This window comes from Moraxella sp. CTOTU46711 (assembly GCF_031975715.1).
Lineage (GTDB): Bacteria > Pseudomonadota > Gammaproteobacteria > Pseudomonadales > Moraxellaceae > Faucicola.
On the sequence record NZ_DALYMP010000002.1, the window covers coordinates 202479 to 317821 of the forward strand.

104 protein-coding genes and 2 tRNA genes (1 of these 106 only partly in view) are annotated in these 115343 nt (G+C 45.0%); 68 read left to right on the plus strand and 38 right to left on the minus strand.

All coding sequences use genetic code 11. From position 1 onward, the window contains the following. Together RTJ53_RS04755 and RTJ53_RS04760 are read right to left on the minus strand one after the other, a co-directional pair. Positions 1-209: the beginning of a glycerate kinase family protein gene (locus RTJ53_RS04755; RefSeq protein ID WP_312276073.1), read on the minus strand. 934 nt of this gene lie to the left of the window's left edge; the window shows 209 of its 1143 coding nt (coding positions 1-209); the start codon lies at positions 207-209; its stop codon lies off the left edge, out of view. 38 nt (positions 210-247) lie between these two features. Continuing rightward, a complete protein-coding gene (locus tag RTJ53_RS04760; protein WP_312276074.1) occupies positions 248-460 on the minus strand; it encodes a GntT/GntP/DsdX family permease in 213 nt (70 codons plus the stop codon). 151 nt (positions 461-611) lie between these two features. On the opposite strand from RTJ53_RS04760, the gene RTJ53_RS04765 reads away from it, so the two are divergent. After that, entirely contained in the window at positions 612-2543 is a 1932-nt protein-coding gene (locus RTJ53_RS04765) for an acyl-CoA synthetase (RefSeq protein ID WP_312276075.1), read from the plus strand. A gap of 359 nt (positions 2544-2902) precedes the next feature. Here the strand turns inward: RTJ53_RS04765 and RTJ53_RS04770 are convergent, their stop codons facing one another. Continuing rightward, a complete protein-coding gene (locus RTJ53_RS04770) occupies positions 2903-4051 on the minus strand; it encodes an MFS transporter (RefSeq protein WP_312276217.1) in 1149 nt (382 codons plus the stop codon). 133 nt (positions 4052-4184) lie between these two features. Between RTJ53_RS04770 and RTJ53_RS04775 the strand changes: the two genes are divergently transcribed. Then, positions 4185-5090, plus strand: coding sequence for a LysR family transcriptional regulator (locus RTJ53_RS04775; RefSeq protein ID WP_312276076.1), 906 nt, complete (start codon positions 4185-4187; stop codon positions 5088-5090). A gap of 113 nt (positions 5091-5203) precedes the next feature. On the opposite strand, the gene eutC is transcribed toward RTJ53_RS04775, so the two are convergent. The 4 genes from eutC to RTJ53_RS04795 all read right to left on the minus strand — a co-directional run bounded on the left by eutC (position 5204) and on the right by RTJ53_RS04795 (position 9962). Further along, complete coding sequence (gene eutC / locus RTJ53_RS04780) at positions 5204-6070, minus strand: ethanolamine ammonia-lyase subunit EutC (RefSeq protein ID WP_312276077.1); 867 nt, start codon at positions 6068-6070, stop codon at positions 5204-5206. Further along, positions 6063-7454, minus strand: coding sequence for an ethanolamine ammonia-lyase subunit EutB (locus tag RTJ53_RS04785; protein WP_312276078.1), 1392 nt, complete (start codon positions 7452-7454; stop codon positions 6063-6065). Before RTJ53_RS04785 ends, eutC begins: the two co-directional genes overlap by 8 nt. Positions 7455-7479: 25 nt before the next feature. Continuing rightward, positions 7480-8859, minus strand: a complete 1380-nt coding sequence (gene eat, locus RTJ53_RS04790) for an ethanolamine permease (protein WP_312276079.1) — start codon at positions 8857-8859, stop codon at positions 7480-7482. A 383-nt stretch (positions 8860-9242) separates the two neighbouring features. After that, on the minus strand, positions 9243-9962 hold the full coding sequence (locus RTJ53_RS04795; RefSeq protein WP_312276080.1) for a UTRA domain-containing protein: 720 nt from the start codon (positions 9960-9962) through the stop codon (positions 9243-9245). 199 nt (positions 9963-10161) lie between these two features. Between RTJ53_RS04795 and hutH the strand changes: the two genes are divergently transcribed. From hutH to hutI, 6 genes are all read left to right on the plus strand, one after another. Next, on the plus strand, positions 10162-11718 hold the full coding sequence (gene hutH, locus RTJ53_RS04800) for a histidine ammonia-lyase (RefSeq protein ID WP_312276081.1): 1557 nt from the start codon (positions 10162-10164) through the stop codon (positions 11716-11718). 31 nt (positions 11719-11749) lie between these two features. Beyond that, positions 11750-13468: a urocanate hydratase gene (hutU, locus tag RTJ53_RS04805; protein ID WP_312276082.1), complete on the plus strand. Its 1719-nt coding sequence runs from the start codon at positions 11750-11752 to the stop codon at positions 13466-13468. Positions 13469-13638: 170 nt separating this feature from the next. Then, on the plus strand, positions 13639-14313 hold the full coding sequence (locus RTJ53_RS04810) for a flavin reductase family protein (RefSeq protein ID WP_138018337.1): 675 nt from the start codon (positions 13639-13641) through the stop codon (positions 14311-14313). Between the two features lie 113 nt (positions 14314-14426). Beyond that, on the plus strand, positions 14427-15851 hold the full coding sequence (locus RTJ53_RS04815) for a purine-cytosine permease family protein (RefSeq protein WP_100271017.1): 1425 nt from the start codon (positions 14427-14429) through the stop codon (positions 15849-15851). Positions 15852-16050: 199 nt separating this feature from the next. Next, a complete protein-coding gene (hutG, locus tag RTJ53_RS04820) occupies positions 16051-17073 on the plus strand; it encodes a formimidoylglutamase (RefSeq protein ID WP_312276083.1) in 1023 nt (340 codons plus the stop codon). Positions 17074-17088: 15 nt separating this feature from the next. Beyond that, entirely contained in the window at positions 17089-18321 is a 1233-nt protein-coding gene (hutI, locus tag RTJ53_RS04825) for an imidazolonepropionase (protein ID WP_409418137.1), read from the plus strand. Positions 18322-18682: 361 nt separating this feature from the next. Here hutI and RTJ53_RS04830 read toward each other — a convergent pair whose 3' ends face one another. Further along, positions 18683-19633, minus strand: a complete 951-nt coding sequence (locus tag RTJ53_RS04830; protein WP_312276084.1) for a GlxA family transcriptional regulator — start codon at positions 19631-19633, stop codon at positions 18683-18685. Between the two features lie 151 nt (positions 19634-19784). On the opposite strand from RTJ53_RS04830, the gene RTJ53_RS04835 reads away from it, so the two are divergent. From RTJ53_RS04835 to urtE, 15 genes are all read left to right on the plus strand, one after another. Continuing rightward, positions 19785-21047, plus strand: coding sequence for an aminopeptidase P family protein (locus RTJ53_RS04835; RefSeq protein WP_312276085.1), 1263 nt, complete (start codon positions 19785-19787; stop codon positions 21045-21047). Between the two features lie 77 nt (positions 21048-21124). Further along, on the plus strand, positions 21125-22432 hold the full coding sequence (locus RTJ53_RS04840; RefSeq protein WP_309592332.1) for an MFS transporter: 1308 nt from the start codon (positions 21125-21127) through the stop codon (positions 22430-22432). Between the two features lie 162 nt (positions 22433-22594). After that, on the plus strand, positions 22595-23557 hold the full coding sequence (locus tag RTJ53_RS04845; protein ID WP_312276086.1) for a DMT family transporter: 963 nt from the start codon (positions 22595-22597) through the stop codon (positions 23555-23557). A 164-nt stretch (positions 23558-23721) separates the two neighbouring features. Next, on the plus strand, positions 23722-24666 hold the full coding sequence (locus RTJ53_RS04850; RefSeq protein ID WP_312276087.1) for an urease accessory protein UreD: 945 nt from the start codon (positions 23722-23724) through the stop codon (positions 24664-24666). 50 nt (positions 24667-24716) lie between these two features. After that, positions 24717-25019: an urease subunit gamma gene (gene ureA / locus RTJ53_RS04855; protein ID WP_060995978.1), complete on the plus strand. Its 303-nt coding sequence runs from the start codon at positions 24717-24719 to the stop codon at positions 25017-25019. A 24-nt stretch (positions 25020-25043) separates the two neighbouring features. Then, on the plus strand, positions 25044-27149 hold the full coding sequence (ureC, locus tag RTJ53_RS04860; RefSeq protein WP_312276088.1) for an urease subunit alpha: 2106 nt from the start codon (positions 25044-25046) through the stop codon (positions 27147-27149). 243 nt (positions 27150-27392) lie between these two features. After that, complete coding sequence (ureE, locus tag RTJ53_RS04865; protein ID WP_312276089.1) at positions 27393-27953, plus strand: urease accessory protein UreE; 561 nt, start codon at positions 27393-27395, stop codon at positions 27951-27953. Beyond that, positions 27950-28786: an urease accessory protein UreF gene (locus tag RTJ53_RS04870; protein WP_312276090.1), complete on the plus strand. Its 837-nt coding sequence runs from the start codon at positions 27950-27952 to the stop codon at positions 28784-28786. The genes ureE and RTJ53_RS04870 overlap by 4 nt, the downstream gene beginning before the upstream one ends. 36 nt (positions 28787-28822) lie before the next feature. Continuing rightward, entirely contained in the window at positions 28823-29524 is a 702-nt protein-coding gene (ureG, locus tag RTJ53_RS04875) for an urease accessory protein UreG (protein WP_100285263.1), read from the plus strand. A 27-nt stretch (positions 29525-29551) separates the two neighbouring features. Next, positions 29552-30196: a HupE/UreJ family protein gene (locus RTJ53_RS04880; protein ID WP_312276091.1), complete on the plus strand. Its 645-nt coding sequence runs from the start codon at positions 29552-29554 to the stop codon at positions 30194-30196. Positions 30197-30768: 572 nt separating this feature from the next. Beyond that, entirely contained in the window at positions 30769-32022 is a 1254-nt protein-coding gene (gene urtA, locus RTJ53_RS04885; RefSeq protein ID WP_060996033.1) for an urea ABC transporter substrate-binding protein, read from the plus strand. A gap of 369 nt (positions 32023-32391) precedes the next feature. After that, the gene (gene urtB, locus RTJ53_RS04890) at positions 32392-33969 is read left to right on the plus strand and encodes an urea ABC transporter permease subunit UrtB (protein WP_312276219.1); all 1578 of its coding nucleotides are present in this window, start codon (positions 32392-32394) and stop codon (positions 33967-33969) included. An 18-nt stretch (positions 33970-33987) separates the two neighbouring features. After that, complete coding sequence (gene urtC / locus RTJ53_RS04895) at positions 33988-35115, plus strand: urea ABC transporter permease subunit UrtC (protein WP_312276092.1); 1128 nt, start codon at positions 33988-33990, stop codon at positions 35113-35115. Between the two features lie 126 nt (positions 35116-35241). Beyond that, positions 35242-36060 carry an urea ABC transporter ATP-binding protein UrtD gene (gene urtD / locus RTJ53_RS04900; protein WP_312276093.1) on the plus strand — a complete coding sequence of 273 codons (819 nt, stop codon included), beginning with the start codon at positions 35242-35244 and terminating at the stop codon, positions 36058-36060. 9 nt (positions 36061-36069) lie between these two features. Further along, positions 36070-36768 (plus strand): urea ABC transporter ATP-binding subunit UrtE, encoded by a 699-nt coding sequence (gene urtE / locus RTJ53_RS04905; protein ID WP_312276094.1) that lies wholly within the window; start codon positions 36070-36072, stop codon positions 36766-36768. 159 nt (positions 36769-36927) lie between these two features. Here urtE and fumC read toward each other — a convergent pair whose 3' ends face one another. Next, a complete protein-coding gene (gene fumC / locus RTJ53_RS04910) occupies positions 36928-38343 on the minus strand; it encodes a class II fumarate hydratase (protein WP_312276095.1) in 1416 nt (471 codons plus the stop codon). A 385-nt stretch (positions 38344-38728) separates the two neighbouring features. On the opposite strand from fumC, the gene RTJ53_RS04915 reads away from it, so the two are divergent. After that, complete coding sequence (locus RTJ53_RS04915) at positions 38729-40105, plus strand: MATE family efflux transporter (protein ID WP_312276096.1); 1377 nt, start codon at positions 38729-38731, stop codon at positions 40103-40105. Positions 40106-40410: 305 nt separating this feature from the next. Further along, positions 40411-40968: a MarR family winged helix-turn-helix transcriptional regulator gene (locus RTJ53_RS04920; protein WP_312276097.1), complete on the plus strand. Its 558-nt coding sequence runs from the start codon at positions 40411-40413 to the stop codon at positions 40966-40968. 60 nt (positions 40969-41028) lie between these two features. Here RTJ53_RS04920 and RTJ53_RS04925 read toward each other — a convergent pair whose 3' ends face one another. From RTJ53_RS04925 to RTJ53_RS04945, 5 genes are all read right to left on the minus strand, one after another. Next, entirely contained in the window at positions 41029-41685 is a 657-nt protein-coding gene (locus tag RTJ53_RS04925; protein ID WP_312276098.1) for a trimeric intracellular cation channel family protein, read from the minus strand. Positions 41686-41988: 303 nt separating this feature from the next. Continuing rightward, entirely contained in the window at positions 41989-42726 is a 738-nt protein-coding gene (locus RTJ53_RS04930) for a proteasome-type protease (protein WP_312276099.1), read from the minus strand. Between the two features lie 59 nt (positions 42727-42785). Further along, positions 42786-43637 (minus strand): transglutaminase family protein, encoded by an 852-nt coding sequence (locus RTJ53_RS04935; protein WP_312276100.1) that lies wholly within the window; start codon positions 43635-43637, stop codon positions 42786-42788. A gap of 60 nt (positions 43638-43697) precedes the next feature. Beyond that, positions 43698-45848, minus strand: a complete 2151-nt coding sequence (locus RTJ53_RS04940) for a circularly permuted type 2 ATP-grasp protein (protein WP_312276101.1) — start codon at positions 45846-45848, stop codon at positions 43698-43700. 507 nt (positions 45849-46355) lie between these two features. Then, complete coding sequence (locus RTJ53_RS04945) at positions 46356-47204, minus strand: LysR family transcriptional regulator (RefSeq protein ID WP_312276102.1); 849 nt, start codon at positions 47202-47204, stop codon at positions 46356-46358. Between the two features lie 180 nt (positions 47205-47384). On the opposite strand from RTJ53_RS04945, the gene RTJ53_RS04950 reads away from it, so the two are divergent. The 5 genes from RTJ53_RS04950 (at position 47385) to RTJ53_RS04970 (ending at position 52572) form a co-directional block, all read left to right on the plus strand. Then, complete coding sequence (locus RTJ53_RS04950; protein WP_312276103.1) at positions 47385-47789, plus strand: DoxX family protein; 405 nt, start codon at positions 47385-47387, stop codon at positions 47787-47789. Positions 47790-47842: 53 nt separating this feature from the next. After that, positions 47843-48649 carry a DODA-type extradiol aromatic ring-opening family dioxygenase gene (locus RTJ53_RS04955; RefSeq protein ID WP_312276104.1) on the plus strand — a complete coding sequence of 269 codons (807 nt, stop codon included), beginning with the start codon at positions 47843-47845 and terminating at the stop codon, positions 48647-48649. A gap of 382 nt (positions 48650-49031) precedes the next feature. Beyond that, on the plus strand, positions 49032-50897 hold the full coding sequence (locus tag RTJ53_RS04960; RefSeq protein ID WP_312276105.1) for an ABC transporter ATP-binding protein: 1866 nt from the start codon (positions 49032-49034) through the stop codon (positions 50895-50897). A 171-nt stretch (positions 50898-51068) separates the two neighbouring features. Then, positions 51069-51953 carry an alpha/beta fold hydrolase gene (locus tag RTJ53_RS04965; RefSeq protein WP_312276106.1) on the plus strand — a complete coding sequence of 295 codons (885 nt, stop codon included), beginning with the start codon at positions 51069-51071 and terminating at the stop codon, positions 51951-51953. A 1-nt stretch (position 51954) separates the two neighbouring features. Further along, a complete protein-coding gene (locus tag RTJ53_RS04970) occupies positions 51955-52572 on the plus strand; it encodes an alpha-ketoglutarate-dependent dioxygenase AlkB family protein (protein ID WP_312276107.1) in 618 nt (205 codons plus the stop codon). Positions 52573-52579: 7 nt separating this feature from the next. On the opposite strand, the gene hisA is transcribed toward RTJ53_RS04970, so the two are convergent. Next, positions 52580-53329, minus strand: a complete 750-nt coding sequence (gene hisA / locus RTJ53_RS04975; protein WP_312276108.1) for a 1-(5-phosphoribosyl)-5-[(5-phosphoribosylamino)methylideneamino]imidazole-4-carboxamide isomerase — start codon at positions 53327-53329, stop codon at positions 52580-52582. 146 nt (positions 53330-53475) lie between these two features. On the opposite strand from hisA, the gene nhaD reads away from it, so the two are divergent. The 5 genes from nhaD to rplS all read left to right on the plus strand — a co-directional run bounded on the left by nhaD (position 53476) and on the right by rplS (position 57535). Continuing rightward, positions 53476-54939, plus strand: a complete 1464-nt coding sequence (gene nhaD, locus RTJ53_RS04980; RefSeq protein ID WP_312276109.1) for a sodium:proton antiporter NhaD — start codon at positions 53476-53478, stop codon at positions 54937-54939. 329 nt (positions 54940-55268) lie between these two features. Continuing rightward, entirely contained in the window at positions 55269-55526 is a 258-nt protein-coding gene (rpsP, locus tag RTJ53_RS04985; protein ID WP_128681602.1) for a 30S ribosomal protein S16, read from the plus strand. Between the two features lie 34 nt (positions 55527-55560). Further along, positions 55561-56118, plus strand: coding sequence for a ribosome maturation factor RimM (rimM, locus tag RTJ53_RS04990; protein WP_312276110.1), 558 nt, complete (start codon positions 55561-55563; stop codon positions 56116-56118). Between the two features lie 141 nt (positions 56119-56259). Continuing rightward, positions 56260-57030, plus strand: coding sequence for a tRNA (guanosine(37)-N1)-methyltransferase TrmD (trmD, locus tag RTJ53_RS04995; protein WP_312276111.1), 771 nt, complete (start codon positions 56260-56262; stop codon positions 57028-57030). 124 nt (positions 57031-57154) lie between these two features. Then, complete coding sequence (gene rplS / locus RTJ53_RS05000) at positions 57155-57535, plus strand: 50S ribosomal protein L19 (RefSeq protein WP_007115984.1); 381 nt, start codon at positions 57155-57157, stop codon at positions 57533-57535. A gap of 148 nt (positions 57536-57683) precedes the next feature. On the opposite strand, the gene RTJ53_RS05005 is transcribed toward rplS, so the two are convergent. From RTJ53_RS05005 to argH, 4 genes are read right to left on the minus strand one after another with little or no spacing between them, the layout of a single operon-like run. Continuing rightward, positions 57684-58982, minus strand: a complete 1299-nt coding sequence (locus tag RTJ53_RS05005; protein ID WP_312276112.1) for an MFS transporter — start codon at positions 58980-58982, stop codon at positions 57684-57686. 41 nt (positions 58983-59023) lie between these two features. Then, complete coding sequence (locus RTJ53_RS05010) at positions 59024-59311, minus strand: oxidative damage protection protein (protein WP_007115982.1); 288 nt, start codon at positions 59309-59311, stop codon at positions 59024-59026. 21 nt (positions 59312-59332) lie between these two features. Beyond that, on the minus strand, positions 59333-59677 hold the full coding sequence (locus tag RTJ53_RS05015) for a gamma-glutamylcyclotransferase family protein (protein WP_312276113.1): 345 nt from the start codon (positions 59675-59677) through the stop codon (positions 59333-59335). Between the two features lies 1 nt (position 59678). Then, a complete protein-coding gene (gene argH / locus RTJ53_RS05020) occupies positions 59679-61055 on the minus strand; it encodes an argininosuccinate lyase (protein ID WP_178097440.1) in 1377 nt (458 codons plus the stop codon). An 81-nt stretch (positions 61056-61136) separates the two neighbouring features. On the opposite strand from argH, the gene RTJ53_RS05025 reads away from it, so the two are divergent. From RTJ53_RS05025 to RTJ53_RS05040, 4 genes are all read left to right on the plus strand, one after another. Continuing rightward, the gene (locus RTJ53_RS05025) at positions 61137-62315 is read left to right on the plus strand and encodes a sensor histidine kinase (protein WP_312276114.1); all 1179 of its coding nucleotides are present in this window, start codon (positions 61137-61139) and stop codon (positions 62313-62315) included. A gap of 270 nt (positions 62316-62585) precedes the next feature. Continuing rightward, positions 62586-63323 carry a LytR/AlgR family response regulator transcription factor gene (locus RTJ53_RS05030; RefSeq protein WP_036604038.1) on the plus strand — a complete coding sequence of 246 codons (738 nt, stop codon included), beginning with the start codon at positions 62586-62588 and terminating at the stop codon, positions 63321-63323. Positions 63324-63500: 177 nt separating this feature from the next. After that, entirely contained in the window at positions 63501-64460 is a 960-nt protein-coding gene (gene hemC / locus RTJ53_RS05035; RefSeq protein WP_312276115.1) for a hydroxymethylbilane synthase, read from the plus strand. Between the two features lie 19 nt (positions 64461-64479). Further along, complete coding sequence (locus RTJ53_RS05040; RefSeq protein ID WP_312276116.1) at positions 64480-65268, plus strand: uroporphyrinogen-III synthase; 789 nt, start codon at positions 64480-64482, stop codon at positions 65266-65268. Here RTJ53_RS05040 and mutY read toward each other — a convergent pair. Both mutY and RTJ53_RS05050 read right to left on the minus strand, forming a co-directional pair. After that, positions 65251-66492 carry an A/G-specific adenine glycosylase gene (gene mutY / locus RTJ53_RS05045; RefSeq protein ID WP_312276117.1) on the minus strand — a complete coding sequence of 414 codons (1242 nt, stop codon included), beginning with the start codon at positions 66490-66492 and terminating at the stop codon, positions 65251-65253. The genes RTJ53_RS05040 and mutY overlap by 18 nt on opposite strands. Before the next feature lie 203 nt (positions 66493-66695). Beyond that, complete coding sequence (locus RTJ53_RS05050) at positions 66696-67436, minus strand: dienelactone hydrolase family protein (protein ID WP_007115153.1); 741 nt, start codon at positions 67434-67436, stop codon at positions 66696-66698. A gap of 205 nt (positions 67437-67641) precedes the next feature. On the opposite strand from RTJ53_RS05050, the gene RTJ53_RS05055 reads away from it, so the two are divergent. From RTJ53_RS05055 to RTJ53_RS05070, 4 genes are all read left to right on the plus strand, one after another. Beyond that, positions 67642-68115, plus strand: coding sequence for a YcgN family cysteine cluster protein (locus RTJ53_RS05055; RefSeq protein ID WP_312276118.1), 474 nt, complete (start codon positions 67642-67644; stop codon positions 68113-68115). A gap of 156 nt (positions 68116-68271) precedes the next feature. Next, positions 68272-69171 (plus strand): CBS domain-containing protein, encoded by a 900-nt coding sequence (locus RTJ53_RS05060; RefSeq protein WP_312276119.1) that lies wholly within the window; start codon positions 68272-68274, stop codon positions 69169-69171. A gap of 52 nt (positions 69172-69223) precedes the next feature. Continuing rightward, positions 69224-70798, plus strand: a complete 1575-nt coding sequence (lnt, locus tag RTJ53_RS05065) for an apolipoprotein N-acyltransferase (RefSeq protein ID WP_312276120.1) — start codon at positions 69224-69226, stop codon at positions 70796-70798. 146 nt (positions 70799-70944) lie between these two features. Continuing rightward, positions 70945-71433: a hypothetical protein gene (locus RTJ53_RS05070; RefSeq protein ID WP_159676776.1), complete on the plus strand. Its 489-nt coding sequence runs from the start codon at positions 70945-70947 to the stop codon at positions 71431-71433. Between the two features lie 92 nt (positions 71434-71525). Here the strand turns inward: RTJ53_RS05070 and RTJ53_RS05075 are convergent, their stop codons facing one another. The 4 genes from RTJ53_RS05075 to hisF form a co-directional block, all read right to left on the minus strand. After that, complete coding sequence (locus tag RTJ53_RS05075) at positions 71526-72053, minus strand: dihydrofolate reductase (RefSeq protein WP_312276121.1); 528 nt, start codon at positions 72051-72053, stop codon at positions 71526-71528. Between the two features lie 43 nt (positions 72054-72096). Further along, positions 72097-72957 (minus strand): thymidylate synthase, encoded by an 861-nt coding sequence (locus tag RTJ53_RS05080; RefSeq protein WP_060996014.1) that lies wholly within the window; start codon positions 72955-72957, stop codon positions 72097-72099. A 31-nt stretch (positions 72958-72988) separates the two neighbouring features. Next, positions 72989-73888: a prolipoprotein diacylglyceryl transferase gene (gene lgt / locus RTJ53_RS05085; RefSeq protein ID WP_312276220.1), complete on the minus strand. Its 900-nt coding sequence runs from the start codon at positions 73886-73888 to the stop codon at positions 72989-72991. A gap of 129 nt (positions 73889-74017) precedes the next feature. Next, on the minus strand, positions 74018-74776 hold the full coding sequence (gene hisF, locus RTJ53_RS05090) for an imidazole glycerol phosphate synthase subunit HisF (protein ID WP_036600629.1): 759 nt from the start codon (positions 74774-74776) through the stop codon (positions 74018-74020). 92 nt (positions 74777-74868) lie between these two features. Here hisF and RTJ53_RS05095 point away from each other — a divergent pair, with 92 nt between their 5' ends. From RTJ53_RS05095 to RTJ53_RS05110, 4 genes are all read left to right on the plus strand, one after another. After that, a complete protein-coding gene (locus tag RTJ53_RS05095) occupies positions 74869-75855 on the plus strand; it encodes a homoserine kinase (RefSeq protein ID WP_312276122.1) in 987 nt (328 codons plus the stop codon). A gap of 203 nt (positions 75856-76058) precedes the next feature. Continuing rightward, entirely contained in the window at positions 76059-76322 is a 264-nt protein-coding gene (locus tag RTJ53_RS05100; RefSeq protein WP_188875207.1) for a hypothetical protein, read from the plus strand. An 18-nt stretch (positions 76323-76340) separates the two neighbouring features. Then, positions 76341-77225 (plus strand): class II glutamine amidotransferase, encoded by an 885-nt coding sequence (locus RTJ53_RS05105; protein ID WP_312276123.1) that lies wholly within the window; start codon positions 76341-76343, stop codon positions 77223-77225. Position 77226: 1 nt separating this feature from the next. Next, entirely contained in the window at positions 77227-78129 is a 903-nt protein-coding gene (locus RTJ53_RS05110; RefSeq protein WP_312276124.1) for a histone deacetylase family protein, read from the plus strand. Between the two features lie 106 nt (positions 78130-78235). Here RTJ53_RS05110 and RTJ53_RS05115 read toward each other — a convergent pair whose 3' ends face one another. The 5 genes from RTJ53_RS05115 to RTJ53_RS05135 form a co-directional block, all read right to left on the minus strand. Continuing rightward, positions 78236-79378, minus strand: a complete 1143-nt coding sequence (locus RTJ53_RS05115) for an aminotransferase class V-fold PLP-dependent enzyme (protein WP_312276125.1) — start codon at positions 79376-79378, stop codon at positions 78236-78238. 123 nt (positions 79379-79501) lie between these two features. Continuing rightward, entirely contained in the window at positions 79502-80047 is a 546-nt protein-coding gene (locus RTJ53_RS05120; protein WP_312276126.1) for a YchJ family protein, read from the minus strand. 1 nt (position 80048) lies between these two features. Continuing rightward, positions 80049-80768 (minus strand): metal-dependent hydrolase, encoded by a 720-nt coding sequence (locus RTJ53_RS05125; protein ID WP_312276127.1) that lies wholly within the window; start codon positions 80766-80768, stop codon positions 80049-80051. A 355-nt stretch (positions 80769-81123) separates the two neighbouring features. Beyond that, a tRNA-Glu gene (locus tag RTJ53_RS05130) sits at positions 81124-81199 on the minus strand. A 35-nt stretch (positions 81200-81234) separates the two neighbouring features. Beyond that, positions 81235-81310 (minus strand) — tRNA-Ala (locus tag RTJ53_RS05135). Positions 81311-81529: 219 nt separating this feature from the next. Between RTJ53_RS05135 and RTJ53_RS05140 the strand changes: the two genes are divergently transcribed. The 8 genes from RTJ53_RS05140 (at position 81530) to glmS (ending at position 90109) form a co-directional block, all read left to right on the plus strand. After that, positions 81530-82156 carry a DedA family protein gene (locus RTJ53_RS05140; RefSeq protein WP_060994646.1) on the plus strand — a complete coding sequence of 209 codons (627 nt, stop codon included), beginning with the start codon at positions 81530-81532 and terminating at the stop codon, positions 82154-82156. Between the two features lie 173 nt (positions 82157-82329). Continuing rightward, positions 82330-83826, plus strand: a complete 1497-nt coding sequence (gltX, locus tag RTJ53_RS05145) for a glutamate--tRNA ligase (protein WP_312276128.1) — start codon at positions 82330-82332, stop codon at positions 83824-83826. 158 nt (positions 83827-83984) lie between these two features. Then, positions 83985-84500, plus strand: coding sequence for a 6,7-dimethyl-8-ribityllumazine synthase (gene ribH, locus RTJ53_RS05150; protein WP_007115135.1), 516 nt, complete (start codon positions 83985-83987; stop codon positions 84498-84500). 9 nt (positions 84501-84509) lie between these two features. Further along, positions 84510-85070 (plus strand): transcription antitermination factor NusB, encoded by a 561-nt coding sequence (gene nusB / locus RTJ53_RS05155; protein WP_312276129.1) that lies wholly within the window; start codon positions 84510-84512, stop codon positions 85068-85070. 54 nt (positions 85071-85124) lie between these two features. After that, positions 85125-86090 (plus strand): thiamine-phosphate kinase, encoded by a 966-nt coding sequence (gene thiL, locus RTJ53_RS05160; protein WP_312276130.1) that lies wholly within the window; start codon positions 85125-85127, stop codon positions 86088-86090. A gap of 14 nt (positions 86091-86104) precedes the next feature. After that, positions 86105-86683, plus strand: coding sequence for a phosphatidylglycerophosphatase A family protein (locus tag RTJ53_RS05165; protein WP_312276131.1), 579 nt, complete (start codon positions 86105-86107; stop codon positions 86681-86683). 46 nt (positions 86684-86729) lie between these two features. Further along, the gene (gene glmU, locus RTJ53_RS05170; protein WP_312276132.1) at positions 86730-88088 is read left to right on the plus strand and encodes a bifunctional UDP-N-acetylglucosamine diphosphorylase/glucosamine-1-phosphate N-acetyltransferase GlmU; all 1359 of its coding nucleotides are present in this window, start codon (positions 86730-86732) and stop codon (positions 88086-88088) included. Between the two features lie 182 nt (positions 88089-88270). Continuing rightward, positions 88271-90109, plus strand: coding sequence for a glutamine--fructose-6-phosphate transaminase (isomerizing) (gene glmS / locus RTJ53_RS05175; protein ID WP_312276133.1), 1839 nt, complete (start codon positions 88271-88273; stop codon positions 90107-90109). 56 nt (positions 90110-90165) lie between these two features. Here glmS and RTJ53_RS05180 read toward each other — a convergent pair whose 3' ends face one another. From RTJ53_RS05180 to acs, 4 genes are all read right to left on the minus strand, one after another. Beyond that, positions 90166-91953 carry an FMN-binding glutamate synthase family protein gene (locus RTJ53_RS05180; protein ID WP_312276134.1) on the minus strand — a complete coding sequence of 596 codons (1788 nt, stop codon included), beginning with the start codon at positions 91951-91953 and terminating at the stop codon, positions 90166-90168. Positions 91954-92106: 153 nt separating this feature from the next. Continuing rightward, positions 92107-92982 (minus strand): S-formylglutathione hydrolase, encoded by an 876-nt coding sequence (gene fghA / locus RTJ53_RS05185; protein ID WP_312276135.1) that lies wholly within the window; start codon positions 92980-92982, stop codon positions 92107-92109. A 42-nt stretch (positions 92983-93024) separates the two neighbouring features. Beyond that, positions 93025-94134, minus strand: a complete 1110-nt coding sequence (locus tag RTJ53_RS05190) for an S-(hydroxymethyl)glutathione dehydrogenase/class III alcohol dehydrogenase (protein ID WP_312276221.1) — start codon at positions 94132-94134, stop codon at positions 93025-93027. 269 nt (positions 94135-94403) lie between these two features. Further along, entirely contained in the window at positions 94404-96353 is a 1950-nt protein-coding gene (acs, locus tag RTJ53_RS05195) for an acetate--CoA ligase (protein WP_309575856.1), read from the minus strand. Positions 96354-96718: 365 nt separating this feature from the next. Here acs and RTJ53_RS05200 point away from each other — a divergent pair, with 365 nt between their 5' ends. Further along, entirely contained in the window at positions 96719-98071 is a 1353-nt protein-coding gene (locus RTJ53_RS05200; RefSeq protein WP_312276136.1) for a BaiN/RdsA family NAD(P)/FAD-dependent oxidoreductase, read from the plus strand. A gap of 139 nt (positions 98072-98210) precedes the next feature. On the opposite strand, the gene ygfZ is transcribed toward RTJ53_RS05200, so the two are convergent. Continuing rightward, a complete protein-coding gene (gene ygfZ, locus RTJ53_RS05205; RefSeq protein ID WP_312276137.1) occupies positions 98211-98939 on the minus strand; it encodes a CAF17-like 4Fe-4S cluster assembly/insertion protein YgfZ in 729 nt (242 codons plus the stop codon). Between the two features lie 254 nt (positions 98940-99193). Here ygfZ and RTJ53_RS05210 point away from each other — a divergent pair, with 254 nt between their 5' ends. The 8 genes from RTJ53_RS05210 to pdxJ all read left to right on the plus strand — a co-directional run bounded on the left by RTJ53_RS05210 (position 99194) and on the right by pdxJ (position 106558). Further along, positions 99194-99559, plus strand: a complete 366-nt coding sequence (locus RTJ53_RS05210; protein ID WP_312276138.1) for a zinc ribbon domain-containing protein YjdM — start codon at positions 99194-99196, stop codon at positions 99557-99559. A 189-nt stretch (positions 99560-99748) separates the two neighbouring features. Continuing rightward, positions 99749-101554 (plus strand): translation elongation factor 4, encoded by a 1806-nt coding sequence (gene lepA / locus RTJ53_RS05215; RefSeq protein WP_065253830.1) that lies wholly within the window; start codon positions 99749-99751, stop codon positions 101552-101554. A gap of 8 nt (positions 101555-101562) precedes the next feature. Beyond that, complete coding sequence (gene lepB, locus RTJ53_RS05220) at positions 101563-102468, plus strand: signal peptidase I (RefSeq protein ID WP_312276139.1); 906 nt, start codon at positions 101563-101565, stop codon at positions 102466-102468. A gap of 106 nt (positions 102469-102574) precedes the next feature. After that, on the plus strand, positions 102575-102967 hold the full coding sequence (locus RTJ53_RS05225) for a DUF4845 domain-containing protein (RefSeq protein ID WP_312276140.1): 393 nt from the start codon (positions 102575-102577) through the stop codon (positions 102965-102967). A 75-nt stretch (positions 102968-103042) separates the two neighbouring features. Next, a complete protein-coding gene (rnc, locus tag RTJ53_RS05230) occupies positions 103043-103828 on the plus strand; it encodes a ribonuclease III (RefSeq protein WP_312276141.1) in 786 nt (261 codons plus the stop codon). A gap of 115 nt (positions 103829-103943) precedes the next feature. Then, the gene (gene era, locus RTJ53_RS05235) at positions 103944-104993 is read left to right on the plus strand and encodes a GTPase Era (protein ID WP_312276142.1); all 1050 of its coding nucleotides are present in this window, start codon (positions 103944-103946) and stop codon (positions 104991-104993) included. Between the two features lie 20 nt (positions 104994-105013). Continuing rightward, complete coding sequence (gene recO / locus RTJ53_RS05240; protein WP_312276143.1) at positions 105014-105769, plus strand: DNA repair protein RecO; 756 nt, start codon at positions 105014-105016, stop codon at positions 105767-105769. A 39-nt stretch (positions 105770-105808) separates the two neighbouring features. Further along, a complete protein-coding gene (gene pdxJ, locus RTJ53_RS05245; RefSeq protein WP_312276144.1) occupies positions 105809-106558 on the plus strand; it encodes a pyridoxine 5'-phosphate synthase in 750 nt (249 codons plus the stop codon). A gap of 3 nt (positions 106559-106561) precedes the next feature. Here the strand turns inward: pdxJ and RTJ53_RS05250 are convergent, their stop codons facing one another. After that, on the minus strand, positions 106562-107125 hold the full coding sequence (locus tag RTJ53_RS05250; RefSeq protein WP_312276145.1) for a pilus assembly FimT family protein: 564 nt from the start codon (positions 107123-107125) through the stop codon (positions 106562-106564). Positions 107126-107797: 672 nt separating this feature from the next. On the opposite strand from RTJ53_RS05250, the gene RTJ53_RS05255 reads away from it, so the two are divergent. From RTJ53_RS05255 to RTJ53_RS05270, 4 genes are all read left to right on the plus strand, one after another. Then, entirely contained in the window at positions 107798-108955 is a 1158-nt protein-coding gene (locus RTJ53_RS05255) for an OmpA family protein (protein ID WP_312276146.1), read from the plus strand. A gap of 165 nt (positions 108956-109120) precedes the next feature. After that, positions 109121-110959, plus strand: a complete 1839-nt coding sequence (typA, locus tag RTJ53_RS05260; RefSeq protein ID WP_036595294.1) for a translational GTPase TypA — start codon at positions 109121-109123, stop codon at positions 110957-110959. A gap of 194 nt (positions 110960-111153) precedes the next feature. After that, a complete protein-coding gene (mscL, locus tag RTJ53_RS05265) occupies positions 111154-111585 on the plus strand; it encodes a large conductance mechanosensitive channel protein MscL (protein ID WP_036595296.1) in 432 nt (143 codons plus the stop codon). Between the two features lie 92 nt (positions 111586-111677). Then, complete coding sequence (locus tag RTJ53_RS05270; protein ID WP_472795573.1) at positions 111678-113090, plus strand: D-amino acid dehydrogenase; 1413 nt, start codon at positions 111678-111680, stop codon at positions 113088-113090. On the opposite strand, the gene phoR is transcribed toward RTJ53_RS05270, so the two are convergent. Then, positions 113065-114372: a phosphate regulon sensor histidine kinase PhoR gene (phoR, locus tag RTJ53_RS05275; RefSeq protein WP_312276148.1), complete on the minus strand. Its 1308-nt coding sequence runs from the start codon at positions 114370-114372 to the stop codon at positions 113065-113067. The genes RTJ53_RS05270 and phoR overlap by 26 nt on opposite strands. A gap of 90 nt (positions 114373-114462) precedes the next feature. Continuing rightward, positions 114463-115161 (minus strand): phosphate regulon transcriptional regulator PhoB, encoded by a 699-nt coding sequence (phoB, locus tag RTJ53_RS05280; protein ID WP_036595303.1) that lies wholly within the window; start codon positions 115159-115161, stop codon positions 114463-114465. Positions 115162-115343: the final 182 nt, after the last annotated feature.

The window sequence follows — 115343 nt, forward strand, 5'->3', positions numbered from 1 at the left end:
ATCAAAGGGTCATGTGCAATGATACTTTGCCATTCGCCAGACAGCGTTTCTTTAAGCGCGGCAGCCGTGCCTTCACCACCATCTGCCATTGGGATTTTAATGATGTCAGCCTCTTTAAAAACAGTGGTAAATCCTGTCTCAATGGCATCACATACTTCACTGGCAGTGAGACTTTCTTTAAATGAATCTGGGGCAATAACAATTTTCACGGTACTTTTCCTAAAGTTATTTTATGACAGGGTGTGACTTAAAGCAGAATAATCGATAATAACCAGATAAACACCATGCTAACGACCCCTTGGATACCTATAGCGACAGTATGCGCTCTATAGGCTTGTGGCACACTCATACGACTAAACTGACTGACAACCCAAAAATAGCTATCGTTGGTATGTGATACGGTCATCGCGCCTGCCCCAATAGTACAATCATCGGAACATCCTTTTTCCCGTAGTTTCATGAGTTAACTGAGTTTGTCCATCACATCAGCTAACTGTAGCAAATATGTACGAAACAATACCAGAAATTTTGCCTGACATACCGTATTATTTCTAGAGGCAATTTTGACGTATTGCGATACTTAATTTAGGACTAAAAAGGACTTTGACACGATGAACCAGCAAATAAAAAATCAGCACGACCTTGGACAGTATGAACAAAATTTTCCTTTAAACCTGCCTAGCAGCACCTATCAGATGCTATGTGATAGTGAAGCTCAGTTTGGCGATAAAAAAGCCCTTACTTTTGTTTTAAATGCTACGCAGTATCCAAACAGCACAAGCTATAGCTATCGGGAACTATTGGCTTATATACGTCAAACCGCCAATATGCTTTATTCGTTGGGCGCGGATAAAGATACGGTCATTGCGATTTTATTGCCAAATTTACCCGAAACTCACTTTTGTATCTGGGGCGGCGAGGCAACCGGTATTATTTTTCCGATTAACCCATTGCTTGAACCTTCTGTGATTGCCGGCTTATTAAATGAAGTCAAAGCCACGCTACTCATCACGCTTGCGCCATTACCCAATCAAGATGATAAGCCGCAGCTTTGGCACAAGGCGGTAGCGGTTGCCAAGCTTACCCCAAGTTTGCAGCATATCATTGGGGTGACGATGGCTCATCATTTCGCCCATCAACTTAATATAACCTTGCCAGATGCAAGTAAAGAATTTGTACAGCAGTTACCAGAGACTATCACCTATCATGACTTTTACACGAGGATTGCAAACCAGCCCAAAGATAGATTAATTAACCCCCGTGCGATTGTGCCTGAGGAGCTGTCTTCATTCTTTGGAACCGGTGGTACAACTGGTATGCCCAAAATCGCCATGCGTAATCATAAAAATGAAGTCGCCAATGTCTTACAGGCACGGGCATTGTTTGGTGATGACATGCTAAATCAGGGCAATGTGGTGCTGTGCGGACTACCCCTATTTCACGTCAATGCCGTCATGGTTACAGGATTATTACCGTTATCGATGGGGGGTGAAATTCTGCTGGTTTCGCCAGAGGGCTATCGCGGCGATGGGGTGATGGCAAATTTTTGGGCGATTATTGAGTATTATCACGTGAGTTTTTTTAGTGGTGTGCCCACGCTTTTTGCTGGATTATTAAATCTACCAGTTGGCGACCATGATATTGCTAGTTTAAAACACTGTTTGTGTGGCGCAGCCCCGATGCCGATAGAAGTATTCAAGCAATTTGAAAAACAAACAGGCGTGCAAATCATTGAAGCGTACGGTATGACGGAAGGCAATTGTGGTAGTTCAGCCAATCCAAGATTTGGGGAGAAGAAAATCGGTTCAATAGGGCTACGTTTCCCGTATCAGCCTATGCAAGTGATGATACTTGATGATCATGGCAAGTTTGTGCGAGTTGCCAGCACAGGCGAGGTGGGCAATATTTGTATTCGCGGCGATAATGTGTTTCTCGGCTATTATTTGGCGCAGCAAAATCAAGGGATTTGGGTAACTGACTCTGACAATCAAACTTGGTTTAATTCAGGTGATTTGGGCTATCAAGATGCAGACGGCTACTTTTTCTTGACGGGTAGAAAAAAAGAGTTAATTATCCGAGGTGGACACAATATTGACCCAAAAATGATCGAAGAGGTGGTTTATCAATATGACGGGGTAGCCGGCTGTGCTGCCATTGGTAAGCCTGATAGCTATACAGGCGAGTTACCTGTTTTATTCGTTGCCCCTAAGCCGGGTGTCAGCTTAGACACTGATAAACTCATGCAATTTTGCCAACAAAATATTGGCGAAAAAGCGGCAATTCCTAAAGCCATTTACGTGATCGATGCATTACCCTTAACCGCCGTGGGTAAAGTATTTAAACCTGCACTAAAACGTCAAGCGACCGTGATGGCTGTCAGTGAATTACTGCAACAACATCATATCAATGCTACCGTCAGCAGCAAAGACGACCCTACTTATGGGTTTATTGTGCTAGTCAACCTAGATGGTGATGCATCACATCAACCACAAGCCAAAACCTTGTTAGACCAGTTAGCCATTCATTGGCAGTGGGGTGAATAGGTTTTTTAAATAATTAAGGCAACTACTAAATTAAGCGATGGTACAAAATAAGCGGTAATATCGGTAGGATTATTTTACACTATAGGATGAAAAGGACTGACATCCAGTCCTTTTTTTATAACAAATGTTTAACGATATCGCAATCTACGTACCAACCTAAAGTTAAATAAATTAGTTTACCTACACGATCTTTATTAAATTATTACAGATAGTTGGCCTCTGTTAAGCGCATTCAAATGTAAAAATAGGGCAAGTTTCGCCCCAAGTTTTTAAATTATAAGATATTAGTCGGATAAATATTTCCTAGTTTACGCCGTCTTGCTTTATGACTACACGCATACCAGATTTTTACTGCGTTGTTATTTTTTGACCCAACTCATTTGCCAAAATACCAATCCTAAACTCAATACTGCCATTACAGCACCAACCATTGTCACTGCACCATAGCCAAGGTTTAAACTTAAAACCAAGCCACCCGCTGCCGCACCGACCGCATTACCCAAGTTAAATGCCCCAATATTCACTGAAGATGCAAGCCCTGCTGCTTCATGAGCGACTGACATCACCCGTATTTGCAGTGGTGGCACAATACCAAATGCCGCTGCACCCCAAATGACCAACGCTACACCCGCACCGACACTGGTAGTTGCAAGCACAGGAAAGGCGACCATCACCGCAATTAACACCCCTAAGAATCCAATCAAAGTTTTATCAATCGAACGGTCTGCAAACTTGCCGCCCAAGTGATTACCAATCGAAAACCCAATTCCAATGAGTACTAGCATCACTGTAATCATGGTGGCGGAAGCATGGGTAAAAGTTTTTAAACTCGGTGCAATATAAGTATATAAGCTAAACATCGCACCCGATCCCATCACGGTTGTCAACAAAGCCATCAAAACACGGGGGCGCATGAGTACTTGGATTTCTTGTTTAACATTGGTAACTTCGGTCGATTTTAACGGTGGCAAGGCTTTATACAATGACAACATAGTCACGACGCCCAATGAAGCAATCGTCGCAAAGGCAGTTCGCCAACCTAGATTTTGCCCAAACCAAGTGGCAAGCGGTACACCGCCAATATTCGCAATCGTCAATCCCATAAACATGGTCGCCACCGCACTGGCTTGTTTTTCTTTGGGAACGAGACTGGCAGCCACGACTGAGCCAATACCAAAAAACGCCCCGTGATTGAGGCTGGTAATTACTCGTGCCGCCATCAGACCCAGATAACTCGGTGCGACAGCGGCGAAAATATTGCCAATCGTGAAAGTTCCCATCAGTAAAATCAGTGCTTTACGACGAGAGTATTTACCAAACCATAGCGTCATCATTGGTGCGCCAATCATCACACCCACCGCATAAGCAGTCACCAACATACCTGCTTGTGGAATCGAGATACTGAGGCCTTGGGCTATCTCAGGTAAAAAACCCATCGGTGAAAACTCAGTCGTACCAATGGCAAAAGCACCAACTGCCAAGGCGAGTAATGGAAAATTCAGTTTCATCATACGCTTCAAATTTTTAAATCGTTATAAGTTTTAACATGGCGCGTATTATGCCGAAATTTTTAGTGCCAAAAAATGCAATAATATTCAAAATATTATTGATTTAAAATCAACGATACTTAAAGGTATAAAAATGGCAAAATCAACGATTGATGAATTAAAGGCATTTATCACCATAGTAGAGAGTGGTTCAATCAATGCCGCTGCTGACCGCCGTGATGTCACTACATCGGCAATGAGTCGCACCCTACAAAAACTCGAAAAGAAACTGGGTGTCACCTTATTAGAACGCACAACCCGTAAATTAAATCTAACCCATGAAGGTGAGCAGTTTTTAACCAAGGCTCGTACCATTATCAATGAGCTAGAATGTGCCGAAGAAGAGCTTCTGCAGTTTGACCAAGATATCGCAGGGGTGATAAGGATTGATTCTGCCACATCGTTCGTATTGCACGTACTTGTGCCATTAATTCAGGAATTTCAAACCCTGTACCCTGCTATCGAAATTGAAATTAACAGCACAGATTTCAATATTGATTTGCTCGAGCAGAACACAGATATCGCTATTCGATTTGGCAAATTACAAGCGTCAACGTTGCACGCCAAGCGCTTATGTCAAACCCGATTAATACTGGTTGCCAGTCCTGATTATCTAGCCGAGTATGGCATGCCTACAACGCCCAACGATTTGCTTGCCCATCAACTGATTGGCTTTAGCAAAGTGCCTTCGTTAAATACTTGGTGTGTTGCAGTAGATGGGGCGCTTTTACAAGTTAATCCCAAGCTCAAGGCTTCTAGCGGTGAAACGGTTAGGCAATTAGCGTTGCAAGGCAATGGTATTGCTTGTTTGTCGTTGTTGATTGTGAGCTCTGATATTGAAAACGGTCAGTTAATTCCCGTTTTGGAAGACTTTAATCAACCCATTTATCAAGATATCCATGCAATTTACTATCAGCAAAACCATTTGCCAAAACGTATTCGTGTATTTATGGATTTTTTATCGCAGCGGTTTGACCCAAAAAACATTGGTATTAACTAACTGTAAAATACCTCGTAAAAAAATCATTTAAGGTAATTAGCTGTATTTTTCGTGCCGATACTTACCAAGGTAGGGGGTGTTTAGAATTAAAATAATACTAATTTGGTTCTGTTTTAGTTGTCTATTGGAATTATGGTCTGTGTTGATCCCGAGTTTATTTTTAACAAACTATCACTTTCATCCTTTAGGTCTACGCCTGTTAGCTGGCGTTCAAATGCTTGCTCAATTAGCCAGTTAAGTTTGAATGCGGCTGCTTGTGAACTAAGTCCGCCAGGTCGAATGTTAGAAATACAATTACGCTCAGCATCTTTTTTACCGATTTTAGGAGCGTAAGTCATATAAACGCCCAATGAGTCAGCTGCTGATAGACCAGGTCGCTCACCAATGAGTACAATGACCATTTTAGCATTAGTAAGTTCACCTATCGCATCGCCCAAGGCAACCCGTGCCTGTTGTGCAATAAACACAGGTGCAATCAGCAGCTTTGGATTAAGAAAATTTTTGAGCGCTTCTAGCAGCGGTAAAACTTGGGTTTGCACGGCCAAAGACGATAAGCCATCACCTACCATAAATACGAGGTCGTATTCTGCTGATAAATTATTTTTTGATGTTTGGTTAAAACGAAAGGCATCCTTGCATTCTATTGACAATTGACGCCCTAAATCAGGGCGACGTAGGTAAATTTCACGGTTTGCTGCCTTGCTATGGATGTGTTCAACTTGCCAGTTGTTTTTTTTAAGTTGCTCGCTTAATAAGTCAATATTTAATGGGGTATGAATGGCATCGCAAGCTTGGGCATGGGCTAAGCCAAAATTTAGTACTTCATGGGTAGGTAAAGCTGCTCCCACACGACCAATAGCAATACGAGCTTGTGTCAGTTCCCGCCAGTCTTGCCAATCATTTTGGGTGATGCTTTTGTCAGGAATGACGTCTTTGTTAATTAAAAATTGGACTGTATCGTCATTAGGAAGATTAGCCATAACTTACACTCAATGTATTGGGCGCCATTAAAAATTGTTTGCCATCAGATAACAAATGGCCTTGTGGGTCGGTTAGTTGCATTTTCTGTAACCATGATTCAAATTCGGGAGCTGCGCGTTTTTTGAGCGTTTCTCGGATAAATCTAGCATCATGAAAACTGGTGCTTTGGTAGTTGAGCATAATATCATCTGCCCCAGGCACACCAATTAAAAATGTCAACCCTGCTGCAACAAGCGATACGATGATACTGTCCATATCATCTTGGTCAGCATCACAGTGATTGGTATAGCAAACGTCACAGCCCATGGGCAATCCCAATAACTTACCACAAAAATGATCTTCTAAGGCTGCCCGTAAAATTTGTTTACCATCAGCCAAATATTCTGGACCTATAAAACCGACAACTGTATTAATTAACAATGGATTAAACTGTCGAGCTACAGCGTAAGCTCGCACTTCACAGGTTTGTTGGTCGATGTCATAGTGGGCATTAGCAGACAATGCACTGCCTTGTCCTGTTTCAAAGTACATAACGTTATTGCCAACGCTACCACGATTAAGCGATAACCCTGCTTCATAGCCTTCTTGCAAAATCGCTAAGTCGACGCCAAATGAACGATTTACCGCTTCTGTACCACCAATGGACTGAAAGACCAAATCAACAGGTACGCCTTTATTTATCAGTTCAATAGTATTGGTAATATGAGTTAATACGCACGATTGGGTTGGGATTTGATATTCATTGATTAATGCATCAAACATCTTAGATAAATCACCCAAAATCAGCATACTGTCCGATGCCGGGTTAATGCCGATAACGGCGTCACCCATGCCATATAATAGTCCATCGAAAGTAGACGCGATTACCCCTCGCATATCATCTGTTGGATGGTTGGGCTGGATGCGTACAGACACCCTATCTGGTAAACCAATGGTATTGCGAAACGCAGTAATCGTTTGACACTTGGCAGCAACCGCAATCAAATCTTGATTGCGCATTAGTTTGCTCACCCCTGCTATCATTTCAGGGGTAAATGCCCACTTACAATCTTGCAAAATCTGCGTAGTGGCATATTCGCTTAATAACCAATTTCTAAATTCACCAATGCTCATGTTACCAAATGGCGCAAACGCCACGCTGTCATGCTGTTGGCGAATCAAGCGGCTAACCTCATCCACACTGTCATCAAGCAAGGGCTCATCCAAAAATATGCCTAATGGTAAATCAGCGAGTACAAAGCGAGCTGCCATTCGCTCAATATTCGTGGTCGCAGCAACGCCAGCAAGTACATCACCTGAGCGTAATGGACTTGCTTTTGCCATCACTTCTTTGAGACTGTCAAATTGCCAAACATGGTTGGCAATCGTGGTTGAAAAACGCATGTTACTATCCTACTGTCTACTGTGCTCACAGGGCGGTTAATGGTTTATTGGCAACACTTGCCAAATGTTTATTGCGCAGCATCATCATTACGCCATACGCAATCGCCATTAATACTATGTATAAAACAAATAAACTAAAATTAAAGTAAATCATTGCAAGTAAACTAAACAAACCTAAGCCTAATGCAATCGCAGGAAACACAGGGTAAAAAGGTGCTTTGAAAGGACGATATAAATTTGGTTCACTACGACGCAATTTAAACAAGGCTGCCATAGATACCAAATACATATTGAGTGCACCAAATACAGATAGCGTAACAATATTTGCTGTCAAGCTTTGATCATTAAATTTAATCAAATTATCACTAAAAATTGCCGTAATCCCGATCACGCCGCCGGTCAAGATTGCTGCCCCTGGGGTTTTAAATTTGGGATTTAGTTGTCCTAATCGCTTAGGTAAAAAGCCTTCTCGAGCCAAAGCAAATATTTGTCGAGAATAACCCATTATAATGCCGTGGAAAGAGGCAACTAGACCAAATAAACCAATCCAAACCAATAAATGTAACCAACCGCTATTTTCTCCAACAACGACTTTCATCGCTTGTGGCAATGGATCATTTACATCAGAAAATTGTCGCCAATCACCGACACCGCCTGCCATAATCATCACACCAAATGCCAAAAATACCAAAGTCAAAATCCCTGCGATGTAAGCTTTGGGGATGGTATGAGCGGGATCTTTGGCTTCTTCTGCCGCCATTGCTGCCCCTTCAATCGCCAAGAAAAACCAAATCGCAAAAGGCATGGCTGCTAAAATACCGCCAATAGCTGACATAGAAAAATGATTACTACCTGCCCAGCCATACGCTGCAAAGTTACTCCAACTCCAACCAGGCGCCACAATGCCCATAAACATCAATAGTTCACCAATGGCTAAAATAGTCACAACCAATTCAAAGGCAGCCGCAATACTTACTCCTAACCAATTTAGCAGCATAAATACAAAATATGCACCAACGGCTATATATTTGGCATTAAGTTCTGGAAATTGCACATTTAGATACGCGCCAATCGCCAACGCAATAGCAGGTGGCGCAAAAACAAACTCGATAAGCGTCGCATAACCTGCAAGAAAACCCCCTTTATCACCGAAAGCTCGTTTGGCGTAGGCATAAGGGCCGCCGACATGTGGAATGGCCGTAGTGAGTTCGGTAAAACTAAAAATAAAGGTAGTATACATAACGGCGATAATAGTAGTCGCAACTAAAAAGCCTAATGTACCAGCTTTGCCCCAACCATAGCTCCAACCAAAATATTCCCCGCTAATGACTAAGCCAACAGCTATTCCCCAAAGGGAAAAAGTGCCCAATACTTTTTTAAGTTGATGGTTTGTATTGATACTCATAAGTGTAGCCCTTCTATGTTATGCAAGTGCTACCGCAAAGTTTATGCCAACAATAATAATTTTTTATAATAATTTATAAAAATCAAACGGTTAGATAAAAAAGACTTTCTTTGTGTTGGTCAATGAGTCCATTAAACCAATTATTAGAACAGGTTAAATGTATGATTGATACTGTATTGATTCTCTATAACAGTGAGGTAGACAACTAAAATGGTGCATATACCGACACTATTTAATTTAATTAGCACCAAAAATCACAAACGCTTTTTTCAGCACCTGTAAATTTTTTTACCCTCATAACACATTTTTAATGCTGTAAATCTTATTTTTATTAGCTTGTGCTTTAGCGTTTTAATAACTGGGCTATAAATTACATGGCTAGGCTATAAAGTACCCTGAAAATGATATCGCTCACCTGCATACCACATATTGACCACTGTAAGCACTTGGTCTTGCGATAACGTTTTACGGTTTAGCAATAACACTGGCGCACCCACTTCGATAGACAGAGCCTTTGCGACTACTTCATTCGCCAATTTAGCAGATATGGTGTATTCACCACCTTGTAAAGGCGCATGGGCAATTAAGTACTCACTAGTATTAACTTGGGTAAAATCCTGCGCTAAAAAATCGCTTACCTTGCTGTGATTGACCCAACGCTCTTCAAATTGTAAAGGCACGTTGTCCGCAAAATGGATAATCTTTACAGTAGCAATTTGACTTTGATCCTTCTCTACAGGCGTACAAAACTGTGCCTGTATGCTATCAGGCAATTGCGAAAACTCAAGCAATCGTTGCTCCAAAACTTGCGCCTGATATAGATGGTCTTGTGCTTGAATATCATGCGCAATATTTCGTATTTCAACAAAAGTGTGACTAAAATGTCGCTGTGTCACAAATGTGCCTGAGCCTTGACGACGCTCAAGCACGTTTTCTTCAGACAATTCCTTTAACGCTCGATTGACCGTCATACGAGACACTCCAAACTGCTGCGCTAAGGTAAGCTCAGGTGCAATTGCTTCTCCAGCTTGCCATTCACCTTCATGAATCTTTTGTAAAATCATCTGTTTGATTTGTAGGTAGCGAGGAGTTTTTTTGCTCATTAGTAACAACCACAATATTATTTAACGTAAAAATAGCCTTTGCCAGACTTGGCAAATTGACTTGATATGATACTGAGAAAATAGCAAAAAAAATACTTGCTAAACCAGTTATAAGTTGATAATTTGTATATACAAATATTCATTTGTTTCCATTACAAGGACTGAACATGGAAAAAATCAATGGTTTCAAGGGGTTAATATGACTATGTTAACTTTAATACCTGGTAAATTAACCCTTGAACAATTACGCCAAGTCTACGACCAAGACGTAACAATTGAGCTAGTGGCAAGCGCGTATGAGGCGATTGATGTCTCACGCAAAGCAGTTGAAGCAATTATTGCCAAAGATAAATCGGCTTATGGGATTAATACAGGCTTTGGTTTACTTGCCAAAACGCGTATCAGTGACGATGAGCTTGAGCTTTTGCAGCGTAATTTGATTTTGTCACATTCGGTTGGGACTGGTGAGCGCTTACCTGATAACGTGGTACGTTTGATTATGGTGATGAAGGTTTCAAGCCTTGCACAAGGAATGTCAGGCATACGACGTGAATTGGTCGATAGCTTATTGGGCATTATCAATCACAATATTATCCCCAATATTCCTGCCAAAGGCTCGGTAGGCGCATCAGGTGATTTAGCGCCATTGTCACACATGACTTTAGCTATGCTAGGTGAAGGCGAAGTGTTTGTTAATGGTAAAAAACTATCTGCCAAACAAGCACTTAGTGATGCTGGCTTGCAACCCATTACGTTAGCAGCAAAAGAAGGCTTGGCGTTGATTAACGGCACCCAAATCTCAACTGCGCTGACGCTACGTGGTTATTTTATGGCGCAAGACTTGGTGGCAACAGCGACGGCGGTTGGCTCGTTATCGATTGATGCTGCTAAAGGCTCGGATGCCCCTTTCGATCCACGCATTCATCAAGCGCGTGGACATCATGGACAAATTGAGATTGCCAAAACCCATCGCCAGTTAATTGAAGGCAGTAAAATTCGTGCATCACACCAAGGCGACAACGATGACCGTGTACAAGACCCTTATTGTTTACGCTGTCAGCCACAGGTCATGGGTGCATGTCTAGATTTAATCAACCAAGCTGGCAAGACCTTACTGATTGAAGCCAATGCGGTAACTGATAACCCCTTAATTTTTCATGATAATAATAATCCTGTGGCGATTTCTGGCGGCAACTTTCACGCTGAGCCAGTGGCATTTGCTGCTGACATTTTAGCCTTGGCAATTAGTGAAATTGGCTCGATGAGTGAGCGCCGTGTGGCGTTATTGATTGATACCACGTTATCAGGTTTGCCGCCGTTTTTGGTCAACAACCCTGGCGTCAACTCTGGGTTTATGATTGCGCACGTTACTGCCGCTGCTTTAGCCAGTGAAAACAAATCACACGCCCATCCTGCGAGTGTTGACAGTATCCCTACGTCTGCCAATCAAGAAGATCATGTATCGATGGCGACCTTTGCTGGTAGACGCTTATTTGAGATGGCGCACAACACCGCTACGATTGTCGCAATTGAGTTATTGGCGGCAGCGCAAGGCATAGATTTTCATCAGCAAGAAGGTTTGACCACCTCCGCTTATTTACAAGTAGTTTATGACAGGCTACGTCAAAAAGTCGCCTATTATGATAAAGACCGCTATTTTGCACCTGATATTGAAGCGGCAAAGCAATTGGTGCTCAATGCTGAACTCATTAATAATTGGGCGGCATTGCGCGAAAACTGGTTTTTAGCCAACTAATCAACATTTTCACCCAATATAAGGATTTAATATGGAAAATTTCACCCGCCGTGACGAAAGTCGTAACATCTTAGCGCCAACTGGCACGTCATTGACTTGTAAAAGCTGGCTGACTGAAGCGCCTTTTCGCATGATTCAAAACAACCTGCATCCAGACGTCGCTGAAAATCCTAAAAGTCTAGTGGTATATGGCGGTATTGGACGTGCGGCGCGTAACTGGGAATGTTATGACCAAATTCTTGCATCATTAAAAGAATTGGAAGATGACCAAACTTTGCTGATTCAATCAGGTAAACCAGTGGGTGTGTTTAATACTCACGAAAACGCCCCACGAGTCCTGATTGCTAACTCGAACCTTGTGCCGCGTTGGGCGACTTGGGAGCATTTTAACGAGCTTGACCGTAAAGATCTGTTCATGTACGGGCAAATGACGGCAGGTAGCTGGATTTATATTGGTACTCAAGGGATTGTCCAAGGTACTTACGAGACTTTTGCCGAAGCTGGACGTCAGCACTACCCAAGTGAAACAGGGAATAACTGGAAAGGTCGTTGGATTTTGACGGCGGGTCTTGGTGGGATGGGGGGTGCACAACCGCTAGCAGCGACATTTGCTGGTGCCACCTCACTTAACATCGAATGCCAACAATCAAGCATCGATTTTCGCCTACGTACTGGCTACATTGATAAACAAGCCAAAGATTTGAATGATGCTTATCGCTTGATTAAAGAACATACCGAAAAAGGTGAGGCAGTATCGATCGCTTTATTAGGTAATGCTGCCGAGATTTTACCTGAGATGGTAAAACGGTCACAAAACGCTTCAGCCAATGAAAAATGGCTTAAACCGGATCTTGTCACTGACCAGACTTCTGCACATGACTTGATTAATGGTTATTTGCCAATAGGTTGGACGGTCGAACAATGGAAAGCTGCCCAACAAGACCCAAACCAACACGAACAGCTAAAGAAAGATGCCACGCGGTCTTGTGCTATCCACGTTGAAGCCATACTGCATTTTCAAGAACTGGGTATCCCAGCCACTGATTATGGCAATAATATCCGCCAAGTAGCTTTCGATGAAGGGGTCAAAAATGCCTTTGATTTTCCTGGATTCGTCCCTGCCTATATTCGTCCGCTATTTTGTCAAGGTAAAGGACCTTTCCGCTGGGTTGCTTTGTCAGGCGACCCAGAAGATATCTATAAAACTGATCAAAAAATCAAAGAATTGTTCCCTGACAATAAACACGTCCATAACTGGCTTGATATGGCAAAAGACCGCATTCATTTTCAAGGCTTGCCCGCTCGTATCTGTTGGTTAGGCTTAGGGGAGCGGGATAAAGCAGGGCTTGCCTTTAACGAGATGGTAAAAAATGGTGAACTTAAAGCGCCGATTGTCATCGGTCGTGACCACTTGGACACAGGCTCGGTTGCCAGTCCGAACCGTGAAACTGAAAGCATGAAAGATGGCACTGATGCCGTGTCAGACTGGGCACTGCTGAACGGTATGCTTAACGTAGCAGGTGGCGCAACTTGGGTATCATTACACCACGGTGGTGGTGTAGGTATGGGCTACTCACAGCATTCAGGTATGGTCATTGTCGCTGACGGTACCGATGCTGCTGCCAAACGTCTTGCCAATGTGTTGGTCAATGATTGCGGTAGTGGTGTGATGCGTCATGCAGACGCTGGCTATGAGCTTGCTATTGAGACAGCAAAAAATTATGGCTTGAAATTACCCATGATTAAATAAGCCCGATTACTTAAAAGTGGTTTTAGTAAAGTCGTTTTAATGGATTTGTCTTTACTAAATTTAAGATAACCTTAACTCGGGTATTTGGTGGCAGGCTTAGTGGTTTGTTTACTTTATAAGCTCCAAGGCTGCTTTGTTAGTTGACAATGTTTTTATTAAGGAAATCATATATGCATTATTCACCAAAAAAAGATGGGGCTCGTAGTCATGGTCTTCCATATGACCCGTTTAAAAGTAGCGCTGTGCCCCGTCCTATCGGCTGGATTTCAACCGTGTCAGCGGATGGTAAACACAATTTAGCCCCCTATAGCCAATACCAAAATCTGACATGGGATCCACCGATGGTGATGTTTGTTGCCAATCAATCGGTGCTCGACAATGGTAAGAGCCGTAAAGACACGGTGCGTAATATTGAAGAAACAGGCTGGTTTGTGTGGAATATGGCAACCTACGATTTGCGGGAGGCGGTCAATCGTTCGGCTAAAGCTTTGCCTTATGGCGAAGATGAGTTTGAATTTGCTGGTGTCACCAAAGCTAGTTGTCTTGAAGCCCCATGTGCTAGAGTGGCGGAGTCACCGATTAATTTTGAAATTGAGTTTGTTCAGTCACTGCATATTCCGACGGGAAATCCTGTTTCTACCTTTGATTTAATCATTGGTCGGGTTGCGCATGTGCATATCAAAGATGAGTTTATTTTAGATGACGGTAAAATTGATATTTTATCCATTAAGCCTTTGGCGCGCTTGGGTTACTACGATTATACCTATGTAGATAAAATGTTTGAGATGAAAGCGCCTGCGGCTACGGCTGAGGAGTTAGCTGGTTTAGAAGGTCGTACTGATTAAATTTTAATTTACTTAGTAAGACATTGGTACGCGATGGCTGATCAAGTATTGATTAAGCGATAAGTTAATGCTTGGTCAGCTGATATATTGGTTGTCATTAAAAAGGAATTTCTATGAACCAGCTGTCTACTGATATCCCCAAACAAGCTGTTTCTGCTGTGAATAGCGGTATTATTGAACACCGTACAATTGATTTTATCCCAGAGTCTGAGCGCCACGGCAGTCTATTTAGCCAGTTTACCTTATGGTTTGGCGCTAATTTACAAATTACTGCCATAGTGACTGGGGCATTAGCCGTAGTGCTCGGTGGCGATGTATTTTGGTCAATTATTGGGCTGTTTATAGGTCAGCTATTTGGCGCATTTGTCATGGCTTTACATGCGGTGCAGGGTCCCAAACTTGGCTTGCCACAGATGATTTCAAGCCGTGTGCAGTTTGGTGTACTTGGCGCAGGTATTCCGATTGCCCTAGTGTGTGTGATGTACATTGGCTTTATCGCCACAGGGTCGGTGCTGTCGGGGCAAGCCTTATCTAAGCTGTTTAATATCTCCACAAGTATGGGTATTTTAATTTTTGCAGGGCTAATTATTATCTTTGCATCGCTGGGTTATCGTATTATTCATGTGATGGGGAAGGTCAGTAGTGTTGTTGGCGTATTGTCGTTTATTTATCTATTTGGGGCGATTTTTGCCAAGTCAGATATTAGCAGTTTACTTGCGGTCAATCATTTTAGCTGGACTTCATTTTTTTTAGCAATTGCCTTATCGGCTTCTTGGCAGATTTCGTATGGCCCGTATGTGGCGGATTATTCTCGTTATTTGCCCTCAAATACCGATGGCCGCAAGGTGTTTTGGTCGGTGTTTTCGGGGACGGTCATTGGCGCACAGTTGGCAATGATTTTGGGTGTGTTTGTTGCCCAGTTGGCTCAAGGTAGTTTTTTGGGTCATGAAGTTAGTTATATGGTGGGACTGTCGAGTGCAGGGCTGATTGCGGTGTTATTGTATGCCAGTATTGTGGTGGGCAAGCTTACCATGTCTGTGCTAAGTGCGTACGGTAGTTTTATGTGTATGGCGACAATGGTAAGTGGGGCAAATGCTTCTATTAAATTTACCAAGATGCAGCGGATTGTGGTGGTGATATTGGTGGTCTGTTTTTCTGCAGGCATTGCACTGGTAGGACAAGCTGAGTTTTTAAAACTATTTAAGAATTTTATTTTATTTCTTTTAACGTTTTTTATCCCATGGAGTGCTATCAATCTAGTCGATTATTATAAGATCTCGAAAGGTCGCTATAATATTGAGGCACTGGGTGATGTCAATGGTCAGTATGGTAAATGGAATTGGGTCGGCTTGGGCTGTTATATGGCGGGTATCCTCATTCAGCTTCCGTTTATCGATAGTCCATTTTTTACAGGGAGCATTGCCAAAGCAGTGGGAGGGCTAGATTTATCATGGCTTGTTGGGTTGGTAGCAACAGGGATTTTGTATTACTTTCTCGCTAAGCGACAGCGTGACAATACCACATTGTTGGTAAATTAAAGATTGGCTAGCCCATCAAAAAGTATGCTGAATAAAAGCAGGCTGAGACACTGATAGAAGTTAGTATTTTTTTATATCAATAATGGATCTGCCGGACGTCAGCATATTTTTTAAAGCCCACCAAATAACAAATGTGACCTAAAATCTCTGGCAACCGCACAATTATTGAGAATGAGTTTAGCATAATTGGAAAAATAACATGGCACATGTGGAAGTAACCGAGTATAACCCAGACCTTTACACAGGACGCGCCGAACCTTACGAGTCAAGTGTTGCTCAATACTGGTATCAACATATTAAGGCATTTAATAGCGACCAACCGAAAAAAATTGGCTTAATAGGGTTTGCCTCCGATCAAGGGGTTAACCGTAACCAAGGACGTATTGGTGCGAAATACGCCCCTGATGCCATCAAAGCCGCCCTCGCCAAATTACCCGTGCCTTTATCAATCCAAAAACAAGGTGACAAACTAACAAACTTGGTCGCAGATATGGGCAATGTCGCTTGTGTTGACGATGATACGATTGTCCCCGAAATTTTGGAATCGGCTCAACAGACTTATGCCAATCGAATCACTCATATGCTTGCTCAACATAGTCTTGCTATTGGCTTAGGGGGTGGACATGAAATCGCCTATGGTAGTTTTATGGGACTATGGCAGCACCTCACACAGACTGAAATAACCCTACCTACTATCGGCATTATCAATATTGATGCCCATTTTGACTTACGTCAAGACCAGTATGCCACTTCTGGCACGCCTTTTCGCCAAATATCTGAACTTTTAGCTGAGCAACATCAAGATTTTTATTATTTGTGTGTGGGTATTAGCCAGTTTGCTAACACAGCGGCTTTATTTGAGCGAGCCGAAAACCTAAGTGTAGAAACAATTAGTGATGATGATTGTCATCGTCTTGACTGGTCGGCAATTGAACAGCGAATTTTAAATTTTATCGCCCCGCTTGAAGTGATTTATTTAACGATCGATATGGATGCTTTATCGGGATTTGTCATGCCAGCCGTAAGTGCCATAGCAGCAAAGGGTTTGAGCCTTGATTTTGTTGAGCGCTGTGTGTCGCTGATTATTGGTACTGGCAAAGTCAAGCTAATTGATATGGCAGAAGTTAGTCCGAAGTTTGATATCGATGGGCGAGGATTAAAAGTAGCCAGTCGTTTGCTTGCATTGATGATTGAACAGGTTTTAACTCTTACTAACCCCTAATATACGCAGGAAACGATGATGACACAATGTTTTGATACGTTAATTATCCATGCTAATATCGCCACGATGAACGCTGAGTTTGGCTTTGGGCTAACAGGCGAGAGTGCCGTGCCTTATGGTCAAGTGCTTGATGGCGCCATTGCTATCTCTGATGGCAAAATCGCTTGGCTTGGTGCAACTGCCGACATTGCGCAAATTTCTGCCAAACAAACTATCGACCTCCAAGGTAAATGGCTCACCCCAGCCCTCATTGATTGCCATACCCATATCGTGTATGCCGGCAATCGCAGCAACGAATTTGAAATGCGACTCAATGGCGTGCGCTACGAAGATATCGCCAAACAAGGGGGTGGGATTTTAGCGACAGTAAAAGCCACTCGTGAAGCAAGCTTTGATGAGTTGTATGCGCAAAGCGAAAAACGTTTTCAAGCATTGATTGGTGAAGGGGTGGGTACGGTCGAAATCAAATCAGGCTATGGACTTGACCTAGCAACTGAGCGAAAAATGCTCCAAGTCGCCCGTAAATTAGGTAAAGACTATGGCGTGACCGTCAAAACTACTTATCTTGCCGCTCATGCTACCCCGCCAGAATATCAACACCAAAATGACGCTTATATCGAACAGGTGTGTGAATGGCTAACGATTTTGCATGGCGAAGGCTTAATTGATGCGGTCGATGCGTTTTGTGAACACATTGCTTTTAGCACCGATCAAGTCAGAAAGGTTTTTGATGTTGCAACATCGCTTGGTTTGCCCGTCAAACTTCATGCTGAGCAAATGAGCGACATGGGCGGTGGGGCGTTGGTTGCATCGTTTGACGGTTTATCGGCTGACCATATCGAATATTTAAGCGATGTGAGCATTGATAAAATGGCACAATCGGGTACGGTAGGCGTGTTGTTACCGACTGCTTTTTATGTACTAAGAGAAACCAAACTACCACCGATTGAAAAAATGCGTGACCAAGGCGTACGCATGGCAATCTCTACTGACTGTAATCCTGGTACCTCACCTTCCACATCCATCTTGCTAGCAATGAACATGGCATGTACTTTTTTCAAACTCACCCCCGAAGAAGCATTAGCGGGTACAACCCTTCATGCCGCCAAAGCCTTGGGGTTACAAGATAGCAAAGGTAAAATTGCGGTGGGCTTTGATGGACAGTTATCAGTGTGGGATATCGATCGACCAGCGGATTTAAGTTATTTGATTGGCGAAAATAGACATAATAAGCAGTACAAATTCTAAGCATTCGATACTACCATCGCATACAAAAAAGGTGAGCAGCTAAATCGCCTACGGGGTCTCAAGTTCTACTATCAGGCTGCTTGTATCAAGCTACTTGATGAAATCTACTCACTTTTTTCAGCTTTTTGAGTCCAATCAGTTATCATTGGATTGCGCCGCCTACAAGTTTCTTATCTGCTTTTATGCTAATCAAAAACACAGGCACTTGCCACGATTGGAATATCTCAATCGCCTCGCTACGTTTTTTGGTTTGGGCAGTTTTTGCGTTATTTGATGACTGGCTAAAAGCTCTGCTACGTCATTTGCCATGGCTTTGGAAATCACAGGCATGGTCAGCAATCGCTACAAGACGCATTAACCCTTACAGCGTTTTTCGAAAATCACTGGCTGACATATTAAACTGCTGTTGAAAGGCTCTGGAAAAAGATGCCAGATTAAAAAAGCCAGTCGCCATTGAAATGGTGGTCACTGGCATGGTGGTATGTTTGAGTAGATTTTTAGCATGCTCTAATCGTAAATTAAGATAATACTGTTGGGGTGAGACCTCTAGCTGTTTGGCAAATTGCCGCTGTAGTTGTCTTTCAGAAATGCCTACATATTTAGCAATATCCGCTAGCGTGAGCGGTTCTTCGATATTGGTTTTCATTAACGTGATAGCATCGATAACATGCGCGTAGCTATGACTGAGGGTCTTTGGCTTAGGTAAATGTTGGATGCTCGCTGGCTCTCGGATAGCGGTGATGACAAACATGTCTTGAATTTTTTCAACGATTTCTCGCCCAAAGTGCTGTTTGATGATGTGCAGGGTCATATCAAGCGCACATACCCCGCCAGAGCAGGTATAGAGCCGATCACCAATAGTAAAAATATGGTTTAAGAATTTTACATTGCCAAATTGTTCCTGAGCCAGCGTAACATTTTCCCAGTGCAGCGAGGCTGATTGATTGGCTAACAACCCTGCATTCGCAAGCGCTATTGCCCCTGTACAAAGCCCCCCTAACGCAATATCCCGAACGGCTAAACGCTCCACAATCCCCTTTAGCGCGTCTGTCATTAAATTTTCGGCTTCATAGCCGCCGCAGATAAACACGAGTTCACAATCAAATAGATGTTTGATTTCAGCGGTATGAGTGACTTGTACCCCATTACTGGCACTGGTCTGATGACCTGCAAAACCACTAATAATCCAGCTATATACGGGCTGGCTACTGACATAGTTTGCCATTCGTAACGGCTCTATGACATTGCTAAAAGCCATCATGGTAAAGCCATCAATCAATAAAAAACCAATTTTTTTAATATTCGCTGTCATAAATAAAGTATGAATAGACAAGCTGTGTTGTCGTAATTAGTCAAAAAAATGTCGCCTTATGAAAAACTGATTTTTTAAATTTACGTATGATGAGGGATGTGAAGAGCAAAGATTTTCTTAACACCAACCTAAACCTCGTGAGGCGCAAACAATGAACCAGTCAGTTGAACATATGATAAATAAAACGGGTAGCCTGGATACTGCACTTAGCATGCCAAGCTTAATCCAAATCAAAAATGGCGAGAAAGTTAAGCCGACTTTTAGCGCCCAAGAATACCAAAACCGCCAACAAAAGCTTAAAGCCTATATGGCAAAAAGCGACATTGATAGCGTGTTATTCACCTCCTATCACAATATCAACTACTATGCAGACTTCTTATATTGCTCATTTGGACGCTTCTATGGTCTGGTCATCGACCAAGACAAAGTAGTTACTATCTCCGCCAATATCGACGGTGGACAGCCTTGGCGACGTACCATGGGCGATGACAATATCGTCTATACCGACTGGCAACGTGATAACTACTTTAAAGCCGTGGCAAGTCAAATCAACAACAAAGGCAGAGTGGGGATTGAATACGATCACTTACCCATTGAACGTTTGAAAAAACTACAAGACGCCTTGCCCAATGTCGAATTTGTCGATATCAGCCAAGCTTGCATGAAAATGCGAATGGTGAAATCAGCCGAGGAAATCGCCCTTATCAAGCAAGGTGCACAGGTTTGTGACATTGGTGGGGCAGCGCTCGTCAACGCCGTGCATGAAGGGGTTCCTGAGTATGAGGTAGCGTTAGCCTCTACGCAAGCGATGGTACGAGAAATCGGGCAACGCTTTGAGCATGTCGAGCTCATGGATACTTGGACATGGTTTCAATCGGGTATCAACACCGATGGCGCACACAATCCTGTGACCAATCGCAAAGTGCAGCGCAATGATATTTTAAGCTTAAACTGCTTTTCGATGATTGCAGGCTACTATGTGGCGCTGGAGCGTACGCTGTATTTTGGTGAACCTGATGCGGCAACGCTCAACTATTGGGAAATTAACTGCAAAGTGCATGAAGAAGGCATAAAACTCATCAAACCTGGCGTTCGTTGCTGTGATATCGCCTTAGAGCTCAACAAAATCTATGCCGAATATGGCATTTTAGACCGCCGCACCTTTGGGTATGGGCACTCATTTGGCGTGTTGTCACACTATTATGGCCGTGAGGCAGGGTTAGAACTGCGTGAAGACATTGATACGGTACTTGAGCCAAATATGGTCATCTCAATGGAACCGATGATTATGATTCCAGAAGGTATGGCAGGGGCAGGTGGTTATCGTGAACATGATATTTTGGTTTTAACTGAAACAGGCGCTGACAACATCACAGGTTTCGCCTATGGTCCTGCGCATAACATCATCAGTTAGCTTACTTTAGCATGACTCACTACCAACCAAGGGGAAACTAAATGACAACTTTTGCACTTTCACCCACTGCCGTAGCAATGCAACAACCAGCTGCCGAGCCGTATGTTAAAGATCCTGTGTTACTCAAAAAAGCCGCCAAAGCCAGTTTTATTGGTAACTTTGTCGAGTGGTTTGATTACGCATCGTATGGCTATTTTGCCACTGTCATCGCTAGCGTATTTTTTGCTAAAACCGATGCAACCGTCGCATTGATGTCAACTTATGCAATTTTTGCGCTATCCTTTATTGTCCGTCCGTTTGGGGGTATTTTTTGGGGACATATTGGCGATAAATACGGTCGAAAAGCGGCTTTATCTTGGTCGATTTTGATTATGTCGGGTGCCACTTTCCTAATCGGATTGTTGCCAAGTTATGCCACCGTCGGTATTTTAGCGCCTGTGTTGTTGTTATTGTTGCGCATGATTCAAGGTTTTTCAGCCTCAGGAGAGTATGCAGGGGCATCAGCATTTATGGCAGAGTATGCACCGCCCGACAAAAAAGGATTTTATACCAGTATCGTACCTGCCAGTACATCCGCGGGTCTATTACTGGGCTCACTGATTGCTGCAGCTATGACCGCCTTTATGGATGCTGACTTTGTACAAACTTGGGGATGGCGTATTCCGTTTTTATTGGCTGCACCACTGGGTCTAGTGGGTCGATATATGCGGTTGAATCTTGAAAAAACCCCGGCTTTTAAGGCGTTTGAAGAAAGCACCATTGAAAAACCGGTGCCAATCAAAAATTTGTTTGCCAACCATAAAAAAACCTTGTGTATTGCCTTTATGTTATGTAGTTTGAATGCGGTGGCTTTTTATTTAATCCTAAGCTATATGCCGACTTATTTATCGACCCAAATGCACATCAATGAAACGCAGTCGCTGCTAGCTGCCTCCATTTCATTAGTCGCTTATATCGGTATGATTTTCACCATGGGTAAACTGTCAGACAAATACGGTCGCAAAACCATGCTGATCATCGCATCTGTGTTGTTTATCGCGTTGACAGTGCCTTTGTTTCATATGCTAAGCCTGGGTGGGTTTTTAACGATTGTTTTGATTCAACTGGTGTTCTCGCTCTTATTATCCGTCAATGACGGCACGCTACCGGCATTTTTAAGTGAGATTTTCCCAGTCGAGGTGCGTTATTCAGGTTTTGCTTTCACTTTTAACTCAGCCAATGCCCTACTCGGCGGCACAACCCCCTTGATGGCAACTTGGTTAATGAGCAAAACAGGCAGTCAAATCGCGCCAGCTTGGTTATTGGTGATAGCAAGCGTAATTGCACTGGTAGCAACTGTGATGTATAAAAAATCCGATAGTGTGTCGATGTTAGAAAAAGGTTAGAAAAAAGTTAGAAAAACGTTAAAAAGAAGTTAGGAAAATAATTGATTAACCATGGTTATCAATAACCCCATGAGGTTAAGTTAAGTTTTTTCCCAAAGTGGTTTTAGCCAACCTTGTTTGCTAGAATCACTTTTTTTATCCCCCATTTTTTAGGAATTGCCAGTGACTCGTAAACCCGCTTTCGCTACCAACCAATCCCGTAACACGCGCAATCATGCGACGATGGGTGGCTTGCAAGTCATTGTGGCGGCTATCTGTTGGGGCACGCTGGGGATCTTTACCACCTATCTACATCAACTGGGTTTTGATAGTGTGCAAATTGCCATTTTAAGAGTGGTGACCGCTGCTATGATGCTACTGATATTATTGCCATCGTTGTGGACATCCATTAGGCAGTTATCAGTCGGCGAGATATTACAGTTGAGCTTGCAATCGTTGATTGGCGTGTTAGGCATGACGGTTTGCTATTTTATCGCGGTCAATTTTGTGGGCGCGGGCATTGCGGTATCGCTACTATATACGGCGCCGATTTTTAGTTTGGTATTGGCATTTTTTTTATTAAAAGAACCGATAACAAAAAAATCATTTACCTTAGCTTGCATCGCGGTATTGGGCGTGGCACTGACAACGCTCAGTGAGAACTTTACATTGAGTTGGGGGATTGTGTTTGGTCTATTGTCTGGGGTGTGCTATTCACTGTATGGCATCTTAGGCAAAAAAGCCTTACACAAACACTATCCGCCGACCTTGGTGTTTTTTAGCTCAGTGGTGATTAGTGCCATGGCTTTATTATTTCTACCGATGACTTATCAAACCTATGCCAAAGCCTTTACCATGCCTGCTATCACTTGGTTGTGGGTAATGGGGCTCAGTCTAGTGGGTACCGTGATTCCGTTTTTCTTGTATATGTCAGCCCTGCACAAACTCCCTGCAACCAAAGCCTCGGTATTCACTGTGTTTGAGCCGTTTACCGCGATTGTATTGTCGATCGTATTACTGCACCAATCGCTCAATGGCATGCAGTACTCAGGGATGATATTAATTCTTTTAGCCACCCTCCTAAATTCTATCAGATTGCCCATGCAGCGTCATCGGCAACTGACAGAAGCCGATACTCAAGTCTAATAACAGCCCAAACCGTGTAAACATTCCTGATTTGGGCTTCACCATATTGGTATCAATGCTGGTACTAATGCTGCTATCCATACTGGTATCAAGGCTCACTGCACAAATGTGGCACAGCCCTTGCATTCTATAAAACCATATATTTTTCATATAGTTAGATAGATATGACTTGGCACTCAGTCCTTACCTTAGCTTTTGACGCCCAACATGCGGGTGAGCATGCTCGCACCAATTTGGTACAACGCCACCACCAAGGCGCCTTGCGGGTACAAAAAGCCTTATATCCTGAAAGCGGTGAACAGCAAGGTATTTGTCATATCATCATGCTGTATCCGCCCGCGGGCATTGCCTTAGGCGATAAACTCGATATTGATATTGGCGTAAAACATCACGCCCACGCCGTGATTACCACGCCAGGGGCAAATAAATGGTACGGCAATTTACCAAGTTACACCCCTAACAAGCAAGCCGATGAAAGTCCACCAACCAAAAAACCCCAAAAATCTCAAACAACCCAAGAGAATTTAAATAGTTATGCTGTTCAAAATGTCACGGTTTATCTGCAAGACGACAGCCGTTTTGAATGGCTACCGCAAGAAAACTGTTTTTATAACGCAAGTTTTGCCCACGCCACCAATCAGTTTTTTATCAGCCCAGCTGCCAGTGTTATCGCTTGGGAAATTAACCTGTTAGGGCGAGAGCATCATGGCGAGCGCTATAGTACAGGCGAGATGCGGTTATCAAATCTATTTTGGCGCATGGATGAGCAGCCCAAATTGCTGCTTGCTGATACTTTACATCACTGTGCTGAACACGATTGGTTTGGCTCACCCGTGGGTCTCAATAATCATAGCGTATTTGCGAGCTTATGGGTTGTGCCAAGTGTTGATGCGCAAAAACACCTGATTGACTGGGTCAAGCAATTACGTTCATTTATCGACCACCATAGCTTGCCTGTCTCTTGCACCCAAACAGGGGAGGTGATGATTATTCGCTATTTGGGGGATGATGTCCGCCAATGTTTTGATAGTTTTGGTGCAGTTCGTGATGAAATTCGCACTTTAATGTGGCAACAAGCCAGTCATTTGCCCCGAATTTGGGCAACCTAATAGCAGTGACGGTCTAATTTTTAACACTAAAAAAATAATTGGAGTAACCCATGCATTTAACCCCCGCCGAAAAAGATAAATTACTTATTTTTACCGCAGGACTGGTTGCCGAACGCCGCAAACAACGTGGCTTAAAACTTAACTATCCAGAAGCAATAGCCTATATCAGTATGTTGGTACTCGAAGGGGCAAGAGAGGGCAAAACGGTGGCACAGTTGATGGGCGAGGGCACCACGTGGCTTAGGGTTGAGGATGTGATGGATGGCATCGCCGAGATGATTGACGATGTGCAAGTGGAAGCCACCTTTCCCGATGGTACCAAACTGGTGACCATTCACCAACCGATTGTGTAATTTAAAAAGTATAAGGGGTAAACCATGAAAGTTGGCGAATATAAGCTAAAAGACCAAGCCATTATCCTGAATGAAGGGCGAGCCGTCCAAACTATTTTGGTCAAAAACACCGGCGACAGACCGATTCAAATCGGCTCTCACTACCATTTTGCCGAAGCCAATGACGCACTGGCGTTTGACCGTGACAAGGCGCTCGGGTTTCGCTTAAATATTTTATCGGGTACGGCAGTGCGCTTTGAGCCAGGGCAAGCGCGAACAGTTGAACTGGTCGAGTTTGGTGGCAATAAGGCGATTTTTGGGTTTGCTGGTCGGGTGATGGGGCAAGCCACCGTATCTGTGGATACCGCAAGTTTACCAAAATCACAAAAAACCGTATCCCGCCAAATGTATGCCGAGCATTTTGGCTTAACCGTGGGGGATAAACTGCGTCTTGCTGATACCGAGCTGTGGCTCGAAGTGGAAAAAGATTTTACCAGCTATGGTGAAGAGGTCAAATTTGGTGGTGGCAAAGTGATTCGTGACGGCATGGGGCAAGGGCAACGCCCGTTTGCCGAAGTGGCTGATACCGTGATTACCAACGCGCTTATCTTGGATTATACTGGGATTTATAAAGCCGATGTGGCGATTAAAGACAGCCGAATTTGGGCGATTGGCAAGGCGGGCAACCCCGATATTCAATCCAATGTCACCATCGCCATTGGCGCAAGCACTGAGATTATTGCAGGTGAAGGCAAAATTTTGACCGCGGGCGGGATTGACACCCATATTCACTTTATCGCGCCGCAGCAAGCGGAAGTTGCCTTGATGTCTGGGGTGACGACCATGATTGGCGGGGGTTCAGGGCCTGCCCAAGGCACGCTTGCCACCACCTGCACCAACGGCAAATACCATATCGAAACCATGCTCAAAGCCCTTGATGATATGCCCATGAACATTGGGCTACTGGGCAAAGGCAATGTCAGCTTGCCGCAGCCGATTGTCGAGCAAATCGAAGCGGGTGTGGTCGGGCTAAAACTGCATGAAGACTGGGGCACCACGCCGCAAGCGATTGACAACTGCTTGAGCGTTGCCGAAGAGTATGATGTGCAAGTGGCGATTCATACCGATACGCTCAACGAAAGTGGCTATCTAGAAAGCACGCTAAATGCCTTTAAAGACCGCTGTATTCACACCTTCCACACCGAAGGCGCAGGCGGCGGGCATGCCCCTGATATTTTGCGGGCGATTGGCGAGCCGCATGTACTGCCGTCTTCGACCAACCCCACGCGTCCGTTTACCATCAATACCATCGATGAGCATCTCGACATGCTGATGGTCTGTCACCATTTGAGCCCTGCGATTGCCGAAGATATCGCCTTTGCTGAGAGCCGTATCCGCCAAGAAACCATCGCCGCTGAAGATATTTTGCACGATTTGGGGGCAATCTCGATGATGAGTAGCGACTCGCAAGCGATGGGACGGGTGGGCGAGGTGATTATTCGCACTTGGCAAACGGCGGATAAAATGAAACGCCAACGCGGATTTTTAGCACCCGATACAGTGAGCCAAAATGCGTCTAACATTGAGCTTCATGACATCGACCCAGTGACCGAAGATACAGTGACAGAAAATGACAATTTTCGCATCAAACGCTATATCGCCAAATACACCATCAATCCCGCCATTACCCACGGTATTGCCGAGGAAGTCGGTTCGGTAGAAGTCGGTAAATGGGCGGATTTGGTGCTATGGTCACCCAAATTCTTTGGGGTGAAACCTGACACGATTTTAAAAGGTGGTAGCATCGCCGCTTATCCGATGGGTGATATCAATGCCTCCATCCCAACCCCGCAGCCGGTGCATTATCGTCCGATGTTCGCAAGCCTTGGCAAAGCCACCCACCAAACCAGTATCACCTTTGTATCCAAAATCGCCTTTAATAATGACATCCAACAAAAACTTGGTTTGCAAAAAGTGATTCGCCCTGTGCAGGGTATTCGTAACATTCGCAAAAAAGATATGCGGTTTAATAGCTATTGCCCTGAGATGTCGATTAACCCAGAAACCTATGAAGTACGTGCCGATGGTGAGCTTCTCACTTGTGAGCCGTCGGCTGTGTTACCAATGGCACAGCGTTATTTCTTATTTTAAATGGGATTTTAGCTATAAATGCCAATGTGATGACTAGAACCGAACAATCTCATCTACTCTGTGATGAATGTGGCAGTGAGTTTTTTAAAAATGTATCGCCAATGCAAAATCGTTGCCCAAACTGTTCGCATTTAATTTATGGACTTAACAACTGTGAACATCTATTTAAATAGGGTCGCTGTCAAAAATGCGGTTATCAAGGGCAAACTTCTGAGTAGGTAGAAAATTTAACAAAGGATAATAATGAAAATTTATAATCAACGGGTGCAACAGTTAACTCACCAACAGCAAGCAGATTTGGTTAACCAACAAGCAAACGGGCAGTTTTTGCAGCTCGATTTTGACACACGCCAGCGGTCACGCTTTCGTGCAACCTTGCAAAATGGTGAAGCGGTCGGTATCGACCTACCACGCACAGGTACGCTCAAAGACGGTGATGTGGTGCAAAACGACACAGGCGACCTAGTGCAAATTTTTGCCAAACCGCAAACCCTCACCCAAGTCACTGCCGACAATCCCTTTGAACTGATGCGGGGGGCGTATCATTTGGGCAATCGTCATGTGCCTTTGATGTTGGTTCAGCATGACAATGATTACGCCCTGTACTTTGAGCCTGATTATGTGCTTGCCGATATGCTAGTGAAGTTAGGCTTAACCGTGAGCGAAGTGGAACACGCCTTTGAACCCGAAACAGGGGCATATGGGCATGGCGGGCATTCACATGGGCATGATAATCGGTTAAGCCATGCAGATACGCAAAGCACAGTCGTCGGCGATTTAACCAAAGCCACGTTTTTTTCATGAAAACAATGACAACAACGTCGCACCTCACACAGACGACGCCGCCACAACAATTGCTTAAGCTGATGATGCTAGCGTCGAGCAATTTGCCGATTGGCAGTTATACCTATTCCCAAGGTGTGGAGTCTGCCATTGAGCAAGGTTTTATTCATGATGAAGCCAGTAGTTTGGCGTTTTTGCAGGCGTATCAACAAGAGGTTTTACTCAATTTTGAACTGCCGCTGATGGCAAGTATGATGCACTTGTCAGCGCAAAAAAATCACCACAGCTTGGTGGATAGTCTAGCCAATTTTTATGGGGCAAGCCGTGATAGCCATGAGTTTTTATTAGAGAGTCAACAATTGGCGCAGGCATTTTGTGCTTGGCTCGATGGCGTGCTCGACCTTGCGATGCCACAAGATTGGATAGCGCAAGGCTATTTACCGTTATTCGCTCGCTTGGCGTATTTTTGGCAACTGCCGATAGCCGATAGCCTGACGACCTATGCGTTTGCTCAAATGGAAAATCTGACCTTGGCGATTGTCAAAACCTTACCGCTGGGGCAAATGGCAGGGCAACGTATTATTTGGCAATTGGGGCAAGCGATGGATGAACCGATTGCCAAGCTTTGCCAAACGCAAGCCAGCAAAGTCAAAACGGCATTGACAGCTATCCATCATCGGCAAGCGGTTGTGGCTGCTCTAAAAGACATTGCGCCACAATTTTTACAGGCACAGCAGCATGCCCAAACATTACTGATTTTAATCAACCACTTGCAACTATCAGCGTCTGTACCGTCGTTGGCAGAATTATCCTGTCATCATGAACAACAATATAGTCGTCTGTTTCGTTCCTAAAACCCCTGTTTTTAATACTACTCACAAGGAAACCCCATGACTGGCTTCACCCAAAAAACCCCAACCCAACAACCTCGCTTATCCCCGTTACGCCTTGGCATTGGCGGGCCTGTTGGCTCTGGCAAAACCGCTTTGACCTTGAGCCTGTGTCGCCGTCTCAAAGACGTGTACAACATGGCGGTGATTACCAACGATATTTATACCAAAGAAGATTCGGAGTTTTTGACCCGCCATGATGCCATGCCCGCTGAGCGGATTATCGGGGTGGAAACGGGCGGCTGTCCGCACACAGCGATTCGTGAAGATGCGTCGATTAATCTTAATGCCGTAGCCACCTTGCAAAATCGCTTTGACGGTCTTGAGCTGATTATTATTGAGTCGGGCGGTGATAACTTGGCGGCGACCTTTAGCCCAGAGTTGTCGGATTTGACCATTTATGTGATTGATGTGAGTGCAGGTGACAAAATCCCCCGTAAAGGTGGTCCCGGGATTACCAAATCAGATTTGCTGATTATCAATAAAACCGACCTTGCGCCACTCGTGGGCGCGGATTTGTCGATTATGGATAAAGACGCCAAAAAAATGCGCGGCGATAAGCCGTTTGTGTTTAGCAACATGAAAACTCAAGACGGTTTGGATGACATTATCAAATTTATCCAACAACAGGGCATGCTAAGAGCGCTAGAGATTCCGTCACAGCCTGTCCAACATTTACCAAGCTCAAGCGAAAATATGTAAAAAATGCGATAAAATCAAGGAGACATAATGAAAACTTTAACACAAAAAACGGCGTTGGCAGCGGCGCTTGTTATTCTTTCAAGTGTGGCAATGGCACATGTCGGTCATGGTTTAACCCATCATGCAGGTGCAAGCTCGGTAGATTTCATGGCTGCCGTCACCGCAGGGCTCATGCACCCTATCTCAGGTCTTGACCACGTGGTGCTTGCAGTTGGCATGGGCATGGTGTTTGCCCGTCACAAAAAACTGGGTTTGGGCTTATTGGTGACAAGCTTACTGTCAGGCTTTGCTTTGGTGCAACTATCTCATGTGGCGATTGGCTCATCGATTATTGAAGGTGCGATTTTGCTATCGGTGGTGTTGACAGCGGTCGCAGTTTTGGCGCAGCGCACCAAGCTAGCACAAGCCAATCAAACAAGCTTTTCGCTCATGATGGCGATCAGCTTATTTGGTTTAACGCTATTTCATGGTATGGCGCATGCCGTGGAGATGCCAGTCAGTAGCGTGAGTCAAGGGTTTGGCTTAGGCATGATAACCGCGATGTCCGCCTTGTTTGCTGTGGGTGCAGCGGTGATGAATTGGGTAAAAGCACAATCTCATGCGCATCCCAAGCTGTCTTGGCTACCTTCAATTATGGCGGCATTGGGTATGGCACTGGTATTAGCTAACTAGGGATTAACTAGGGGTTAACAACATTTTTGATAAAAAGTGCAAGCTGCCTGGCTTGCACTTTTTTTATGCAATAGATTGGGTACTGTCATAAAGACACTGACGATAAAGCGTTGTTTAGCGTCAATCAATGCTAGCTAAATGCTAGAGCAATGCCAGATGAATGGTAATAGTGCAAAAAATCCCCCGAGTTCATCAGATTGGTGAAATCGCTAAGGTCGCCAAAGTTTGCTCATTTTTTACCTAGTAGCAGCATTTATCCAAATGGGTGATTGTTTAAAATAACTGTCTTTAAGTATGGTAATTCAACCTTTTGATTTAATTGATAAAATTTTTAAAAATACCTTTTAATATACAGATTGGCACACTAATTGAATTGTCATTATAGTCAGTTAAGACAACCAGCAACCGATAGCCAAAGCCTATCCGTTACGATCTACCTTAAAACGGCAATCCATCTATTTTAGGAGTGACACATGTTAGACAAAAAAACCACCGAGCTAACCACGACTGAGCGTCAATTAAGCCGTCGTGCATTTGGCAGATCCTTGGTTGCCCTAGCGGTAACGGGCAGTATGATGTTGACAGGTTGTTCAAAACCGCAATCATCAAGTGACGCCAAACCAGCCAGTGGCACGTCAACCACTGCTGCCACCGGTAGTGCGCCTGCCCCTAGCAATGGTGATACCATCAAAGTGGGTATCTTGCATTCACTCTCAGGCACCATGGCAATCTCTGAAACATCGCTCAAAGACACCGCGTTGATGGCGATTGACGAAATCAATGCCAAAGGTGGGGTGATGGGCAAAAAACTTGAGCCTGTGGTTGTCGACCCTGCCTCAGACTGGCCATTGTTCGCCGAAAAAACGCGCCAGCTACTAACACAAGACAAAGTCGCGGTTATCTTTGGTTGCTGGACATCGGTTTCTCGTAAATCCGTGTTGCCTGTGGTTGAAGAATTAAACGGCTTATTATTCTACCCTGTGCAGTATGAAGGACAAGAGCAGTCCAAAAACATCTTTTATACTGGCGCCGCGCCCAACCAACAAGCCATTCCTGCGGTTGAGTACTTGATGTCACCAGAAGGCGGCGGTGCCAAACGCTTTGTGCTATTGGGTACTGACTATGTGTATCCTCGTACCACCAATAAGATTTTACGGGCGTTCTTAAAGTCTAAAGGCGTGGCAGATAGCGACATCATGGAAGAATATACCCCATTTGGCTTTAACAACTACCAAACCATCGTGGGTAATATCAAAAAATTCTCAGCGGGTAAAAAGACCGCAGTTATCTCCACCATCAATGGTGACTCAAACGTCCCCTTCTATCGTGAGCTTGGTAACCAAGGCATCAAAGCGGCGGATATTCCTGTGATGGCGTTCTCTGTGGGTGAAGAAGAACTTCGCGGTATCGACACCACCCCATTAGTCGGACACTTGGCAGCATGGAACTACTTTGAATCGGTCAAAAATCCTGTAAACATCAAGTTTGTGAATGCTTATAAAAAATACGCCATTGACCACAAACTGCCAAATGCCGATAAAGTAGTGACCAATGACCCCATGGAAGCCACCTATGTGGGTATCAATATGTGGAAACAAGCGGTTGAAAAAGCGGGCTCCACCGACGTGGATAAAGTCCGTGCTGCCATGGCAGGTCAAAGCTTTGCCGCGCCATCGGGCTACACGCTAACCATGGATGCCGAAAATCACCACTTACACAAACCTGTGATGATTGGGCAAATCCGTGCCGATGGTCAGTTTGATGTGGTTTACAAAACCAAAGATGCCATTAAAGCTGAACCTTGGAGTCCTTATATCCCAAAATAAGAATCCCAAAGTAAGTATCCCAAAATAAGCCTTTCAAATTAGCTTGAATGAAGTTAACAATCGATGTTGTGACAGCCATACCGCTTATCAATACCCCAGCTGGTATGGCTTATTTTTTTGCCAAAATTTTACGATTTCACCTTTTATTGATTTAAACATTGATCCGTCACACCACCAAACAGATGACTAATCATAAAGACTAATCATACAAACTAAGGAGCGACCATCATGCTCAATGGTAATCATTTTCTCGGGCAGTTTTTGCAAAAAAGTAAAAAAATTGTGCTCGGCATGTCGCTAGCGACCACGATGGGCATTGCGTTGCCAAGCGTGAGTAATGCACAGGCAAGTACCGCTTCGGCCACTACGATGACCAGTACAGTAACCACAGCAGCCCCAACTAGCGCAGCCATAAGCACCGCAGCCAGCGCAGGCGATGATATTGAAAAATTCGTAGCCGCAGATTTTGCGGGGCGTCAAGCCATGCTCAACAACTGGACAGGCACTAGCCAATCCTATGACAAACTGGTCGAGCTGATTAACAAAGACGAGCTGTACCGTGATGATGCCAGCAATGTCTATACCCTAGAAAACACCGACCAACTCTACAGTTATCCTGCGCATACCTTGGTAAGCAATTGGCCAAGCGACCTAAACCAAGTCACACTCAATAACGCGCTGCGTTCGGCGTTGACGCTAGGGCAGACCAAAGCCAAACTCAAATCCGACGATGCCAGCGAGCGCCTAAAAGCGGTGGATATCCTAGCTGACAATATCGCCACGCTCGATAAAAAAACCGTTGCCGATATTTATGCCAATGAAAAAGACAGTACGGTAAAAGCAGCATTGGCGCAACTGCAAGCGCGCATGGATTTGCAATCGGGCGATGAGATGACCCAGATTGCGGCCTTAAAAACCTTGGCATCCAGTAACAGCCCCGATGTGTTAGCTGATATCGAAGGGATGGCAAAACAAACCAGCCACTCACCCGAGCTCAAGCAAGCCTTACAAACAACCCAAGACAAAGTCAAATCGCGTATCAAAGCCAGTGAATGGACAGGACACGTGTTTTCTGGCTTTAGTACCGCCAGTATTTTGTTGTTGGCGGCGTTGGGGCTTGCCATTACTTACGGTCTATTGGGTGTCATTAACATGGCGCATGGTGAGCTCATTATGATTGGTGCCTATACTACCTATGTGGTGCAAAGTTTTTTTAAAAGCCATTTGGCAGGCTATGTCGATTGGTACATGCTTGCCGCGATTCCGCTGGCGTTTTTGGTGAGCGCCGTCATTGGCATGATTATTGAGCGGGTGGTGATACGTCCATTATATGGTAGACAGTTAGAAACCTTGCTTGCCACGTTTGGGGTGAGTTTGATTCTGATGCAGTTAGTTCGCATGATTTTTGGGGCACAAAACGTCGAAGTTTCCAATATTTCATGGCTAAGCGGTGCTGTCGCCTTGACCCCAAGCTTGATGTTGCCATACAACCGTATTGCGATTATCGGCTTTACCATTATCGTATTGTTATTACTGGTTTTTTTACTCAAATATACCCGTTTTGGTCTGTTTGTACGCGCTGTGACCCAAAACCGGCAAATGGCGCGCGCGGTGGGTATTCGCTCGGCGCGTGTCGATATGATGGCGTTTGGACTTGGCTCTGGATTGGCAGGTTTGGCAGGCTGCGCTTTGGCGCAAGTGGGCAATGTCGGTCCTGATTTGGGGCAAAACTACATCATCGATGCTTTCTTGGTAGTGGTGGTCGGCGGTGTCGGTCAAATTTGGGGGGCAGTACTGGCAGCCCTAGGTCTAGGCGTGAGTGGCACCGTGCTTGAGATTGGCATGGGTGCGGTGATTGCCAAAATTATTTTGTTGGTGCTGGTGGTGCTATTTATCCAAAAACGCCCACAAGGTCTGTTTGCCCTTAAAGGTCGCTTTGTCGAGTAATCATTGGAGAGTTAAAAAATGCGTATTTTACAATTATTTGCAGATAAACCAGTGAGTCGCTTGGCAATTATGGGCTGTTTTGCGGTGTTGATGGTGTTGCCTTGGTTGCATCTGCTACCTGCTGATTCGGCGCTGCATTTATCCGCTTATTGGGTCACTTTGATTGGCAAAATCATGTGTCTGGCGATGGTTGCTTTGGCACTGGATTTGGTATGGGGATATGCGGGGATTTTAAGCCTTGGGCATGGCTTGTACTTTGCCCTTGGCGGATATGCGATGGGTATGTATCTGATGCGCCAAGCATCAGGCGATAGCTTGCCGGAGTTTATGCGGTTTTTGAGCTGGGATAACATGCCTTGGTTTTGGGCAGGGACAGACAACTTTGCTTGGGCAATGGTATTGGTCGTCTTGGTGCCGGCATTGGTGGCTTTTATATTTGGGTTTTTTGCCTTTCGCTCAAAAATCAAAGACGTGTACTTTTCGATTATCACCCAAGCCATGGTGTTTGCCGCATCACTCTTATTTTTCCGTAACGAAACTGGGTTTGGCGGTAACAACGGTTTTACCGGGTTTAAAACCATCTTGGGCATGGACATCGCTGCTCCCATGACGCGCACCTTGCTATGTTTTGCCACCGCATTCGTGCTGATGCTTGCCTACCTTGGCTTGCGTTATTTGATGCACAAGCCGTATGGTCGCGTATTGGGCGCCGTGCGTGATAGCGAAAACCGTTTGCAATACCTTGGCTACCGTACCCTATGGTACAAACTATCTGCGTGGGTGTTATCGGCGATTATCGCAGGGGTTGCTGGCGCGTTGTATGTGCCACAAGTGGGCATTATCAATCCCAGTGAGATGAACCCTGTCAACTCGATTGAAATGGCGGTCTGGGTCGCCACAGGTGGACGCGGCACGCTGATTGGGGCGATATTGGGCGCAGGTGTGGTCAATGCGGTGAAAACTTACTTTACCGTGGCGTATCCCGAAGCTTGGCTATTGATTTTGGGCGGGTTGTTTGTGGTCGTCACCTTGTTTTTACCCAAAGGCATTATTGGTCTATTGGACAAAATCACGCATGGCAAAAAAACGGTCGAGCCAAGCGTAAAAAATATGCAAATAAACATAGAAGCAAAAAAAGAATCTTAGGCGGCAGGGGCTTCAGGGGCGGCAGCGGCTTCATGCTGACCACCTGCAACCCAGTAGTTAGTTTGATTATACCCGATGACTAATACCCCATAAACACCCCATTAATAACACATCAAAGAGTCTGTTATGAATACAAACGATAATAATATCAATGACTTTGCTGAGAGCAACTACGGACGGCTAAAGTCACCAGAAGCGGATTTTAGCAAAGGCATTGCCCTATATATGGAAGATGTCAGCGTGTGGTTTGATAAATTTCGCGCCTTAAACAACTTATCTTTGTACATCAAAGAAGGCGAGCTGCGTTGTATCATCGGACCTAACGGTGCGGGTAAAACCACGCTGATGGACGTGATTACCGGTAAAACTCGCCCCACGGAAGGGTCAGTGTATTTTGGACAAACCCACAATCTTGCCAGCATGACCACCGAGCAAATTGCCGAAGCTGGCATTGGGCGAAAATTTCAAAAACCCACGGTGTTTGAAAATTTTACCGTCATGGAGAACCTACTGCTTGCCGCACCCAAAGACAAGCGGGTCAAAAAAAGCCTATTTAGCAAGCTTGATCCGGATGCGCAAAATGCCCTTGACCAAACTTTAGCGACGATTCGCTTGGGTGAGTTTGTCAATAAACCTGCAGGATTGTTGTCGCACGGGCAAAAACAATGGCTGGAGATTGGGATGCTACTGATGCAGCGCCCAAAGCTGATTTTGCTTGATGAGCCAGTGGCAGGCATGACCGATGCCGAAACCGAACGCACCGCCGAGCTATGTTTGGAGCTCAAAAAAAACCATACCTTGGTGGTGGTTGAGCATGACATGAGTTTTATTGACACCATCAGTGAGCAAGTGACGGTATTGGCGCAAGGGGCGATTTTGGCAGAAGGGACGCTTGCTGAAGTACAAGCCAACGACGATGTCATCGAAAAATATCTAGGGCGATAGGGGATAGCGATGTTAGAAGTAAACACAATCAATCAATATTATGGCGGTAGTCATATTCTGCGCGATGTCAGTTTGACTGCGCCTGTGGGTGAGTGTTCTGTGGTACTCGGTCGCAATGGCGTGGGTAAAACCACACTGTTAAAGTGCCTGATGGGAGTTTTACCGATTAAATCTGGTCAAATTTTGCTCGATGGCAAAGACATCAGCAAATTATCGCCCGAAAACCGCGTGCGCGCAGGCATGGCGTATGTGCCACAAGGGCGAGACATTTTCTCAACCTTAACCGTAGAAGAAAATATCTTGATTGGCATGGCAAAGTTTAAAGGCAGCAAAGCCAAAAAAGTCCCAAACCATTTGTACGAGATTTTTCCTGTGCTCGATGAAATGAGCCAGCGCCGGGGCGGTGACTTGTCAGGCGGTCAACAACAACAATTAGCGATAGCAAGGGCGCTCGCTTCTGAGCCACGGGTGCTGATTTTGGACGAGCCGACCGAAGGAATTCAGCCATCGATTATCAAAGATATCGGACGGGTGATTCGTCGATTGGCTGACCAAGGCGATATGGCGATTATTTTGGTCGAGCAGTTTTATGACTTTGCTGAAGAACTTGCTGATAACTATACGGTTATGGCACGGGGGCAAGTCATTGCCCAAGGCATAGGCGGTGATATGCCAGAAAAAGGCATCAGGGAACTAGTGGCGATTTAGTAAATAGCCAACGATGCGAGAGCTAGCTTTTAGCCAGATGACTGTCATCTGGCTAAAAATTTGCTGATAAAAATTGATTGATAAAAAAGTGCGATTACGCTGCATTAACCTGCACATTACTTTCGACTAATCATTTTTGAATTAGTTACTTTCGATTAATCACTTTGGACTAGTCATGGCTTCAGGTTTGACCCACTCATCAAATTGGGCGTCAGTCAATAAACCTAACTCAACGGCAACTTGTTTTAAGGTTTTATTTTCTTTATAAGCAGTTTTGGCAATTTTTGCTGCATTTTCATAGCCGACATGGCGATTGAGCGCGGTGACTAACATCAATGAGTTATGCAAGAAATAATCAATTTTTTCTGTCACAGGCTCGATGCCTACCGCGCAATGGTCATTAAAGCTGTCGCAGGTATCGGCAAGTAGGCGAATCGATTGTAGCAGGTTGTAGCCGATGACTGGCATAAACACATTGAGTTCAAAATTACCCGACGCCCCCGCCATATTGATGGTGACATCGTTACCCATCACTTGTGCCACGACCATCGTCATGGCTTCAGACTGGGTTGGATTGACTTTACCTGGCATGATGGATGAGCCTGGCTCATTTTCAGGGATTTTAAGTTCACCAATCCCACATCTAGGACCTGAAGCCAGCCAGCGCACATCATTGGCAATTTTATTGAGGCTCGCTGCCAAGGTTTTTAGGACACCTGAGGCAAAAACTTCAGCGTCTCTGGCCGCTAACGCTTCAAATTTATTGGGCGCGGTGACAAAAGGCACATCGGTCAACGCAGCTAAGGTTTGCGCGACCTGCTCGGCATAGTCAGGGTGAGCGTTTAGTCCTGTACCGACTGCCGTGCCGCCTAAAGGCAGTTCATACAGACCTTGTAGCGCGGCATCTAGACGAATGAGCGCATGATCTAACTGACTGACATAGCCGCTAAACTCTTGTCCTAGCGTCAAAGGGGTGGCGTCTTGCAAATGGGTACGTCCAATTTTTACAATGCCAGTAAACTGTTCAGATTTGCTTGCTAAGGTGTCACGCAGTTTTTGCACCGCCGGGATAAGCAGATAGACAATCTGACGCGCCGCCGCTACCCGAATCGCGGTGGGAAAGCTGTCGTTGGTAGACTGAGCATGATTGACATCGTCATTGGGATGAATCGGCTGATAACTACCTTTGCTTTGACCGGCAATTTCATTGGCGCGGTTGGCAATCACTTCATTCATGTTCATGTTGGACTGGGTGCCAGAGCCTGTTTGCCAAACGACCAAAGGAAATTGGTCACGCAGTGCCCCGTTGATGATTTCATCGGCGGCCTGCACGATAAGGTCACGTTTGTCATCACTGATACGCCCTAATTTGGCATTGGTGATGGCGGCGGCTTTTTTGACCAGTGCCATGGCTTCAATCAGCGGCTGTGGTAAGGTTTCACCACCGATTTTAAAGTTATTGCGACTACGCTCGGTTTGCGCACCCCAGTAGGCATCTATAGGGACATTGACAGCGCCCATAGTATCTTTTTCGCTGCGAAATTGCTGGGTATCGGTTTGGTTGTCGGTTGTCATTATTGTTCTCTTTTTTAGTGAGTTTTTCGATTCTGTCATTATCAAAGCGGCTGGTTATCGCCACTTATGCACCAAAGCACAGGGTAAAGTTTAACAGAGTTATCGACCATAAAAGTTTGAGAATATGTGTCGTTTGTTATTTTTGTTAAAGTAAGCGGTAAAATGACGGGTGATAACGAAAGATAGTTAACATTTTATTGCGATATGTTGTTGAGCAATCGTTTACTATGAACGAAATTTTGCCAGCGTCGGTAGCTTTTTTAGCATTTCGATACGCTTTGGTTTGCTATCTAACACTGTATAAAATTTACCTAGCAGGTCAGTAATAAAAAAATAATTAAATTAGCCATCGTTATCATTATTATCATTAAGCAAATTTGACGGTATGAAAAAATCACAACAACTTCCAGATTTTAGTTCGGTCGGCACGCTATGGCGACCGTTTTTGTTTTTCTTGTTGCCTTTACTGCTGACCAACATCTTGCAATCGCTGTCAGGGACGATTAATACCATTTTTGTTGGGCAGATGCTAGGGGTACAGGCGATTGCCGCCGTATCGGTGTTTGCCCCAGTGCTGTTTTTTTTGATGGCGTTTATCATCGGTATCGCTTCAGGCTCATCGATTTTGGTAGGGCAGGCTTGGGGTGCCAAAGAGTTGGATTTGGTCAAACGAATTACCGGCAATAGCTTTGCAATTATTTTGATATTAGGGGTGATGATTGCGGTTACGGGCAGCTTGCTCAGTCAATTGATTATTGTGCAGATGGGCGTCCCTGCTGAGATTCAAGGCTTGGCAAACCGTTATGCCAAATTGATGTTGGCAGGAAGTCCGCTACTGTTTTTATTTATTGCTTATACTTCATTATTGCGCGGGGTTGGCGATTCGGTGACGCCCCTGTTTGCCGTGGGTATTTCCATTGTGATTGGGATTGTGGTGACGCCTGCGCTCATTCAAGGTTGGTTTGGGTTACCCAAGCTCGATATCCAAGCCCCTGCGATTGCGACTTTATTGTCACAGTTGTTGGTATTGCTGTTTTTGTTTTTTTATACCCGTGCCAAAAATCACCCCTTACAAATTGACAATCAATTGCTCAAATATATACGCATCCAACCCGACATCGCGCGTAAAGTGATTCGGTTGGGGTTGCCTACTGCGTTTCAGATGGTGACAGGTGCGATATCTGGCTTGGTAATTATTGGGCTGGTCAATGGCTTTGGTACCAATGCCACCGCAGCTTATGGCGCAGTCAACCAAGTGTTGAGCTATGTGCAATTTCCTGCCATGTCGATTGCCATAGCGGCATCAATTTATGCCTCGCAAGCGATTGGCGCAGGTAAAGCGACAGCCCTAAACTGCGTCACTCGCACCGCCATGATGACCAATTTCATTATTACTGGGGGTTTGATTGTTTTGGCGTATCTTTTTTCCCGTTATTTGATGGCGATGTTTATCACGGTGGAAGGCGTGATTGTACTGGCGCAGCAATTATTGCACATTGTGTTATGGAGCTTGCTTTTCTTTAGCAGTGGCATGATTTTTAGTGGCATGATGCGTGCGACGGGCATGGTGTGGCAGCCCATGTTTATCAGCATCGGCACTATCTTATTGGTAGAGATTCCCAGTGCGATTTTACTCAGTCGTCATTTTGGACTGCAAGGCATTTGGTGGGCGTATGTGGCAAACTTTATAGTGATGAGCGTTTTACAAGGCTTGTACTACCAGTTTGTTTGGAAGAAAAAAGCGGTTGAGCGATTGGTGTAAGCTTGATTGTTTTTGATAGCGAATTATTCGTCATTGACGAAACGATGGATATCGAGGATGGGATAGCATCAAACAGGGTTGTTAAAAATTTTGTCATGGTGGCGACCGCTATCAACCCCATCAATCAAGCCTAATGAATTAAAGCAATCAAACTAAAGCAATCAAAGTTATCTGTAATAGGCGGGCTATAATCAACAGACTATAATCAATGCACTATGCGGGGTTTTGCTGAGCAACTGGTATGGGAAATGCAAGCTTTCGGCTATACTGTGGAATAAATCATCTGACAAAAGTAAGCCATCTCTATGCCGACACCGACTATTGCTCACAACACCCATATGCCAAGCTTAGATAGCGACAGTGAGATGTCGCTGTATCATTATCTTGCAGCGGCAGCGCTTGACATCCCAACCGGCAATCATGCCTATCTCACTTACAAGCTTGACGTTATCAAAATCCTTGTGCTTAATGCCGCCGAGCCATTGTACCGTAAAGCTTGCGGGCTGCGAGTCAAAGAAATACGTCTACTTAGACTGATTCATGATTACCCAAATATCACCTCAAGCGAACTTAAAGTAAAATTGGTACTGGATAAAACGCTGTTATCCAAATATTTAGCAGGGCTTGAGCAGCGCGGTATGATAGAAAAAATTCCAGATAAACAAGATAACCGTATTCAGCAGCTACGCTTGACGGTGGCAGGTGAGCAGGCGTGGCAAACTTGTGAGACGATTGGTCGCGGGCTTGAAGCAAAGTTTTTTCATCATATGAGCGGGCAGGAATGGGATCAGCTGCATCGTCTGCTTGATAAAGCCTTGAATTCATTAACGGATTGGCACAGCCAAGCCATATCCGATGGCTAACAAATCTGATAGCTACCAAGTCTGATGGCTAACTAATCTGTTAACTACCCAATCTGTTGGCTAAGAGGCGCTTTTTTTCCAACCGGGTAAATGATAATTAAACGCCAGTGCGGCAATACGCAGCCCTGTGGTAGTGATGGTACTGATAAACATAATCACCCAAGCGGCAAGCGAGCTGTAAACCGCCAAAATCGCATACACCCAGCCGCCAACCAAGGCACACATGGCATACGGACGATGGTCAAAAAACGCGGTGGGCATCTCACCACAGGCGATATCACGCATCACCCCGCCAAATACCCCAGTGATAATCCCCATGATGACTGACACTGCCATCGGCATACCGCTTGCCAGTGACGCTTGTACCCCAGAGGCGACAAACAAGCCCAAACCTAACGCATCTGCCAATTGAATCGCCGCAGGCGTAATACGAAACGGGCGGCAGCTATTGACTAGCATTACCACAATACAAAGCGCAAACACCAGCCATAACATCAGCTCTTGGGACACCCAAAAAAACGGCCGCCGCTCTAGCAAAATATCACGCAGCGTACCACCCCCATACGCCGATAAAAATCCCAGCACCGCTACCCCAAACATATCCATACGTTTGCGCACGCCTGCCAAGATACCTGACAAGGCAAAAGCAATCGTGCCGATGACTTCTACGGCGATTCTGAGTGATTCACCCCAAGGTGCCAAATCAGTTAGCTGCATAGCATAAAAACCAAACAATCATAAAAAATCACATCATAGCATACCTACCAAAATTACCGCCTAGCAAAAACCCACAGTATTTGCATTATCTATGGCAAGGCAATTGAACTATAGCCACTCAATTGCCTAAGACAGGTTGATATAGATGGGAGCACATTATGTCTCAAGAGCGGTATATGCCAAAAACGCTATAACCAAAAGCACGGCATAACCAAAAGCACGATATAAATCGACAGGGGAGGACACAGTGAAGAACCTGCCAAATAGCTCGATGTGGGTTTATTTTTAACTGTGTGACAGTTGCTATTGCCAATAGCTTAAGGGGGAGTCTTCAAGTTCAGCCAGAATTTTTCTCAGCCCATCTGACCAGTGCTGGCGGATGTTGGCAAAGTATTCATCGTTTTCATCAATGCGATACCCTTGTGGCATCTGTAGGCTGTCATTGTGATAGACCAACACATCAATGGGCATACCGACGGATAGGTTGGAGCGGATGGTTGAATCAAAAGAAATCAGAATGGCTCGCATCGCTGATTTGAGTGATGAATTATAATTCATGGAACGGTCTAAAATAGGTTTGCCGTATTTACTTTCACCTAACTGGAAAAAAGGCGTATCGGTCGTTGCTCTGATGCAATTGCCTTCAGGGTAGATAAAATAAATTTCGGGGGATTGCCCCTTGATTTGCCCACCCAAAATAAAACTGCTTCTAAACTTGGTATCCGTTTCTTGTGCGATGGTTTGGGCATGGATGGTGGTTTCTCGCAGGCATTCACCCACCAATTGCGCAGCATCATACAGGGTAGGGACAGTATGCAAATTACGCTCTTGCGCAAGTTTGATGGCGTTATCCAATTTGGTAAATACCGCTTGTGACGTCGCCAAGTTGCCGGCGGTCTGTAGCACCAAAAATCGCTCGCCTTCAATGCCGTATTGGTACATTTTGCGAAACATCGATACTTGGTCTACGCCCGCGTTTGTGCGAGTATCACTGGCGAAAATCATCCCGTCTTTGAGTCTGATACCCACACAATAGGTCATGGTTGTTCCTTTTTAGCAAATATTGGTTTAGCAAATATTGGTGAATCAATAGTGGCAAATTACTGCTGCGCTGCAAACTGCGCGTTAAGCTGCGGTATGTACTGGGGGCTTGTAGATACCATGACTTGACTATAAAGTCGCTCGTCACCGCCCCCTGTTCTCACCCCGCGCACTGGCGCCGCATCGGCATAGTCACGCCCAAAGGCGATGTAGACATGGGAGTTGGGGGTAAAATGTTGGTTAGAGATATCAAAGGTGTACCAATTACCCGCAAGCCAGACCTCTGCCCAGGCATGGCTTGCCATATGCGCTTGGGTCGCTTCATAAATATAACCCGATACATAGCGCGCTGCAATGCCTTTATCCCGTAGCAGTGCCAAAAATACATGGGTATGGTCTTGGCACACGCCAGCCGCCATCGCAAACGCTTGCTCTGCTGTGGTACCGACATGGGTCACGCTTTTGGTATAGGGCATTTTATCGAGCAAGCCTTTTGCCAATGATTTGAGGATGGCTAACTGGGCATCGATGTCCTCACTTTGCAAAAACTGCTCAAGCGCGTCATGGGCAAATTCACGCATGGCTTCGGAGCATTGGGTCAGCTTGGTGGGTACGGCAAAAATCTGATACGGCACTAGCTGATTGTCAGGGATAAATAAGGTATCAGCGTTAATTTCTACTTCACCAAAGGCTTGAATTTGCAAATTGTTGTGCGGTTCATGACGGCTTAGGGTGAGCCATTGGTTGCCAAAGCCATCCGTTTGCATTTGTGCGACTTTAGGCAGCATCACTTGCCAGTTATGGATGGTTTGGTGGGGCAGTGTCATCGGCGTCATGCGGATGTATTGCACACTGCGTAAGGCAAGTTGTTCATAAAAATAATTGGTTTGGTGGCTGATTATAAGTCTCATTGTACTCTCACTGACTGCTTATTTTTGTCAAAATGATGGTAGTCATCTAATAGATTTGGCTTACACACCTTGCTGTAAAATATTTGAAAACGCGCCCGATAGTGACTGAAAATCTTTGGGTTGATTAGACTTTAACAGTTGATTGACCAATCGATCCAGCTCACGCCAGCGGGTGTTTTCTGGCAAGGTATTAACAACTTCTTTAAGTTTTTGCACGCACTCACGGCAATCTTTTTTCATCAATATATGACAGTCCAGCGATTCAAAACATTGTCCGAGTTGCCAAAACGTGACCACAATCGGGTTTTCTTGCTGCATCGACGCATTGCAGGCATATAGCTGTAGGCTGGCAGCGCGATACGCTCCCGTATTGGCTAACCGTTTGATAAGGTTATAAAGTTCAGCCGTATCTTTGCCAATAACGCCTTTGACGTCTTGGACATTTTGCTCGATAAAGCCAATGGTTTCGGGCACCTTTTTGTTGGCAAGATAGTCATATAGAGCATCGGCATCGGCTGAAATCGGCAAGCCAAGATTGTGCACGATTGCATCGACGTCTGTTTGGCTGCACTGGTCATTTGACAGCCGTGTAATGATTTGTTCATAGTAACGTAAGCGCTCACTGTATCGACCTAGCCATACTAAGTAGCTCGCTGTTGATAACAGTAAAATTAAGCGATTGTGGTTGATATTTTCATACGCCAATAAAGTCGATGATTGCGATTTTCGTTCATGGTTGGTTTCAATGGTGCCCAAATTAGCGGTACCTTGTTTGCCGCTGAGTTTGCCATTGACGGTATCGACCACCCAAGTGTCTTTTACCCCACCGCCTTGGGATGAGTTGACCACCAATGAGCCTTCGGTCATTGCCACCCGTGTCAATCCGCCTGGTACAATATCCACCGTACCGTCACCATGTGACAATACAAAAGGACGCAAATCAATATGGCGCGGTGCGATGCCACTGGCAACCGCGGTTGGGTTGGTGGACAAGCTAATGGTCGGCTGAGCGATAAACCCTGCTGGATTGTCTAGTAAGCGTTTGCGGTAAGCGGCAATTTGTTCTTTGCTTGACGTCGGTCCTATTAGCATCCCATATCCCCCCGAGCCCTGCGTTTCTTTAATCACCAACTCTGGCATATGGTCGAGCACATATGCCAACTCATCGGCATCACTGCATTGATAGGTTTGCACATTGGGTAAAATCGGTTTTTCACCCAAATAATACTCAATTATTTTGGGTACAAACGGATAAAGGCTTTTATCGTCAGCAATCCCTGTGCCTGGGGCGTTGGTTATCACCACATTGCCTGCGCGATAAGCGCTCATCAGCCCTGACACCCCCAAGATTGAATCGGGTAAAAACGCCAACGGGTCCAAAAATGGGTCGTCAATACGGCGATAAATCACATCCACTTGTACCTTGCCGCGTACCCCTTGGATATAGACATGGTTGTTTTCTACAATCAAATCATAGCCATGCACCAAAGGCACATTCATTTCACGCGCCAAAAACGCATGTTCGTAGTACGCACTGTTAAAACGACCTGGGGTGAGTACCACGATTTGTGGGTCGTATTTGTTGGTGGTGCTTGATAGACACGCCTTTAACCGTTTTGGATAGTCCGCCACCGGCAACACTGACTGAGATTGGTAGAGTTTACTCAGTAGGGTTTGCGACACGTTGCGGCTCTCAAGCATATAAGAGACGCCAGAAGGGGTGCGTAAGTTGTCCTCGAGCACACAATATTGTCCGTGCTGGTCGCGAATCAAATCAATGCCGCTAATATGGGCATAAACGGGTTTATCCAAGTTGATACCCAGCATCCACGGCTCGTAGCCACTGTTTTTAAAGACAAACTCGCTTGGCACAATGCCTTCTTTGACAATCGTCTGTTCGTGATAAATATCATGGATAAATTGATTGAGCGCGCGGATACGTTGTTGGCAGCCTTTTTCCATCACTTGCCATTCTTGGATGTCAATGATGCGCGGGATGATATCAAAGGGTATCATGCGCTCAATGTTGCTGGCATCGCTATACACAGTGAAGGTCACGCCGCGGCGATAAAAAATATCCGATGCTTGGTTATTCAAACTAATTAACGTGTCTGAATTCATCTCTTGAAGCCAAGCACCTACCTGTTGTGCCGAATGTCTATATTGCCCATCGGCGAGTTGCAGTTCATCAAATGCTTTGGCAATTGGCATTATTGGCTCCTTATTCATGACAAAAGATAGAATAGTTTTTGCCTCACGATGGAAGACATTTTCTTGACAGATTATTCTATAAATAACTTATTAAATAATTCATCAAGTTTCATGCCAAAAAAACAAAGCGAAAGGCAGTTAAATAGTTGAAAAATAGATTAAAAATCGCTCAATTTTGCACCAAAACTAATCGAATTATTGAAGTTGGTGCAGTGTAAAACAAAAAATCTATGCCATAGGCGCATAAAAATCATGACATGAACCAAATTGATGCAAGAGAAATATTTTGGTGAAAAATTAAACGAATATTTTTCTAATAAATTGTTGTTATATGAAAAATTTTTTTATTAAAAATTATGGCAATACATCATCAGATAATGCGCATACTAATAGCAATAGTCAATACCCAACTTGTACAATTCAAACAACCTGAACTAGTCGAATGCCGGCTTCGTTGCCCAATCGACGCTAAGGCTCGTGACTTAAAGTATAGAAACAGTTAACAGGCTAATCGTTTTTTATTAAGTTCTCCCCCAAAAAATCAATTAATAAGCGTATTTTTAAATTTAAAAATGCTCGATTCATATAGACCGCATAGATTGATACGCTGCTAAATGGCTGCTCAAACAATTTGACCAGTCGTCCTTGCGCAATCTCATCCTCAATCAGCCATTCGGGCAATATCACAGCGCCCATGCCTGTTAGCGCCATCTGTGCCATCATCACGGTGTTATTACTGCTGTTATAGGGTTTGAGTGTGGTTGCCATGTGCGTATAGTTGGGTAAAATCCCTGGCACGCCACTGAGCGCCTCTGCAGACGTAGGCGGCTCGTGCTGCGCAAGAAAACGCGGACTTGCGACATAATAAAAATCTATTTTACCGAGCGGTTTGACAATTAAATTATCTTGTGGCGTGTTGACCACCCGCAGGGCTAGGTCATAGCCTGCAGCAATCAAATCGGTGAAGCGATTTTCCAAATCAACCGTTAGCTCAATTTTGGGGTAATCTTGCTGGAATTTGGCAAGCAGATTGACAAAATAGGGCGTGGCAAACCATACCGGTGCAATGATTCGCAGTTTTCCTTCCGGCAATACACTGCCATCGTGTGCCTTGGTTTTTGCCTGCTGCAAAATATCTAGGGCGTGTACCGCTTCTGCATAGTATTGTTGACCGACTTCAGTGAGGCTCAAATTACGGTTGTTGCGATGTAACAGCTTGGCTTGCACATAGGCTTCAAGGTGTTGTAAGTGTTTGCTGGTCATGGCAAGCGACATATCGAGTGCATCAGCGGCTTTGGTAAAACTGCCTTTTTCTACGATGGTGCGAAACACTTGCAAGCTTTTGAGCGTATCCATGTGTATCCTTCAGTGAGTTAATGCTTCAAGTGAATTAACGCTTGAATGCGTCATTTCAATTATCAACTAATAAGAAATAATATATCAATATTTTATGTGTTTTTCTCTTAATAAGATATCAATATAATGGCGCCATCACATATATTCATGACCGTAATTTTAGAATAATAGGACACAACAATGAACAATTTTTCTCGATACCAACCTTATGTACTTGGCTTGCTTCGCATCGTACTGGGCTACACCTTTATGCTACATGGTATGGCAAAATTATTTGGGGTGCCGCATGTGGCGATGTTTGATGGCTTGCAATTGTTTTCGCTGATGGGTTTAGCAGGCGTGTTAGAATTGGTCGGTGGCGTGTTACTGATTTTGGGGTGCTTTACGCGTCCTGTCGCTTTTATTCTGTCAGGTCAAATGGCAGTGGCGTACTTTATGATGCACGCGGGCATTGATAATTTTTGGTTGCCGTTGCTCAACCAAGGGGAAGCCGCTGTGCTGTATAGCTTTGCTTTCTTATACTTATCTGTCGCAGGCGCGGGTGCTTTCTCCATTGATAATCGCGGACAAGCTGTCAGTGCCTAGTTAATAAAATTTTAGGTAATAAAAATCTTAGGTGATAACAATAGGAGGTCGCCATGAAGGGTTTAACATTAACTGATGTATTCGGCGCAAGCATTGACAAGCCAACGCTGCCGAGTTTATTTATCTCGCATGGGGCACCGACGATTGCGATCGAAGATACGCCATTTACTAAGGCGCTGCATCAGCTCGGTGCAGCTTTACCAAAGCCAAAGCTTATCCTCATCATGTCGGCGCACTGGGAAAGTGGCGAGTGGCTGATCAACGCCAATCCAGCCCCCAGCACTTTGCATGATTTTGGGGGTTTTCCTAAAGCGTTATTTGAAATCCAATACCCCGCAGCCGGTCATCCAGCCGCTGCGCAAAGTATCGCTAAGCAGCTAGCGCAAATGCAAGTGGCGGTTAAAGTGGTCGACAATCAACCATTTGATCATGGTGTCTGGACACCGCTGCTACACATGTACCCCAATGCCGATGTGCCAATCGTGCAGGTGTCGTTGCCACACGGGTTTAGCCCCAGTCAGTTGTATCAACTTGGGCAGTTGTTTGCGCCGCTACGGCAACAAGGGGTATTGATTGTGGCATCGGGCAGTATTACTCATAACTTATACAATGTGCGTTTTAACAGCCAACAGATTGAGCCGCAAGCCAAAACCTTTAAATACTGGATAATAGATCAGTTAAAAGCCAATGACAAAACGATGTTTGATTGGCAGACGCATAGCTTGGCGCGCCACAATCACCCAACGCCCGAACATTTACTGCCTGTATTTTTTGCACGTGGTGCAGGGGATGTGATGTCGGTGGTGCATGAAAGCTTTGCTCACTACAATTTGGGTATGGATATTTATCGCTTTGATTAGTGGATAAAAAAAGGCGAATTAACCGCAGTAAATTTGCCTTATCATCAATTTATCGCAAAATGAAGCTATCGCAAAATAAATCTAGCGCAAAAATGTATCGTACAAGCTTTATAAGGCTTCATAAGAATGTCATTTGTATTGCTTTATTTTTGCACTTTTACCCAATATTGTAGCGGCTAAACAAACCTCATAAAAAGCCATTATTCTAGGATAATGGCTTTTTTATGGCGATAAAAAAGTTTTGATAATTACCACTCAGGGATTAAGTTCAAAATTGTTTACTTGTATGTAAAGGATTGTAGCTAGCCGTCAGCAACCCTGCTATCAATCCTCAATATCTGCTAAAATAACACAGATAATTTTAAACTACTGATAATCAATTATGGGTTTATTTCGTTTTTTTGAAAATCGTCTGGAAGTCTATCCAGAAGACAATTACAACCTACCAACGGATAATTTTTTGAAGTTTCTGTGGGCGTGTACCAAGGGTCTGCGCGGTTGGATTTTTGCCTTCATGTTCTTGACAGGCTTGATAGGCGTGTATGAGTCGCTACTGTACAAGTGGATTGGCGATATCGTCAACTGGCTAGGTGCTTATACGCCCGCTAATCTGTGGGCAGAAAAAGGCGATAGTTTGCTAATGATGGCGGCCGTGTTGGTGGTCAGCCCGATTTTGGTAGGCTTAAGTTCGCTGATTCATTTTCAGACCTTACAAGGCGTGTTCCCAATGCAGATGCGTTGGCGTTTTCACCGTCAAATGCTCGGTCAATCCATGCAGTTTTATCAAGACGAGTTTTCTGGTCGGGTGTCTGCCAAGGTGATGCAAACCGCGCTTGCGGTGCGCGATACCATTATGACCATTGCCGATATGCTGGTGTATGTATTGGTGTATTTTGTCAGTAGTGGCATTATTTTATTTCACCTTGATGGTTGGTTACTCATCCCATTTCTGTTGTGGATGGTAATGTTCTTTGCCACCGTGGCGTATTTTATCCCCAAGCTTAAAAACTCTGCCAGTCGCCAAGCCGATGCGCGTGCCTTGATGACAGGGCGGATTACGGATGCGTATGCCAATATCACGACGGTAAAATTATTTAGCCACTCTCGCCGTGAGCTGACCTATGCCAAAGATGCGATGAGCCAGTTTTTGGGTACGGTGCATGAGCAAATGCGCTGGGTGTCCCGCCTTGAGCTGGTCAATCATTTGATTAATGTGGTGTTGGTCGGTACTACGGTAGCCCTCGGTTTGTATCTGTGGTATTACAACGGCTTGAGCGTAGGAGCGATTGCGGCAGCGACTGCGATGGCGATGCGTCTTAACGGCTTGACCCATTGGATAATGTGGCAAACGGCGGCATTGTTTGAGAATATCGGTACCGTGCAGGATGGCATGAAAACCTTGTCAAAACCGCATACCGTGGTAGATAAGCCGAACGCTAGGGATTTACTCATCACGCAAGGCGAAATCAATTTTAGCCATGTCGATTTTAATTATGGTCGCAGTGGAAATAAAACCAATGACGCCGATGTCAAGCAAAAACTACTCGATGATTTTAACCTTGAGATTAAAGCAGGTGAAAAAATCGGTCTAGTGGGACGCTCTGGCGCAGGTAAATCAACCTTGGTGAATTTGCTACTGCGTTTTTATGATGTCGATGGTGGCGCGATTTTGATTGATAATCAAAACATCAGCGATGTCACACAAGAGAGCTTACGCCAACAAATTGGCATGGTCACTCAAGACACCTCACTACTACACCGCACCGTGCGAGAAAATATTGCCTATGGTCGCCCAGATGCCACCGATGAGCAAATCATCAGCGCCGCCAAACAAGCGCATGCGTGGGAGTTCATCCAACATTTAAGTGATGCAAAAGGCAATGTCGGCTTGGATACCCAAGTCGGTGAACGAGGGGTCAAACTCTCGGGCGGACAACGCCAGCGCATTGCCATTGCCCGTGTGATGCTCAAAAATGCCCCGATTTTGCTGCTCGATGAAGCGACCTCAGCACTCGATAGCGAAGTGGAATACGCTATCACTGACAGCCTTAACGATATGATGGCAGGCAAGACCGTGATTGCGATTGCCCACCGATTATCGACAATTGCGTCGATGGATAGATTGGTGGTGATGGATAGAGGGCAAATTGTCGAGCAAGGTAGCCATGCCCAGCTATTGGCTCAAAATGGTGTGTATGCCAAATTATGGGCAAGACAAAGCGGCGGTTTTCTTGGCGAAGATGATTAAATAAAGACAGTGCTAACTTACGCTAGATTTAATAACACCCAACGGCAAGGGTGAATGCCAAGTCACAAAAGGGGTAGCCATAACTTTTCACTGGGTCTTATAATCAACTAACCAAGTCACCTTTTAGTCACTAAAAAGTGGCTAAAAAAGTGATTAATTAGGACAATTGGCATGGAAGAACAACGCATCAATCTAAATGGCAAAAACGCGAAATACTATAACATTAAAAACCCCACCGCCAGCCAGACTGCCCATTTTTACGGCGGTAACGGCTTTGCCTTAGGCGTCTATGAGCCACTCTTGAACGATTTATCGCAACATCTTAACATCACCGCGCTAACCATGCGGGGTGAATGGTACGATAAACCGACCGAAACCGCGTTGACGCGGGAACAAGACGCCGATATCTTGATTGAGTTCTTGCAAGCCACCCTAGCAGAGCGAGACGGCAAGCCCGTCATCGGTATCGGGCATTCACAAGGGGCAACTGCCACCACCATGGCGGCTGCCAAACGCCCAGATTTGTTTAGCGCGCTTTATTTGCTTGAGCCTGTCACCTTTACCAACCAGCAAGGCAAGCTTTATAGCCTGGTGCCACGCATGGTGAAAATGACCCGAGAACCCTTTAAAAGCACCCAAGTCAAACAAGCCGACTGGCAAAGTGTGGATGCGTATTATCAATTTCTTCGCCGTCATAAAGCGTACAAACGTATCAGTGATGAACACCTTTTAACCTATGCCAAAAATAGTTTAGAGGCAGGTGAGCAGGGTAAACTCACGTTACGTTTTTCACCCAAGCAAGAACTCGCCAATTATTTTGGTACACCACTGATTATGAACCCATTACAACAGCTTATTGCCGACAACAAAGTGCCTGTGCAGTTAATCATCGGTAAGCCGTCGATGTTTATCAGTCAACAAGTTCGCCAAATGTGGGATAAATTCGTGCCCAATGAGCAAATGACGGTGCTCAATGACTATGGACATTTACTGCCACTTGAAGCACCAGAACTATGCGCTAAGCTCATTTTTCAAAAGCTGAAGTTGACAAGCTAACATGACATTATTTGCCGCCAATCCCAATGAGAATTTATTGCCATACGATGGCATTGTCAATGATTTTGGGCAGGTTTTTGACAGCCCCGCTGATGAGCCCAATGCGCTTTATCGGCATTTTTTAACGCAGTTACCTTGGCAGCATGACGTTGTCACAATTTTTGGCAAAACCCATGTCACCCACCGCCAAATCGTGTGGATGAGTGAAAACGACTATCACTATTCTGGACAACGCAAGACGGCAACGCCTTGGACAGCGGATGTTTGGGCATTAAAACAGCACATAGAATTGCTACTGGCTGAGCAACATATGAGTGCAAATTTTAACGCCTGTTTGTTTAATTATTACCCCACAGGCGATGATGGTATGGGCTACCATGCCGATAATGAAAGCGAACTGGGCAATGAACCCATTATCGCGTCTGTCTCGTTAGGGGCAACCCGTAAATTTGTATTCAAGCACCGCATCACCAAGGAAAAAGTCGAGATTCCCTTGCAAAATGGACAGCTAATTGTCATGCGCGGCCAAACCCAACGTCATTGGCTGCACAGCCTGCCTAAAACCAAAAAAGTAACGGAAGGTAGAATTAACCTGACTTTCCGTCATATAGCGAATTAAATATCATTTAGCTATCGAGAAGCGCCTGCGCCGCAGCAATATCGAGGGTACCTTCATAAATGGCACGCCCTGTGATGATACCTTCAAGATAATCACTGTAGGGTTTTAGATTTTCGATGTCTTGTAAATCCGTCACCCCACCTGAGGCAATCACCGGAATACCACCTTCTTTTGCCAAGTTGACCGTTTGCTCGACATTGACGCCTTGCATCATGCCATCACGCGCAATATCAGTATAGACGATAGAAGATACGCCTGCATCGGCAAAGCGTTTTGCCAAATCCACCGCTTTGACATCGGTCACATTTGCCCAGCCATGCGTCGCTACCATACCATCTTTGGCATCAATACCTACAATGATATGACCGGCAAATTCTTGACACGCTTTTTCAACAAATTCAGGTTGTTCGACTGCTTTGGTACCGATAATAATATAGGTCAAACCCGCTTCTAGATAATGACGGATGGTGTCAAGGCTACGGATACCGCCACCGAGTTGAATGGGTAAATTTGGGTAGGCTTTAGCAATCGCGGTGACGACGTCTTTATGCACCGGTACGCCATCGAAAGCGCCGTTTAAATCCACCAAATGCAGGCGTCGAGCGCCTTCTTTTACCCAGCGGCTTGCCATTGCGACAGGGTCGTCACTAAATACGGTATCGTCTTCCATACGCCCTTGTTTTAGGCGGACACATTTGCCGTCTTTTAGGTCAATGGCAGGGATAATTAAAGTGGGCGTAGTTGATAACGTCGTCATGGGGGTGTCCTGTTGTCAGTTGGCGCAAAGGTGAGCTAGGTTGGTCAAAATGCGTGTCGCTAGAATTTGGCGATAATTTTACCGTATAATGCCAAATAAGGTTAAGATATTTTGCATGTGGGTATTAGCATAACAGGGGAAGGAAAATGTTATACGTGGTGATAGCAGGGATTTTTATATTAGGGTATATGGCGATTGCCTTTGAGCACAACATCCATGTCAACAAAGCTGCCAGCGCACTACTGACTGCGATTGCGTTATGGGTACTGCTGACCTTTGGTATCGATACGCTTGTTGCTAACCATTCGGTGACCGCCAGTCTTGCCAATCATCAAGATTCTTTGCATTTTGTCGGTGAGCAGTTACGTGAGCATTTGGCAGAAATCGCCGAGATTTTGTTCTTCTTGATGGGGGCGATGGCGATTGTTGAACTGATTGATGCGCATGATGGCTTTCGAGTGATTACCGATAAAATCCATACCAAAAATGCCAGTAAGTTACTCGCCATTATTACGATTATCACCTTTTTTCTCTCATCGTTACTCGACAATTTAACCACCACCATTGTGATGGTATCACTGGTGTCAAAAATCATCGATGACCAAAAAATGCGATGGTATTTTGCAGGTCTTATTGTGATTGCGGCAAATGCCGGCGGCGCTTGGTCACCTGTGGGTGATGTCACTACCACCATGCTATGGATTGGCGGGCAAATTACCGCAACGGGCATTATGGCAAATGTGTTTATCCCAAGTATCGTATGTACGTTAATCCCCATGGGTTTGGTGATGATGCAGCTAAAGGGGCAAACCGTGACCGCGCCTGTACTGCCAAGCGGACAAGAATCTGACAGTGAATTGGCTAGTATGCCTATAGAGCAGCGTATCGAAAGCCTACGTGCTACCATCAAATCAAACGCCCAAGACAGCATCAGTCATAAAACGCGCCTGACAGTGTTACTGCTAGGCTTGGGTGCATTGGCATTTGTGCCAATTTTTAAAACCATTACCCATTTGCCCCCTTATGTGGGCGTGTTGTTTGGCTTGGCTGTACTGTGGATGGTCACTGAAATCATGCACCGTCACCAAGATAATTATATCCGTGAGCGTATAGGGGTTGAAGGCGTATTAAGCCGGATTGATATTCCCAGTATTTTATTTTTTCTCGGTATTTTATTGGCGGTGGCGGCGCTTGCCACTGCGGGCATACTCGGTGACGTAGCAAAATGGTTGGATGCCACTTTTGGGAATGTATATGTCATCAATGTCATGATTGGCTTGTTATCCTCAATCGTGGACAACGTGCCACTGGTGGCAGGGGCAATGAATATGTATCCGCTGACCACCGATGCCAGTATCGCGCAAGCGGCGGCAGGTGAGGCAGCGCGCCTTGAGCTGTTTCGTCAAGATGGCATGTTTTGGGAGTTTTTGGCTTATTGTGCGGGGACAGGCGGTAGCTGTTTGATTATCGGCTCAGCCGCGGGCGTGGCTGCGATGGGTATGGAGAAAATCCCGTTTATGTGGTACATGAAAAAAATCACTTGGCTTGCACTGATAGGCTATCTGGTCGGGGCAGGGGTGTATGTGCTGATTGAAACCATGATTCGATAATACGATAATTGGCTATTGACATAATAGGCTATTCAATCATTAAACAAGGCGCAAATAAGCGCCTTTTTTTATGCACTGGTTTTATGGAGTTTTATGGACTGGTGAGCAATGGCATCGCTTCAATGTGATTAAACTTGCGCTAAATATAAAAAGTCAAAATTTACCCCAAAAAGCTATTGATTTTGATAAAAATATGCTAAACTATTGCCCTTTTTGGTGTACCTAAACTTTGCTAAAACTGTATTTATGCCGTTTTTTCAATTGTTTGGGTCTTTTAGGCTCTAACCACTGAACTAGATTCAATTGATTGCATTCACAGAGAGAACATTATGGTAGTTATCCGTTTACAACGCGGTGGTGCGAAAAAACGCCCATTTTATCAAATCGTGGTAACCGACTCACGCAATGCCCGTGACGGTCGTTACATCGAAAACATCGGGTTCTTTAACCCACTAGCGCAAGGTCAAGAAGTGCCAGTACGCATCAACGCTGACGCTTACCAAGCATGGATCAACAAAGGCGCACAACCTTCTGACCGTGTTGCCGCTTTATTTAAAGCAGCTAGCAAAGCACAAGCAACTGCTTAATTTTTTATAAAAATTAAGTACAGCGGACTTTAATATGGCAAAACAACCGACAGACTTGCATACCAATGAGGCTAACGCATCGCTGTTTAAAATCGGCGAGCTAAAAAAGCCTTATGGCATTCATGGCTGGTTATGGGTATTTAGCTTTACTGAAGACCGTGAAGCGATATTTCATATGCAGCCTTGGGTCATCAATACTGCCATGGGTCAAAAGACCTTAACGGTAAAAAACTGGCGACAACAAGGTAAAGGCTACGTGGTACAACTTAACGAAGTACCCGACCGCAATATCGCAGAAACTATGTTTGGCGTGAGCCTTTGGGCAGAAAAAGACAATCTGTCTGAGCTTGCAGAAGACGAATATTATTGGTCAGATTTGATTGGTTTGACGGTGATTAGCCAGTCAGAAAATGTCATTTTAGGACGTGTAAAAGAGCTGTTTGAAACAGGGGCCCATGCCATTATGGTAGTCGAGCCGACTGCTGATAGTGTGGATGGCGAAGAACGACTGATTCCTTGGCACAAACAGACCATTGGCGAGGTGAATTTAACCAAGCAAACCCTGATGGTTGATTGGGGCAGTGATTATTAAACAGTGATTATTAAACGTTGATAACTAGCATTGATGATTAACATTTGCGTATTTATCCTTGATGAGTGCCTAGCATTTATTCGATGTGAGTTTGTCAATCAACAAGGCGTTGTTAATGCCAAGCTAGAGTGAGTGTAGCGTATGTTTTTTGCGGTAATAACCATTTTGCCCGAAATGTTTGCTAGTATTACTGATTTTGGCATCACTGGGCGGGCGCTGGCTCGCAAGCAAGCGGAAATCTTGCTGATTAACCCAAGAGACTTTACCACAGACAATTATCGTCGTATCGATGAGCGTCCGTTTGGTGGGGGTCCTGGCATGGTGATGATGGCAGAGCCGTTACAAAAAGCCATCGACTACGCCAAAACGCAAGCCAATGCGCGTGGTAAAAGCTGTCCTGTGGTGTATTTATCGCCACAAGGCAAGACACTGAGCGAAAGCAGAGTGCTTGATTTTTGCCAATATGACGGCTTGATTTTATTATGCGGTCGTTATGAAGGCATCGATGAAAGACTACTGAGTCAGTATGTCGATATCGAGTGCTCAATTGGTGATTACGTGCTGACAGGCGGCGAATTGCCCGCGATGGTGTTGATGGATAGTGTGATACGCCGATTGCCCAATGTGATGGGCGATGATTTATCGGCGCAGCAAGACTCCTTCGTGGATGGTTTGCTCGATTGTCCACAGTATACCAAACCGACTGAATTTCAAGGCATCAAAGTGCCTGACGTGCTGTTGTCAGGACATCATGCCAATGTCGCCAAGTGGCGATTTATTCAGCAGGCAACACGCACCCAGTTAAGACGTCCTGATTTGTGGCAAGCCTTTGTGCCAACCAAACAGCAACAAAAATGGCTGACAGAAGCAGCGCAATCTGCTAAAGACAGCAACCCAGATTCATCCACTTGACGGATGCCCTAATCGTGTCGATTGCTATCAAGGCACATAAAATTAGCGGGGAGTATGCGCATTTGCTGACGCCAACTAACTTTAGTCAGCTTAGCCTCTGTCCCCAGTGAGAGGAGAAAATCTCATGAGTAACAAACATCCTTTGGTTCAACAAATCGAAAATAGCCAGCTTAAGCAAGACGTACCAAGTTTTGGTCCTGGTGACACTGTTGTCGTACAAGTAAAAGTGCGTGAAGGCGACCGTGAGCGTCTACAAGCATTTGAAGGTGTTGTTATCGCTAAACGTAACCGCGGCTTAAACTCTGCGTTTACCGTACGTAAAATCTCTAGCGGTGTAGGTGTTGAACGTGCGTTCCAAACCCATTCACCACAAATTGCAAAAATTGAAGTAAAACGTCGTGGTGATGTACGCCGTGCCAAACTTTACTACCTACGTGACCGTTCTGGTAAATCAGCACGTATCCGTGAAAAACTGTCAGTGCGTAAAGAAGAAGCGCAAGCTTAAGGCTTTAACTGCGTTATTTATTATCTGCCTAAATGGGTTAAACTTTGATTGTCAGGGTTTAATCAACACCAAAAAAGCAAAAACCCCAAATAAATCTATTTGGGGTTTTTTGTTGGCTAACTTTATCCGTTATCCGTTTATTGGTGGGCTAGTCATGATTAATTAAGCTATGCTCTTTGGTATCTTTCATACGTGCATAAACAATCAATGAAATCCCAATCATAATCGTCACATACAAGAAAAACCATTCTTCATGACCTGCTTGCTTGAAGGATAGTGCCACATACTCGGCTGTACCGCCAAACAAAGTATTAGCAATGGCATAGGGTAACGCCACGCCCAACGCACGAATATGCGCAGGGAACATTTCAGCTTTAACGACCGCATTAATTGACGTATAGCCTGTGACAATTATCAAACCAAACAAACATAACGCAAACGCCATCCACGGGTCTGTCGTGCCTGCCAAGGTGCTAAAAATAAAGTAAGTAAATAACACCCCCATCACACCAAATCCTATCATCAGCGGTTTACGCCCGATTCTATCGGATAATGCCCCAGCGACAGGTTGCAAGAGCATAAAAATAAATAACGCAATAGCGGTGATTTGGGTGGCTGACTCTTTACTAAACCCTGACGTATTGACCAAGAATTTTTGCAAATAAGTGGTGTAAGCATAAAATGCCAACGTACCGCCTGCCGTCAATCCAATGACAGTAAATGCCGCTTTGGGGTGTTCTTTAAATAAAGCCAATGCGCCGGATTTTTTTTGCGAACTACTGGTATCAACTTTATTAAAGGATTCTGTCTCAAGCAAGCCACGGCGAATATAAAATACAAAAAACGCCAACAAAGCCCCAATGACAAACGGAATCCGCCAGCCCCAAGCTTTGAGCTCAGCAGGGGTTAAAACTTGCTGTAGAATAATCAGAAGCACTAGCGCAATTAACTGCCCAGAAATCAGCGTAACATATTGAAAACTGGAAAAAAATCCGCGCTTGTCTTTACCCGCCATCTCGCTGAGGTAAGTGGCACTTGCCCCATATTCACCGCCTACGCTGATACCTTGAATTAAACGAGCAGTCACCAACATAATTGGGGCAAAAATTCCAATACTGTCATAACCAGGTGTCACTGCAATCATCAGTGAGCCTAAGCACATTAATGTTACCGATAGTGTAAGACCTGCTTTACGACCTTTCTTGTCCGCATAAACGCCCATTATCCATGCACCAATCGGTCGCATGACAAAACCCACCGCAAAAATCGCTGCGGCACTCAGCAATTGAGCGGTTTGGTTGCCTTTTGGAAAAAATACAGGGGCAAAATATAAGGTAAAAGCTGCATACGCATACCAGTCGTACCATTCGACCATGTTACCCGCTGAACCGCCTAAAATAGATTTTAATCGTGTTTTTTGGTCAATAGTTTCAATCGATTGAGACATTGAAAATCCTTGTCAAAGACTTGTTGAATACATGCTAAAGGTTATTTTTGCGCTGTCCAGCCTTTGGGGCGTTCGTAGTCTTCATTATCCAAAAATTTATTGCGCTGCTCGGTAATAAATTTTTTGGCTTCTGGGTCAATCATACTTAAGTGATTTTCATTGATGAGCATGGTTTGGTGCTCTAGCCATTCGTTCCACGCTTTGGCAGACACGGTGTTTTGCAATTCTTCGCCAAGCTTATTAGGAAACGGCGGTTTTGGCATTTTGGGTAGCTTTTGTTTGTATTTACGGCACATGACCATGTGGTCAGCGGGGTTATAAGTTTCCATTTGTTATCCTTTTAATAGTTGCTAGTCTGTGTCGCTTGCATCGGCGTAAATCCACGCCGTAGCGCCACTGTCAAAGTGACCTTCCACTCGTGCGTAGGCATCGACTTCGTAACGGTCGGCTTGGGCAAGCTCATCATCGGTAATGTCAAAAATCACACCTGCCACTTTATCAGCTGGGTTATTGGTTTTAAGTAGTATCGGATGAAAACGTTTGCCACTTTTGGCGAGCACATCTTCATCGGTGATTTCGATTTCACCCAACTGGTAGCCAATGAGCTGGTCTTTACTACCCACCAGTGTACGCCCAAAGGTGGCAAGCTGTACATTTTCTTGTTGTAATGTGCCATACGAGAACAGTTTTGGCATATTAATGACCTAATTGTTCGATACGCTGACGCCCACGTTCAATCGCCATTTTGACTTGATTAGGCGCTGTACCGCCGATGTGGTTACGGGCATTGAGCGAGCCTTCAAGGGTCAGATATTCAAATACATCCTCACCAATCAAATCACTAAAGCCTTGAAGCTCATCGAGCGATAATTCACTCAAATCTACGCCTTTTTGCACACCTAACGCTACTGCTTTACCCACTACTTCATGCGCGTCGCGGAAGGCTAAGCCTTTACGCACTAGATAATCCGCCAAATCGGTGGCGGTCGCATACCCTTTCATGGTCGCGGCACGCATATTTTCTTTGTTTGGAATCAAGTTTGGCAGCATATCAGCAAATGCAAGGAGTGAGCCTGTTAAAGTATCTACCACGTCAAATAACGGCTCTTTATCTTCTTGGTTATCTTTGTTGTAAGCCAGCGGTTGGTTTTTCATCAAGGTCAATAGGGTAATCATATCGCCAAATACGCGTGCAGCTTTACCTCGTACCAGCTCTGGCACATCGGGATTTTTCTTTTGTGGCATAATCGATGAGCCTGTGCAAAAACGATCGGGGACGACCACAAACCCAAATTGCGCTGACATCCACAAGATGATTTCTTCACTCATACGTGACAAGTGCATCATTAACAGGCTTGCGCTACTGGCAAATTCAATGGCAAAATCACGGTCGGATACGGCATCTAGTGAGTTTTGACAAATCCCTTCAAAACCCAAAAGCTCGGCAGTAAATTCCCGCTCAATCGGATAAGTCGTACCTGCCAGCGCTGCGGCGCCTAGGGGCATTTGGTTGATACGTTTTCGACCATCAATCAAGCGCTCGCTATCACGCATTAGCATCTCAAACCATGCCATCACATGATGACCAAAACTGACAGGCTGCGCGGTCTGCAGATGGGTAAAGCCTGGCATGATAGTGTCGGTATGCTGGCTTGCCAAATCAAGTAAGCCCGTTTGTAGACGTTTTAACAATCCTAAAATAATATCGGTTTGGTCACGCAGATATAAACGAATATCGGTTGCGACTTGGTCATTACGGCTACGTCCCGTATGCAGTTTTTTGCCGACATCACCAATAATAGCGGTCAGACGAGATTCCACATTCATGTGCACGTCTTCAAGCGCCACCGACCACACAAATTTGCCATCGGCGATTTCTTGTTTGATTTGGGTCAAACCGCCAACGATTTGGTCTTTGTCCGCCTCGGTAATAATCCCCGCTTTGGCAAGCATGGTGGCATGAGCAATCGAGCCTGCGATGTCTTGATTGGCAAAACGTTGGTCAAATCCGACAGACGCGGTAAATTCAGCGACAAAACTGTCGGTGGCTTCGCTAAAACGTCCACCCCACATACTAGATGTGCTAGAATCAGCGGAAATTTGATTGCTCATAATACGTCCATTTTTTGTGTAAGTTTGAAAGGAATAAAGACAATGAGATTGCTAGAGCTGCTAATTCCCTCTGCAAAATCTAGGGCTAGTATAGCAAAAACTGAGGATACCTCACAAATTTCACTCAAGCGGATTAAAGAGCCGCTGACGAGCACTTTTTTCCTGCCCAATCTGAGCGAAAAACAGACCATTAAACTGTGGGCAAGCTATATCGCGTTTTTTTCACTGGTTTCGATTTTAACCTATTTAACTTTTACCAATGATATCAGTTTGATTATCCGCCATAGCATTGAAACGGTGGTGATTACTATCTTAACTGTGACGGGTGAAATGGTTTTTGTGGCGAATTCTGCCAAAAAATTCAAAGAATTTAATTGGCGTTCAAAACAAATTACCGCCTATCTGCTATCGACTTCGTTTATTATTGTGCCGGTACTGAGCTTGCTAGGTCGGTTGATTTTATTCTTTACGCTCGGCTATGAAGTCAGTTTAAATGCGCTGATACTAGAAACCATTGCGAATACTTTGTTTGCTTTTTTGATGATAGCGGTGCTGCTCACTTATTTTGAGATACAGTACCAAAATATTCGCCGCGTTGAACTGCGTACCCAACAAAAACTCATCGAACAAAACGAGCAGTTAAAGGCGCGTATTACCCCGCATTTTTTCTTTAATTTACTCAATACTATGCAGTACTTGATAGAAACCGATCCGTATGAAGCAGAGAGAATGATTCGTCATATCTCAAATCTGTATCGGGTGAGCTTTGATGAAACGCGTGAGATTGCGCTCCTTGATGAGATGGAGCTATGCGAAAGCTATTTGAGCATCGAAAAATACCGTTTTGATAAAAAGCTGAAAGTAACTTGGCAGTTGCCCGATGAAGATTTGCTCTATGATATGGTGATTACCTCGCTGTCGCTGCAAATGGTGATTGAAAAACTGATCGTACTGATTGTTGAAAACAGCACCGACCCCATTCACATTACTATCAGTATCGATTGGCAAAATGATGTTGTCAAAATTGATATCGAAATTGAGCTGCCAGCCACGACGTATCAGCTGATTTGTCACGATATTCACCAAAAACTGCAGTTTAACAGTCAACTGGCAATTTTACGTCAGTACTTTGGTAATGAAGCCAGCATTCACTTTGAATTATCTGGACATTTATTAGTGACTCAAATTCGCTATCCTCTCAAAGATGTCGCGGCTTTTTAGCCCAGTCATTTTGTTAGTCGGAATTGGCATAAAAAAGTCACCAATCTGACGCGGCATTTCACATTTTATCTAACAAACTATGGTATATTAATTTGCGTCTACTTAAAACAATGCGTTTATTAGTTTATCTAATCAGTTAAGCGCTATTTTATGAGTGTTTGATTGCTCACCAAGCGGTTTTGTTGGATTTGGCATTAGATTGTGAAGAAAGTAAGACTTGTAGGGTCAAATACAGGTGTTTTTGACCTCAAAGTAGCAAAGGAGTAAACAATGAGAGTTGTGATCTGTGATGATGAGCCACTGGCCCGAGAGAGGCTAACGCGCATCGTAAGAGAAGAAGGACATGAGGTTGTTGCACAGGCAGCCACAGGTATTGAGGCCATTGCAAAAGTCAAAGAAACCGCACCCGATGTAATTTTGTTAGACATTCGCATGCCAGAAATGGATGGTATCCGCTGCGCCAAAGAGCTCAATGAACTTAACAATCCACCAGCCATTATTTTTGTGACCGCGTACGACCATTATGCGATTGCTGCATTCAAAGCACACGCGATTGGCTATTTGCTAAAGCCTGCTAACAAAGAAGAGTTGTTACAGGTATTATCGAGAGCGTCATTGCTTAGTAATGCCCAGCTCAATGAAATCAGCCGATTAGAAGACCCGTTAGCACAGTCCAATCGTCAGCATATTGCGGCGCGTACCCATCGCGGGGTAGAGCTGATTGCGCTGCAAGATATCTATTACTTTACAGCCGACCAAAAATACGTGCAAATCCGTCATAAAGGCGGCACGGTTTTAATTGATGAAACCCTCAAAGAGCTTGAACAAGAATTTGGGGATGCATTCTTTCGTATCCATCGCAATGCGTTAATCAATGTTAACTATCTAGAAATGCTTGAAGCGATTGACCAAGGTCAGTACCAAGTACGTTTCAAAGGTTTACCTGACAAGCTTGCTGTTAGCCGCCGTCATTTGCCATTACTAAGGGATAAAATCCAATCAATGTAGTGTATGTAGTGTCGTCTTTCGTATGTTTCCGTATGCTTTAGCGAGCAGTCAGAGAAATTATCCTGACATTTTGCTATACTGATGGCTAACTCGCTGAATTAATGACAGATACCCATCTGGCAAATGCCTAGCTTAGAGAGTTAGGCATTTTTATTGCTTGCTAAAAAAGATACTGCTATGACTACGTTAACCACTTTAAATATCGCCACTCGCCAAAGCCCACTTGCATTGTGGCAAGCCGAACACATCCAAGCGCGGTTGCAAGCGCTGTACCCAAGCCTGACCGTCAATCTAGTACCGATGGTCACCAAAGGTGACAAAATCCTAGATACCCCGCTAGCGAAAATCGGCGGAAAAGGTCTGTTTGTCAAAGAGCTTGAGCAAGCCTTGTATGAAAAACGTGCCGATATCGCCGTGCATTCGCTCAAAGACGTACCCATGGTGCTCCCTGAAGGTCTGACACTTGGCGCTTATTGTGAGCGTGAGCAGCCAACCGATGCCTTTATATCAAATCACTATGCGAGTCTAGATGCGTTGCCACAAGGGGCTAAACTTGGTACATCAAGTTTACGCCGTCAATGCCAAATCCAGCAATATCGTCCTGACTTAGAGATTATCAGCTTACGCGGTAATGTAGGCACACGCTTATCCAAGCTAGATGCAGGTGAGTATGATGCCATTATTTTGGCAACCAGTGGCTTGACGCGTTTGGGGCTTACCGATCGTATCCGCCATGAACTTGATACGCATATCAGCCTGCCAGCAGTCGGGCAAGGTGCGCTTGCCATTGAATGCCGAAGTGATGATGCTGATGTACTGGCACTATTAAAACCGTTCAATGACGAGCCAAGCCGTCTATGCGTGATGGCAGAACGCGCCATGAATCGTCATTTGCAGGGTGGTTGCCAAGTACCGATTGCAGGCTTTGCTACCATTCAAGATGGACAAATTTATTTACAGGGTCGGGTCGGCAGTGTAGATGGTAAAACCTTGTTAAAAGCTGAGCATCATAACGCGTTAGTTGATGATGCACGCGAGTCTGAACAAATTGCTGAAGCCATGGGCGTGGTGGTGGCTGAAGCGCTCATTGCACAAGGTGCGGACAAAATCTTGGCGCAGATTTATCAAGACGGCTGATATTGAGATCTTCATACCCATGCAATTTATCAATACCAGACCTGATCGGCGAGCTAAGGCACTAAGCCTATTTTTGCGCCAGCATGGCGTTAGAGTGATTGACCTGCCGTTGTTGACGTTGGTAGAAAAGCCGTTAACAGTGGCAGGGCGGGCAGTTTTACAATCGATTGACCGCTATCAAGTGGTGGTGCTAGTCAGTGAAGCGGCAGTAAAGTATGGCTTAGCGAGGCTTGTCACCTTGGTCAAGCTAACGGAGTTATCCAAAGAGATTACATGGGTTGCGGTGGGTGACAAAACCGCAAATTACTTTAACCAGACCTGGCAGCAGCTCACAGAGTTGCCAGCGCCTACGGTTATCTTTCCCAGTGAAAAAAGGGCGCAAAACAATGAAGGGCTATTGAATTTGCCGGTAATCAAAGCGCTTGGCAAAGGCGATTATTTGCAGGTATGGCGCGGCATCGGCGGGCGAGAATTATTGGCAGATACATTGACGGCAAGAGGTGTGCAAGTGCATTTGCTAAACTTGTACCAACGGGTTTTACCAAGCACAACCACCCAAGCATTCGCAGTTTGGCAACAAACGCAGAGCCATAACCAACCCATCGTTGTACTCATCTCAAGTTTGACCGCCTGGCAAAACTGGCAACAACTAACAGCAGGCACTGAAATGGCTGCCAGCTGTTATTATTTGGTATTGCAGTCGCGTATTGCAGAGCAAATGTTATTACAGCAGGCCAGTCTTAACATAACCATCATCCCCGACTTACTACCTGCGACAATTTTACAAGCTTTAACCACTCACCAATAGCTGCATGGCTTTTGGTTTTGCTAAGCTGTTTTGCGCTGAATCATCTACCCATGACAGCGTTTGCAGCGCTTGTTGCAATTTTTTAGTCAATTTTTCATGTTGCTCGGCGTTCAACGAAATCGTTAAGGGGGTCAAAAACCAATGAAAATGGGTAAGGCTATGTTTGACAGTATCAGTGCTATCTAAGTTAACCTGCTCGATATTTAGCAGTTGCTCAGCTTGTAAGAACTCAAAGATAATCTGCTCAGCGGTGTTGTATTCTGCTTCAAACGTCGCCTCTTGCTGCCAGGTTGCCAGTAGCGGCGCGCCTGTATTTTTTGCCCCCGGGTGTTTTTTGACAAAGGCCAATGGTAAACACCACAGTCCGCCCCAAATCCCATTATCAGGACGTTGTAGCCACAAGGTTTTGTCATCACAAACCAGTTTTAATGCTAGCGAAAACTTAGACGGATTGGGCGATTTTTTACTTTTTACCGGATAAAAACTTTGCTTACCTTGGGCATTTGCCACGCAGTCGGCTTGCACGGGACACAGTAGGCAGGCAGGTTTCGCTTTGGTGCATAGCGTCGCCCCCATATCCATCATCGCTTGGGCATAGTGCCCGCTATCACGGTTCGGTGTTAGACGCTCGGCAAGTTGCCAAAGCGCTTTGGTTGTGGGAGTTTTGGTGATATCACCGTCAATGCCAGCCCAGCGGGTCAACACACGTTTGACATTACCATCGCAAATTACCCCTCTGTCACCGCCATATTGGTCAGCTCTGACACCCATCGCCACAATTGCGCCCGCCGTAGATTGACCCACGCCTGAAATCTGCTCCCAGTGGGCAACCGTTTGCGGAAATTTGCCAGTTTGCTCGATGATATCCACCAGCTGCTTGGCACCTTTATGCAGATTGCGCGCACGTGCATAGTAACCCAGCCCTGCCCAGTGCTCAGCGACTTGATCCCAAGATGCGTTTGCCAAATCCTGCACCGTGGGAAAACTTGTCATAAAGCGCTCAAAATAAGGAATCACCGTCGCCACTTGGGTCTGCTGTAGCATAACCTCAGATAACCACACCGGATAGGGGTCTGGCGTGTCAAGCTGATGCTGCTGCCACGGCAAATCATGACGCCCGCTATGGTCAAACCAGGTCAAAATACGCGGTGCAAAACTATCAAGCTCCGCTTCGGTATGCGCTTTGGTATGATTGTGGCTTAAGTGCTGATTAGGACTTTGCATTGTTGAGGGGTTTGTATTCGGATGTGCGTTCAAAATTCACCATCGGGTTACTATCGTGATAGCTATATAAGACTTTCTAGTTGGGATTCAATAGTGACTGACAACAGACTTAACAAAGCTGGACTCAAACTGGGACGTAGGCATCAAAAAAGCAATATCATGATGGATATTGCTTTTGGGGCTAACGATGCAACGGCTGTATGTTATACAAGATTGTCTTGCATAAACGCAATCATTTCATCCCAGCTGGCTTTTGCGGCATCGGCATCATAGCCCAAATCCACGCCGTTCTCTTCGGCGCGTTTGTCAGCATTAGGATTGGTAAAGCCGTGTTTGGCGCCTTCGTATACATCGACTGTGTATTCAACATCGGCGTTATCCAGCTCTTTTTTTAACCCTTCAATCGCATCCATTGACACCATGCTATCGGCTTCACCATGTGCCACCAATACTTTGGCGGTGAATTTGCCTTTTTGTGCCGGTTGTTTTGGGGTAGGGTTGCCGTGGAAAGTCGCCACTGCTTTAAGCGGGAAACCTTCACGCGCCATGTCTAGGGCGATTTTGCCGCCAAAGCAAAAACCAATCGCGCCCAGACGGTTTGTATCAACAGCTTCAAGGTCGGTAAAGTCATCCATAATGAGTTTACAACGCGCCATCAGCATGTCTTGGTCAGCGAGCATTTGGCTCATCCATTCATTGGCTTGGGCGGCATCTGTAGTCAGTTTACCTTCGCCATACACATCCATGGCGACGGCAGCAAAACCCGCTTCGGCTAAACGCTCAGTGACTTTTTGTGGGTGCTCAACAACGCCCCACCATTCAGGCGCCACCAAAATCGCTGGGGCAGGATTGTCGTGGCTAGCTGATTCTGGTAGACAGACATAGCTTTTGAGCTCCACGCCATCGGTGGTGGTAGATTCGAGTTGTAAAATTTGAATTGGCATCATAAATCCTTATGTTATGGTAAATGATATGATTGGTTGCTATTGTTATAAGACACTGGCGTTATAAAAACGCTGGATTCATACGCTAATGAGAGCGTGGCAAGTCAGTGCAACGGTTAATACAGGCACTACTGTATACTGAAATCATCGCATTTTCCGTTATAATACTGTCACTGTTTTATACAAGCCAAAAGTTGGAAACATAATGAGCCAATCTGTTACCTTACGCCCGCAATTTTGGGAGCGATTTTCGTTAGAACAATTGACCCAAGCTGAATGGGAAGCCTTATGCGATGGCTGTGGGGCTTGTTGTTTGATTAAATTTAAAGACGATGACACCGATGAAGTTGAATACAGTGATGTCGCCTGTCGACTGCTTGATTGTGCCACAGGGGCTTGCCAGCATTATCCAACAAGGCGCGACTATGTGCCCGACTGCATCAGTCTAACCATCGATAACATTGGCGAGATGTACTGGCTACCGGCAAGCTGTGCCTACAAGCGCTTGTACTACGGGCAACCACTGCCAAGCTGGCATTTATTACTTACTGAGGATGCCGCCGTGACACAAACCATGATGCGGCAAAAAAATATCAGTGTGGCGGGGCGCTGTCAGTCTGAAACAGAAGTTTCTGAGCTAGAGCAGGAAGAACGGGTGATTCATTGGATTCGCCAATAGTGCTTGTTTATCCGAGGCTTTACGAACACTGAACAAGCTGATGGGTCAGTAAAATCAGCCAATAAATACAATAAAATTAAGAAAAATACCATTGCAATCATCATGGGCTTAAGGTAAGGTAAAAAAATCTTTCGCCATATGAGGGTCTCGTCGGCTATGTCAGACGACAATTCGAGTTCACACCTGTCAAACAAAACACAAGGCAGTAGCTGGTCACGCGGTCTGAAACGCTGGCTATCCACCGCCCCTGAAACCCGTGATGAACTAGTCAAATTGGTACATGATTCGCGTCGATTTTTGGCGCCCGACACCGTCGATATGTTAGAGGGTGTCTTAGATTTACCCGCCATTCAAGTGCGAGAAATCATGACCCCTGTCAGCCACGTTGCAGGCATCACCCAGCACCAAAACTTGCAAGACATCATGTCGCTCTATATGGAAACCGCCCACTCGCGTTATCCTGTATTTACCGATGACAATAAAGACACGGTAATGGGTATCTTACTTGCCAAAGATTTGATTCCGTTTTTGGTCGCCAAGGCGCAAGGTCAAAATATTGACCATTTTAATCTTGAAGCGATTGTACGCCAGCCAATTTATATCAGTGAAACTGCGCGCTCTGACAACCTACTGCGTCTTTTTCAAAAAAACCAAATTCATATGGCAATCGTCATTGATGAGTTTGGGGTGGCAGCAGGCGTGGTGACGATGGAAGACTTACTCGAAGAAATTGTCGGTGATATCATCGATGAGCATGACGACATCGAAGAAGATACCGATATCAATCATATAGTGCCCGTGCCCAACCAGCCTGATACATGGATTGTGCAATCTATTACCTCAGTCTCAGACTGTAATGAACAGCTAGGTACCCATTTTGATAGTGAGGATGTCGCTAGTATGGGCGGACTGGTCATGCAAGAGCTTGGCGAAGTCAATGAAGTGCTGGGTCAAACGGTCTTTATTGATGATTGTCGTTTGACAGTATTGTCAGCAGATGGTCGATTTATCCAAGAAATTGAACTGGTTAAAGGGTATAATCAGCTCGACGATTAGTCCAATTACTTATGTTTGCAAAACCGTTTAACCCTAAAGGCAATACTCGCCAATGCGTCTTACTACCCAGTCCCTAAAAAAGCAACTTTCTGTACAATCTCATCACGATAGTGGCAAATCTGCAAATACCAAACAGCCCCTGTTACCCAAACTGGTGCTGGCTTGGCTTGCGGGTGCGGCATTTATCTTTGCGTTAGCGCCTTATGATTTTTGGCTAGTGGCACTGTTATCGCCACTGGTGTTGTATTGGCTATTATTGCCCACAATGTCAAATTGGCGGGCGTTTTGGCTCGGTGAAATGTATGGCATGGGATTGTGGAGCGTGGGTGCGTTTTGGTTGTTTACCTCGATTCATACCTATGGTGATACCCCTACCTTGTTAGCCTTGCTGATGATTGGTTTTGTTGGCTTGGGGATGGGATTGTTTCATGGTGCCTTGGCGGTCATTTTTAACCGCTTTGTGGCAAAACAGCCGCTAAGCTTTGCGTCATTATGGGTGGTACAAGAGTGGCTAAAAACCTGGCTATTTACAGGTTTTCCTTGGCTATTTGTGGGCTATGCTTATACAGCGCAACCTTGGCTGACGAGCCTTGCGCCAATTTTTGGGGTGTTGGCGCTGAGCTTTGTATCGGTGTTTGTCTCAGCCAGTCTGGTGGAAGCGGCGCGAAAAAAATACCGTTTTTTAATTCCCTCGTCTTTGATGTTACTGGCAAGCGTGGCGCTGTGGCTTATTGCCCCGCAATGGACGACCCCCAAAGGCACACCAAATCTGAAAGTCTCCTTAGTACAAGGCAATATTCCGCAGGACTTAAAATGGCTGCAAGAATACCAAATCCAAACGCTGGGTATCTATGCAGGTTTAAGTAAAACGGAATGGGGTCAAGACATTATCTTGTGGCCAGAGTCGTCAATTCCGATGTTTCAAACCGACGCCATGCCCTTTATCAGTCAAATTGCTGCCCAAGCCCGCGAAAGCAATACCGCATGGCTCACCGGTATTCCGTATGTGGATGTCAATGAATACGACCCAAAAGTTGATAAATACGAGCCATTTTACAACAGTGTAATTGCTTTGGGCGCCGATGCCAAAGGCTTATACAAGAAGCAAAATTTGGTACCCGTGGGCGAATATATCCCGTTTGAAGGTATGTTAGATTGGGCATTACCAAACTTGATGGGCGGCACCATGAGTTTTCGCAGTGGTTCTGCGCACCAAGCCCCCTTGCAAGTCAAAAACCACCCAGTTGGGGTGGCAATTTGTTATGAAGTCGCCTATCCTGATACCACCCGCCGCAATGCCAAAAATACTGACTTTTTATTGACCGTATCCAATGATGCTTGGTTTGGCACATCGGCAGGTCCATTGCAGCATCTACAAATGGTGCAAATGCGCTCGATTGAAACCGGTCGCTGGTTTATGCGCGCGACCAATACTGGCGTGACCGCCATTATCAATGATAAAGGCAACATTGTTGCCAAAGCGCCAGCCTTTGAGCGCACGGTGTTACGGGGTGAGATCCAATCGCGCGTTGGTAATACACCATTTATGCGCTGGGGTAGTTATCCTATTTTGGCACTGGCAGCGCTATTGCTACTGATTAGTTGGCTGATTCGTAAAACACGTTAAAAACCTTAGATGCAGTAAGGTTTTGTCACCAATTGCAAAAATTTAGTATATAATGGTTACAAAGTTCCGTATAATAGTTAAAAATTTGATTTGAATTCATTTAGATTCAACAACTCTTGCCCCAATGATTTACAGTGAGGTTTACGATGGCTCATCATGAAGTCGTGGAAAACAATGTCAAAAAAGAACTTAGTTACTCTTTAATTGGCGTTTTAGCGTTTCTAGGCGTGGTTTTATTAATCCTTATTTCAGCAATTGTTCGCCCCGCTGGTAACCACGTTGACGTTGCAAAACTCAATGCTGAAGTGGAAGCCAAAGCCGCCGCATCTGCTGCTGCCGCTGCCAAACCAGCAGGTTCGACGCCTGCGGCAACCTCACCTGCGGCGGGTGAAACCACCACCGCCACTGCCAATGCAGACACCGCGACAGGTCCAAATGCCACCGTTGCTAGCCCAGACAATGCTTCTATGACGCCATCTTCTGCACCAACGGCTACTGCAAAAACATCGACTATTGAAGCGCGTAATGCCTCAACGGCTGAAGCCAAAGCAGAGATTAAAGCCAAAACAGGTGAAACCCCAAATATCGCACCGCCTGTTGCCTCAGCGGTCAAATCTCAAGAACAATCAAAATAAGATATCAATATCTAAATAAAAAGACCACAGCTGCATAAAAAACCACGTTAGATGACGTGGTTTTTTTATGCGCTAAGTCGTCACTGTCAAGCTTAAGCTTTTTGGTAAGTGACAAACTGATAGCTTAACCCGCTTTGCTTATCCGTGAATTTTTCACTTTCTGATATTTTGACAAAATCACTGGTAATCTCTGGATAAAATGCTGCTGCGTTGTCAATCACGGTATCGACCTGGGTGATTTCTAAGCGATCACTAAACAGCAGGGCTTGTTGAAAAACTTTTTCGCCACCAATCACCCAAATCGTTTGTAAACCTTTACCATGGGCGAGCGATGAGGCTTGGGTCAGTGCATCATCTAGGTTGTGCATCACAATGACGGCATCATCATCCACTTGGTAGTCCAAATTGGTGGTAATCACAAAATTGGTACGGTTGGGCAAGGGTTTTGCACCCATGGATTCAAAGGTCTTGCGACCCATAATCACGATACCGCCATTGGTATGTTTTTTAAAATGTTTCAAGTCCTCAGAGATATGCCAAGGCAATTGATTGTCTTTGCCAATGGCGCGGTTTTGGCTCATCGCTACGATTTGGGCGACTTCCACATTAGAATAACTCATGATTTATCCTTATTTTTGTGAGTTTTGGCATTGGGTTGTAAGCTTATACAGAGACTTCAGCCTTAATTGTGGCATGGCTTTGATAATTTTCAATTTTTATATCGTTAAAATCAAAGGCAAAAATGTCAGTAATGTCAGGATTGAGCCAAAGTTTGGGTAGAGCAAACGGCTCGCGGCTAAGCTGCTCATGCACTTGCTGTAAATGATTGTTATAGATATGACAATCACCACCCGTCCACACAAACTCACCGACGCCAAGCCCCGTCACATGGGCTATCATATGGGTAAGCAAGGCATAGCTGGCAATGTTAAAAGGTACACCCAAAAACAAATCCGCCGAGCGTTGGTACAACTGACAAGATAATTTGCCATCGGCGACAAAAAACTGAAACAGGGTATGACAAGGGGGCAAGGCCACTTCGTTTGCCTCCAAAGGATTCCAGCCAGAGACAATCAAACGGCGCGAGTTTGGGTTATTTTTGATTTCATTCACCACCCAACTGATTTGGTCAAAACCGTCTGAATGGTAGCTGCCGTCCGCTTTTTTGCTTGCCCCAAAGTTGCGCCACTGGTGTCCATACACCGCGCCAAGTTCGCCTTCAGGCTTGCCAAAGCGGGCAGTTTGCTCGGCGGTTGCCCATTCATTCCAAATACGCACACCATTGTCCTGCAAGTATTGGACATGGGTATCGCCTTTTAAAAACCAAAGCAGCTCATAAATCACGCTTTTGGTATGGATTTTTTTGGTGGTGAGTAGTGGAAAACCCTCATTCAAATCAAACCGCATCTGCGCGCCAAAATAGCTGATGGTACCGGTGCCCGTACGGTCGCCTTTTTGTATGCCGTTAGCTAGCACCAGTTTAAGTAAATCCAAATAGGCTTGTTCGTTTTTTGACGTAATCATGGGTGATGAGTTCCTTGGTTAGTTTTCTTTGTTAGTCCACATTCTTTTGACTGCCCCAATCATAGATTTGGTTTTTATACGCCCAAATCAATAAAACCAAACCCCCGATAATCATTGGTAGGCTTAACATTTGCCCTTTTGTCATCCACCCTAATAAAATAAAACCTTGGTCAGCATCAGGTTGGCGGAAGAATTCGGTAATAAAACGTGCAATACCGTAGCCCATCACAAACAAACCACTAACTGCCATACGTGGACGCGGCCGGCTGGCAAACCACCAAACCAAAACAAACAGTACCACCCCTTCAGTAAAAGCCTGATACAGCTGTGACGGATGGCGTGGGAGTAACAAATAATTGTTACCATCAATTATAAAGGTTTGCGCAAGGCTTTGCAGGGCAGGGCTTTGTTTGAGTAGCTCATTGTCTTCATTGACCGCTTGCGGGAACAGCATCAGCCAGTTGTAACCCCCATCAGATACTCGACCCCACAATTCGCCATTGATAAAATTGCCAATACGACCAAACAGTAGTCCGGTTGGCACGCAGGGAATAATAAAATCTAGCACATTCCAAATGTTCTTTTGATATTTGCGGGCAAAAAATAGCATTGCGATGGCAACACCCAAAAATCCCCCATGAAACGACATGCCGCCTTGGTTGATTTTGAACAGATACATCGGATTGGATAAAAATTCGCTTAATTGATAAAACAGCACATAGCCGATACGACCGCCCAGAATCACGCCCATCGCCCCGTAAAATACCAGGTCAGCGACCATGTCGGCATTCCAGTCTGGGCGTGACTTAGTGCGATACCAAGCCAACGCATAAGCGGCAGCAAAAGCCAGTAAATACATCAGCCCGTACCAGTGGGCTTGGACAGGTCCCAAATGCAGAGCGACAGGATCCCATTGCGGGTGAGTTAAAATTAGTGGAAACATGGCAATTTAGTCATTATCGAAAATGCCAATATCATAGCAGTTTTGGCTAGTTTGGGCTATTTTTTGCTGTGCGCTTTTAGTTATTACCAGCGGCTATCGTTCTCACAAAGCTCGCCATTACAAACGCATTTCAATGCCTTGCTGTGCCATAAACTGCTTGGCTTCGCCCACGGTATATTCGCCAAAATGGAAAATACTCGCTGCTAGTACGGCATCAACACCGCCTTGCAGCACCCCATCTGCCAAGTGTTGCAAATTACCGACACCACCTGACGCAATCACTGGCACATTTACGCTATCTGTAATGCGCTTCATCAAGGCGATATCATAGCCGTTTTTGGTACCATCTGAGTCCATCGAGGTCACAAGCAGTTCACCCGCCCCAAACCCTGCCATTTTGACCGCCCATGCTACCGCATCAATACCAGTCGCTTTGCGTCCCCCGTGGGTAAAGATTTCCCATTGATTATCACCCACTTTTTTGGCATCAATCGCTACCACGATACACTGACTGCCAAAACGCGCTGCCGCTTCACCGACAAATTCAGGATTAAAAATTGCCGCTGAATTAATCGATACTTTATCCGCGCCCGCGTTTAGCAAGTGACGAATGTCATCGACTTTACGCACCCCGCCGCCCACGGTCAGCGGTACAAATACGGTCTCTGCCATGCGTTCAACCGTGTGATAGGTGGTGTCGCGTCCATGATGGGTAGCGGTGATGTCCAAAAAAGTGATTTCATCCGCCCCTTGTTCGTTGTAGCGCTGCGCCACTTCAACAGGGTCACCCGCGTCTTTGATGTCGACAAATTGCACACCTTTGACCACCCGACCATTGTCAACATCAAGGCAAGGGATAATTCGTTTTGCTAACATATTCGATTTCCTTCTATAATAGCTATAAGTTTATCAAATTTACTTTGCCATTACCGCAGTTTTATCGGTGTGCTGCGCTTCAAGGATGCCTTATGTCTGTATATACCCAGTTGACTGACCAACAATTTAGTGATTTTTGCCAACAATTTGGCGTGGATTTTGCCAAAGCCATACCTATCACACAGGGTATCAAAAACAGTAATTGGTTTATTGAAACAACCACGGACAAAGCAGGCGAGCCGTCTTATGTATTTACCTTGTTTGAAGAACGCAAACCGCATGAAATTCAAAAAATGGCGATTATCTTAAACCGCCTAAAAGACCTGCTACCCGTAGCAGCACCGCTAGCCGCCAAAAACGGCGAGTTTTTGCTGTATTTTGACAACAAAGCCATTGTGGTGTCGCCAAAACTCTCGGGCGGTCACCCGAAAGCAACCACACCTGATATGTGCCGTCAAATGGGCGAAGCTTTAGCCGTTCTTCACCAAACCTTGCAAACCTTGACGCCTGCACAAAACTATGGCGTTGAGTTATATCCTTGGCATTTGGTGCGTGACCGTGAAACCAAGTTTATGCCAAGCGATGAAGCCAAACTGATGAATGATATTTGGCAAGCCTACGAAACCGTAGCAAGCAAAAATTTGCCAACAGGTTTATGTCATTTAGATATGTTTGCCGATAACACACTGTGGGATTTTAGTGATGAAACCCAGCCAACACTCACAGGTTTGCTTGATTTTACCGAAGTCAGTGTTGAACATTTTGTGATGGATGTGGCGATTACCATTAATGATTTTTGCACCACTTGGGGTAACGCCAATGATGGCGAAGCGGTGAATTTTGATGACGCCAAGATGCAAGCGTTTTTACAAGGGTACGAGAGCAAACGCGCTTTGAGCGATGATGAGAAAAAGGCATTGCCGATTATGCTTGCCATGGCGGGCGTGACGTTTTGGCTGCTGCGTTTGAATGTGATTTATTATAACCGTCAGCAGGGTCGCACGGGCGATAATATTATGGTGAAAAATCCTGATTTGATGAAACGCCTAGCCAGCTTTCATTGGGGGAAGGTTAAATAAGGCATTGCGGTGTTTTTATCGCATGGCATAATTTACCAAATCGTCAATAGGTACATTGATAAAACAAATAGATTGGTAAAAAAAGGACAAAAAAACGCCCCGATTACGTTTATCCTAAAAAGAATAACGCAGGGATGGGGGCGTATTCACTCTAATTGTTATACTATCTTCACTGTCAAACCCATGCTTACAGGACAATAGAAATGAACGATAGCAATCACTGGCAAAAACTTGCCCAATACCCGACTAACTTATTGGCAGAAACCCACGCCATCTATTTACAAAACAACGGCATCAACGTACAGACCCAACTCGTTGATTTGATGGGATTAAACACAGGCGGTGTGCTATGGGTTGCCCCTGAAGATGTTGAGCAAGCCAGAGCTTTGCTCGATAATATCGATGACACCTCGCAACTAGCGGATGACGACTTGGTAGACAATAACGACTCAGCAAAATTGCAGTAGAAAGGAACCCTAATCACCATGTGCCAACTTCTGGGTATGAATTGCAACACACCCACTGATATTCATTTTAGCTTTGCCGGGTTTCGTCAGCGGGGCGGGCAGACCGATATCCATACCGATGGGTTTGGTATTGTGTTTTTTGAAAAAAATCCCGACCCATCACAGGGTAATCGTAAAGCAGGGCTGCGTCAATTTCACGATGACAAGCCAAGTTTCTGCTCACCGGTGGCGGATTTAGTCAATAGTTATCCGATTAAGGCGATGAATGTGATTTGCCATATTCGCAAAGCCACGCAAGGCACAAATTGCTTGGCTAATACCCACCCCTTTGTCCGTGAGGTATGGGGCGAAGAATGGGCATTTGCGCATAATGGGCAGCTACAGATGGATTTTATTGACCAGCTCAGCCCTGTGCCTGTCCAGTATCAACCCGTAGGTACAACCGATTCGGAGATGGCGTTTTGTTATCTGCTAAATCGCCTCAAATCACAGTTTAGTGAGCCGCCCAGCGATGAGGTGTTATTCCAGTTTTTGACTACGATTTGTCGTGAGTTATCGGCATTGGGCTTGTTTAATTGTCTCATTAGCAATGGCGATTGGCAGCTAGCCTATGCAGGGAGCTTGCTGTTTTTTATCACCCGTAAAGCGCCATTTGGTGAGGCAAAACTCGCTGACAGTGAGCTGGCGATTGATTTTAGTGAAGTGACCTCGCAGACCGATAAAGTGACCTTGATTACTACCATTCCTTTGACTTACAACGAACACTGGCAACAGCTGTATGTGGATGAATGTTTGATGTTTCGGGATGGCGATATTTTATTTAAAGATACGCCTGATAATCCGACCTGCTTAACCATTGAAGAAGGCATTGCCATCGCCCGCAAAGTGGGGGCGAGCTTATAATATGATAAAAGTCGCTTATGCTGATATTTTTAAATATGACGTCCCCGAGCGTCACCGTTTCCCTATGCAAAAATATCCGATGATTGCCGAGCGGTTATTGGCGGAGGGTACATTCGCCCAAGCCAATTTTTTTGCCCCGCAACGATTGAGCGAAGACGAAATTCTCACCACACATACACAAAGGTACTGGCAGCATCTAAAACACCAAACATTGCCCGCCAAGGACGCGCGCGCCATCGGCTTTGAGATGACGCCAAGGCTCGTTGAGCGGGAACGGGTAATTGCCCACGGCACTTATGAATGTGCCTTATTCGCCAAACAATTCGGTGTCGCGCTCAATATCGCAGGCGGGACCCACCATGCGTTTGCCGATCATGGCGAAGGGTTTTGCGTGTTTAACGATGTGGCGGTGGCGAGTAATTTATTGTTGGCACGTGGACAGGCGACCCAAATTCTGACCGTAGATTTGGACGTGCATCAAGGCAACGGTACAGCGCATTTGATGGCAAATGAACCCCGAGTATTTACCTTCAGTATGCATGGCGCAAAAAACTATCCGTTTCGCAAGCAAGCATCTGATTTAGATATTGATTTGCCAAACGAGACAGGCGATGAGGCGTATTTAGCAATATTAATGGATACGCTGCCCAGACTTATTGCAAAAGTGAAACCCGATATGCTGTTTTACCAGTCCGCTGTGGATGTGCTCGCCACCGATAAACTCGGTAAACTTGCGCTTACCCGTGACGGCTGTGCCAAGCGTGATGCGTTTGTATTTAGTCAAGCCAAAGCCCATGGGATCCCAGTGGCGGTGGTGATGGGTGGCGGCTACTCAGAAAACATCGACGATGTGGTGGAAGCCCATTGCAATACCTTTCGCACGGCAAAAAGGCTGTATGAGTAATTTTAAAGCAATAAAAAAGCCCTGTTACACAGAGCTTTTAAATTCACAGAGCTTTTAAAATAGACCGTGGTTATGCTAATAAATGCACTAACACGTACGCTGATAATTAAGCTAATACTTTCTCAAGCGCTTGCTTAAAACGGCTGACTGTACCGTCCACATCCGTTAGTTTATCTAACCCAAACAGCCCCAAACGGAATGTTTTAAAGCTGTCGGGTTCGCCAACTTTTAGTGGGACGCCGCCTGCAATTTGTAAGCCTTGGGCTGCGAATGCTGCACCTTTGTGCATATCATCACGCTCAGTATAAACCACAATCACACCCGGCGCTTGGTAGCCTTCAGCTGCGACGCTAATAATATGGTGTTGATTGAGGACGGATAGTACTTTTTGACCCAATTCAAATTGGGCGCTTTTGAGCTTATCAAGTCCAATCGCTTCGGCTTCTTTGACAGTATCGCGAAATTTGGTCAGCCCATCGGTTGGCATCGTCGCATGATACGCATGACCGCCATTTTCATAAGCGCGCATGATAGTGAGCCACTGTTTAAGATCTAGCCCAAAACTGGTCGATTCGGTGGCTTCCACTTTGGCAACCGCTTGTTCATTCATCATTACTAGTCCCGCACATGGCGTGCTTGACCAGCCTTTTTGTGGTGCAGAGATGAGCACATCAATGCCCAGCGCTTTCATGTCAAGCCATGCACAGCCTGAGGCGATACAGTCAATGACCAGTAAACCACCGACACTATGTACTGCATCGGCAAGTTGTTTGATGTAGTCATCAGGCAGCATCAAGCCTGCCGCGGTTTCGACATGGGGGGCAAATACCACCGCAGGTTTTTTAGATTGAATCTCAGCGACAGCTGCCTCGATTGCCACTGGCTCAAACTGCTGTTGTTGCCCAATTGAATCGCTGTTGTCACCGATGTGTGCGGTCAGGACCGTCACGTCATCCGTGATACGACCTTTTTCAAGGATTTGCGTCCAGCGAAAACTAAAAAAGCCGTTACGGATGATGAGCACTGTTTGGTCAGTGGCAAGCTGGCGCGCAACCGCTTCCATACCGTAACTCCCTGTACCCGGCACGATTGCCACCGCATCGGCGTTGTAAACGTTTTTTAAGCTTGTGGACAAATCATTCATCACGGTTTGGAATTTTTTGGACATATGATTGAGCGAGCGGTCGGTGTACACCACAGAGTATTCTAATAAACCGTCTGGATCAATATCTTGGCGTAGGGCAGGCATGGGACTCTCCTTTAATATTGTTGTCTTTATGGCAAATAAAATTAGTCTAGCAAAAAAGCCCTTTTAAAAAACAAAAAAATTGTAGAGCGGTTGTTAAAGTTTTTGTTATCAATGGCGCAGCGATTAAGCCAAAAACTGTCCGCAGCAGCGTTTGTATTTCTCACCACTACCACAGGGGCAAGGCTGCTTTTGGGTGACAGGCATGACCACTGTCGGATCCAAAAAATACCAACGGCTGGTGCCAGGGATGGGAATATTCACAAAGGTGGATAGCTCATGATGGACACCTTTGCTGTCTAAACCTTTGCTGTCTAAAGCCGCTAAATCCAAACCAGCGGAGTGCACAGCTGATGCAGGCAAGTGAAAGTAGGCTTTAAACTCGACTTGTGCATGACGTTTGCCAATTTTCGGCGTGTGTTTGATGACTGCTAACCCTGCCCAATCAGTTTGCTGTGACCAATCAGCGATGCTTTTTTTATCCAGTAATGCTTGCTGAAACGGCGCAGTGGTGGCAACGATATACTCGACATGTTGAAACACAAATGCCGCGTACCGAGCGCGCATTAGCTGTGCTGCGGTATCGGCGAATTTTTGCCCCACATGCAGGGGCGCACAGCAATCAGCATAAGACAGTGTAGAACCGCACGGGCAAGGTGACGTATGTATCATATTAATGAATGTTCGGTAGGTTGATGGCGGTAGGCAAGATATTTTTCTTTAAAATAAGCCAACTAATCGGGTCTTGTAGCGTCTGCCAAAATATTTTAAACGGCGGGGCAAACACAATCAGGGCAGCCAACACGGCATATAAGCCCAAATACCAGCCTATTTGATCGAATTTAAACACTTTAAACGCAGTACCAAAAGATTTTTTGACACTCAGCCCTAACAAGTTGACGCTAAACATCTCATCTAACAGCAGATGAACAATGGCGCCAAACATCAAAAACAGCCCTAAAAACCAACTGATAACAGCGCCTTGCTTAAACCCATAAAAGCTGGCGTACACGAGGGTCATTGCTATAATCCCCAGATAGGGAATCGAGTGCACGATACCACGATGCACCGTCAATTTGCTATATAAATTAAACACCCCGTAGCGCATCAGCAAATAAGATGCTAACCACAATCCTGCCAATGCAACCAACGAAAACTGCCCGACACACAAGATAACAATAAAAAATGCGCTCAACAGCGATACGACATTAAATCCTACAGTCGCGGGTACCGAGTGGTCCAAATCAATATCGGGCAGCAAGCCACCAATGGTACCAGCCACCACACACATCAAATATTCAGGCGCGGTCAGCATCCCTGCTTTATAAATCACCAAGCCAGTGACGCCACTTGCGACAAAAGCCACGCTTATGTGGGTGTTAAAATTTGCCATAGTCTTCGCCCAGTTTCCCAATAACTTAAAATCAGTCAGTCAAAACTCAAGTGGTAAAATTTAGTGGCTAAAATCAAGTAGCTAAAATCATCTAGCTTAAAGTAGATAGCCAAAAAGTCATTTATCACATACGCAATTGCGCGCTCAATTATATGCTAATTTTAATGACAAAGCGTCAACTGAGCGCAAGGAAAATTGATTTTGTGGGGCATGAGGCATGGAGAAAGGCAAAACATTGTAAGCTATGTAACCTAGGATATGGCAAGGCAACACTAGATAGCAAAAACTCTTACTAGAGACAGACAGCAAAAACAAAAAAGCCATCGTCCGTCAGACAATGGCTTTTTTAAATAAGTGGCGTCCCCACGGGGATTCGAACCCCGGTTACCGCCGTGAAAGGGCGATGTCCTAGGCCTCTAGACGATGGGGACGCAATCGCACGAGGTGCTCTAAGCAGACTTAATAGTGGTGGAGCTAAGCGGAGTCGAACCGCTGACCCCTTGCATGCCATGCAAGTGCTCTACCAACTGAGCTATAGCCCCATTTTTGGGAATTATTTAGACTGCTTTGCCTAAGAGTGCGCGTATTTTATTGAAAACTGATTTTGCTGTCAAGATGATTTTTGCCTAAAAACACAAAATTTTTACCCATAGTTGCTTTACGCATTCTTGCTATAATGATGCCTGGTTAATGTTGCCTTCATATAACGACTGTAGATTAGTTATATTTTGTTGTTTTGTCTAAAATTATAAGGATAGCCCATGTGGTTGGTGAATTTTATTTTGCATATCGGTGATCATTTACAAGAGCTGGTCAACAACTATGGTAATTGGATTTATGCGATTTTGTTTGCCATTGTGTTTTGCGAGACGGGTCTGGTGGTGTTGCCATTTTTGCCCGGCGATTCGATGTTGTTTGCCGCAGGCACCATTGCCGCAGTGGGCGATATGAATATCTTTGTGCTAATTGGTTTATTGATTGTGGCGGCAGTATTGGGCGATTTTGTCAATTTTGAGATTGGCAAACACTTTGGACAAAAGTTATTTTCCAACCCCAATTCCAAGATTTTTAAGCAAAGCTATTTGCAAAAAACCCACGATTATTATGAAAGATACGGCGGACGCACCATTATTATTGCCCGTTTTATTCCCATTGTACGCACTTTCGCGCCGTTTGTAGGCGGGATGGGCAACATGAATTATGCCCAGTTTGCTCGCTATAACATCGTTGGCGCGGTATTATGGGTCGTATCTTTTACCACGCTAGGCTATTTTTTTGGTCAATTACCCTTTGTCAAAGAACATTTTTCGTGGATTATGATTGCGATTATTGTGTTTTCGGTGGTACCAATGATTGTCGAAATCATTCGCCATCGTAAGGATAAATAATTGAATTAGTCTTCAAAAATAACGCTAAATGCCAAAGTCAATCTGGTATTTAGCGTTGCCTTCCAAATTTATATGTTATCAGCCACCTATCATCGCTAGGATTCAATTTATAAAAATTCGATAGTCGGCTATAATAGCCGCTAATTTGAAATTTTTGTAAAATTGAGAAATCCATGTCAAAAGTCCGCACCCGTATTGCCCCAAGCCCCACAGGCTTTCCCCACGTTGGCACCGCCTATATCGCCCTATTTAACCTTGCCTTTGCCAAAGCGCATGGCGGCGACTTTATCCTGCGCATTGAAGACACCGACCAAACGCGCTCCACCGCGCAATCTGAGCAAATGATTTTGGACGCCCTGCGCTGGGTCGGTCTTGACTGGGCAGAAGGTCCAGACATGGGCGGTCCACATGCACCGTACCGCCAAAGCGAGCGTAAAGACATCTACAAACAATACGCCGAGGAACTGTTGGACAAAGGTCATGCATTCCGCTGTTTTGCCACCAGTGATGAACTCGACCAAATGCGAGCCGAACAAATGGCACGGGGCGAAACCCCAAAATATGACGGTCGCTATGCGGACCTTTCCCGTGAACAATCGGACAAGCTCGCCGCCGAAGGCAAGCCATTCGTCATTCGTATGCGTGTGCCAGACGAGGGTGTATGTAAATTTGAAGATATGCTACGTGGCGAAGTCGAGATTCCTTGGTCACAAGTGGATATGCAAGTGCTACTTAAAACCGACGGTCTACCAACCTACCATTTGGCAAACGTGGTCGATGACCATTTGATGCAGATTACCCATGTCATCCGTGGCGAAGAGTGGATTAACTCTGCCCCAAAACATCAATTATTGTATAAATATTTTGGTTGGGATATGCCAGTACTCTGTCATATGCCACTGCTCAGAAACCCCGACAAATCCAAACTATCCAAACGCAAAAACCCTACGTCTATCACCTATTACCGTGATGCAGGTGTGTTGCCAGAAGCCTTGCTCAATTATTTGGGACGGATGGGCTACTCCATGCCAAATGAATCCGAAAAATTCACGTTGGATGAAATGATTGCCAGTTTTGACATTAAACGGGTGTCGCTTGGCGGTCCGATTTTTGACGTGGAAAAACTCACTTGGCTCAATGGCGAATGGTTGCGTTCACTGTCACCCGAAGCCTTAAAAACCAAAATTCTTGATTGGGCAAATGACAGCGACAAACTTACCGCGATTGCCAAAGCCATTCAGCCACGCATTAACTTGTTGTCGGATGCGGTGAATTGGTCGGGCTTTTATTTCCAAAACTTGCCAACCATTAGTGAGGTGGACTTTGAGCATAAAGTGTTATCCACTGAGCAAACCGTGGAGATTCTACAACTTGCGCAATGGCAGTTAGAAACCCTGCCTGTGTGGACGGAGGAGCATATCCAAGCGGTATTGTCTGGTTTGGCAGGCGAGATGGGCATTAAGTTGCGTGATTTTATGTCACCATTTTTTATTGCCATCGCAGGTAGCAAGTCAAGCACGCCTGTGATGAATTCAATGTATTTGATTGGGGCGGATATGACATTGCAGCGCCTGCGTCATGCCATTGAGGTATTGGGCGGTGTCAGTAAGAAAAAAGCGAAAGAATTGGAAAAACGTCATAAAGCATTGCCAAGCTTTTTGACCCAATAAGTTTAATTGTTTTGTATAAAAGTCCGTCGCTATGGCGGATTTTTTATTTTAATGGAAGTAACCTAGGGTCATGCTAAATAACATGAATAAACCTAACAAAAATGGTATCATACCTAGCAAAATCAGATTCTAATTTTTACAATTTAAAGGTAATCATCATGGCAAATCTTCAAAACGAACTCGCCCAAGTACAGCATATCAGCGGTGAATTACACACCAATGCCCACGCCAAAATCGGTATGGTGGTAGGACGTTTTAACAGCTTTGTGGTAGAAAGTTTGGTCAGCGGCGCGATTGATACCTTACTGCGTCATGGTATCGCAGGTAGCAATATTACTGTCGTGCGTGTACCGGGTGCTTGGGAAATTCCGCTGGCGGTTGCTCGTATGGCACAAACCGATAAATTTGACGCTATCATCGGTTTAGGCGCGGTGATTCGTGGTAGCACGCCGCACTTTGATTTTGTCGCTGGTGAATCTGCCAAAGGCTTAGGCGCGATTGGGTTGGATTATGACGTGCCTGTCATTAATGCAATTTTGACCACAGACAGCATCGAACAAGCCATTGAACGCTCTGGCACCAAAGCAGGTAACAAAGGCTCAGAAGCAGCCATGGTCGCGCTTGAGATGATTAACGTGTTGGGTCAAATTGACGCACAAATGGCTGGTGAATAAGGTAGCGATATGACTGACAATTCAACCCACACCTCACCAGAGCAGGCGAGTCAAGACAACGCCGTCAATTATAAAACCAGCCTGACCGCGATTCGTAAAGCACGCCGTTTTGTGGTGCAAGGGTTATATGAATGGCTGTTGACAGGCAATCCATCGCACGAAATCGAAGCGCATACCCGCAGTGAGAATGCCATGCACACGGTGCATTTGGGCTATTATCACGAGCTGCTGAGCAAAATCATTGAGCAAAGCGATGACTTAATCGCCTATATCGACAGCCTACTTGATCGCCCTTGGACACGTCTAGATAAAGTTGAGCAAGCGGTATTACTTGTCGGTGCGTATGAGATGAAGCAGCACTTGGAAGTGCCTTACAAAGTAGTGATTGATGAAGCGATTCAGCTCAATACCCATTTTGGCTCATCAGATGGCTATAAAATGATTCATGTGGTGATGGATAAAATCGCCAAAGACGCGCGTATGCCTGAAGTAGAGGCAGATGCCAAAAAAGCCAAAACAGAGGATGCATCGCAGCCGCCATCGCAAGCGACCACCGAAGAAGAAAAATAATACCGTAAAGGGCGTACTCGCTACGCCCTTTTATGCTCGATACGGATGGCTAAGATGTCCGAATTTTCTTTGATTTATCAACATTTTCAACACTGTACACGCAAAAATCCTTTGACCCAAGTGGGTATTGGGGATGATTGCGCGATAAGCAGTATGCCAAGTGATTGCGAACTGGTGAGCTGTATTGACACGCTGGTTGCAGGTCGACATTTTCCCTTATCAACATCCGCTTATGCCATCGGCTATAAGTCGGTCGCGGTCAATTTATCCGATTTGGCAGCGATGGGGGCGACACCCTATGCGATATTGCTGGGTATTAGCTTGCCCGCTAAGCTTGCACATGATGACTGGCTCAAACCATTCGCCCAAGGTATCGCGGACATCTGCAACCGATTTGATGTCGAGCTTATCGGTGGCGATACCACCCAATCTAACACCTTAACCATCTCTGTCACTGCACTGGGTTTTGTGCCAACTGGACAAGCTATTACCAGAGGGGGCGCAAAAGTCGGTGATATCATCTGTGTGAGTGGTGAGATTGGCTCAGCAAGTTTTGCCTTACAGCAGATTTTAAACGCTGAAAAATCTGAGCGGCACAATATCGCTTTACAACCAATCGCTTTACAGCCGGCACTCGATTTACCTGTTCCGCAAGTGCAGCTAGGGCAAAAATTACGTGGGTACGCCCATAGCATGATTGATATTTCAGACGGGCTAGGGCAGGATTTAGGTCATATCCTAACCGCATCACAAGTGGGTGCAGTGGTCGATTTAGCCAATATTCCAACGCATCCACGATTACAAGCCTTGCCAAATACTGATAAGTGGCAACATCAGCTCAATGGTGGCGATGATTATCAGCTGTGCTTTACTATGAGTGAGCAAAATTTTGTCAAATTTAATCAACAGTTTTCGGATAAAATTTTTGCCATTGGCAAAATTGTCACAGAAAACGGCTTGAGGCTGACTTATAATAACCAACCAATTGAATTTTCAATCACTGGCTATCAGCATTTTTAGCCAAAGAACTTCTTATGACTCAACTGCATAAACCCGACGTCCGTAAAGCCAATGTTTGCCCGCCTTGTCCACCAACCGCGAGCGTTTGGGAAAAGCTGATTTATTGGCTCGGTATCGGCTTAGGCTCAGGATTGCCAAAGCGTGCTGCTGGGACGTGGGGCACGGTGGGCGGACTGGTGGTTGCCATTCCGATGTTATGGCTGGGGTTTTGGGGGTTTTTGGCGGTTACGCTGGTGGGCGCTGTAGTCGGTAGTTATATCTGCGGTAAAACGTCTGATTTGATGGGTGTACACGATGACCCGCATATCGTATGGGATGAATGGGTCGGCATGTGGGTGTCACTCCTGCCAATTTTATGGCTGCATTTCTACGATGATGCTTTATTGCAAGGTCATCAGTTAAGTTTACTGCTACTATACTTTGCTGCATTTGTCGCGTTTCGTTTTTTTGATATTTTAAAACCCTTTCCGATTAAATGGGTGGATAAAAATGTGAGCGGCGGTTTTGGTATTTTGATTGATGACATTTTGGCGGGGCTGATGGCAGGGGTTGTGCTAATAGCCTTTGTAAGTGTGCTCGTTACTTATGTTTAACCTGTTGTATCATTAAAATTAGTTTAAAAAAGAATAAGGAATTCCCATGACCAACTTAACCACCATCATCATGGCAGCAGGCAAAGGCACTCGCATGAAATCAAGCAAGCCAAAAGTCCTACAACCGCTGGCAGGCAAGCCTTTGCTACATCACGTACTTGCCACTGCCAAACAATTGGGTAGCCAAAAAAATATCATTATTTATGGTTTTGAAGGTCAACAAGTCAAAGATGCCTTTGCCGATGAACAAATTGATTGGGTCGAGCAAGCTGAGCAATTGGGCACGGGTCACGCGGTGCAAATGACTTTGCCGGTGTTGCCTATGGAGGGGAAAAGCTTGATTTTATCAGGGGATGTGCCACTCATTGGCGTTGATACCTTAGAGAAATTGGCAAATACAGACAGCCGTTTTGCCATGCTGACCCTAAACTTAGCCAACCCATTTGGCTTGGGGCGTATTGTGCGTGACAACAACCAAGTAATCGCCATTGTTGAAGAAAAAGATGCCAACGATGAGCAAAGAAAAATCACTGAAATCAATAGCGGTGTGTACTGTGTCGCCAATGATATTTTGCATCGATATCTCAATAACTTGACCAATAACAATGCCCAAGGCGAATACTATCTCACCGATATCGTCAAAATGGCGGTGGATGATGGCATCGAAATTGCCACCGTATCGCCGACCCATCAGTTTGAAATCGAAGGCGTGAATGACCGTCTGCAGTTGGCAAATCTAGAGCGTACTTGGCAAATGCATCAAGCCAAAGCGCTTATGCAACAAGGCGTACATTTGATTGACCCAAGCCGTTTTGATTTACGCGGTTCGCTCAAAGTTGGCAAAGATGTGCAAATTGATATTAATGTCATCATTGAAGGTGACTGTGAGATAGGTGATAACGTCAAAATCGGCGCAGGTTGTATCATCAAAAACAGCAAAATCGCCAGTGGCACTGTGGTACAACCTTATAGTCTATTTGACAATGCGGTAGTGGGTGAAGACAACCAAATCGGACCATTTGCCCGTCTGCGCCCCCATGCAGTCACCGCCAACGATGTGCATATCGGTAACTTTGTGGAGCTTAAAAACACCCAAATGGCAAGCGGCGCTAAAGCCAATCATTTGGCGTATTTGGGCGATGCTACCATTGGACAAAGGACCAATATTGGCGCAGGCACCATCACTGCCAATTATGATGGCGTCAATAAGTTTAAAACCGAAATCGGTGATGAGGTCAGAATTGGCTCAAATGCGGTGCTGATTGCCCCTGTGACCATTGGTGACCGTGCCACCATTGGCGCAGGTAGTGCCATCAGTAAAGCCTGCCCTGCCGAAAAACTGTCTATCGCCCGTGGCAAACAAGTCACGATTGAGGGTTGGCAACGTCCTGAAAAAAAATCTTGATATTTGAATTTTTGCCTAAATTTAACAGATTCTTGCTTAATGCGATAAACTTGCTTTATACGATAAAGCCGTTTGGTTAAGCAACAATAAAACAATCTAACGACTGTGTAAACGGGGGGATTGTTTTTCACAGCAATCAAAGTTGATTGCTCACACCAAAAACTGGATACTAAGGAACAGTTATGTGCGGTATCGTTGGCGCCATTCGTGCGCAAGACAATGTGGTAGATTTTTTAACCGATGGCTTAAAACGCCTAGAATATCGGGGTTATGACTCATCGGGTATTGCGGTGCAAACCGATGAAGGACTCAAACGCGTGCGCCGAGTGGGGCGTGTTGCCTTGATGGAAGCTGCTGCCAAAGAGCGTGGCGTCTACGGTCACACCGGCATCGGTCACACTCGCTGGGCGACCCACGGCGGTGTCACTGAGCCAAACGCGCATCCGCATATTTCGGGTGATTTGATTTCGGTGGTACATAACGGCATCATCGAGAACTTTGAAGCCGAGCGCGCCCGCCTTCAGCAAAATGGCTATCATTTTGAGTCACAAACCGACACCGAGGTCATCGCCCATGCGGTGCACCAGCACTACGTACAAAACGGCGGTGATTTATTCAATGCAGTACAAGCGGCGACCCAACAATTTCATGGTGCCTATGCAATTGCTGTGATTGCCAATGATATGCCACAAAACATGGTGGTGGCGCGTATGGGCTGCCCGTTACTCATTGGCTTAGGTGAACATGAAACCTTTATCGCATCGGATGTCTCAGCAGTTGTCGCCTTTACCCGTCAAATCATGTATCTTGAAGATGGCGATATTGCCCAGTTGACCGCAGATGGCGTGGTACAAATGATTGACAAACAAGGCAATCCAGCGACCCGCAAAGCTACTACTTCGCAAGTGTCCTTAGCGTCTCTTGAACTAGGGGCTTATAGTCACTTTATGCAAAAAGAAATCTACGAGCAGCCAAAAGCAGTGTCAGATACCGCCGAAATCTTTTTGGATGCCGGATTTATCGCCAACAACTTTGGTGAAAATGCTGAAGCCGTTTTCAATGATATCGACAGTATTAAGATTCTTGCCTGTGGCACGTCGTATTATGCGGCATCGACCGCCAAATATTGGTTGGAAAGTATTGCCAAAATTGCCACCGATGTCGAAATCGCTAGCGAATACCGTTATCGTGAGGTGATTGCCAATCCAAAACAATTGATTATCACCATCTCGCAATCAGGTGAAACGCTAGATACCATGGAAGCGCTAAAATACGCACAAGCCATCGGTCACAAACATAGTCTATCCATCTGTAACGTGATGGAATCTGCCTTGCCTCGCGCCAGTGAGCTGGTCGTCTATACCCGAGCCGGTGCGGAGATTGGGGTCGCTTCAACCAAAGCCTTTACAACCCAGTTAGTGGCTTTATTTGGTTTGGCGGTGACACTCGGTCGTGTGCGTGGCTATGTGGATGACCCTAAATTGGTTGAATACACCAATGCGCTGCGCAGCTTGCCCAATGATATTCAATATGCGCTCAATCTTGAGCCACAGATTAGCAGCTGGTCAAGCAAATTTGCTGATAAGCCAAGCGCGCTGTTTTTGGGTCGTGGTATTCATTACCCGATTGCATTAGAAGGCGCATTAAAGCTCAAAGAAATCACCTATATCCATGCGGAAGCTTATCCTGCTGGCGAGTTAAAACACGGTCCACTGGCATTGGTGGATGAAAACATGCCTGTGGTGGTGATAGCGCCAAATGACAGCCTACTTGATAAAGTCAAAGCCAATATGCAAGAAGTCTCGGCGCGTGGCGGTGAGTTGTTTGTCTTTACCGATCTTGACAGTGATTTTTCCGATAGTGAAGGCGTACACGTGATTCGCACCCCACGTCATATTGGCGTGTTATCGCCCATAGTACACACCATTCCTGTACAATTGTTGTCTTATCATGTTGCGCTTGCCAAAGGCACAGACGTTGATAAACCCCGTAATTTGGCTAAGAGCGTCACGGTGGAATAAACTAAGCTGACACAAAAAAACCGCTAATCGTTAGCGGTTTTTTTGTGGACAAAGTATTAAGAAGGATCATCATCATAGGTATAATAGCTATTTGCAGTTTCATCAAAGCTGTCGATACGTTCAGAATAATTGCCTTCATTAAAGCGCTTTTCGTTGTGCTTATGGGCGTGACGCACATCGTGATTGTAAGCAATTAACGCCTCGTTATTTGCCAAAAAGCTATCAGGATTTGCCATGACCCACATTTGGTTAAAAACATCTGAGCGCGCCGATAAATTCAGTAACACGCCAGGTTCCGTAAAATAATAGAACTTGGATAATAGCTTAATTTGCCCATTTTCCAGGCGTCTGGCAATATGATACGCTTGTAAATCTTTTGGGTGGTGTAAACCCACCGCACCCACAATCGCTGCCAATGATTTAAGCGTGTTTTTATGAAAATTATAGACCCGCTGTGCCTTATCAGGAATATGTAATGCCCGCTGACGATACGGGTCTTGGGTGGCAACTCCAGTTGGGCATTTGTTGGTGTGACAGGCACGTGATTGGATACAGCCCACCGCAAACATAAAGCCACGCGCGGAGTTACACCAATCTGCACCCAGTGCTAGCATGCGAGCGATATCAAAGGCAGAGATGATTTTACCACTGACACCGATTTTGATTTTGTCACGCACCCCCGCACCCACTAGCGTATTGTGCACAAGCAAAAAGCCATCGAGTAGCGGCATGCCAACATTATCCATAAACTCAACAGGCGCAGCCCCTGTACCGCCTTCTGCACCATCAACCACGATAAAATCAGGGTAATTATCTGCTTCAATCATGGCTTTGACAATCGCCATAAACTGCCAAGGCTGCCCGACACACAGCTTAAAACCGACCGGCTTGCCCCCTGACAATTCACGCAGCTGTTGCCAAAACTGCACCATCTCACGGGGGGTAGTAAAGGCTGAGTGGCTGGCTGGGGAAACGCAGTCTGCATCCATCGGCACATCACGGGTTTCGGCAATTTCGGGGGTGATTTTTTCTTTGGGCAATACCCCGCCTTTACCAGGTTTTGCCCCTTGCGACAGCTTGATTTCAATCATTTTGACTTGCTCAATGCGCGAACGTTCAGCAAATTTTTCGGGACTAAACGTGCCATCTTGATTACGGCATCCAAAATACCCGGTACCCAGTTCCCAAATCAAATCGCCGCCATGTTTTTTATGGTACGGACTAATCGCACCTTCACCTGTATCATGAGCAAATCCACCGAGTTTTGCGCCCTGATTGAGCGCTTCGATTGCCGCGGCTGACAGGCTGCCAAAACTCATGGCAGAGATATTAAACACCGACATCGAGTAGGGCTGTAGACATCGTTCACCGCCCACCATAATACGAAAATTGGTTTCTTTGAGTGGATAGCTAAGGGTAGATTGTAAAAACCATTCTTTGCCAGACTGGTATAGATTTTCTAACGTACCAAAGGCATTGGTATCACTGACGTTTTTGGCACGTTGATAAGCAAGCGCACGCTGCTGGCGCGAAAACGGCACGGCGGCTTGGTCATCTTCAATCAAATACTGGCGCAGTTCAGGTCGGAATTCTTCCAATAGATAACGAATATGTCCCGAAAGTGGATAGTTACGCAAGACGGCATGGTGGACTTGCATCAAATCATAAATGCCCACTACAAAGCCCACCAGACCGATCACTATCAGCCACCATTTAAGTAGCATAATCCCCAGGGCAAGGATGGCAAAGGCAATGGCAAACACGCTGTAGCGAAACACAACGCCTTGCAAATAGGGCTCTTTATGGGTAGGGGTTACCGTGATATCAGTGCGCTTGTCAACCATGACAATCTTCCTTATCAGATAGGATCGCGGACAAAATGATCATCGCAAATTTGTGGTTATTTTAAGTGATGGAGGGGTAATGCGATGGCAAAATGGTCAATCACTTGTCAGCAAGGTGGTGTGACAAGTGATTGTGTGATTAAAATTGTGTGATTAAGCTTGGAGGGCAGCGGCGTGGTGCGCAAAATGGTCAGCGATAAAACTACTGATAAAATAGTAGCTATGGTCATAACCGTCCTGCATACGCAGTGTCATTGGATAATTGGCATCTTTGGCAGCTTGCGCAAAGAGCTCAGGTTTTAGCTGCTCAGCCAAAAACTCATCCCCGCTACCTTGGTCAATCAATAGCGGTAATTTTTTGCTATGCGCAGACTGTTTCATCCACGCTAGGCTATCATAATTTGCCCAGGTGCTTTGGTCATCGCCTAAATAAGCGCTAAAGGCTTTTTGTCCCCAAGGCACTTGTGACGGTGCGACGATGGGTGAAAAAGCCGACACGCTGGCATAGCGCTGGGGATTGCGTAGGGCAATCATCAGCGCGCCATGTCCACCCATACTATGACCAAAAATACTGCGCTGGTCACTGGCAGGGAAGTGCTGTTCAATTAGGTTAGGCAACTCATCGACGATATAATCATACATCTGAAAATGCGTTGCCCAAGGCGCTTGGGTGGCATTGACATAAAAGCCTGCCCCTTGCCCCAAATCATAAGCGCTGTCATCAGGCACATCGTTACCGCTGATATCGACACCCCTAGGACTGGTATCGGGTGCCACCACAATCACGTTGTGACGACTGGCATACTCAGCAAACCCAGATTTTTGAATAAAGTTTTGCTCAGTGCAAGTCAGCCCTGATAACCAATACAACACCGCACATTTTTGATCTGTTGTTTCAGCTGTTTCATTGACGATAGCTTTGGGTGGCAAATAGATGGCAAATTTCATCTCCGTGTGTGTGGTAGCACTGGTATGCTGCCACACTTGTAGGTCACCACCGTGCAATTTATGCGATTCAACTTTTTTCATGGTGAATTTCCCATTCTTTATAATGCCAAGTTTGGTAATGGTTTAGTAATGCAACACTGAACGAATGGACTCACCTTTATGCATCAAATCAAATGCGGTATTGACATCTTCAAGACCCATAGTATGGGTGACAAAAGGTGCCAGTTGGATATCACCATGCATGGCTTGCTCCACCATACCTGGCAGTTGTGAGCGACCTTTAACCCCACCAAATGCAGAGCCTAACCAGCGGCGACCTGTCACTAGTTGGAACGGGCGAGTGGAAATTTCTTGACCTGCAGCCGCGACACCAATAATCACGCTTTGACCCCAACCGCGATGCGCACACTCAAGTGCCGAGCGCATGACATTAACGTTACCGATACATTCAAAACTGTGATCCACACCCCAACCTGTCATCTCAACAATCACTTGTTGAATGGGTTGGTCATAATCTTTTGGATTAACAAAATCAGTCGCGCCAAACTCACGGGCTAACTCAAATTTGTCGGGGTTGGTATCAACCGCAATAATTCGTCCTGCTTTGGCAAGTTTGGCACCTTGAATTACAGCAAGCCCAATACCGCCAAGCCCAAACACCGCGACGCTATCGCCTTCTTGTACTTTAGCGGTATTTTTTACTGCACCTAGTCCTGTAGTCACGCCGCAACCTAATAGACAGACTTGCTCAGGATTGGCTTCAGGATTGATTTTAGCAAGCGATACGTCAGCAACTACAGTATATTCACTAAACGTCGAACAGCCCATGTAATGATAAATTGGTTGACCTTGATAGCTAAAGCGGGTAGTACCATCAGGCATCACCCCTTTACCTTGCGTGGCACGCACCGCGACGCATAAGTTGGTTTTGTCACTTTTACAAAATAAACATTCACCACATTCAGCCGTATATAGCGGAATGACATGATCACCAGGTTGTACACTGGTTACCCCTTCACCGACTGCCATCACAATACCTGCGCCTTCATGACCTAAAACCGATGGAAAAACCCCCTCAGGGTCATCACCGCTTAAGGTGAATGCGTCCGTGTGGCAAACGCCCGTATGGGTGATTTTGACGAGTACTTCACCTTTACGCGGTGGCTCAACGTCGATTTCGACGATTTGTAATGGTTCTCCCGCAGCGAAAGCTACCGCAGCACGCGACTTGATGGGTTTGGTAAAATCTAATGGCGCTGTAGCCGCAGTCATATCAGTCATCGGTTTATCCTTGTTATATTGGTTTTATTAAAAATGCCTTTGGTCGGCATTATAACATAACCAATTATCGCATGATTAAGCTCAAAATTGTAAGCAATTGGGTTTAATTAAATCATCATTAAAATTAAAAATTTGAATTGGATTTTTAAAAATATTTAACAATTGAAAAACCATGAAAAAAACGCCTGTAGCTACAGACGTTTTTTAAATTTGGTAAGCCATTAAGCAGGTTGTTTATCAGCTTTAACCACATTGATGAGGTTATCAACCACCTCTGGTTCTGCCAAGGTTGAAGTATCGCCTAAACCTTCAAATTCATGCGCGGCAAGTTTACGCAGAATACGGCGCATGATTTTACCGGAGCGCGTTTTTGGTAAGGCTTCGACCAAGTAGAGCGAGTCTAAGTTGGCGATTGGACCAATCTCACCACGGACATGACGGTTGATTTCACCTTTGAGCATTTCGCTTGGCTCTTCGCCCGATTTTAAGATGACGTAAGCAGCAACGCCTTGACCTTTAAGCTCATGCGGCATACCCACAATAGCTGCTTCAGCGACTGAAGGATGCGATACTAACGCACTTTCAATCTCTGCTGTACCTAGGCGATGCCCAGAGACGTTTAAGACATCATCCACACGACCCGTGATCCAATAATGACCGTCTTCATCGCGCAGAGCACCATCACCTGTGAAGTAAGCGCCTGGATAAGTGCTAAAGTAAGTTTCTAAAAAGCGTTTATGGTCTCCCCAAATGGTACGCATTTGACCTGGCCAACTGTCTTTGATGATTAAGTTGCCTTCGGCAGCACCCGTTAATTCAGCACCTTCGGCATCGACAATCGCTGGCTTGACGCCATACAGTGGATTCATCGCGGAGCCTGGTTTGAGATCAACCGTATTGGGGATTGGCGTCATCAAAATACCCCCGGTTTCAGTTTGCCACCAAGTATCGACAATCGGACAACGACCTTCACCCACCACGTTATAGTACCAGTTCCAGGCTTCAGGATTGATAGGTTCACCCACCGAGCCCAATAAACGTAAGCTGGAACGGTTTGATTTACGGACGTAATCATCGCCTTCTTTCATCATTGCGCGAATGGCGGTTGGCGCAGTATACAAGATGGTAACGTCATGCTTATCAACAATGTGACCGATACGCGCCCAATCTGGGTACTGTGGCACCCCTTCAAACATCACGGTCGTTGTGCCGTTGGCAAGCGGTCCATATACCACATAAGTGTGACCAGTGACCCAGCCCACATCGGCGGTACACCAAAATACGTCATTGTCTTTGATATCAAACACGTCACGGAAGGTGGATAGCGCATAGGTCAAATAACCACCGGTGGTGTGTACCACGCCTTTAGGCTTGCCAGTTGAGCCTGAGGTGTAAAGTAAAAATAGCGGGTCTTCGGCATTCATTGGCTCTGGTGGACAGTCTTCAGAGGCATTGTCGATTAAGTTGTGATACCAAATGTCGCGGCGACCGCTCATTGGTATGGATTCACCGGTACGGTACACCACAATGACATTTTCAACACATTCAGTGCCGTCATGGTCTAGCGCACGATCCACATTTTGTTTAAGCGGCGTATGTTTACCACCACGCACAGATTCATCAGCGGTGATGACAATTTTTGATTGGCTATCGATGATACGGCTAGCTAGACTGTCTGCTGAAAACCCGCCAAATACCAATGAGTGAACCGCGCCAATCCGCGCACAAGCCAGCATCGCAACCGCCGCTTCAGGAATCATCGGCAAATAAATGGTGACGCGGTCGCCTTTTTTGACGCCTTTACGACGCAGTGCGCTACCAAGGCGGCATACTTCTGAATGTAGCTCTTTGTATGAGATGATTTTATGAAGTGATGGGTGATCGCCTTCCCAAATAATTGCAGGCTTGTAAGGGTTTTCAGCAACGTGACGGTCAAGACAGTTGACCGATAGATTAAGCTCACCATCTTCAAACCATTTAATGCTAAAATTGTTTAGGTCATAATTGACGTTTTTGATTTTGGTGGGTTTTTTTATCCAATCAATCCATTCAGCGCGTTTTGCCCAAAACGCTTCGTTATTTTCCACAGATTCTTGATAGGTCTCGGCGTATTTTTGGGGAGTAGTGTTGGCTTTAGCGGCAAATTCAGCGCTATGAGGGTAGCTCTTCATAAAACATTCCTTGTTATGACAGGGTGGTGGGGTAATACTCTAAATGGCTACGAACTGACAAACGGCTCAAATTAGGTAGCGGGCTTAACTTCAAAAACAACATTTTCACGTTGATAAGCTAACATTGACAAGTTGGCAATAACACGGGCTATCAACAGAGCCACGAAACGAGCCATCAATAAACGTCCGCTCACTATGAAAATGCAATACAATCTAATCCTTGATTCTAGAGTGCCTTTTCCTTAGTTTGGCAAAAAATCACAAATTTTGCAATGTTACTCAGGATATTTTTTCAGATCTTGGACAAATATCTTTATTGTAAGCGGATTCTCATTTGGTCTTTTACTTGATAAATAGCGGTCATCATGCAGCAACAACATACTTCATCAAATACTTCACCAAAGATTGACACGGTTCAAAATCACGCTGGGTTAACAAATGCACCGTCCACGCTTGCGTATGATGTCATCATCATCGGGGCAGGGGCATCAGGGCTATTTTGTGCATTGACAGCGGGCAAGCGCGGACGGCGGGTACTGGTGGTAGATCATGCCAATAAAGCGGGCAAGAAAATCCTTATGAGCGGCGGTGGGCGCTGTAATTTTACCAACTATGACATTGAGCCTAAGCATTATTTAAGCAGCAATCCGCACTTTTGCAAATCAGCATTGTCACGCTATTTAAATTGGGATTTTATTGGCATGGTTAGCCAGTATCAGATTCCTTATCATGAGCGTGAGCATGGGCAACTGTTCTGTGATAACTCTGCCAATGATATTTTGCAAATGCTGTTGACCCAATGCCGCGCCAACCAAGTGACTATTCAACTAAAAACCACCATCCAGCAAATCCAAGCGTTACCCGACAATACGGGGTTTGTCTTAACTGTCAATCAACCAGCTACCCAACAGCCTCATCAACAAGCTAATCAAGCAGCCAATCAAAAAAGTAGCGAGCAAACCTTAACTTGTCAATCGTTGGTAGTCGCCACAGGCGGGCTGTCAATTCCGACCATGGGTGCGACAGGATTTGGTTACCAAGTAGCGCAGCAATTTGGGCATACCATTGTGCCAACGTCGGCAGGACTAGTACCCTTTACCTTTACCGATAAAATTGGCGATGCGATTAAATCGTTATCGGGGGTTAGTTTTGAGGTCATTGCGTTTAATGAGCGCATCAGTTTTAGGTTACCCGTACTATTTACCCATCGCGGTTTATCCGGGCCTGCGATGTTACAGCTATCGAATTATTGGCACGTGGGCGAGCCGATTTTTATCAATTTATTCCCAAGCCTTGATATGGCAGCATTTTTAGCCGAACAAAAAAAACAGCACCCAAAACAGCTGATCAGAACCGTGCTAAATGACCAGATAGGCGCGGCGGCGTTACCTAAAAAAGTGATGGCTACTTTGCAAAATCTATTGTGGCAAGACATGGCTGAGACTGAGCTTGCCAATATCAAAGACGAGAAGTTAGCGCAGCTCGGTGAGCAGCTCAATGCTTGGCGTTTGACGCCATCAGGCACTGAAGGCTATCGTACAGCTGAAGTCACACGCGGCGGCGTTGCTACTGATAAAGTCTCTTCAAAAACCATGCAAAGTCAGTTACAACCGAATTTGTATTTTATCGGCGAAGTGCTGGATGTTACTGGTTGGCTAGGTGGCTACAATTTCCAGTGGGCTTGGGCAAGTGGGTTCGTGGCTGGCGAAGTGGTTTAGCTATAAAATGGTTTAGGTTTAAAGTGGGTTAGGTATTGATAAACCTAAAAAAATGGTTAAAAAAGGCATCAGCAAAATGCCTTTTTTATTTTAACCGATTTATTTTAACGCATTTACTTTAATCAAGTTTGGTGGGTGTTTAATGTTGGCGAGCAACCGGTTGTTGCAGTGCTTGAGGTAACTCAAGAATGGTCAGGTTACTGGCGGCAATATCATCGGGACGTCCGACGACCAAGGCTTCAAAACCTGTCTCAGTAGCAATGCTATTGACCACATCCACGTTGCCAATTTTTTCACCTGCGTTAGGTATATCACCGGTACCTGCTACTCGGTGGAGCCAAGCTTTCGGGCTGGCTTTAAAATATAACCGTGCAATGATTTCTTGACCTAAATAACAGCCTTTATCGTAGTCAACCCCGCCTTGTTGGTGTAGACGCAACTCTTGGGGTTGCCACAAGCCTGCGGTGGCTTTGACAATCCAGTAATTGCCTGTAGCGATACTCGTTTTTTGCCATGCTTTGCTGTTAGCGTCGGTGTCAGTGCCATTCTGTGACTCGCTAAAACTAGGTACCCCATTGTCAACAACCGCAAAAATATCACGTGGGGCTGATAGGGTAAGTTTTGAGAACGCCGCATATTTTTTGATATGCTTGGCAAACTCATCGGCACAGTCTTGGCTGATGACGATTTGGTAAGCGTCATCCGCTATTTTTCTAATCCAAATACCCAATGCAACGCGCCCTTTGAGATTACTAATCGCGGTCGCTTGGTATTGTTCGCTGAGTTTGGTGACGTTGCAGGTTACTTGTCCTTGCAAGAATTTTTGGGCATCGGCACCGGTTATATCAAAGACGACGAAATCTGTCATGGTGGCTCTCTTTTTATTTGCTAAAAAAATTATCATCAAAGTTTTGCACAATTGGGCTCGGACTGCAATCATGCTTTACTAGGTTATACTTGACTAAATGCTGGTTTAAGTCCTGCTTGACTAACTACTGTTACTAGGTCATTTGTCAGAGGATTTGTCTGTCCTGGCTGATTACTATTATTGGGGCGACTTATCGCGTACAATACACTACCTTAAGACTATTAAAATTTTTCTCAAATGATTGAGCGCGTGTTATGAGTTTACCTGCCTGTCCCCCATGCCCCAAGTGTAAAGAAAATTATACATACCAAGATGGCGATTTACTGATTTGCCCGATGTGTGGCTTTGAAGCAGAGCAGCAGGCATGGCAGGCGGGCGAAACCGAAGCAGCCAGCGAACAAATTATTAAAGATGCCGTCGGCAATGTGCTACAAGATGGGGATAGTGTGACGGTTATTAAAGACTTAAAAGTCAAAGGCGCAAGCACGCCCATTAAAGTTGGCACCAAAGTCAAATCCATTCGCCTGCTCCATGATGGCCCCGATGATCATGATATTGATTGTAAAATTGACGGTTTTGGCGCGATGAAACTCAAATCCAGCGTCGTCAAAAAAGCCTAGTTTGGGGAGGGTTTAGGCACTATTCGGGGCTGTGGGTTTGCAACAGACATTGACACCCAAAGCTTATCTTTTTTTATGACCCCCCAAAAGCTGTCACAATAAATTCAGTAGGTGATTGTAGAAAAATACGTTACAATAAGGCTATTTTTCTACAAATTTAATCATATACTTTTTTGTTAGTAGGTAATTGTGACCGCCTTATCTCATATTCGTAATTTTTCTATTATTGCCCACATTGACCACGGTAAATCCACGCTTGCCGACCGCATTATCCAAATGTGTGGTGGTCTACAAGCACGTGAAATGCAGGCGCAAGTCCTTGACTCGATGGATATTGAGCGCGAGCGCGGTATTACCATTAAAGCCCAATCTGTCACGCTGTATTATAACCACCCAAACGGTGACAAATACCAATTTAACTTTATTGATACCCCAGGGCACGTCGATTTTTCGTATGAAGTATCGCGTTCACTGGCAGCTTGTGAAGGCGCTTTGCTGGTGGTTGATGCCGCACAAGGCGTAGAAGCGCAGTCGGTTGCCAACTGTTATACCGCGATTGAGCAGGGGCTTGAAGTATTACCGGTACTCAACAAGATTGACTTACCGCAAGTGGATCCCGAGCGCGTGATTCAAGAAATCGAAGATATTATCGGGATTGAGGCGATGGATGCACCACGCGTTTCTGCCAAGACAGGGGTGGGCGTGGATGATTTGTTACAAGCGATTGTTGAGCGTATTCCCGCGCCTGAAGGCGATCGTGATGCGCCTTTGCAAGCGTTAATTATTGACTCATGGTTTGACAATTATCTTGGGGTTGTGTCACTGGTACGTGTGCGTCAAGGCACGCTCAAAAAAGACGATAAAATCCATATCAAATCGACCAAAGGCACGCATATTGTGACGTCAATTGGGGTATTTACCCCAAAATCGTTTGAGACCAATATCTTAGAAGCCGGCGAAGTGGGCTTTGTGATTGCCGGTATCAAAGACATTGGCGGCGCGCCTGTGGGCGATACCATTACCCTTGCCAAAACCCCAGATGTAGATAGCATACCAGGGTTTAAAAAGGTCAAGCCGCAAGTCTATGCAGGCATGTTCCCTGTTGATTCGAGTGACTTTGAGGCGTTTCGTGAAGCGCTACAAAAACTGCAAGTCAATGACGCTGCGTTGTTTTTTGAGCCTGATACTTCTGACGCCCTTGGGTTTGGTTTTCGCTGTGGTTTCTTGGGGATGCTCCATATGGAAATCATCCAAGAACGTCTTGAGCGTGAATACGATTTAGATTTGATTACCACCGCCCCGACCGTTATCTACGAAATCAAAAAACGCAATGGCGAGATTATCCAAATCGATAACCCATCAAAAATGCCTGACCCTGGTCTGATTGATGAGTTTCGTGAGCCGATTGCGCGCTGTCACATTCTGGTACCACCCGATTATCTGGGTAACGTAATGACATTATGTATCGAGCGTCGTGGTATCCAAGTTGATATGAAGTTTATGGGACAGCAAGTGCAGTTGACCTTCGATATTCCGATGGGTGAAGTGGTCATGGACTTTTTTGACCGTCTAAAATCGGTGTCACGTGGCTTTGCGTCACTTGATTACGGTTTCGAGCGCTTTGAAACAGATAAACTGGTGCGGGTGGATGTGCTGATTAATGGCGAAAAAGTTGATGCATTGGCGATGATTTGTCATGCTGAGCAAGCACGCTATCGCGGTAATCAGCTCGTTGAAAAAATGAAAGAATTGATTCCGCGCCAAATGTTTGATGTGGCAATTCAAGCGGCGATTGGTAGCCAAATCATCGCCCGTAGTACCGTCAAAGCCATGCGTAAAGACGTACTTGCCAAATGTTATGGCGGTGACGTGTCACGTAAGAAAAAACTACTGTCAAAGCAAAAAGAAGGTAAAAAACGCATGAAGCAAGTGGGGCGTGTTGAGATTCCACAAGAAGCGTTTTTGGCGGTGTTAAAAGTGGATAACCAGTCGTAGAGGCAAGTATGGATTTTGATTTTAATTTGATTCTTGTCCCTGCGACCTTGATTTTGGGCGCTATTTGGCTACTGGATAAATTGGTACTAAAGCAAAAGCAAAGCAAAGGATTGGAGAAATCGACTGCACCGGTGCGATGGGCGTATGATTTTTTTCCGATTTTAGCGATTGTGCTCGTGGTGCGCTCGTTTTTGATTGAGCCGTTTAATATCCCCTCATCGTCGATGGTGCCCACCCTGTATACGGGTGACTTTATTGCGGTCAATAAATACGCATATGGTATCCGCTTACCACTGGTGAATACCAAGGTGCTTGATTTAGGCGCGCCACAGCATGGTGATGTGGTGGTATTTCGCTATCCTGAGAACCCAAAAATTTATTATATCAAGCGGGTGATTGGCGTGGGTGGTGATACGGTGAGCTTTAATAATGGGCAGTTAAGCGTCAATGGCAAAGCGATTGCGACCACGCCAGCAAACTTTACCCCCGACCCTAAGATGACAGCGCAGCTCTATCCGCCAGGTAAAACCGAGACCGGTGAGGTTGTGACAGCTGAGCAAGCTGCGCAGCTAGGCAATCAAGAAGAACAAACAGCCCAGTATGTGCAGGAATTTCCCAGCAATAATCATCAACATTTGGTGCGCTATTTGGGTGACAAAAATTGGTATCAATATGCCAGCTTTTTGCAGCAAGCGTCACCTCAATTGATTGCAAGCCAAGGTCAACAATGGCAACTAACAGTGCCTAAAGGACACTATTTTGTGATGGGCGATAACCGTGATCGCAGTGCTGATGGTCGTTTTTGGGGGTTTGTACCTGATGAGAACCTAGCGGGTAAAGCTGTGTATGTGTGGACGCACAAAGCCAGTGGATTAAGTCTACCCACCTTTAATCGCAATGGCGCAATACACTAACTGCTTACTTTAAAAAATTGGATATCAAAGCCTTTGTTGTTGAGAATATTTAATTAACTGAAGCTACATTAACCTATCTTGAGCGATGGTCAAAGGAGAATACGGCATGAACCTACCAAGTCATCAGCGCGGCGCCAGCGTCACGGGTATCGTGATTATGATTGTACTCATCGTCGTGTGTGCCAAAATCGGTTTAGCTATTATCCCTGCCCAAGTCGGTCACTACCAACTCAAAAAATCGTTAGCTTTTGAACTTAAAAAGTCCAATGACAACAAAGAAAGTGTCAAAGAGTTTTTAGGTAACGTCAATTCTCAATGGAATATCAACGGTGTCAGCCAAAAGGCAGAGGACGTCGTGGAAGTGGTGGATGATACGCCAGGTGCGATGTCAGTGAAATTGAAATACGATGAAGCAAACAACTTTTTTGGTAACGTCGATATCGTCAATCGCTTTGAAGATACCATTAGCGCAGAAGATGCCAAAGTCGCCAAGCAATAGTTATCCCCAATCTTAAGTAAGTGATAGCCATGTGATGATTTCACTGGCGAATACTGTTCTAACAATTTGAAGCAGATGAATTTACCAATCCCTATCCCCACCTTTAATCTCAAAAAACTACCGCCACAAGTGCGTCAATTAACCGCACTGTTTTATCAAATGGGTTATCAGTTTGATAATGTGAACCTACCCATTATGGCACTCATGCATCGCTCATTTGATAGCGAACACAATTATGAGCGATTAGAGTTCTTGGGAGATGCATTGCTCGGTGTGATCATCGCAGAAGCCTTATTTTTGCGCTATCCCGACTATAATGAAGGTCGGCTCAGTCGCTTACGTGCATCGCTTGTGCGCGAAGAGACCTTGGTGATTATCGCAAAGCAGCTCAATTTGTCAGAGTATTTGATTTTAGGGGTGGGCGAGCGTAAAGGTGGCGGTCGTCAGCGCGCCTCAATATTGGCAGATAGCGTTGAAGCCTTGATTGGCGCTATTTATCTTGATAGTCAAAATTTTGACACCGTCAAGGCTTGTGTGCTGGTGTGGTTTGAAGATTTGTTCGAAAAAGTGAAAGAACAAAAAGTGCTAAAAGATGCCAAAAGCCGTTTACAAGAGCTGTTGCAAGCACACCAACTTGCACTCCCACGCTATGAAGTGACCGAAACCATTGGTAATGCCCCCAATCAAATTTTTGTGGTGAGCTGCCAAGTCGAAATTGTTTTTGACAATAAAACCGCCAAACCTATAGCGCCAACCCAAGCGTCAGTGATAGCAAAAGGGGAAAGTCGCCGTATTGCTGAGCAGCGCTGCGCCGAAGCCATGCTGAATAAAATCAGTGATTTGTTGCCCCCGCTGCGCTAATTTGCCAACCTGCTATACTGTCAATACCCAAATTTGCTGAAATGCTTACTGAAATTTGCTCAAAACTCTTCTACAATAATTTGTACCCTTTAAACCAATATTGAGATCCCACTTTATGTCTAACCAAACAGACGCTACCCAACAAACAACCACTGACCCAGCTGCAAACAATGCATCAGCGGACAACAACCATGATGTTATCAGTCAATTCTTCAGTGGGCAAAGTGATTCAGCGCCCGCGCGCGCGGTGGATTTTCGCACGGGTTATGTAGCCATTGTCGGACGTCCGAACGTGGGTAAATCAACATTGATGAATCATGTGTTGGGTCAAAAATTGTCGATTACATCGCGAAAACCCCAAACCACCCGCCATCGCATTATGGGAATTTTGACCAACGAGCAACTACAAGCGATTTTTGTTGACACCCCAGGTATCCATAGCCGCGAAGTGCGCGCCATCAATGAGCGTATGAATAAAGCCGCAACCTCGGCTTTAGCAGACGTGGATGCGGTATTGTTTGTGATTGATAGCCTAAAATGGGTGGAAGATGATGAGCTGGTGTTTGCCAAAGTGCAAAATTTGGGTGTCCCTGTGATTGCAGTGGTTAATAAAAGCGACACTATTAAGGACGAAGCTCAGCTGTTCGCACTACTACAAAAACTGCATGACACCCAAGTATTTAGCGATATCGTGCCCGTATCTGCATTACGTGCGCATAACTTAGATGAGCTAGTACGAGTCATCGGTAAGCATTTACCGATTGCAGCGCCCATCTATGATGCAGAACAAGTCACTGACCGTTCGGAGCGCTTTTTAGCCAGTGAAATCATTCGTGAAAAAGTGATGCGCGCATCGGGCGATGAGATTCCTTACGATTTAACGGTACAAATCGACACCTTCAAGGATGAGCCAGCGCATCAAGACCCAAAAACAGGTAAATGGCGTAAAGCCGTGACCTTCATCGATGCCACGATTTTTGTCGAGCGTCAAGGTCAAAAAGTGATTGTCATCGGTGATAAAGGCGAAAAAATCAAACAAATCGGCATCGAAGCGCGCCAAGACATGGAAAAAATGTTTGATAAAAAAGTGATGCTGACGCTGTGGGTCAAAGTCAAAAAAGGCTGGTCAGATGATGAGCGTGCGCTAACGAGCTTGGGCTACTAGGTTATAGGCTAAAGGCTACTATGCGCAATCAACTGCTAACAGGTTACATTCTGCACCAAAAGCCGTATGGTGAAAGCCGCAGTTTGGTTTACCTGTTTAGTGAAGAATGGGGTGTAGTACATGGTATCGGTAAAAAAAACTTACCGCTATTTGTCCCCATACAATTTTTTGGCAATGGTAAAAATAGCCTAAAAACCTTTAGTCAAAGCCAGATTTTGCAAAATCACATTACGCTCACAGGACAAAGCCTGTATGCGGGCATGTATCTCAATGAGATTTTGCAAAAACTATTGCCTGTCGAAGAGCCGTTTACTGAGATATGGCAAGCATATCAGCAGTGCGTTGCAAACATGGCAACGCTGTTTGTCGACCCAGCGCAATCGCCACATGACATGACCCGTTTAAAGTGGCATTTAAGACGCTTTGAAAATGTATTGTTTGAACAATTAGGCTATGGGTTCGATTTTGCTAAAGATGCGTTGGGGGATTTAATAGCACCATCGCAGCGTTATCAATACCAGCTACAGCAGGGATTTATGCCAGTTTTACCTTTGGATAAACCGGACATAGCATTAACAGGTGAGCAGCTGCTAACTTGGTATCAATGTTTGCAAGATGAAACGATGTTTAACCAAATGATGCAACAAAATTTTGATTTAGCCAAACAATTGGTCAATAGCATCAGTGCCATGCACCGCCATTTGATGGATAATTTACTCAATTATCAAACCTTGCAAAGCCGAGAACTTTGGCAGCAGCTTACCCAGTATCAATAAGCTTACCCACTATCAATCATAGACAAAATAGGGCATATCATGACCAGCAATCAACCCTTACTCGGCGTCAATATCGACCATATTGCAACCCTGCGTCAAGCGCGCGGCGTGGCGTATCCCGATCCTGTGGCAGGTGCGTTAATTTGTGAGCAGGCAGGGGCGGATGGTATTACGCTGCATTTGCGTGAAGATCGTCGTCACATTCAAGATGATGATGTTTATCGGCTTGCCAAAGTCATAACCACTCGTATGAACCTTGAAATGGCGGTCACTGACGAGATGGTAGCGATAGCCTGTGATGTTAAGCCAGCTTGGGTGTGCTTTGTCCCTGAAAAACGCCAAGAACTGACCACCGAAGGCGGGCTTGATGTGATTGGCAATCAGCACAAAATAGCCAGTGCGATTCAACAGTTACATCAGGTCGGCACTCAAGTGTCACTATTTATTGACCCAGAGTTGGCACAAATTGATAAAAGTATTGCGTTGGGGGCAGATGCCATTGAACTACACACCGGCGCCTATGCGGACTATTGTTTGCAACATGACCAAGATAAAATTAGCCAGGAAATTAGCCGTATCAAAACAGCCGTGACGCATGCCCACGAGGCAAAAGCAAGCTTGCTGGTCAATGCGGGGCACGGTCTTACCCGTGACAACGTTGCACCCATTGCTGATATTGGTGGCATCCATGAACTAAATATCGGTCATGCCATCATTGCAGACAGTGTGTTTATGGGGCTTAGCCAAGCGGTTGGCGCAATGAGAAAAGCATTTACCGCAAAAGCCTAGCTGTTAGGGGCAGTTAAACTGTTCAACTGAGTAGGGCTTATATTTAATAATGCCTGTTTTGCTAAAACTTACCTTTAGTCGATTATCGACCTTACCATCTAAAGGGCAGTATTGAATATTGCCCATATAACCAATGGGTCTAGCGTTTTCTGGCTTAAAAATAATATAGTTGTTATTCAGCGAGATATTTGCCGTAAGCACACCCCAAGACAAGTCTAACGTAAGCTGATGATTGAGTTTGTCTACCGCTGCCTCATAGCTGTTATTGTTGTTTTTGTCGATAAAGCTAATCAGCTGATGACCGCCAGTTGTCACGCAAGCCAAGCTATCACTAGCCACACAGGCAACGACAGGGTTTTGATAAATTAGCGCCTCTTGTTTTGCCCTGCTTAAAAAATTCATTAAACTTGAAGCAATGTTTTTTGCTTCCATTTGCTTTAAGCTGTTGGTAATAGTAATCGAAGCCATCGCCACAATGATAGATAAAACAGCCAAAACGACGACTGTTTCAATCAAAGTAAACCCCTGTCTTTTTGTTGAGAACACATTGGATTTCGAATCATTCATGCTATTAGAGCTACCGGCTAGATCATAATGGAATAACACAATAAACGATTTTAGTTCATTATTATAGAGAGTTTTGCTGAATTAACAAACAAATATTGATATAAAAGATAGAGGTAGCGGGTTATAAAGCTAATAAAAGCGACCAAAAGACTGGTACTGTCTGACATACTGAAGTTTTCAAAACCGATTGATGGGTTTACATGTTAAATCATCTATCTTATGTTATTAATGCTAAACCATTTTCTAGACGAAACTGTTTTAATGGTATGACAAATGTATCACTCATACATTAAGTAAATGAATGTCACTAGAATGTATCATTTAGTGACAGTATGAATTTAAGATATGGTAAATTTAAATAGACTGTATTAAAATCCTTCTCAAGATGAGTGTATAGTTTTGATGTGTAATTTCGAATCATTATGATGGTTGTTGGATTCTTAGTAACGAGCGTAATTAATAAGCTTAGCTACTAAAAAATAAAAATATAACATATTGTGATGTTCGTGTAATATTGTGTAGCAATGTAAAAAAAAGAGTTGTAAACACAATTTTTAGGCGTTAAGCTATATTTAACAAGTTCATAAATTACATGTGTTTTGATGTGTTATTTTGTGAATTAACTGTCAGGTTATTTTAATTTAAAATGAGCCAATCCTTTGGAGGACTTCTATGAAGCTAAATAAAATCGCTCTAGCAGTTGTTGCTGCAGCTGTTATGCCAGTAGCCGCTAACGCAGGCGTTACTGTTACACCTTTGCTACTAGGTTATCATTATGTAGATGGTATCAGCAAAACTGAAGACAAACAAGGCGAACAATTCTACGGTACTCACCAAGATAACGACTTGTACACTGGTGCAGGTATTGGTATCGAATTGACACCTACTATCGCACTTGAATTAGAATACGGTGAAACTGATTCTGACGCATTAAATGGCAACGGCGATAAAGTTAACGGACATGATTTTGAACAAAAATCATACTCAGGTAACTTTACTATCGGTACTGAAACCTTTAGTGGCTATACTAACAGCCCATTCAAGCCATATGTGTTAATCGGTGCAGGCCAATCAAAAACCTCAATGGCATTTGATGATGGCAGCAAAGCAACTTCTAAAGACACAATTGGTAACTTAGGTCTTGGTGCTTACTACCGTATCAATGATGCATTAAGCCTACGTGGTGAAGGTCGTGCGATTTATAACTTCGATAACGATTGGTGGGAAGGTCTAGCATTAGCAGGTCTTAACGTGGTTCTAGGTGGTCACTTGGCACCAGCAGCACCAGTAGTTGAGCCTACACCTGTTGAACCAATTATTGTGACTGATGGTGATGACGACCAAGATGGCGTGTTAAATAGCGTTGACAAATGCCCAGGCACCCCATTAAACGTTGTTGTAGATGCTGATGGTTGCCCACGTGAAATTACAGCTGATGACGCATTACGTATGGAATTACGTGTATTCTTTGACAATGACAAAACTGTCATCAAAGATCAGTACAAACCAGAAATCCAAAAAGTTGCTGAAAAAATGAGTGAATATCCAAATTCAACAGCTTCAATTGAAGGTCACGCTTCAAAAACTGGTCCATCTGCGCGTTACAACCAACGTTTGTCTGAAGCACGTGCAAATGCGGTTAAATCAATGTTAGTTAACCAATTTGGTGTTGCACCACAACGTATTAGCACAGTGGGTTACGGTTATGACCGCCCAATTGCAGACAACAACACTGCTGAAGGTCGTGCAATGAACCGTCGTGTATATGCTATCATCACTGGTAACAAATCTAGCACAACCGTTCAAACTAAAGACATGAACGTACAATAATTAGCTATTAAATAAAAAAGCTACCCTCGTTGGTAGCTTTTTTTATTTTTATTATCAGCTATAAACTCAACTTAGATAAATTTAATCTATTTTTAACGATAAGATGTTATACTACCGCGTGTTTTAATTTTCCTTCCTAGCCGAATTTTCAAGAGCTATTTTTTTATGTCAGATTCAATCAAAAATCTTCGCAATATTGCGATTATTGCCCACGTTGACCATGGTAAAACTACTCTAGTCGATAAACTGTTACAACAATCAGGTACTTTTGGTGAGCGTGCCGCAGAAGTTGAACGCGTCATGGACTCTAACGCATTAGAGCAAGAGCGTGGTATTACCATTTTAGCCAAAAACACGGCGATCAAATGGACCAATCCTAAAGACGGCGTTGAATACCGTATTAACATCGTCGACACCCCCGGTCACGCCGACTTCGGTGGTGAAGTTGAACGTGTGATGTCGATGGTTGACTGTGTGTTGTTATTAGTTGATGCCGTTGATGGTCCTATGCCACAAACCCGTTTTGTGACCTCAAAAGCATTTGCCCGTGGCTTAAAGCCAATTGTGGTGATTAATAAAATTGACAAACCAAGCGCACGTCCAGACTGGGTCATGGATCAGGTATTTGATTTGTTTGATAATTTGGGTGCGACAGATGAGCAGCTAGATTTTCCAATCGTTTATACCTCTGCCATGAATGGTATTGCAGGGTTGTCGCCTGACGAGCTTGCAGAAGATATGCAGCCATTGTTTGAAACCATCGTAAATGTCGTTGAGCCACCACAGGTGGATACGGACGGTCCATTCCGTATGCAGATTTCAAGCCTTGATTATGATAACTTCAAAGGTTTGATTGGTATCGGTCGTATTCAGCGTGGGTCAGTTAAAACTAATACGCCTGTAACGATTGTTGATAAAGAAGGTAATAAACGTAACGGCCGTATCCTACAAATCATGGGTTACCATGGTCTTGACCGTATCGAAGTACCTATGGCACAGGCAGGTGATATCGTTTGTATCACGGGTATCGATGCGTTAAATATTTCTGATACTATCTGTGATCCACAAAACGTAGAAGCCTTACCACCGCTAAGTGTCGATGAGCCAACCGTATCGATGACTTTCCAAGTCAATAACTCACCATTTGCGGGTAAAGAAGGTAAATTCGTGACGTCGCGCAATATTCGTGAGCGCCTAGAACGTGAGTTAATTCATAACGTGGCACTTCGCGTAGAAGATACCGACAGTCCTGATAAATTTAAAGTCTCAGGTCGTGGGGAACTTCACTTATCTGTATTGATTGAGAATATGCGCCGTGAAGGTTTTGAGCTAGGTGTATCACGTCCAGAAGTGATTGTTCGTGAAATCGAGGGTGAGAAACAAGAACCGTTTGAAAATGTGATTTTTGATGTTGAAGAACAGCACCAAGGCGCAGTAATGGAGCAAATGGGCTACCGTAAAGGCGAATTGACCAATATGGAAGTTGACGGTAAAGGTCGTATCCGTATTGAAGCGGTGGTACCGTCACGTGGTTTGATTGGTTTTCGCTCTGAGTTCTTAACCATTACCTCAGGTACCGGTATCATGACCTCAAGTTTCTCACATTATGGTCCTGTGAAAACAGGCGATGTGGCAAAACGCCAAAATGGTGTGTTGATTTCTATGGTGAATGGTACTGTATTGGGCTATGCGCTATTTAACCTTCAAGAACGTGGTCGTATGTTTGTATCACCACAAACTGAAGTCTATGAAGGTATGATTGTCGGTCAAAACTCACGTAGCGATGACATGGTAGTCAATCCAACCAAAGCAAAACAGTTGACGAACGTGCGCGCTAGTGGTACCGATGATGCGATTATTTTAACGCCACCAATCATTTTTACCCTTGAACAAGCGCTTGAATTTATTGAAGATGATGAATTGGTTGAAGTCACACCAAAATCAATTCGTCTACGCAAAAAATACTTGACTGAAAATGAGCGTAAACGTAACGGTCGTAAATAATAGCGAGTCTACGCGATAAAAATTTTGAGAAAGCCTAACATTTATTTACAAAAAGCTTGTACCTGTTACAAGCTTTTTTAATTTAATCTACACACTGGCAAAGTAAAGGTTTAAAATCTTACACAATTCCTTATGATGATAAGGGCTTTTTAGTCAACGATTGCAGCAATTATTTTGAAAGTAGGAGAAGTTATATGAGCATGATGTCAGAATTTAAAGAGTTTGCCCTCAAAGGCAATGTGATGGATTTGGCAGTGGGTGTCATCATCGGCGGCGCATTTGGTAAAATCACGACGTCATTGGTAGAGGATATTATTATGCCGATTATCTCTGCGATTATGGGCGGCAGAATCGACTTTACCAATATGTTTGTGGTGTTAGGTGATGTACCTGCAGGCACGGCTATGACGTATGATGCGCTGAAAAAAGCGGGTGTACCTGTATTTGCATATGGTAATTTTGTCACCATCTTAATCAACTTTATTATTTTGGCATTTATCATTTTTATGTTGGTGAAAGCTATGAACCGCTTACGCCGTCAAAGCGAAGCACAAGAAGCGGCTGCACCAGAACCTTCAGAAGAAGTACTATTGCTACGTGAAATCAGCAGTAAATTAAGCAAATAACGGTTTGTAAAAAAGCTGATAGATTAAAATTTCAGTCCATGTTATTTATAAATGAAAAAAAGCCTCCATGATAACTGGGGGCTTTTTATTGATTGCTAGTCAATCTACCTTTTTTATCTATAGATATTCATCAGCTAACGACAGTAAGGCAAGTTATGACAAAGCAGGTAATCGTGCTTGGTGCAGGGGTGGTGGGTGTCACCACTGCTTGGCAGCTTCGACAAGCAGGGTTTGAGGTAACGGTAATCGAGCGTGAAAGTAGTTCGGCATTGTCAACATCGTTTGCCAATGGTGGGCAAATATCTGTATCACATGCCACGCCTTGGGCAAATCCTGATACACCCTATAAAGCGCTAAAATGGTTATTGCGAGAAGATGCGCCATTGTTATTTCGCTGGCGTCGGTTGTTGGGTTTACCGGGCAGTACCGCGAAAGATGCAGCCCCTGATAGGGCGCTGTGGCGATGGGGTTGGCAGTTTTTACAGCAGTGCAATGCGAAAAGTGCCGATGCTAATTTGGTACAGATGGTCAATTTAGGATTATACTCTCGGCAGATACTGGGCGAAGTCAGGGTGCAAACAGGCATTGATTATGACTGTCTGACACGCGGTATTATGCATTTTTATACCGATCATGCTGAGTTTCAGGCAGCGATAGCACCTACTAAACGGATGCAGCAATTGGGTTGTGATCGGCAAGTGATTAGTGTGGATAAAGCGATAGAATTAGAGCCTGCGTTAACTGGTATTGGCAAAGAATTGGTTGGGGCGACTTATACGGCACTTGATGAATCAGGGGATGCCCAAAAATTCACCCATCGCTTGGCAGCACTTTGTCAGCAGCAAGGGGTAACATTTTTATTTAATACCGCCATCAAACGACTTATTTATCATAACCAACACATTGACGGTGTGGAAGTAATGTCCGTTGATAGTAAAGATAATGCTGCTTTGCCAGCGCAATCACAGATACTATCTGCGGATGCTTATGTACTGGCGTTAGGGAGTTATAGTCCTGCCTTAGTCAAAGATTTGGGTATCAATCTACCCATCTACCCTGCCAAAGGCTATTCAGCCACGTACCCCGTGTTGCGACCCCATGAGACACCTTATGTAAGCTTGATTGATGATGAGTTTAAGCTGGTATACTCGCGCTTAGGCGATCGCTTGCGAGTAGCAGGAACGGCTGAATTTAACGGCTTTAACCTTGAGCTAAATCCCGTTCGTTGCCAAGCGATTACGCGGCGGGTGAGAGAGGTGTTCGGGGATGCGGTAGATTTGACTCAGCCAAATTATTGGACAGGGCTGCGACCGATGACACCGTCAAATGTGCCGATTATCGGTCGCGCGGTCAATCGCCAAGGACGTATTGATAATTTGTATCTCAACACCGGACATGGCACCTTGGGCTGGACGCACTCGAACGGCTCAGCAAAAGCGATTGCTGATATCATGCAAGGGCGTCAGCCACAAGTAAATTTTAACTTTGTGGGCTTGCAGGATTAAGGGATTGGGTTGGAATACTGGCAGATTTTGGAAAGGTCACCGTGAAGGTTGAGCCTTTGCCAACTTTGGATATGATATCAAGGGTGGCATGGTGCTGATACAAGACATGCTTGACAATTGCTAGCCCCAAACCCGTTCCCCCTGTGTCACGGCTTCGACCCGTGTCCACGCGGTAAAAACGCTCGGTTAAGCGCTGAATATGGCGCTGCTCGATACCAATGCCATTGTCGGTCACGCTAAAACATACCCCCGCGTCATACTCATGCCAGCTAATACTAATCTCACCACCTTTGGGGGTGTATTTCATGGCATTGGTAATCAGGTTACTGAGCGCACTTCGCAGATAATCTTCATAACCCAAAATATGTAACGTGCTGTCGATATGCAAATGAATCATATGGTCGTATGACTTGTTGTACATCTGCGCATCGTCAAACAATTGCATCAGCATTTTGGGAATATCAATATCTTTGGGCTCAGTGGGCTTTTCATCGTTCTCTAGCCGAGATAGTAACAGTAAGTCATTGATGATATTATTCATGCGCTGACTTTGCTGCATCATCTGAGTAAACGCGCGAGCAATACGCGGATCTAAATCAGGCTGTTCACTCAAAGTCTCCACATACCCCATGATGACGGTAAGCGGCGTGCGAAGCTCATGCGAAACATTTGCCACAAAGTCTTTTCGCATCTGTTCTAAGTGCTGAAAACGGGTGACATCATAAATCAGCAGTAATTTTTCTTGCCCAAATTTGGTAATCTTGCACTGCACATAGCGCTCGATATTAGACGGGCTATGGATACGTACACCATCTGGATAGTCTTCAATGTGGTGATAATATTGATGAAAAAGCGGGTTGCGAATAATGGTCAACACATTACGACCTTGGTCGGGCGCTTTAAAATGAAAAAGCCGCTCAGCAGAGTTGTTCCACCATTCGATACAGTCGTTTTTATCAATCAGTATAATCGAGTCTTGCAATGCGCTCAGCGAGTCGCGCACTTTTTGCACCAGCGAAACGGTTTGCTGATGCGCCAATTTCTCTTGGCGATTGACTTGGTAGATATTGCTGGCGATGACATTAAGGTTGGGCTCAAATGCAGGCGGCGGCTCATCGGGGTTTTTGTTATACCACGCTTTAAAGCGTTGTATCGACCATAAAAAATATAGCTGATACAGGCAAAGCCCTATCGCCAGTCCCCAACCCCAAAACCCTAATAGCCCGCCAATCAACAGCCCGGCAACCCCAGCTGTCACGACGGGTGAAATGCTCGCCCACATATTAATTTTTCTAGCATCCATTGAAAAAGCTTACTATAGCGAAGTTGGGATAAGTTGGCAAAAATTTCAATGCGATTAATCAGGCTATTGTTAGTCGATTTTATTAGAAAAACGATAGCCTGTGCCACGTACAGTTTGGATGTAGTCCGCAAACCCAAATGGCTCAAGCACTTTACGCAGGCGGCGGATATGCACGTCAATGGTACGATCTTCGACATACACATTGCCACCCCACACTTGATCAAGCAGCTGGGTGCGGGTATAAGCCCGCTCGGGATGACTCATAAAGAAAGCAAGTAGCCGATATTCTGTTGGTCCGATATCCACCGCTTTGTTATTGGCACTCACGCGCTGACTGGCAGGGTCTAGCGACAAGCCGCCTACGTCAATGGGTTTTTCGCCTGACAATGCGCTACTACGGCGTAATACCGCTTTGATACGGGAAACCAATTCACGGGTGGAAAACGGCTTGGTGATATAGTCATCTGCCCCTGCATCAAGTCCTTGAACTTTGTTGTCTTCTTCACCTTTGGCAGTGAGCATGATGATAGGAATTTCAGAGAGCATTTCATCTTTTTTCAGGCGGCGGCATAAATCAATGCCTGATAGCCCATTGGGTAACATCCAGTCTAATAAGATGAGGTTGGGACGATGATCGACCGCCAAATGATGGGCTTGAGAGACTTCTGAGGCTTGCAAACAATCAAATCCTGCCATCTCTAGTGTGGTCACGATCATTTCTCGAATGGCAGGCTCATCTTCCACCACCAAAATAGTTTCATTTTTCATAAATTTCTCAAGCGATAAAAATAGGCAACTGTTTGTCAAAATAATTTTATGACAACAATATTACAATGCCCATATTACAACTTCAGAATATGACAAAAAAATGACAACGATAAGTTTTTATGGCTTTTATTTGTGGTGTTGTAAGAAATTCGGCGTTTCACTCAATTTTTGATACTTAACAC

What these genes read in the sequence shown, in the direction of transcription:
- RTJ53_RS04760 (WP_312276074.1), bottom strand. Translation starts at nt 460, where the DNA reads ATGAAACTACGGGAAAAAGGATGTTCCGATGATTGTACTATTGGGGCA.
- RTJ53_RS04765 (WP_312276075.1), top strand. Translation starts at nt 612, where the DNA reads ATGAACCAGCAAATAAAAAATCAGCACGACCTTGGACAGTATGAACAA.
- RTJ53_RS04770 (WP_312276217.1), bottom strand. Translation starts at nt 4,051, where the DNA reads ATGAAACTGAATTTTCCATTACTCGCCTTGGCAGTTGGTGCTTTTGCC.
- RTJ53_RS04775 (WP_312276076.1), top strand. Translation starts at nt 4,185, where the DNA reads ATGGCAAAATCAACGATTGATGAATTAAAGGCATTTATCACCATAGTA.
- eutC (WP_312276077.1), bottom strand. Translation starts at nt 6,070, where the DNA reads ATGGCTAATCTTCCTAATGACGATACAGTCCAATTTTTAATTAACAAA.
- RTJ53_RS04785 (WP_312276078.1), bottom strand. Translation starts at nt 7,454, where the DNA reads ATGCGTTTTTCAACCACGATTGCCAACCATGTTTGGCAATTTGACAGT.
- eat (WP_312276079.1), bottom strand. Translation starts at nt 8,859, where the DNA reads ATGAGTATCAATACAAACCATCAACTTAAAAAAGTATTGGGCACTTTT.
- RTJ53_RS04795 (WP_312276080.1), bottom strand. Translation starts at nt 9,962, where the DNA reads ATGAGCAAAAAAACTCCTCGCTACCTACAAATCAAACAGATGATTTTA.
- hutH (WP_312276081.1), top strand. Translation starts at nt 10,162, where the DNA reads ATGACTATGTTAACTTTAATACCTGGTAAATTAACCCTTGAACAATTA.
- hutU (WP_312276082.1), top strand. Translation starts at nt 11,750, where the DNA reads ATGGAAAATTTCACCCGCCGTGACGAAAGTCGTAACATCTTAGCGCCA.
- RTJ53_RS04810 (WP_138018337.1), top strand. Translation starts at nt 13,639, where the DNA reads ATGCATTATTCACCAAAAAAAGATGGGGCTCGTAGTCATGGTCTTCCA.
- RTJ53_RS04815 (WP_100271017.1), top strand. Translation starts at nt 14,427, where the DNA reads ATGAACCAGCTGTCTACTGATATCCCCAAACAAGCTGTTTCTGCTGTG.
- hutG (WP_312276083.1), top strand. Translation starts at nt 16,051, where the DNA reads ATGGCACATGTGGAAGTAACCGAGTATAACCCAGACCTTTACACAGGA.
- hutI (WP_409418137.1), top strand. Translation starts at nt 17,089, where the DNA reads ATGATGACACAATGTTTTGATACGTTAATTATCCATGCTAATATCGCC.
- RTJ53_RS04830 (WP_312276084.1), bottom strand. Translation starts at nt 19,633, where the DNA reads ATGACAGCGAATATTAAAAAAATTGGTTTTTTATTGATTGATGGCTTT.
- RTJ53_RS04835 (WP_312276085.1), top strand. Translation starts at nt 19,785, where the DNA reads ATGAACCAGTCAGTTGAACATATGATAAATAAAACGGGTAGCCTGGAT.
- RTJ53_RS04840 (WP_309592332.1), top strand. Translation starts at nt 21,125, where the DNA reads ATGCAACAACCAGCTGCCGAGCCGTATGTTAAAGATCCTGTGTTACTC.
- RTJ53_RS04850 (WP_312276087.1), top strand. Translation starts at nt 23,722, where the DNA reads ATGACTTGGCACTCAGTCCTTACCTTAGCTTTTGACGCCCAACATGCG.
- ureA (WP_060995978.1), top strand. Translation starts at nt 24,717, where the DNA reads ATGCATTTAACCCCCGCCGAAAAAGATAAATTACTTATTTTTACCGCA.
- ureC (WP_312276088.1), top strand. Translation starts at nt 25,044, where the DNA reads ATGAAAGTTGGCGAATATAAGCTAAAAGACCAAGCCATTATCCTGAAT.
- ureE (WP_312276089.1), top strand. Translation starts at nt 27,393, where the DNA reads ATGAAAATTTATAATCAACGGGTGCAACAGTTAACTCACCAACAGCAA.
- RTJ53_RS04870 (WP_312276090.1), top strand. Translation starts at nt 27,950, where the DNA reads ATGAAAACAATGACAACAACGTCGCACCTCACACAGACGACGCCGCCA.
- ureG (WP_100285263.1), top strand. Translation starts at nt 28,823, where the DNA reads ATGACTGGCTTCACCCAAAAAACCCCAACCCAACAACCTCGCTTATCC.
- RTJ53_RS04880 (WP_312276091.1), top strand. Translation starts at nt 29,552, where the DNA reads ATGAAAACTTTAACACAAAAAACGGCGTTGGCAGCGGCGCTTGTTATT.
- urtA (WP_060996033.1), top strand. Translation starts at nt 30,769, where the DNA reads ATGATGTTGACAGGTTGTTCAAAACCGCAATCATCAAGTGACGCCAAA.
- urtB (WP_312276219.1), top strand. Translation starts at nt 32,392, where the DNA reads ATGACCAGTACAGTAACCACAGCAGCCCCAACTAGCGCAGCCATAAGC.
- urtC (WP_312276092.1), top strand. Translation starts at nt 33,988, where the DNA reads ATGCGTATTTTACAATTATTTGCAGATAAACCAGTGAGTCGCTTGGCA.
- urtD (WP_312276093.1), top strand. Translation starts at nt 35,242, where the DNA reads ATGAATACAAACGATAATAATATCAATGACTTTGCTGAGAGCAACTAC.
- urtE (WP_312276094.1), top strand. Translation starts at nt 36,070, where the DNA reads ATGTTAGAAGTAAACACAATCAATCAATATTATGGCGGTAGTCATATT.
- fumC (WP_312276095.1), bottom strand. Translation starts at nt 38,343, where the DNA reads ATGACAACCGACAACCAAACCGATACCCAGCAATTTCGCAGCGAAAAA.
- RTJ53_RS04915 (WP_312276096.1), top strand. Translation starts at nt 38,729, where the DNA reads ATGAAAAAATCACAACAACTTCCAGATTTTAGTTCGGTCGGCACGCTA.
- RTJ53_RS04920 (WP_312276097.1), top strand. Translation starts at nt 40,411, where the DNA reads ATGCCGACACCGACTATTGCTCACAACACCCATATGCCAAGCTTAGAT.
- RTJ53_RS04925 (WP_312276098.1), bottom strand. Translation starts at nt 41,685, where the DNA reads ATGCAGCTAACTGATTTGGCACCTTGGGGTGAATCACTCAGAATCGCC.
- RTJ53_RS04930 (WP_312276099.1), bottom strand. Translation starts at nt 42,726, where the DNA reads ATGACCTATTGTGTGGGTATCAGACTCAAAGACGGGATGATTTTCGCC.
- RTJ53_RS04935 (WP_312276100.1), bottom strand. Translation starts at nt 43,637, where the DNA reads ATGAGACTTATAATCAGCCACCAAACCAATTATTTTTATGAACAACTT.
- RTJ53_RS04940 (WP_312276101.1), bottom strand. Translation starts at nt 45,848, where the DNA reads ATGCCAATTGCCAAAGCATTTGATGAACTGCAACTCGCCGATGGGCAA.
- RTJ53_RS04945 (WP_312276102.1), bottom strand. Translation starts at nt 47,204, where the DNA reads ATGGATACGCTCAAAAGCTTGCAAGTGTTTCGCACCATCGTAGAAAAA.
- RTJ53_RS04950 (WP_312276103.1), top strand. Translation starts at nt 47,385, where the DNA reads ATGAACAATTTTTCTCGATACCAACCTTATGTACTTGGCTTGCTTCGC.
- RTJ53_RS04955 (WP_312276104.1), top strand. Translation starts at nt 47,843, where the DNA reads ATGAAGGGTTTAACATTAACTGATGTATTCGGCGCAAGCATTGACAAG.
- RTJ53_RS04960 (WP_312276105.1), top strand. Translation starts at nt 49,032, where the DNA reads ATGGGTTTATTTCGTTTTTTTGAAAATCGTCTGGAAGTCTATCCAGAA.
- RTJ53_RS04965 (WP_312276106.1), top strand. Translation starts at nt 51,069, where the DNA reads ATGGAAGAACAACGCATCAATCTAAATGGCAAAAACGCGAAATACTAT.
- RTJ53_RS04970 (WP_312276107.1), top strand. Translation starts at nt 51,955, where the DNA reads ATGACATTATTTGCCGCCAATCCCAATGAGAATTTATTGCCATACGAT.
- hisA (WP_312276108.1), bottom strand. Translation starts at nt 53,329, where the DNA reads ATGACGACGTTATCAACTACGCCCACTTTAATTATCCCTGCCATTGAC.
- nhaD (WP_312276109.1), top strand. Translation starts at nt 53,476, where the DNA reads ATGTTATACGTGGTGATAGCAGGGATTTTTATATTAGGGTATATGGCG.
- rpsP (WP_128681602.1), top strand. Translation starts at nt 55,269, where the DNA reads ATGGTAGTTATCCGTTTACAACGCGGTGGTGCGAAAAAACGCCCATTT.
- rimM (WP_312276110.1), top strand. Translation starts at nt 55,561, where the DNA reads ATGGCAAAACAACCGACAGACTTGCATACCAATGAGGCTAACGCATCG.
- trmD (WP_312276111.1), top strand. Translation starts at nt 56,260, where the DNA reads ATGTTTTTTGCGGTAATAACCATTTTGCCCGAAATGTTTGCTAGTATT.
- rplS (WP_007115984.1), top strand. Translation starts at nt 57,155, where the DNA reads ATGAGTAACAAACATCCTTTGGTTCAACAAATCGAAAATAGCCAGCTT.
- RTJ53_RS05005 (WP_312276112.1), bottom strand. Translation starts at nt 58,982, where the DNA reads ATGTCTCAATCGATTGAAACTATTGACCAAAAAACACGATTAAAATCT.
- RTJ53_RS05010 (WP_007115982.1), bottom strand. Translation starts at nt 59,311, where the DNA reads ATGGAAACTTATAACCCCGCTGACCACATGGTCATGTGCCGTAAATAC.
- RTJ53_RS05015 (WP_312276113.1), bottom strand. Translation starts at nt 59,677, where the DNA reads ATGCCAAAACTGTTCTCGTATGGCACATTACAACAAGAAAATGTACAG.
- argH (WP_178097440.1), bottom strand. Translation starts at nt 61,055, where the DNA reads ATGTGGGGTGGACGTTTTAGCGAAGCCACCGACAGTTTTGTCGCTGAA.
- RTJ53_RS05025 (WP_312276114.1), top strand. Translation starts at nt 61,137, where the DNA reads ATGAGATTGCTAGAGCTGCTAATTCCCTCTGCAAAATCTAGGGCTAGT.
- RTJ53_RS05030 (WP_036604038.1), top strand. Translation starts at nt 62,586, where the DNA reads ATGAGAGTTGTGATCTGTGATGATGAGCCACTGGCCCGAGAGAGGCTA.
- hemC (WP_312276115.1), top strand. Translation starts at nt 63,501, where the DNA reads ATGACTACGTTAACCACTTTAAATATCGCCACTCGCCAAAGCCCACTT.
- RTJ53_RS05040 (WP_312276116.1), top strand. Translation starts at nt 64,480, where the DNA reads ATGCAATTTATCAATACCAGACCTGATCGGCGAGCTAAGGCACTAAGC.
- mutY (WP_312276117.1), bottom strand. Translation starts at nt 66,492, where the DNA reads ATGCAAAGTCCTAATCAGCACTTAAGCCACAATCATACCAAAGCGCAT.
- RTJ53_RS05050 (WP_007115153.1), bottom strand. Translation starts at nt 67,436, where the DNA reads ATGCCAATTCAAATTTTACAACTCGAATCTACCACCACCGATGGCGTG.
- RTJ53_RS05055 (WP_312276118.1), top strand. Translation starts at nt 67,642, where the DNA reads ATGAGCCAATCTGTTACCTTACGCCCGCAATTTTGGGAGCGATTTTCG.
- RTJ53_RS05060 (WP_312276119.1), top strand. Translation starts at nt 68,272, where the DNA reads ATGTCAGACGACAATTCGAGTTCACACCTGTCAAACAAAACACAAGGC.
- lnt (WP_312276120.1), top strand. Translation starts at nt 69,224, where the DNA reads ATGCGTCTTACTACCCAGTCCCTAAAAAAGCAACTTTCTGTACAATCT.
- RTJ53_RS05070 (WP_159676776.1), top strand. Translation starts at nt 70,945, where the DNA reads ATGGCTCATCATGAAGTCGTGGAAAACAATGTCAAAAAAGAACTTAGT.
- RTJ53_RS05075 (WP_312276121.1), bottom strand. Translation starts at nt 72,053, where the DNA reads ATGAGTTATTCTAATGTGGAAGTCGCCCAAATCGTAGCGATGAGCCAA.
- RTJ53_RS05080 (WP_060996014.1), bottom strand. Translation starts at nt 72,957, where the DNA reads ATGATTACGTCAAAAAACGAACAAGCCTATTTGGATTTACTTAAACTG.
- hisF (WP_036600629.1), bottom strand. Translation starts at nt 74,776, where the DNA reads ATGTTAGCAAAACGAATTATCCCTTGCCTTGATGTTGACAATGGTCGG.
- RTJ53_RS05095 (WP_312276122.1), top strand. Translation starts at nt 74,869, where the DNA reads ATGTCTGTATATACCCAGTTGACTGACCAACAATTTAGTGATTTTTGC.
- RTJ53_RS05100 (WP_188875207.1), top strand. Translation starts at nt 76,059, where the DNA reads ATGAACGATAGCAATCACTGGCAAAAACTTGCCCAATACCCGACTAAC.
- RTJ53_RS05105 (WP_312276123.1), top strand. Translation starts at nt 76,341, where the DNA reads ATGTGCCAACTTCTGGGTATGAATTGCAACACACCCACTGATATTCAT.
- RTJ53_RS05110 (WP_312276124.1), top strand. Translation starts at nt 77,227, where the DNA reads ATGATAAAAGTCGCTTATGCTGATATTTTTAAATATGACGTCCCCGAG.
- RTJ53_RS05115 (WP_312276125.1), bottom strand. Translation starts at nt 79,378, where the DNA reads ATGCCTGCCCTACGCCAAGATATTGATCCAGACGGTTTATTAGAATAC.
- RTJ53_RS05120 (WP_312276126.1), bottom strand. Translation starts at nt 80,047, where the DNA reads ATGATACATACGTCACCTTGCCCGTGCGGTTCTACACTGTCTTATGCT.
- RTJ53_RS05125 (WP_312276127.1), bottom strand. Translation starts at nt 80,768, where the DNA reads ATGGCAAATTTTAACACCCACATAAGCGTGGCTTTTGTCGCAAGTGGC.
- RTJ53_RS05140 (WP_060994646.1), top strand. Translation starts at nt 81,530, where the DNA reads ATGTGGTTGGTGAATTTTATTTTGCATATCGGTGATCATTTACAAGAG.
- gltX (WP_312276128.1), top strand. Translation starts at nt 82,330, where the DNA reads ATGTCAAAAGTCCGCACCCGTATTGCCCCAAGCCCCACAGGCTTTCCC.
- ribH (WP_007115135.1), top strand. Translation starts at nt 83,985, where the DNA reads ATGGCAAATCTTCAAAACGAACTCGCCCAAGTACAGCATATCAGCGGT.
- nusB (WP_312276129.1), top strand. Translation starts at nt 84,510, where the DNA reads ATGACTGACAATTCAACCCACACCTCACCAGAGCAGGCGAGTCAAGAC.
- thiL (WP_312276130.1), top strand. Translation starts at nt 85,125, where the DNA reads ATGTCCGAATTTTCTTTGATTTATCAACATTTTCAACACTGTACACGC.
- RTJ53_RS05165 (WP_312276131.1), top strand. Translation starts at nt 86,105, where the DNA reads ATGACTCAACTGCATAAACCCGACGTCCGTAAAGCCAATGTTTGCCCG.
- glmU (WP_312276132.1), top strand. Translation starts at nt 86,730, where the DNA reads ATGACCAACTTAACCACCATCATCATGGCAGCAGGCAAAGGCACTCGC.
- glmS (WP_312276133.1), top strand. Translation starts at nt 88,271, where the DNA reads ATGTGCGGTATCGTTGGCGCCATTCGTGCGCAAGACAATGTGGTAGAT.
- RTJ53_RS05180 (WP_312276134.1), bottom strand. Translation starts at nt 91,953, where the DNA reads ATGGTTGACAAGCGCACTGATATCACGGTAACCCCTACCCATAAAGAG.
- fghA (WP_312276135.1), bottom strand. Translation starts at nt 92,982, where the DNA reads ATGAAAAAAGTTGAATCGCATAAATTGCACGGTGGTGACCTACAAGTG.
- acs (WP_309575856.1), bottom strand. Translation starts at nt 96,353, where the DNA reads ATGAAGAGCTACCCTCATAGCGCTGAATTTGCCGCTAAAGCCAACACT.
- RTJ53_RS05200 (WP_312276136.1), top strand. Translation starts at nt 96,719, where the DNA reads ATGCAGCAACAACATACTTCATCAAATACTTCACCAAAGATTGACACG.
- ygfZ (WP_312276137.1), bottom strand. Translation starts at nt 98,939, where the DNA reads ATGACAGATTTCGTCGTCTTTGATATAACCGGTGCCGATGCCCAAAAA.
- RTJ53_RS05210 (WP_312276138.1), top strand. Translation starts at nt 99,194, where the DNA reads ATGAGTTTACCTGCCTGTCCCCCATGCCCCAAGTGTAAAGAAAATTAT.
- lepB (WP_312276139.1), top strand. Translation starts at nt 101,563, where the DNA reads ATGGATTTTGATTTTAATTTGATTCTTGTCCCTGCGACCTTGATTTTG.
- RTJ53_RS05225 (WP_312276140.1), top strand. Translation starts at nt 102,575, where the DNA reads ATGAACCTACCAAGTCATCAGCGCGGCGCCAGCGTCACGGGTATCGTG.
- rnc (WP_312276141.1), top strand. Translation starts at nt 103,043, where the DNA reads ATGAATTTACCAATCCCTATCCCCACCTTTAATCTCAAAAAACTACCG.
- era (WP_312276142.1), top strand. Translation starts at nt 103,944, where the DNA reads ATGTCTAACCAAACAGACGCTACCCAACAAACAACCACTGACCCAGCT.
- recO (WP_312276143.1), top strand. Translation starts at nt 105,014, where the DNA reads ATGCGCAATCAACTGCTAACAGGTTACATTCTGCACCAAAAGCCGTAT.
- pdxJ (WP_312276144.1), top strand. Translation starts at nt 105,809, where the DNA reads ATGACCAGCAATCAACCCTTACTCGGCGTCAATATCGACCATATTGCA.
- RTJ53_RS05250 (WP_312276145.1), bottom strand. Translation starts at nt 107,125, where the DNA reads ATGAATGATTCGAAATCCAATGTGTTCTCAACAAAAAGACAGGGGTTT.
- RTJ53_RS05255 (WP_312276146.1), top strand. Translation starts at nt 107,798, where the DNA reads ATGAAGCTAAATAAAATCGCTCTAGCAGTTGTTGCTGCAGCTGTTATG.
- typA (WP_036595294.1), top strand. Translation starts at nt 109,121, where the DNA reads ATGTCAGATTCAATCAAAAATCTTCGCAATATTGCGATTATTGCCCAC.
- mscL (WP_036595296.1), top strand. Translation starts at nt 111,154, where the DNA reads ATGAGCATGATGTCAGAATTTAAAGAGTTTGCCCTCAAAGGCAATGTG.
- phoR (WP_312276148.1), bottom strand. Translation starts at nt 114,372, where the DNA reads ATGTGGGCGAGCATTTCACCCGTCGTGACAGCTGGGGTTGCCGGGCTG.
- phoB (WP_036595303.1), bottom strand. Translation starts at nt 115,161, where the DNA reads ATGAAAAATGAAACTATTTTGGTGGTGGAAGATGAGCCTGCCATTCGA.